The sequence below is a fragment of the Thioalkalivibrio sp. AKL12 genome, assembly GCF_000377925.1.
Taxonomy (GTDB): Bacteria; Pseudomonadota; Gammaproteobacteria; order Ectothiorhodospirales; family Ectothiorhodospiraceae; genus Thioalkalivibrio; species Thioalkalivibrio versutus.
Genome location: NZ_KB898892.1, coordinates 1 through 114,457, shown reverse-complemented (window position 1 = coordinate 114,457; position 114,457 = coordinate 1). Strand labels below are relative to the sequence as shown.

Annotated in this window: 105 protein-coding genes, 1 other RNA gene, 5 pseudogenes and 2 riboswitches (1 of these 113 cut by a window edge); of the genes and pseudogenes, 49 read left to right on the top strand and 62 right to left on the bottom strand. The window is 67.3% G+C overall.

What is annotated here, in order from left to right; translation table 11 throughout:
- Positions 1–167 carry the end of a DUF6231 family protein gene (locus D579_RS0104230; RefSeq protein ID WP_018951206.1) on the top strand. It extends 292 nt beyond the left edge of the window, so 167 of the gene's 459 nt are visible here — the last part of the coding sequence; its start codon lies beyond the left edge, outside the window; it ends in the stop codon at positions 165–167.
- A gap of 29 nt (positions 168–196) precedes the next feature.
- Here D579_RS0104230 and D579_RS0104225 read toward each other — a convergent pair whose 3' ends face one another.
- Entirely contained in the window at positions 197–1,516 is a 1,320-nt protein-coding gene (locus tag D579_RS0104225; protein WP_018951205.1) for an MFS transporter, read from the bottom strand.
- Positions 1,513–2,202 carry a metalloregulator ArsR/SmtB family transcription factor gene (locus tag D579_RS0104220; RefSeq protein WP_018938683.1) on the bottom strand — a complete coding sequence of 230 codons (690 nt, stop codon included), beginning with the start codon at positions 2,200–2,202 and terminating at the stop codon, positions 1,513–1,515. Before D579_RS0104220 ends, D579_RS0104225 begins: the two co-directional genes overlap by 4 nt.
- 261 nt (positions 2,203–2,463) lie before the next feature.
- Here D579_RS0104220 and D579_RS0104215 point away from each other — a divergent pair, with 261 nt between their 5' ends.
- Positions 2,464–2,913 (top strand): hypothetical protein, encoded by a 450-nt coding sequence (locus tag D579_RS0104215; RefSeq protein WP_018146058.1) that lies wholly within the window; start codon positions 2,464–2,466, stop codon positions 2,911–2,913.
- A 139-nt stretch (positions 2,914–3,052) separates the two neighbouring features.
- On the opposite strand, the gene mnhG is transcribed toward D579_RS0104215, so the two are convergent.
- The 9 genes from mnhG to D579_RS0104170 form a co-directional block, all read right to left on the bottom strand.
- Positions 3,053–3,451: a monovalent cation/H(+) antiporter subunit G gene (gene mnhG, locus D579_RS0104210; RefSeq protein WP_018146059.1), complete on the bottom strand. Its 399-nt coding sequence runs from the start codon at positions 3,449–3,451 to the stop codon at positions 3,053–3,055.
- Complete coding sequence (locus D579_RS0104205) at positions 3,444–3,719, bottom strand: cation:proton antiporter (protein ID WP_018146060.1); 276 nt, start codon at positions 3,717–3,719, stop codon at positions 3,444–3,446. Before D579_RS0104205 ends, mnhG begins: the two co-directional genes overlap by 8 nt.
- Before the next feature lie 15 nt (positions 3,720–3,734).
- Positions 3,735–4,208, bottom strand: a complete 474-nt coding sequence (locus D579_RS0104200; RefSeq protein WP_018938682.1) for a Na+/H+ antiporter subunit E — start codon at positions 4,206–4,208, stop codon at positions 3,735–3,737.
- Positions 4,205–5,710, bottom strand: coding sequence for a Na+/H+ antiporter subunit D (locus D579_RS0104195; protein ID WP_018938681.1), 1,506 nt, complete (start codon positions 5,708–5,710; stop codon positions 4,205–4,207). Before D579_RS0104195 ends, D579_RS0104200 begins: the two co-directional genes overlap by 4 nt.
- The gene (locus tag D579_RS0104190) at positions 5,707–6,054 is read right to left on the bottom strand and encodes a Na+/H+ antiporter subunit C (protein WP_018146063.1); all 348 of its coding nucleotides are present in this window, start codon (positions 6,052–6,054) and stop codon (positions 5,707–5,709) included. The genes D579_RS0104195 and D579_RS0104190 overlap by 4 nt, the downstream gene beginning before the upstream one ends.
- A complete protein-coding gene (locus tag D579_RS0104185) occupies positions 6,054–6,479 on the bottom strand; it encodes a Na+/H+ antiporter subunit B (protein WP_018146064.1) in 426 nt (141 codons plus the stop codon). The genes D579_RS0104190 and D579_RS0104185 overlap by 1 nt, the downstream gene beginning before the upstream one ends.
- A complete protein-coding gene (locus D579_RS0104180) occupies positions 6,476–8,776 on the bottom strand; it encodes a putative monovalent cation/H+ antiporter subunit A (RefSeq protein WP_018951204.1) in 2,301 nt (766 codons plus the stop codon). Before D579_RS0104180 ends, D579_RS0104185 begins: the two co-directional genes overlap by 4 nt.
- Before the next feature lie 254 nt (positions 8,777–9,030).
- Entirely contained in the window at positions 9,031–9,732 is a 702-nt protein-coding gene (locus tag D579_RS0104175; RefSeq protein ID WP_018146066.1) for a TIGR04211 family SH3 domain-containing protein, read from the bottom strand.
- A gap of 110 nt (positions 9,733–9,842) precedes the next feature.
- Positions 9,843–11,177, bottom strand: coding sequence for a hypothetical protein (locus D579_RS0104170; protein WP_018951203.1), 1,335 nt, complete (start codon positions 11,175–11,177; stop codon positions 9,843–9,845).
- A gap of 200 nt (positions 11,178–11,377) precedes the next feature.
- Between D579_RS0104170 and D579_RS0104165 the strand changes: the two genes are divergently transcribed.
- Both D579_RS0104165 and fabA read left to right on the top strand, forming a co-directional pair.
- Positions 11,378–11,692, top strand: coding sequence for a hypothetical protein (locus D579_RS0104165; RefSeq protein ID WP_018938677.1), 315 nt, complete (start codon positions 11,378–11,380; stop codon positions 11,690–11,692).
- Between the two features lie 92 nt (positions 11,693–11,784).
- Positions 11,785–12,297: a 3-hydroxyacyl-[acyl-carrier-protein] dehydratase FabA gene (gene fabA, locus D579_RS0104160; protein WP_018146069.1), complete on the top strand. Its 513-nt coding sequence runs from the start codon at positions 11,785–11,787 to the stop codon at positions 12,295–12,297.
- 299 nt (positions 12,298–12,596) lie between these two features.
- On the opposite strand, the pseudogene D579_RS15440 reads toward fabA, so the two are convergent.
- From D579_RS15440 to D579_RS0104150, 3 genes and pseudogenes are all read right to left on the bottom strand, one after another.
- Positions 12,597–12,879 (bottom strand): annotated as a pseudogene (locus D579_RS15440) (hypothetical protein).
- 376 nt (positions 12,880–13,255) lie between these two features.
- On the bottom strand, positions 13,256–14,851 hold the full coding sequence (locus D579_RS0104155; protein ID WP_018951202.1) for a hypothetical protein: 1,596 nt from the start codon (positions 14,849–14,851) through the stop codon (positions 13,256–13,258).
- A gap of 13 nt (positions 14,852–14,864) precedes the next feature.
- The gene (locus D579_RS0104150; RefSeq protein WP_018951201.1) at positions 14,865–15,449 is read right to left on the bottom strand and encodes a cytochrome b; all 585 of its coding nucleotides are present in this window, start codon (positions 15,447–15,449) and stop codon (positions 14,865–14,867) included.
- 127 nt (positions 15,450–15,576) lie between these two features.
- On the opposite strand from D579_RS0104150, the gene D579_RS0104145 reads away from it, so the two are divergent.
- The 5 genes from D579_RS0104145 to D579_RS0104125 all read left to right on the top strand — a co-directional run bounded on the left by D579_RS0104145 (position 15,577) and on the right by D579_RS0104125 (position 22,589).
- Complete coding sequence (locus D579_RS0104145; RefSeq protein ID WP_018951200.1) at positions 15,577–16,323, top strand: HAD family hydrolase; 747 nt, start codon at positions 15,577–15,579, stop codon at positions 16,321–16,323.
- 199 nt (positions 16,324–16,522) lie between these two features.
- The gene (locus D579_RS0104140) at positions 16,523–17,803 is read left to right on the top strand and encodes a DNA repair exonuclease (RefSeq protein WP_018951199.1); all 1,281 of its coding nucleotides are present in this window, start codon (positions 16,523–16,525) and stop codon (positions 17,801–17,803) included.
- A 7-nt stretch (positions 17,804–17,810) separates the two neighbouring features.
- Positions 17,811–21,263, top strand: a complete 3,453-nt coding sequence (locus D579_RS0104135; protein WP_018951198.1) for a hypothetical protein — start codon at positions 17,811–17,813, stop codon at positions 21,261–21,263.
- A 134-nt stretch (positions 21,264–21,397) separates the two neighbouring features.
- Positions 21,398–21,553 carry a hypothetical protein gene (locus D579_RS15215; RefSeq protein WP_018176369.1) on the top strand — a complete coding sequence of 52 codons (156 nt, stop codon included), beginning with the start codon at positions 21,398–21,400 and terminating at the stop codon, positions 21,551–21,553.
- Positions 21,554–21,728: 175 nt separating this feature from the next.
- Positions 21,729–22,589 carry a PA4780 family RIO1-like protein kinase gene (locus D579_RS0104125; RefSeq protein WP_018169426.1) on the top strand — a complete coding sequence of 287 codons (861 nt, stop codon included), beginning with the start codon at positions 21,729–21,731 and terminating at the stop codon, positions 22,587–22,589.
- Positions 22,590–22,785: 196 nt separating this feature from the next.
- On the opposite strand, the gene kdsB is transcribed toward D579_RS0104125, so the two are convergent.
- From kdsB to cysM, 10 genes are read right to left on the bottom strand one after another with little or no spacing between them, the layout of a single operon-like run.
- Positions 22,786–23,553 carry a 3-deoxy-manno-octulosonate cytidylyltransferase gene (kdsB, locus tag D579_RS0104120; protein WP_018951197.1) on the bottom strand — a complete coding sequence of 256 codons (768 nt, stop codon included), beginning with the start codon at positions 23,551–23,553 and terminating at the stop codon, positions 22,786–22,788.
- Positions 23,554–23,561: 8 nt separating this feature from the next.
- Entirely contained in the window at positions 23,562–23,756 is a 195-nt protein-coding gene (locus tag D579_RS0104115; RefSeq protein WP_018951196.1) for a Trm112 family protein, read from the bottom strand.
- A 3-nt stretch (positions 23,757–23,759) separates the two neighbouring features.
- A complete protein-coding gene (lpxK, locus tag D579_RS0104110; protein WP_018951195.1) occupies positions 23,760–24,782 on the bottom strand; it encodes a tetraacyldisaccharide 4'-kinase in 1,023 nt (340 codons plus the stop codon).
- 2 nt (positions 24,783–24,784) lie between these two features.
- Positions 24,785–25,921 carry a glycosyltransferase N-terminal domain-containing protein gene (locus D579_RS0104105; protein WP_018951194.1) on the bottom strand — a complete coding sequence of 379 codons (1,137 nt, stop codon included), beginning with the start codon at positions 25,919–25,921 and terminating at the stop codon, positions 24,785–24,787.
- On the bottom strand, positions 25,911–27,692 hold the full coding sequence (msbA, locus tag D579_RS0104100) for a lipid A export permease/ATP-binding protein MsbA (RefSeq protein WP_019568513.1): 1,782 nt from the start codon (positions 27,690–27,692) through the stop codon (positions 25,911–25,913). The genes D579_RS0104105 and msbA overlap by 11 nt, the downstream gene beginning before the upstream one ends.
- Positions 27,682–28,110: a biopolymer transporter ExbD gene (locus tag D579_RS0104095; protein WP_026289437.1), complete on the bottom strand. Its 429-nt coding sequence runs from the start codon at positions 28,108–28,110 to the stop codon at positions 27,682–27,684. The genes msbA and D579_RS0104095 overlap by 11 nt, the downstream gene beginning before the upstream one ends.
- The gene (locus tag D579_RS0104090; protein ID WP_018169421.1) at positions 28,107–28,745 is read right to left on the bottom strand and encodes a MotA/TolQ/ExbB proton channel family protein; all 639 of its coding nucleotides are present in this window, start codon (positions 28,743–28,745) and stop codon (positions 28,107–28,109) included. Before D579_RS0104090 ends, D579_RS0104095 begins: the two co-directional genes overlap by 4 nt.
- Positions 28,746–28,772: 27 nt before the next feature.
- The gene (gene rlmD / locus D579_RS0104085; RefSeq protein WP_018951192.1) at positions 28,773–30,101 is read right to left on the bottom strand and encodes a 23S rRNA (uracil(1939)-C(5))-methyltransferase RlmD; all 1,329 of its coding nucleotides are present in this window, start codon (positions 30,099–30,101) and stop codon (positions 28,773–28,775) included.
- The gene (locus D579_RS0104080) at positions 30,101–30,907 is read right to left on the bottom strand and encodes a 3'-5' exonuclease (protein WP_018951191.1); all 807 of its coding nucleotides are present in this window, start codon (positions 30,905–30,907) and stop codon (positions 30,101–30,103) included. Before D579_RS0104080 ends, rlmD begins: the two co-directional genes overlap by 1 nt.
- The gene (cysM, locus tag D579_RS0104075; protein WP_018169418.1) at positions 30,904–31,815 is read right to left on the bottom strand and encodes a cysteine synthase CysM; all 912 of its coding nucleotides are present in this window, start codon (positions 31,813–31,815) and stop codon (positions 30,904–30,906) included. The genes D579_RS0104080 and cysM overlap by 4 nt, the downstream gene beginning before the upstream one ends.
- Positions 31,816–32,204: 389 nt before the next feature.
- Between cysM and D579_RS0104070 the strand changes: the two genes are divergently transcribed.
- Positions 32,205–32,912 (top strand): MarC family protein, encoded by a 708-nt coding sequence (locus tag D579_RS0104070; RefSeq protein WP_018169417.1) that lies wholly within the window; start codon positions 32,205–32,207, stop codon positions 32,910–32,912.
- A 13-nt stretch (positions 32,913–32,925) separates the two neighbouring features.
- Here the strand turns inward: D579_RS0104070 and D579_RS0104065 are convergent, their stop codons facing one another.
- Positions 32,926–33,696, bottom strand: coding sequence for an HAD family hydrolase (locus D579_RS0104065; RefSeq protein ID WP_018951190.1), 771 nt, complete (start codon positions 33,694–33,696; stop codon positions 32,926–32,928).
- A 168-nt stretch (positions 33,697–33,864) separates the two neighbouring features.
- On the opposite strand from D579_RS0104065, the gene dksA reads away from it, so the two are divergent.
- From dksA to D579_RS0104030, 7 genes are all read left to right on the top strand, one after another.
- Positions 33,865–34,317 carry an RNA polymerase-binding protein DksA gene (dksA, locus tag D579_RS0104060; RefSeq protein ID WP_018146088.1) on the top strand — a complete coding sequence of 151 codons (453 nt, stop codon included), beginning with the start codon at positions 33,865–33,867 and terminating at the stop codon, positions 34,315–34,317.
- Positions 34,318–34,330: 13 nt separating this feature from the next.
- Entirely contained in the window at positions 34,331–35,278 is a 948-nt protein-coding gene (gluQRS, locus tag D579_RS0104055; RefSeq protein ID WP_018951189.1) for a tRNA glutamyl-Q(34) synthetase GluQRS, read from the top strand.
- 92 nt (positions 35,279–35,370) lie between these two features.
- Entirely contained in the window at positions 35,371–35,544 is a 174-nt protein-coding gene (locus D579_RS15210) for a hypothetical protein (protein WP_018146090.1), read from the top strand.
- Positions 35,534–38,455 carry an ATP-binding protein gene (locus D579_RS0104045; protein WP_018951188.1) on the top strand — a complete coding sequence of 974 codons (2,922 nt, stop codon included), beginning with the start codon at positions 35,534–35,536 and terminating at the stop codon, positions 38,453–38,455. The genes D579_RS15210 and D579_RS0104045 overlap by 11 nt, the downstream gene beginning before the upstream one ends.
- 300 nt (positions 38,456–38,755) lie before the next feature.
- Complete coding sequence (locus D579_RS0104040) at positions 38,756–40,111, top strand: sigma-54 dependent transcriptional regulator (RefSeq protein WP_018951187.1); 1,356 nt, start codon at positions 38,756–38,758, stop codon at positions 40,109–40,111.
- A 4-nt stretch (positions 40,112–40,115) separates the two neighbouring features.
- Positions 40,116–40,637 carry an RNA 2',3'-cyclic phosphodiesterase gene (gene thpR, locus D579_RS0104035; protein ID WP_018951186.1) on the top strand — a complete coding sequence of 174 codons (522 nt, stop codon included), beginning with the start codon at positions 40,116–40,118 and terminating at the stop codon, positions 40,635–40,637.
- Between the two features lie 360 nt (positions 40,638–40,997).
- Positions 40,998–41,222, top strand: a complete 225-nt coding sequence (locus D579_RS0104030) for a hypothetical protein (protein ID WP_018951185.1) — start codon at positions 40,998–41,000, stop codon at positions 41,220–41,222.
- A gap of 193 nt (positions 41,223–41,415) precedes the next feature.
- Here the strand turns inward: D579_RS0104030 and D579_RS0104025 are convergent, their stop codons facing one another.
- Complete coding sequence (locus D579_RS0104025) at positions 41,416–41,706, bottom strand: hypothetical protein (protein WP_018169410.1); 291 nt, start codon at positions 41,704–41,706, stop codon at positions 41,416–41,418.
- A 4-nt stretch (positions 41,707–41,710) separates the two neighbouring features.
- Positions 41,711–42,658, bottom strand: coding sequence for a sodium-dependent bicarbonate transport family permease (locus tag D579_RS0104020; RefSeq protein WP_018169409.1), 948 nt, complete (start codon positions 42,656–42,658; stop codon positions 41,711–41,713).
- A gap of 149 nt (positions 42,659–42,807) precedes the next feature.
- On the opposite strand from D579_RS0104020, the gene D579_RS0104015 reads away from it, so the two are divergent.
- Together D579_RS0104015 and codB are read left to right on the top strand one after the other, a co-directional pair.
- A complete protein-coding gene (locus D579_RS0104015) occupies positions 42,808–43,386 on the top strand; it encodes an NAD(P)H-dependent oxidoreductase (RefSeq protein ID WP_018650364.1) in 579 nt (192 codons plus the stop codon).
- Between the two features lie 45 nt (positions 43,387–43,431).
- Positions 43,432–44,694 (top strand): cytosine permease, encoded by a 1,263-nt coding sequence (gene codB / locus D579_RS0104010; RefSeq protein WP_019568505.1) that lies wholly within the window; start codon positions 43,432–43,434, stop codon positions 44,692–44,694.
- Between the two features lie 454 nt (positions 44,695–45,148).
- On the opposite strand, the gene D579_RS0104005 is transcribed toward codB, so the two are convergent.
- The 10 genes from D579_RS0104005 to D579_RS0103955 form a co-directional block, all read right to left on the bottom strand.
- Positions 45,149–45,670, bottom strand: a complete 522-nt coding sequence (locus tag D579_RS0104005; RefSeq protein WP_018938466.1) for a phosphatidylglycerophosphatase A — start codon at positions 45,668–45,670, stop codon at positions 45,149–45,151.
- A gap of 20 nt (positions 45,671–45,690) precedes the next feature.
- Entirely contained in the window at positions 45,691–46,677 is a 987-nt protein-coding gene (gene thiL, locus D579_RS0104000; protein WP_018951183.1) for a thiamine-phosphate kinase, read from the bottom strand.
- 25 nt (positions 46,678–46,702) lie between these two features.
- Positions 46,703–47,239 carry a transcription antitermination factor NusB gene (nusB, locus tag D579_RS0103995; RefSeq protein ID WP_081621685.1) on the bottom strand — a complete coding sequence of 179 codons (537 nt, stop codon included), beginning with the start codon at positions 47,237–47,239 and terminating at the stop codon, positions 46,703–46,705.
- 48 nt (positions 47,240–47,287) lie between these two features.
- Positions 47,288–47,767, bottom strand: a complete 480-nt coding sequence (ribE, locus tag D579_RS0103985) for a 6,7-dimethyl-8-ribityllumazine synthase (protein WP_018169400.1) — start codon at positions 47,765–47,767, stop codon at positions 47,288–47,290.
- A gap of 98 nt (positions 47,768–47,865) precedes the next feature.
- Positions 47,866–48,972: a bifunctional 3,4-dihydroxy-2-butanone-4-phosphate synthase/GTP cyclohydrolase II gene (ribBA, locus tag D579_RS0103980; RefSeq protein WP_018169399.1), complete on the bottom strand. Its 1,107-nt coding sequence runs from the start codon at positions 48,970–48,972 to the stop codon at positions 47,866–47,868.
- Positions 48,973–48,996: 24 nt separating this feature from the next.
- A complete protein-coding gene (locus D579_RS0103975; protein ID WP_018951181.1) occupies positions 48,997–49,680 on the bottom strand; it encodes a riboflavin synthase in 684 nt (227 codons plus the stop codon).
- A gap of 362 nt (positions 49,681–50,042) precedes the next feature.
- Entirely contained in the window at positions 50,043–51,218 is a 1,176-nt protein-coding gene (gene ribD / locus D579_RS0103970; protein ID WP_018951180.1) for a bifunctional diaminohydroxyphosphoribosylaminopyrimidine deaminase/5-amino-6-(5-phosphoribosylamino)uracil reductase RibD, read from the bottom strand.
- Positions 51,218–51,799: a transcriptional regulator NrdR gene (nrdR, locus tag D579_RS0103965; RefSeq protein ID WP_018176383.1), complete on the bottom strand. Its 582-nt coding sequence runs from the start codon at positions 51,797–51,799 to the stop codon at positions 51,218–51,220. The genes ribD and nrdR overlap by 1 nt, the downstream gene beginning before the upstream one ends.
- 33 nt (positions 51,800–51,832) lie before the next feature.
- A complete protein-coding gene (gene glyA / locus D579_RS0103960; RefSeq protein WP_018169395.1) occupies positions 51,833–53,092 on the bottom strand; it encodes a serine hydroxymethyltransferase in 1,260 nt (419 codons plus the stop codon).
- 280 nt (positions 53,093–53,372) lie between these two features.
- Positions 53,373–54,167 carry a transglutaminase family protein gene (locus D579_RS0103955; protein ID WP_018146108.1) on the bottom strand — a complete coding sequence of 265 codons (795 nt, stop codon included), beginning with the start codon at positions 54,165–54,167 and terminating at the stop codon, positions 53,373–53,375.
- Positions 54,168–54,314: 147 nt separating this feature from the next.
- Between D579_RS0103955 and D579_RS0103950 the strand changes: the two genes are divergently transcribed.
- From D579_RS0103950 to D579_RS0103920, 7 genes are all read left to right on the top strand, one after another.
- A complete protein-coding gene (locus D579_RS0103950; RefSeq protein ID WP_018169394.1) occupies positions 54,315–55,322 on the top strand; it encodes a TAXI family TRAP transporter solute-binding subunit in 1,008 nt (335 codons plus the stop codon).
- Positions 55,315–58,098 carry a TRAP transporter permease gene (locus tag D579_RS0103945; protein ID WP_018951179.1) on the top strand — a complete coding sequence of 928 codons (2,784 nt, stop codon included), beginning with the start codon at positions 55,315–55,317 and terminating at the stop codon, positions 58,096–58,098. The genes D579_RS0103950 and D579_RS0103945 overlap by 8 nt, the downstream gene beginning before the upstream one ends.
- 28 nt (positions 58,099–58,126) lie before the next feature.
- Positions 58,127–58,531 carry a DUF302 domain-containing protein gene (locus D579_RS0103940; protein ID WP_018146111.1) on the top strand — a complete coding sequence of 135 codons (405 nt, stop codon included), beginning with the start codon at positions 58,127–58,129 and terminating at the stop codon, positions 58,529–58,531.
- A 23-nt stretch (positions 58,532–58,554) separates the two neighbouring features.
- Positions 58,555–59,664 (top strand): glycolate oxidase subunit GlcE, encoded by a 1,110-nt coding sequence (gene glcE / locus D579_RS0103935; RefSeq protein ID WP_018951178.1) that lies wholly within the window; start codon positions 58,555–58,557, stop codon positions 59,662–59,664.
- A 4-nt stretch (positions 59,665–59,668) separates the two neighbouring features.
- On the top strand, positions 59,669–60,934 hold the full coding sequence (glcF, locus tag D579_RS0103930) for a glycolate oxidase subunit GlcF (protein WP_018951177.1): 1,266 nt from the start codon (positions 59,669–59,671) through the stop codon (positions 60,932–60,934).
- Between the two features lie 64 nt (positions 60,935–60,998).
- Positions 60,999–62,183: an alanine--glyoxylate aminotransferase family protein gene (locus tag D579_RS0103925; protein WP_018951176.1), complete on the top strand. Its 1,185-nt coding sequence runs from the start codon at positions 60,999–61,001 to the stop codon at positions 62,181–62,183.
- A gap of 70 nt (positions 62,184–62,253) precedes the next feature.
- On the top strand, positions 62,254–62,583 hold the full coding sequence (locus tag D579_RS0103920; protein WP_018169389.1) for a hypothetical protein: 330 nt from the start codon (positions 62,254–62,256) through the stop codon (positions 62,581–62,583).
- A gap of 285 nt (positions 62,584–62,868) precedes the next feature.
- Here D579_RS0103920 and D579_RS0103915 read toward each other — a convergent pair whose 3' ends face one another.
- From D579_RS0103915 to D579_RS0103890, 6 genes and pseudogenes are all read right to left on the bottom strand, one after another.
- Positions 62,869–63,399 (bottom strand): phosphatase PAP2 family protein, encoded by a 531-nt coding sequence (locus D579_RS0103915; RefSeq protein ID WP_026289436.1) that lies wholly within the window; start codon positions 63,397–63,399, stop codon positions 62,869–62,871.
- Positions 63,374–64,607, bottom strand: a pseudogene (locus tag D579_RS14180) (glycosyltransferase family 4 protein). The gene D579_RS0103915 and the pseudogene D579_RS14180 overlap by 26 nt, the downstream one beginning before the upstream one ends.
- Before the next feature lie 24 nt (positions 64,608–64,631).
- Positions 64,632–65,372, bottom strand: a complete 741-nt coding sequence (locus D579_RS0103905) for a 1-acyl-sn-glycerol-3-phosphate acyltransferase (RefSeq protein ID WP_018951173.1) — start codon at positions 65,370–65,372, stop codon at positions 64,632–64,634.
- A gap of 4 nt (positions 65,373–65,376) precedes the next feature.
- Positions 65,377–66,192, bottom strand: coding sequence for a GNAT family N-acetyltransferase (locus D579_RS0103900; RefSeq protein ID WP_018951172.1), 816 nt, complete (start codon positions 66,190–66,192; stop codon positions 65,377–65,379).
- 157 nt (positions 66,193–66,349) lie between these two features.
- Positions 66,350–66,763 (bottom strand): rhodanese-like domain-containing protein, encoded by a 414-nt coding sequence (locus tag D579_RS0103895; RefSeq protein ID WP_018146120.1) that lies wholly within the window; start codon positions 66,761–66,763, stop codon positions 66,350–66,352.
- Between the two features lie 158 nt (positions 66,764–66,921).
- Positions 66,922–68,955 (bottom strand): thioredoxin domain-containing protein, encoded by a 2,034-nt coding sequence (locus D579_RS0103890; RefSeq protein WP_018951171.1) that lies wholly within the window; start codon positions 68,953–68,955, stop codon positions 66,922–66,924.
- A 101-nt stretch (positions 68,956–69,056) separates the two neighbouring features.
- Here D579_RS0103890 and lgt point away from each other — a divergent pair, with 101 nt between their 5' ends.
- From lgt to D579_RS0103875, 3 genes are read left to right on the top strand one after another with little or no spacing between them, the layout of a single operon-like run.
- A complete protein-coding gene (gene lgt / locus D579_RS0103885) occupies positions 69,057–69,872 on the top strand; it encodes a prolipoprotein diacylglyceryl transferase (protein WP_018951170.1) in 816 nt (271 codons plus the stop codon).
- 1 nt (position 69,873) lies between these two features.
- Entirely contained in the window at positions 69,874–70,692 is an 819-nt protein-coding gene (locus D579_RS0103880; protein WP_018951169.1) for a thymidylate synthase, read from the top strand.
- Positions 70,693–70,709: 17 nt separating this feature from the next.
- Complete coding sequence (locus tag D579_RS0103875) at positions 70,710–71,204, top strand: dihydrofolate reductase (RefSeq protein ID WP_018169382.1); 495 nt, start codon at positions 70,710–70,712, stop codon at positions 71,202–71,204.
- 429 nt (positions 71,205–71,633) lie between these two features.
- Here the strand turns inward: D579_RS0103875 and znuB are convergent, their stop codons facing one another.
- Together znuB and znuC are read right to left on the bottom strand one after the other, a co-directional pair.
- Positions 71,634–72,455: a zinc ABC transporter permease subunit ZnuB gene (znuB, locus tag D579_RS0103870; RefSeq protein ID WP_026287963.1), complete on the bottom strand. Its 822-nt coding sequence runs from the start codon at positions 72,453–72,455 to the stop codon at positions 71,634–71,636.
- Entirely contained in the window at positions 72,452–73,285 is an 834-nt protein-coding gene (gene znuC, locus D579_RS0103865) for a zinc ABC transporter ATP-binding protein ZnuC (protein ID WP_018146126.1), read from the bottom strand. Before znuC ends, znuB begins: the two co-directional genes overlap by 4 nt.
- A gap of 44 nt (positions 73,286–73,329) precedes the next feature.
- Here znuC and D579_RS0103860 point away from each other — a divergent pair, with 44 nt between their 5' ends.
- The gene (locus D579_RS0103860; protein WP_018951168.1) at positions 73,330–74,439 is read left to right on the top strand and encodes a zinc ABC transporter substrate-binding protein ZnuA; all 1,110 of its coding nucleotides are present in this window, start codon (positions 73,330–73,332) and stop codon (positions 74,437–74,439) included.
- A gap of 190 nt (positions 74,440–74,629) precedes the next feature.
- Here the strand turns inward: D579_RS0103860 and D579_RS0103855 are convergent, their stop codons facing one another.
- The 9 genes and pseudogenes from D579_RS0103855 to D579_RS0103815 form a co-directional block, all read right to left on the bottom strand.
- Positions 74,630–74,989 carry a diacylglycerol kinase gene (locus D579_RS0103855; RefSeq protein WP_018951167.1) on the bottom strand — a complete coding sequence of 120 codons (360 nt, stop codon included), beginning with the start codon at positions 74,987–74,989 and terminating at the stop codon, positions 74,630–74,632.
- A gap of 24 nt (positions 74,990–75,013) precedes the next feature.
- Positions 75,014–78,554 (bottom strand): annotated as a pseudogene (locus tag D579_RS14175) (PAS domain S-box protein).
- A 31-nt stretch (positions 78,555–78,585) separates the two neighbouring features.
- Positions 78,586–80,958, bottom strand: a complete 2,373-nt coding sequence (locus D579_RS0103845) for a PAS domain S-box protein (RefSeq protein ID WP_018951165.1) — start codon at positions 80,956–80,958, stop codon at positions 78,586–78,588.
- A 246-nt stretch (positions 80,959–81,204) separates the two neighbouring features.
- A complete protein-coding gene (gene gcvPB, locus D579_RS0103840) occupies positions 81,205–82,713 on the bottom strand; it encodes an aminomethyl-transferring glycine dehydrogenase subunit GcvPB (protein WP_018951164.1) in 1,509 nt (502 codons plus the stop codon).
- A gap of 81 nt (positions 82,714–82,794) precedes the next feature.
- Entirely contained in the window at positions 82,795–83,322 is a 528-nt protein-coding gene (gene tpx, locus D579_RS0103835; protein WP_018951163.1) for a thiol peroxidase, read from the bottom strand.
- 65 nt (positions 83,323–83,387) lie between these two features.
- Positions 83,388–84,740, bottom strand: coding sequence for an aminomethyl-transferring glycine dehydrogenase subunit GcvPA (gcvPA, locus tag D579_RS0103830; protein ID WP_018951162.1), 1,353 nt, complete (start codon positions 84,738–84,740; stop codon positions 83,388–83,390).
- A gap of 84 nt (positions 84,741–84,824) precedes the next feature.
- Complete coding sequence (gcvH, locus tag D579_RS0103825; protein WP_018176402.1) at positions 84,825–85,217, bottom strand: glycine cleavage system protein GcvH; 393 nt, start codon at positions 85,215–85,217, stop codon at positions 84,825–84,827.
- A 75-nt stretch (positions 85,218–85,292) separates the two neighbouring features.
- Entirely contained in the window at positions 85,293–86,396 is a 1,104-nt protein-coding gene (gene gcvT / locus D579_RS0103820) for a glycine cleavage system aminomethyltransferase GcvT (protein ID WP_018951161.1), read from the bottom strand.
- A 120-nt stretch (positions 86,397–86,516) separates the two neighbouring features.
- Positions 86,517–86,628: riboswitch (glycine riboswitch) on the bottom strand.
- Between the two features lies 1 nt (position 86,629).
- A riboswitch (glycine riboswitch) is annotated at positions 86,630–86,731 on the bottom strand.
- Positions 86,732–87,033: 302 nt separating this feature from the next.
- On the bottom strand, positions 87,034–87,954 hold the full coding sequence (locus D579_RS0103815) for a ZIP family metal transporter (protein WP_018951160.1): 921 nt from the start codon (positions 87,952–87,954) through the stop codon (positions 87,034–87,036).
- A 158-nt stretch (positions 87,955–88,112) separates the two neighbouring features.
- On the opposite strand from D579_RS0103815, the gene D579_RS0103810 reads away from it, so the two are divergent.
- The 3 genes and pseudogenes from D579_RS0103810 (at position 88,113) to D579_RS15285 (ending at position 91,046) form a co-directional block, all read left to right on the top strand.
- On the top strand, positions 88,113–89,504 hold the full coding sequence (locus D579_RS0103810) for a sodium:alanine symporter family protein (RefSeq protein ID WP_018169370.1): 1,392 nt from the start codon (positions 88,113–88,115) through the stop codon (positions 89,502–89,504).
- 64 nt (positions 89,505–89,568) lie between these two features.
- On the top strand, positions 89,569–90,402 hold the full coding sequence (gene nadC, locus D579_RS0103805; RefSeq protein WP_018176406.1) for a carboxylating nicotinate-nucleotide diphosphorylase: 834 nt from the start codon (positions 89,569–89,571) through the stop codon (positions 90,400–90,402).
- 437 nt (positions 90,403–90,839) lie between these two features.
- A pseudogene (locus D579_RS15285) lies at positions 90,840–91,046 on the top strand (hypothetical protein).
- A gap of 314 nt (positions 91,047–91,360) precedes the next feature.
- On the opposite strand, the gene orn reads toward D579_RS15285, so the two are convergent.
- Positions 91,361–91,924, bottom strand: a complete 564-nt coding sequence (gene orn / locus D579_RS0103800; RefSeq protein ID WP_018951159.1) for an oligoribonuclease — start codon at positions 91,922–91,924, stop codon at positions 91,361–91,363.
- 128 nt (positions 91,925–92,052) lie between these two features.
- On the opposite strand from orn, the gene D579_RS0103795 reads away from it, so the two are divergent.
- From D579_RS0103795 to rsgA, 3 genes are read left to right on the top strand one after another with little or no spacing between them, the layout of a single operon-like run.
- Positions 92,053–92,373: a cytochrome c gene (locus D579_RS0103795; protein WP_018169367.1), complete on the top strand. Its 321-nt coding sequence runs from the start codon at positions 92,053–92,055 to the stop codon at positions 92,371–92,373.
- Positions 92,366–92,701: a 4a-hydroxytetrahydrobiopterin dehydratase gene (locus D579_RS0103790; protein WP_018169366.1), complete on the top strand. Its 336-nt coding sequence runs from the start codon at positions 92,366–92,368 to the stop codon at positions 92,699–92,701. Before D579_RS0103795 ends, D579_RS0103790 begins: the two co-directional genes overlap by 8 nt.
- 27 nt (positions 92,702–92,728) lie before the next feature.
- Positions 92,729–93,625 (top strand): ribosome small subunit-dependent GTPase A, encoded by an 897-nt coding sequence (gene rsgA / locus D579_RS0103785; protein WP_018951158.1) that lies wholly within the window; start codon positions 92,729–92,731, stop codon positions 93,623–93,625.
- A gap of 311 nt (positions 93,626–93,936) precedes the next feature.
- On the opposite strand, the gene D579_RS0103780 is transcribed toward rsgA, so the two are convergent.
- The 6 genes from D579_RS0103780 to ffs form a co-directional block, all read right to left on the bottom strand.
- Positions 93,937–94,731 (bottom strand): hypothetical protein, encoded by a 795-nt coding sequence (locus D579_RS0103780; RefSeq protein ID WP_018951157.1) that lies wholly within the window; start codon positions 94,729–94,731, stop codon positions 93,937–93,939.
- A gap of 30 nt (positions 94,732–94,761) precedes the next feature.
- A complete protein-coding gene (locus D579_RS0103775; protein WP_018169363.1) occupies positions 94,762–95,106 on the bottom strand; it encodes a histidine triad nucleotide-binding protein in 345 nt (114 codons plus the stop codon).
- A gap of 33 nt (positions 95,107–95,139) precedes the next feature.
- Positions 95,140–95,730, bottom strand: coding sequence for a recombination mediator RecR (gene recR / locus D579_RS0103770; protein WP_018146145.1), 591 nt, complete (start codon positions 95,728–95,730; stop codon positions 95,140–95,142).
- Positions 95,731–95,752: 22 nt separating this feature from the next.
- Positions 95,753–96,079, bottom strand: coding sequence for a YbaB/EbfC family nucleoid-associated protein (locus D579_RS0103765; RefSeq protein ID WP_018146146.1), 327 nt, complete (start codon positions 96,077–96,079; stop codon positions 95,753–95,755).
- Between the two features lie 51 nt (positions 96,080–96,130).
- Positions 96,131–97,975 carry a DNA polymerase III subunit gamma/tau gene (dnaX, locus tag D579_RS0103760; protein WP_018951156.1) on the bottom strand — a complete coding sequence of 615 codons (1,845 nt, stop codon included), beginning with the start codon at positions 97,973–97,975 and terminating at the stop codon, positions 96,131–96,133.
- 86 nt (positions 97,976–98,061) lie between these two features.
- An RNA gene (gene ffs / locus D579_RS14565) (signal recognition particle sRNA small type) lies at positions 98,062–98,158 on the bottom strand.
- A 264-nt stretch (positions 98,159–98,422) separates the two neighbouring features.
- Here ffs and D579_RS0103755 point away from each other — a divergent pair.
- Both D579_RS0103755 and gorA read left to right on the top strand, forming a co-directional pair.
- Positions 98,423–99,172: a glutathione peroxidase gene (locus D579_RS0103755; RefSeq protein ID WP_018169361.1), complete on the top strand. Its 750-nt coding sequence runs from the start codon at positions 98,423–98,425 to the stop codon at positions 99,170–99,172.
- A 199-nt stretch (positions 99,173–99,371) separates the two neighbouring features.
- Positions 99,372–100,766 (top strand): glutathione-disulfide reductase, encoded by a 1,395-nt coding sequence (gene gorA / locus D579_RS0103750; protein ID WP_018951155.1) that lies wholly within the window; start codon positions 99,372–99,374, stop codon positions 100,764–100,766.
- A gap of 444 nt (positions 100,767–101,210) precedes the next feature.
- On the opposite strand, the gene D579_RS14170 is transcribed toward gorA, so the two are convergent.
- Positions 101,211–101,498, bottom strand: a complete 288-nt coding sequence (locus D579_RS14170; protein ID WP_081621682.1) for a hypothetical protein — start codon at positions 101,496–101,498, stop codon at positions 101,211–101,213.
- A gap of 306 nt (positions 101,499–101,804) precedes the next feature.
- Here D579_RS14170 and D579_RS14560 point away from each other — a divergent pair.
- The 11 genes and pseudogenes from D579_RS14560 to D579_RS14555 form a co-directional block, all read left to right on the top strand.
- Positions 101,805–101,968 (top strand): annotated as a pseudogene (locus tag D579_RS14560) (DUF1328 domain-containing protein).
- 225 nt (positions 101,969–102,193) lie between these two features.
- Positions 102,194–104,068 carry a DUF294 nucleotidyltransferase-like domain-containing protein gene (locus D579_RS0103735; RefSeq protein WP_018951153.1) on the top strand — a complete coding sequence of 625 codons (1,875 nt, stop codon included), beginning with the start codon at positions 102,194–102,196 and terminating at the stop codon, positions 104,066–104,068.
- A gap of 43 nt (positions 104,069–104,111) precedes the next feature.
- On the top strand, positions 104,112–104,375 hold the full coding sequence (locus D579_RS0103730) for a DUF4212 domain-containing protein (protein WP_018146154.1): 264 nt from the start codon (positions 104,112–104,114) through the stop codon (positions 104,373–104,375).
- A gap of 7 nt (positions 104,376–104,382) precedes the next feature.
- Positions 104,383–106,152 (top strand): sodium:solute symporter family protein, encoded by a 1,770-nt coding sequence (locus tag D579_RS0103725; RefSeq protein ID WP_018169356.1) that lies wholly within the window; start codon positions 104,383–104,385, stop codon positions 106,150–106,152.
- A 195-nt stretch (positions 106,153–106,347) separates the two neighbouring features.
- Positions 106,348–108,174, top strand: coding sequence for a putative nucleotidyltransferase substrate binding domain-containing protein (locus D579_RS0103720; protein ID WP_018951152.1), 1,827 nt, complete (start codon positions 106,348–106,350; stop codon positions 108,172–108,174).
- Positions 108,175–108,299: 125 nt separating this feature from the next.
- Complete coding sequence (locus tag D579_RS0103715) at positions 108,300–108,911, top strand: 3'-5' exonuclease (protein ID WP_018938430.1); 612 nt, start codon at positions 108,300–108,302, stop codon at positions 108,909–108,911.
- Positions 108,912–109,020: 109 nt separating this feature from the next.
- Positions 109,021–110,979, top strand: a complete 1,959-nt coding sequence (gene acs, locus D579_RS0103710; RefSeq protein ID WP_018951151.1) for an acetate--CoA ligase — start codon at positions 109,021–109,023, stop codon at positions 110,977–110,979.
- A 308-nt stretch (positions 110,980–111,287) separates the two neighbouring features.
- On the top strand, positions 111,288–111,674 hold the full coding sequence (locus D579_RS0103705; RefSeq protein ID WP_018948718.1) for a winged helix-turn-helix domain-containing protein: 387 nt from the start codon (positions 111,288–111,290) through the stop codon (positions 111,672–111,674).
- 193 nt (positions 111,675–111,867) lie between these two features.
- Positions 111,868–112,668: a molybdate ABC transporter substrate-binding protein gene (gene modA, locus D579_RS0103700; RefSeq protein ID WP_018951150.1), complete on the top strand. Its 801-nt coding sequence runs from the start codon at positions 111,868–111,870 to the stop codon at positions 112,666–112,668.
- 6 nt (positions 112,669–112,674) lie between these two features.
- Positions 112,675–113,367: a molybdate ABC transporter permease subunit gene (gene modB, locus D579_RS0103695; RefSeq protein ID WP_018951149.1), complete on the top strand. Its 693-nt coding sequence runs from the start codon at positions 112,675–112,677 to the stop codon at positions 113,365–113,367.
- A 76-nt stretch (positions 113,368–113,443) separates the two neighbouring features.
- Positions 113,444–114,457, top strand: a protein-coding gene (locus D579_RS14555) for an IS3 family transposase (protein WP_155985596.1) whose coding sequence is annotated in 2 segments (ribosomal slippage) — positions 113,444–113,696 and positions 113,696–114,457 — 1,015 coding nt annotated over the 2 segments. Because the reading frame shifts where the segments join, the coding sequence is not laid out codon by codon here. This gene is flagged as partial in the annotation.

The window sequence follows — 114,457 nt, the reverse complement described above, 5'->3', positions numbered from 1 at the left end:
TGAACGATTTCCTCGCCCTCGGTTTCCGCCACGACCCGGAGGCCGAGGCGGCCGCGCCGGATCACACGGTCTATCGCACCAGCCTGTACGACTACAAGCTCACCCCCGACTGGCTGAACGCCCGTTTCTGGGCCAACCCGGAGATGTGGGACAAGCGCCGCTGGTAGCGGCGCCCGGCGGACGAGCCGCCATACGCCTAATCGTCGTCGGGGTTCAGGCGCGGATGCGTCTCCTCGCCCCACCACCAGACCACGGCGCCGGAGGCAAACATCGCGATCACCACGAACCAGAAGCCCCAGACCACCGACCCGCCAATATGGGCCACGATGCCCAACCCGAAGGCCCCCACTCCGTAGCCAAGATCCCGCCAGAAGCGGTAGGTCCCGATCGCCGAACCGCGCCAGTTCGGGTGCGCGATATCCGCCACTGCCGCGCTCAGGTTGGGATACAGCAGCGCCATGCCGAGACCGGTCACCGCCGCCGCGAACGACCACCACAGCACGCCCTCGCCTAGCAGCGTCAGGGCCACCCCGCCGCCGCAGATCCACATGCCCCAGATAATCGGCTGCCGGCGGCCAATATGGTCCGACAGGCGGCCGGTGAGGAACTGCGATCCGCCCCAGACAAACCCGTAGATCCCGACCACCCAGCCGATCGCCGCGAGACTGAGCCCCTGCTGATAGAGGAACACCGGATAGAACACCCACACCAGCGCATCCACGAATTTCTCGACCAGCCCCGCCTGACTGAACGCGGCCATGCGCCGGTCGCGCCAGGACATCAGCGTGAACACCTCCCAGGTGCTGGGCGTATCGGAGATGTTCTTCGAATACCGCGGGATGGGCCCTGTGGACTGCCCCGCGGCATGCCGCGCACCCTCGGCCTTCGCCCAGTCCAGGGTCTCGCGCACAAACAGCGCGGTCAGCACGATCGCCAGCGCGATGACCACCAGGCCAAAAATCAACAGCCCCATGCGCGGACCGAACGCTGCAGCCATGTAGCCCGTCACGATCCCCGCCACCGCGACCCCGACATAGCCGGAGAACTCGTTCATCCCCATGGTGAAACCGCGTTCATCGGCACGGGTGATGTCCATCTTGGCCGTCTGGGTCATCGACCAGGCCAGGCCCTGGTTCACGCCCAGCAGCACGGTCGCGGCCACGATCCAGCTCCAGGACGGCGCGTAGAGAATCATGAACGGGATCGGGATCGCCGCCACCCAGCCCAGCATCAGGACGGTCTTGCGGCCCAGCCGTTCGGACAGGCGACCGGCAACAAAATTGAGCGCCCCCTTCACCACGCCAAAGGCGACCACAAACGCGGTCAGCAGCATGAACGAGCCCTCGGCCACGCCGAATTCGCTCTCCGCCAGGGCCGGCACGACCGTGCGCATCATCCCGATCGTCAGGCCGACGAAGAAAACCTGGATCAGCTGCTGACCGAACTGCCCGAGGTTCTCCCGGATCCCGTGCGTCAGGTGGGCATAGGCCTCCGCGGCCTTGTGATGGTCCGTCATGTGGCGTTCTCCTTGTCCTCGTTGCTCACAGTTGCCAATGGCAGACCGTGATAACGCCATTCGGCGACGCCATCCTCGAACCGGGTCGCCTGGAACCCGTGCGCGGCCAGGATCTCTACAGCCTCGCTGGCCATCAGGCAGTAGGGACCGCGGCAATAAGCCACCACCGGTCGGTCGGTCGGCAGCTCGCCGAGCCGATTGCGGAGCTCGCTGATCGGGATGGATCGGGCATACGGCAGATGGGCGTTCGCGTATTCCATCCCGGGACGGACATCGAGAACGATGAGATCGCCCCGACGAGCCTGTTCCAGCAGTTCGGGGCCCGCCATCGGGGCCAGCTCGCCAGGACCCTCGGCCATTTCGCGGGTCGCGGCCTGCAACTCGAGCAGGCGCTCCTCCGCCAGGGTACGCAGCATTACCCAGAAATCGGCGACATGCTGATCCACCAGGCGATAGAACATATGACGCCCTTCGCGCCGGGCCTCGACCAGCCGTGCCTGACGCAGCTCCTTCAGGTGGGCGCTGGTCAGCTTCACGCTCAGTTCTGCATCGGCCGCAAGCTGCTCGACGCTCTTTTCGCCCTGAACTAGCACCTCGATCAGCTCCAGGCGTTTCGGGCTGGCCGCGGCCCGGGCGATGCGGGCCACCTGTTCGTACAGCAAATCCTTGAGTTCACGTCCGGACACGGCGTTCGCTCCAATATTCCTTGGAATGAACGATAGATGACCCAGGGATCGCACGCAAGTCCGGTGATGACCCGCATCTAGCCGCGGAGAAGCCCTCCCGCCGCCAGGGGCGCGCTGGATCGGGCCCTCCAATTTCTGGGTGATTTTGGGGTCTCGCCTATTCCTGAGTAGTTTACTCGGGAACTTCAATTAGAAGTTGCTTACTAACTTAACGAGCAACCCGTGCCTTCGGGCACACTTCCCCTGCAACAGGAGAACGTCATGAGCCAACTGATCAACAACTTCCCGGCCGACGGTGTCGTCACCATCAACCGCGTGATCCTCAAGCCGGAATACACCATCGACGATCTGCAGGAACGTGTCGCCGTCCTGTGCGAGAACGTAAAGACCTATCACTCGGATACCGGCTTCGTCGGCGGCTTTGTCGCGCTGAACTCCGGCTCCGTCTCCAATGAAGGCTCCACCATCGGCCAGGCGGTCGAGAGCCCGATGAAAGACAAGGAAGCCCTCATCATCACCTTCTGGAATAGCTTCGACGAACACGAAGCGTCGCACCAGAGCGAGACCTTCCAGCCCCTGTTTCAGCAGGTACTGGAACTGTGCGAGAACGGAAACGAGGAGATCGCCTACGAGATGCTCTGGTCCGGCGCAGCCTACGATCCGGAACAGGCGAGGGCCGCCCGCGAGGCGAAGGAAACCCACGCGGCCTGAGGGCCGCTATTCAGGCACGATCGTCTCTCCGACGACTGTACCCATGGCCGGGGCCTTGCGCCCCGGCTTTTTCGTGTCTGGCGCGCCGTCATGTCCCCTACCCGGATGATCGGCTATCCGCGCACGAGCGCCGGCGGGCTCACGCGCGCGGGACGTCGTCGTCCTGCTTCGCGTCCTGCATCTCCGGGGGCGAGGCCAGGGTGTGATTCTTCTCGTCGTAGCGGCCCTTCAGCTCGTCGGTCTTGCTGTGCTCCCACAGCGGCACCCCGACAAAGTAGCCGGCGCGCCCGATCGCGTGCGCGGCCACCGGTGCGGTGAGCAGCAGGAAGCCAATCACCGCCACCGCGCGGGTGGTGACCCCGCCGTCGCCAAAGTAGACCGCCACGCCGACCATCATCAGACCCGCCCCCAGCACACCGGCCTTGGTGGTGGCATGCAGGCGCATCGGCAGGTCGGGCATGCGCACCAGACCCAGCGCCGCGACCACCATGAACGCGGCCCCGACGACCAGGAACAACCCCGTCAAGAACTCAGTCATCGTCCCGGTGCCCCCCTTTCTCCAGGTAACGGGCAAAGCCCACTGCGGCAAGGAACGCGGTCAACGCCAACACCATGGCCACGTCGATGAACGGGGTGCGGCCACTGGAGATCACGTAGACCGCGATGAAACCGATGGTCAGCGACGCAATCAGCTCCAGTGCCACCACGCGATCCGGCAGCGTCGGCCCCAGGTACAGCCGCCAGAACCCCAGCACCAGGGCCAGGCTCAGCAACGCATTGGAAGCAATAATGGCGATATCGAACATCGGACCTCCCCGCGCCTAGCGCAGGACCTCCAGGGCGCGGTGTTCCAGGTACTTGATCGAGCGGATCACCGCATCCCGGTCCTCGAGGTACATCACGTGGATATACAGCACCTTCTTGTCGGTGGAGACGTCCAGGCTCAGCGTCCCCGGCGTCAGCGAGATCAGGTTGGCGACAATCGTGATCTCGCCATCGGTCTTGGCATCCAGCGGAAAGGCAATCACACCCGGCACCATGTGGTGGGTCGGTGTCATCACATCGTAGGCCACCTTCAGGTTCGACATAAACAGCTCCCAAAGGAAGAAGCCGATAAACCCGATGAAGCGCGGCACGCGCCGCGCATAGCTGGCGAACCCCGGCTTGTCGCGCAGGGCGAAGGCCAGCAGCACGTAGCCCAGGAAAAATCCGACCAGCAGATTGCCGGTGGTAAACGTCCCGGTCAGAAAGACCCAGATCAGGGCCAGCGCGATGTTCCAGGTCAGCGCGATCATTGGCGGGCCTCCCCGAGTACCGCCTCGATATACTGCGACGGATCCAGCAACTGCTCGGCCGACATCAAAGCCATCTGGTAGATCGGCTCGCCGTACAGGCCGATGGCCACGGTCATCAGCGCCAGCATGATCACCGGGACCCACATCCAGATCATCGGGCCGGAAGTGACGTCAAGCGTCTCGCCCTCGACCCCTTCCGGCTGCGCCTTCCAGAACACCTCGGCCCAGATCTTGATCATCGAGTACAGCGTCAGCAGACCCACCACCAGCGCGACCGCCACCACCCAGTAGGCCTCGGCCTCGATGCCCGCGCGGATGATGATGAACTTGGCAAAGAAACCCGACAGCGGCGGCAGCCCTGCCAGCGACAAGGCCGGAATCAGAAACAGCACCCCCAGCATTGGATGCGTACGGTAGATCCCGCCCATCAGCTTCAGCTCGTGGGTGCCCTTCATCACGAACGTGATCCCGCTGATCAGGAACAGATTCGCCTTCACGATGATGTGATGCATGATGTAGAACACCCCGCCCACCAGGGCCAGCGGCGTGAACAGCGCCAGACCCATGATCATGTAGCCGATCTGGCTGATGATGTGGAACGACAGGATGCGCCGGAATTCGTAGTGCGCGGCCGCCCCGAGCACGCCGGTCAGCATGGTCGCCGCTGCGACCCACAGCAGGATCTCGTGGGTGTAGTCGACTTCCTGATTGAAGATCAGCGTGAACACGCGGTACAGCGCGTAGACCCCGACCTTGGTCAGCAACGCCGCGAACAGCGCCGAGACCGCCACCTTCGGCGTGTGGTAGGACGCCGGCAGCCAGAAGAAGAACGGGAACGCCGCGGCCTTCACCCCGAACGCGACCAGGTACAGCATCGCGATTACGGTCACCAGACCGGTGTCCTCGACGGTGGACAGCTTGTCGGCGATATCCGCCATGTTCAGGGTGCCGGTCAGCCCGTAGGTCAGGCCGATCGCGGTCAGGAAGATCATCGACGACAGCAGGTTCAGGGTGACGTACTTGATCGCCCCCTCCATCTGCGCGCGTTCGCCACCCAGGATCAGCAGCGCGAAGGAGGCGACCAGCATCACCTCGAACCACACGTAGAGGTTGAAGATATCGCCGGTCAGGAAGGCGCCGTTCACGCCGGCCAGAAGCAGGTGCAGCAACGGGTAGTAGCCGAACTTTTCCGACATCCTGCCAATGCCGGAGAGCGAATAGATCGCCGTGGCGAAGCCGATGATTCCGGTCAGCACCACCATGATCGCCGCCAGCATGTCGGACACCAGCACGATACCGAATGGCGCGGGCCAGGAGCCCATCTCCATCACCACGTGCCCGTGCTCCCAGGTATCCGCCAGCAGCCACACGCTGACGGCCAGCATCAGCCCGGTGCCGAGCACACCGAGGGCCCGCTGCGCGAAGTGCGAACGCCACAACATCACCGACAACGCACCGACCAGCAGCGGCACGATGATCGGGAGGGCCACGGACATCATCATCGATCGGTGTCCTTCATCTGGTCCATGTCATCGGCCTGCACCACTTCGTAGGCGCGGTGGATCAGTACCACGGCGAACGCCAGCACCCCGAAACCGATCACGATCGCCGTCAGCACCACGGCCTGCGCCAGGGGATCGGCCGCGACCCCCTCGGGCACCGTGTCCCCGGGGGAGATCAGTGGCGGCGCGCCCGATGTCATGCCGGCGACGGTAAAGATCAGCAGGTTGGCGGCATTCGACAGCAGCACCAGGCCGATCACCAGCTTCACGATCGAGCGGCGCAGCATCATGTAGATGGCCGCGGCATAGAGACCGCCGACCACGAAGGCCATGACGACTTCCATTAGTCCTCCGCCTCCGCGAGGTTGAGCATGATGGTCAGCACCGAACCGATGACCACCAGGTACACCCCGATATCGAAGATCAGCACGGTCGAGAGCTTCATCTCGCCGAAGATCGGCGCAGTGAACTCCCACCACTGGGCAGTAAAGAAGGCCTGCCCGCGAAACACGCCGGGAATGGCACTGATCACCGCCAGCACCATGCCGGCACCCAGAAGATCCCGAGGGTCCACCCGCAGCACCTTGCGTGCCGACTCGGTATCCATCGAAAACAGGTACAGCAGGATCGCCGCCGCCGCGACCAGCCCACCAATGAAACCGCCGCCCGGCTCGTCGTGCCCGCGCAACAGCAGGAACACGGAAAACAGCAGCAGCAGCGGCAGCAGGAAATGTCCCGCGGTGCGCAGGATCAGGGAATGCATGTTCATCGGCGGTCCTCCGCGCGGAAACGAAGCATCGCGTACACCCCGATCGCCGCCAGCGCCAGCACGAAGATTTCGCCCAGGGTATCCAGTGCACGGAAGTCCACCAGCACCACGTTAACGATGTTGCGGCCGTAACCGGACGGCACCGACTCGTCGATGAAGTACTGCGAGATGGAGTCGAACAGCCGCGCATCCACGGTGCTCAGGATCAGCAGCGTGATCATGCCGCCCATCACCAGCGCGATCCCGGCGTCACGCAGGCGCAACGCGGTGGACGACAGGTTCAGGAAGCCCGGCAGTCGGAACAGCACCAGCACCAGCAGGATCACGGTCAGGGTCTCGACCAGAACCTGGGTGATGCCGACGTCCGCCGCACTGTAGAGCACGTAAACCAGCGCCACGGTGAAGCCCAGCGAGCCCAGGGCCGCCACTGCGCCCAGTCGTGAGCGGGTCAGCACCGCGAACAGCGTGGAGGCCACCAGGACCGCCAAGATGGCGATCTCGTGGACCTTCAGGCGCTCGAGATTCAGCGACCCTACGCCGACCTCGAACAGCTGGGCGGTGACCCCGACCAGACCCGCGGTCGCCACGACGATCACGATCACGTAATAGCGCAGATAGCCGTTCTGCAGCACTCGAGTCTGCCATTCGGACAGCCACACCAGGCCGTCCATCATCTTGAAATAGCCCTTCTCCGGGCCGTATTCGGCGACGCGATCGACCCAGGCCAGCGCGCGGCGCGCCTGTTCCCAGCGCCAGTAGAGAACCCCACCGGCCACCAGGCTGAAGGCGGAGATCGCCAGCGGCCAATTCAGGCCGTGCCACAGCGACAGATAGCCGTCCACCGGCGCACCCTGCACGCTGGCCGCCGCCGCGTTGATCAGGCCCTCGTCGGCCAGCCCCGGCCCCAGGCCGAAGATCAGGCCCAGGCTCGCGAGCACCGCGGGGCCGGCCAGCATGGCCACCGGGGCGTCATGCTGCGGGGTCTTGGGCGTGTCCGTCTTCGGCCCGAACCACGGCCGGATGCCGACAATCGCGGCGACCGCCACCCCGAGGATCGCGGTCAGCACCGCCAGCAGGGTCAGGATGCCGACCAACCCCGGGGCCCCAAGCACCGACTCCAGCATCAGCTCCTTGGCGACAAAGCCGAACAGCGGGATCACGCCCCCCAGCGACAGCGCCGCGAGGATCGTGAATGCCGCCGTCACCGGCAGCGTGCTGCGCAGTCCGCCGGTCTGCAGGAAGTCCTTGGCCCCGGCCTCGTGATCCAGGATGCCCGCGACCATGAACAGCGCGCCCTTGTACAGGGAATGCGCCAGCAGGAAGGCCATCGCCGCCATCAGAGCGGTTTCGGTGCCAATGCCGATCAACATGGTCAGGGTGCCCAGCGCCATCACCGTGGAATACGCCAGCACCTTTTTCACGCCCGTGGAGCGGTAGGCCAGGAACACGCCGGTGAACATGGTCACCGAGCCGACCAACACCAGCGTGGTGAACCAGACATCCGTGCCACCCAGCGAGGGATTCAGGCGCGCCAGCAGGTAGATGCCGGCCTTTACCATGGTGGCCGAGTGCAGGTAGGCGGAGACCGGCGTGGGCGCCGCCATCGCGCGCGGCAGCCAGAAATGGAACGGGACCTGTGCCGACTTCGTGAAGGCCCCGAGCAGGATCAGGAACAACAGCGGCAGATACAGCGCATGCTCGCGCACTACATCGCCGTTGGAGAGGATTTCGGAGATCTCGTAGGAGCCGCCGGCCATCGCCAGCATGATGATGCCGGCGAGCATTGCCAGACCGCCGCCGACGGTTACGAACAGACCCTGGAGCGCGTACTTGCGGGCGTCCGCGTTCTCGTGGTTGTAGCCGATCAGCAAGTAGGACGTGATGCTGGTCAGCTCCCAGAACACGAACATCGCGATCAGGTTATCCGCCAGCACCAACCCGAGCATGGACCCCATGAAGGCCAGCAGAATCACGTAGAAGCGCCCGAGATCGCGATCCTTCTCGAGGTAGCGCCCGGCGTAGGTGACGATGAAGAAACCGATGCCCGAGATCAGTAACGCAAACAGCAGTGACAGGCCGTCCACCAGGAACGAGAGCTGGATATCCAGCCCCGGCAGCCAAGGCCAGGCCAGCACGATGGATTCGCCGCTGGAAACCGCCGGCAGGAAGCTCAGGAAATAGACGAACAGCCCGGCCGGCAACAAGCCCAGCACCCAGCCACTGGTGCGGCCGGTCAGGCGGTGGATCGTGGGCGCAAACGCCGCCACCAGGAACGTTGACAGAATTGCGTACAGCATCCGGTCAGCTCAGTCCTTTCAGTTCCGGGCCAAGGCACGCGGCCGCGACCGCGCATGTGAGGGTCCATCCGATCCTGACGGGGCGAGCCGCTCAAGGCACACCAGGGTCAAATCGGTCGCGGAAGCCTACCGACTCGGCCGAGGCCGCGCAAGAAACGTGACGTTCCTCGCGCAAGCCCCGAAAGACACGCTGACAGCGACCGATTCAGACGAGAAGAACCGGTCTCAGGAAAGCGCCGATCAAGACCCCGGTATCAGCTCCATTCGCTGCGACGGCGACGGGCGGGAATCCGCGTAAGCACGATCCCGAGAATCACCGAACCAACCGTGACCAATGCCCCAGTCATGAACCACTTGCGCTGACTGTCCGCCTGCATCACCTCGACCTGACGGCGATACTCGTCGGCGGAGTCGCGGGCATCGATCAGGTTCTCTTCCAGGCGGCGATTCTCGCGCTGGATTTCCTGCGGCCGCGAGGCGATATCACGCAACTCTTCCAGCTCGGTTTCCATCTCAGCGAGCTGTGCCTGCAGTTCGTCACGTTCCGCGGTCAACGCATTGCGCCGATCCAGCAGTTCCGCGATCCGGCCCTCCTGGTCATCTGCCCCGGAGCGGATCTCGGCCAGCTCGGCCTCGACTTCGGCCAGGCGCTCGCGCGAATGCGGCTCGTCCTGCAGGTAGCGGGTCAGGATCCAGGCCTCGTTGCCGCTGGGCAGGCGCACCCGGCTCCAGCCGTCACCGGACTGCTCCATCACGGCCACTGGCTGTCCGGCACGTACTGCGCTGACGATCCGGTTCTGGTTCGACGGACCGCCACGCACGCCAACCTCCAGCTCCTCGCTGATATACCGGGTCTGCTGAGCGGCGGCGCCGCTCCAGGCCACCATCAGCAATCCGCCCAGAACCAGCACCATCACCCGCATCGGCCACCCATTCGTCGTCATGTCTTCTGCCATCTCTTGATTCGTCAGGGATCAACGGCGCTGCATTCTACAGCGGTATCCGCGCAGCGCGTGCCAGGCCGCGCCAGGGGTTGATCGAGTTCACATAACGGTTACCGCGAGCCTTACAAGAACTGCTCGCGCACCACCCGCGACGGAAACGTGAGCAGGTCAAACGCCATCGGCGCCAGCCGGCGCATCTGCGCCGCCGTCACCGCCAGCAGATACAGGACCCCGGCCAGCACGGCGAGCAGCAAGCTCAGAAGCCCACCCAGCATCACTCGGGTCGCCTGCAGGACGCCCACCAGCCAGATCGGTGCCAGCGCCACGATCAGCGGGATTACCAGCCCCAGGATCGCCCCCACCGACTGTTCGAACAGATCCAGCGTCACCGGGGGTGCCTCGCCCCCTGCCAGCAGGGTATCCACCATTTCCTGGCGATAAGCCACCCACTCCAGGTGGAAACCGCCAAACCCGGAGACCAGCGTCAGTGCGGCCAATGCCACCGCAGCCACCACCACCAGGGCGCGGCGCACGCCCTCGCTGCCGTCCATCAGGGATTGTGGCAAGAGCCGCGAGACACCGCGCGCCTCGGCCAGCAGCCAGCCACAGACCGCGGCCGCCCCCAACAGGATCACGACCACCAGATCCGGAAAGGCCACGCCGCCGGCCTCCATGGACGCCGGAAATTGCGAGCCCAGGGCCGGGTCGAACAGGCGCTGGTACACGATCACTGCCACAGCCGTCAGCGCCAGTCCGGCTGCGCCCAGCAACCACTGGCTACCCGCCTGGGCATACGCCGGCCACTGTCGGTGCGCCGGATGGTCACGGCTCTCGCAACGAGTCAAACCGTTGTCGAGACGTTCCCCCTGGCGCTGCAGGTCCGCCAGTCGCCGGTGAACTTGCTCCAGGCGCCCGGTCAGCTCGTGCAACGGGGCCTCCATGCGGCGGCGCGCCGACAACAGGCCACGGGACATCTGGCGGTGCTCCTCCATACCCAGGCGAGCGATGCGCAGCACCGTCTCCTGCATGTCCTGCGCCAGACGCTGCCCCTGCGGGCTCTCGCCGACGGGCGTGCTCACCAGCGCCTCCAGCCGGCTGACCCAGCCCGGCTCGGCGGACAAGCGCCCCTCGTCGCGGGCGTAGGCGTCCTCCAGCTGGCGCAGCGTCTCGTGGACCTGCTGGCGCAGATCGGGGATCTCGGCCAGATCATGGCCCACCAGCCGAGCGTAGCGTCGCTCCAGGGCATGCACCGCGACATGGACGCGCTCCGCCTCCAGCCTCGCCAGATGCGCCTGGTGCCAGCGCTGAGCCGCATCGCGCAGATGCAACACCTGGCGCCGCAGGGCACAGACCAGGCGCGTAATCCCACCCGTCAGGCCCACCAGCAATCGCCGCAGCGGCCGTCGCGCCAGATCGAGCACGATAATCGCGACAACAACCCCCACTACCCACAGCATTACAGTGACCGCCACGACGACCCCTTGCTTATTGTTTTACGGCATGGTCGGTGCCCGCACCCTCCAGCGCAACTCGGACCTCCGCCTTCGCGCTCCGATTATGTCGCAACGCCTCCACGCCTGCCGGCGCACGGAAGGATCCGTACTCAAGTTTGCGGTGCCCGCGCCGATATCCGGATTAAATCCCCGGAGACTTCGCGATGCTCAGCCTCGACCTCCTGCCGGCACCCGCCCCGGCCCGCACCGAGAACCCCGCCTGGCTGGATGCCGGGTTCACCGCCGGCTGGCTCCCGGCCTTCCGCGACCGCCGCACCGGCGCGGTCCATGCCAGCCATCTGGATGACGGGCGCCTGGCCTGCACGCACATCCTGGATACCGTGCCCGCGCCCTGGGTCGCCGAACGCGACAGCAAGGGGCGCCCGACGGCCCTGACCGCCGATATCCAGGCCGGCTACCTGCGCGGCGATCGCTTCTTCACCCTCGCGGACCTGCTACGGTATCCATCCGACGCCTGACGACCGGCCCGTCAGCGCCACCACGCCCGCCGCAATTGCTTTTGCGCGCGGGTTTCGGTCCAATACCGGCCTTTTCCCCGAGCGGCGCTCCCATGCAGAAGAATCAGTACGATCGCGACGAACTCCTGGCCTGCGGCTACGGCGACATGTTCGGCCCCGGCAACGCCCAGTTGCCGGTCCCCAACATGCTGATGATGGACCGCGTCCTGGAGATCAACAGCGACGGCGGCCAGTACGGCAAGGGCGAGATGATCGCCGAACTGGATATCAACCCCGACCTCTGGTTCTTCGCCTGCCACTTCCCGGGTGACCCGGTGATGCCCGGCTGCCTCGGCCTCGACGCGATGTGGCAGCTGGTTGGCTTCTACCTGGCCTGGCTCGGCAACCCGGGCCGCGGCCGCGCCCTGGGCGTGGGCGAGGTCAAGTTCACCGGTCAGGTCCTGCCCACCGCGAAGAAGGTCACCTACCACATCGACATGAAACGGGTGATCTCGCGCAAGCTGGTCCTCGGCATCGGCGACGGCATCGTCAAGGTCGACGGCCGCCCGATCTACGAGGCCCACGACCTCCGCGTCGGCCTGTTCACCTCCACCGAAAACTTCTAGCCCCACCGGCACCCGGCCCCTGCTTACTGCCATCAGGCCCGGGCTGGCCCCGGTTCGTCGCTGGTGTTTACGGTGGCTCGGGTCCGACGCCTGCCGGTTGCTGGCTGGCCATGGTTCGGCGCTAGGTGTTTACGTGCCTTCGTCCGGCCGCCTGCCACGCGCTCTCTCGCGAGCGCACCGCGAGGTACTTTCTTGCTTGCCCAAGAAAGTACCCAAAGAAGGGCACCCGGATTCCGCCCGGGAACCTCGCTCCGGACGCGCTGGGCCGGCGGCGCTGAACTCGCTACGCTGCGCTTCGCTCAGACATCCAGCGCCTTCTCCCGGCCCATCACGCCCTCCGCGAGGGGCTCCATACGGGAGAAGAAGGTCAAAACAGGCGGTATCCAGACACCAGCAACCAGCCCGCACCCCGTAGGGTGCGGTTGAGCGTAGCGAAACGCACCGTTTCCCACGCCGCGCGAAACCCTGATGCGATTCGCTGCGCTCATCACATCCTACGCCCCCCGGCACCCGCTTCGCGGGTGCGGCACGCCATGGCCAAAGGCCGAGCGTGCCGAAGATGTATGAACACCTAGCCATCATCCATTGGCCATAGCGCCGGGATAGCCGTTGTTTGGACCTGCCTCCCCGTTGTCGTCGCGCCGAGTGGAGAGGCTTTTCGCGGGACGATTCTAAATAGACACGGGGCGCTGGATGTCTGAGCGAAGCGCAGGCGCAGCGAGTTCAGCGCCGCCCGCGAAAAGCCTCGGAGCGAGGGAAACCCCGGCCCGCGCAGCGGGCCGGGGTCGCGGCAGTCGGGCGTGTTTCTTGGGTACTTCTTTGCACGAGCAAAGAAGTACCTCGCGGTGCGCTGGCGAGTCAGCGCCTGGCAGGCGGCCGGACAGAAGCCACCGTAAACACCAGACGATTAACCAGGCCCGGCCATTCGGCTCGAGAAACCGCGACAGTCACCACTCGATCAGTCCTTTCCGGGCGCCCCGCCAAATGCATCGCGCAGCCAGCCACGCAGGGCGTCAAAGCCATGTTCCGCCCGCTCCGAAGGCGGCAGCATCCCCGGCACGAAGCCGCGCGCCCGGAACGGCTCCAGTAATTCCGGATCGCCCGAGATCACGTGGACCGGTACCGCCCAGCTGGCGTCCTGACCGGTGATCAGCGCGGCCGCCGGATGATCGCCCAGCATGAAGAACAGTGTTTCCTCGTCGGCAAACCGGGCGGCGTAGGCCCCGGTCACCTCCAGTGAGTAGCGCACCGACTCCGCGTAGTACTCGCGCACGCGACCAAAGTCCCGCCACAGCGTCTCCGGCGCGGGCCCCTGGTCGGCCCACTGGTCAAAGATCGCGCCATCCCCGATCGCATCCCAGTCCTCGAGCACCGGGAGGATCGGTGTCCAGGGTGCATGGGAACTGACCAGCCCTAGCATCGCGAACACCGGGTCTTCCGACGTCGCGCGCACCTCGCGGTCGAAGAACGACCAGGTGTACTGGTCCGGCATCGTTACCCAGAAGAATGGCGGCCCGGCGTAGTCGAAGTCGTGCTTGCCCACCATCCGGTCCCAGCCGAACCACCGGCCCTCCGGCCAGTCAAGCTGGATCGCCGGCGCGAGCATGGCCGTGCGGTGGCCGGTCGTCTGGAAATCCTGCACCAGGGTATCGCGGGGCTCGGCCTGCAACGCGTCGTAGTGCCCGGCGTAGCGCACCTGCAGGCCCGACAGCAGCGAGGCCTGCGCCAGCCAGGATTGCCCGCCGGCGATCGGCGCCTCCAGCACGCCGGTCACCACGTGCAGGCCCGCGGCGTCGAGATCGTCGCCGATCGACTCGAGTCCCGGCACGATCACGGGCGCATAGCGCTCGTCGAAAACGGCGGATACGCCATAGGACTCCACCAGGCCCAGAATCACGTCGACCCCGGCAAGTCCCGGCAGCGGTTGTGCCCCGGCCTGCTCACGGCTTTGCTGCAGCCGCGCACGAAAGGCCCGGTTCTCCGCGATGGCGGCCTGCCCCGCCGCGATCTGCTGTTGCACCATCCCAGCCGCCGGCGCGACCGTTCCGGTGGGCGCCACGTCGCGCATGCCGGCGGCCGTACCCACCAGGCCAAGCGCCAGCAGCCCAACGGCAAGGGGCAGCGGCACCCGCCGCGCGACTGCGGCACGGCTGCCCAGCGCATACAGCCCCCGAGCCGCTCCCCAGATCACCACGGCCAGCCCGGCGATCAGGACGATGGCCAGCAACACCGTGGCCAGCGTACCGAGATTCCCGGTCACCAACTGGTACACCGCATCCAGCAGTATCCAGTCCTGGATCAGGTTGAGCGGCCGGGTCAGGCTGGCCCGGGTCAGGGCATCGAACAACGCCAGCACCACCAGCGCCAGCAGGAGCCCGCCCGCCAGCCACGCCAACCCCCGCGCCAGCCGGCCCGCCGGCAGAAGCGCGAATAGGCCCACCAGCAGCACGGCCTCCCAGGCCAACCAGTACGGTGCGAGTCCCGCGTAGCGCGGGATTTCCAGACCCAGCAGCACCACATTCAGCGCAACAAGGGTCAGCAGCAATCGCAGCATCGGCGCCCCGGAATCAGCGCCGAGCCGAACCGAAGGTCATTCGCTGCATCACGCCATCCCGACGCACGCGCCAGTGGAACAGCGCCACCGCAATATGGCCGAGCGCCAGGATCAGGATGGCCACCCCCAGCGCCTGGTGCCAGCCGAACAGGGTCTCCGAAAGGGCTTCGTTTTCCGGGAACAAGCCCGGCAGGATCAACGGCCCCAGCTGGACCGGATAGCCCCCGGCTGCGGTCGCCCACCACCCGATCACCGGCATCACGATCAGCAGGACATAGAGCAGCCCGTGCACCACCTCCGAGCCAATCCGCTGCCAACGGGCGAGTGCCACCGCGTAGGGCGGCTTGCCATGACGCAGCCGCAGCCCGATGCGCACCAGCATCAGTGCCAGAATCAGCACCCCGAAGCTCTTGTGCCAGGTGTAAATGGTGTTGGTCGCATCCTCGCCGAAGCGCGCCTGCAACCCTTCGAAACCGAACCAGCCAATCGTCCCGCCGAGACTCAGCGCGCCCAGCACCAATACCGCCACCAGCCAGTGCACCACCCGCTGGCCCCGACTGTAGCGCGGCCAGACACCGGAATCGTTGGTTGTTTGCATGTCGAAGACCTCCTCGTCGCTTCCTTCCCAGCGTAGCAGTCCACTCCGACGGCCGAACGCCGTGAGTACCCCCAAAGGTGTTATCCGAATGGTCGCGCCGTCGCAGTTCCACGCTACCCTTGTACGGATGAACCACGCACCCCGTCGCGAGCCTGTTCGACCTCGAGCGTTCGAACCCGGCCGTATCCGCTGTCTGACCTTCGACCTCGACGACACGCTGTGGCCGGTGATGCCGGTCATCCATCACGCCGAGGCGCGCTTCTATGCCTGGCTTCGCGAGCAGGCGCCCGAGGTGTGCGAGCGCTTCGGTCCCGACGCCCTGATCCAGGCGCGCACGGCCTTCATGCGCGCGGCCCCCGACCACGAGCGCCACGACCTGACCCGCCTGCGCAAGCGCTGGCTGCGCGAACTGGCCGAAACCTGTGGCTGCTGCCCGGAGCGTCTGTCGGGTGAAGGCTTCCAGGTGTTCTGGGAGGCGCGCAACGAGGTCACGCCCTATCCCGAGGCCCAGAATGTGCTGGCAAGCCTGGCACGCCACTTCCGCCTGGGCGCGATCAGCAACGGTAACGCGGATGTCTTTCGCACGCCCCTCGGACAGTACTTCGGCTTCGCCGTCGCCGCCGGCGAAGCGGGTGCGGCCAAGCCCGATCCGCATATCTTCGATCAGGCCCGCAAGCATGCGGGGATGGAGCCCGACGCCATCCTGCACGTCGGAGACGACAGCACGGCGGACGTCCTGGGCGCGCTGCAGGCCGGCTTCCGCGCCGCCTGGTTCAACCCGCAATCCCTCCCCTGGGAACACGGTCATCCCCGCCCCTGCCTGACCCTCGGCCGCCTCGGCCAGCTACCCCGGCAACTCGGCATCGACACCTGACCCTGCGCGCCACCACACCCGTGGGAGCCTGCTTGCAGGCGAAGCCCCTGCCCGCGTCCGACTCTGGCAGGGGCTTCGCCTGCAAGCAGGCTCCCACGCGGGCAGAACCGATGAAGGGGCCCATCCCATGCTCCGGGATTGGCTTTGGTCCGCGATTCTTCCAAACTGCGCCCATGATCCCGACCCCCTCCCCGCGTCCATGAAGCTCCTGTGCGTGGGCGACATCCATCTGGGCCGACAGCCGTCGCGCATCCCGCCCGCGGTGGACGAGGCGCTCGGCATCGCAAACCTCGGCCCGGCCGCTGCGTGGCGCCGCAGCGTCGACTACGCCGTGGAACAAGGCATCGACGCAGTGCTGCTGGCCGGCGACGTGGTCGAACAGGAGGACGACTTCTACGAGGCTTACCGCGACCTGAGGGCGGGTGTCGAGCGCCTGACCCAGGCGGGCATCCGGGTACTCGGCGTCGCCGGCAACCATGACGTCCAGGTCCTGCCACGGCTGGCCGAATCCCTGCCGGCCTTCGAGCTGCTGGGGGCCGGCGGGCAGTGGGAAACCCGCGAGTTGCGCGGCCACGATGATCAGCGTCTACGGATTGCGGGCTGGTCGTTCCCCGAAGCGCGCGTAACCACCAGTCCGCTTGAAGGCGATTTTCCCGCCCCCACAGACTGCCCCACCGTCGGGCTCCTGCACTGTGATCGTGACCAGTCCCGCAGCCCGCACGCCCCCGTGCGCAGCAGCGACCTGGAGGCCGCCCCGGTGGAGGCCTGGCTACTGGGCCACATCCACCGCCCCGATCCGCTCGCCGCGCCCCGGCCGATGGGCTATCTGGGCTCCCTGAGCGGCATGGATCCGGGCGAACCCGGCCGCCATGGCCCCTGGTGTCTCGAGATCACCCCGGGCGGCGACCTCGCGATCGAGCAGATTCCATTGGCACCGCTGTACTGGCATACCCTCGAGATCGCCGTGGATGGCCTGCAGCAAGCGGCCGATATCCACCGCCGGGTGACCGAGGCACTGGGAGCCCTCCATGCCGAGCTGGAGACCTGGAGCCACAGGCCTGCGGCCGTCGGCTGCCGCCTGCGGTTGACCGGACGCAGCGATCAACGCCATGCGCTGGAGCGCAGCCTGTACGCCGACGACCCGCGCGCCACCCCGCAGGAACTCGGGGGCCGTTTGTACTTCGTCCACGACTGGCGCCTGGAGGCCCTGCCCGCCCTGGACCTGGCGGAACTCGCCGTGGGCAGCGATCCCGCCGCATTGCTGGCCCGCAAGCTGCAGTTGCTGCAAGGCCCGGATAACGCGGCCCGCCGCGAACTCCTGGAGAAGGCCCGCGACCCGCTCGCCCAGGTGATTCATGACCCGCGCTATCGCGCCCTCGCCCCCGATATCCCGGATGACGAGTCGATCGCCCGCCACCTGGAAGCGGCCGCCCTGCACACCCTTGACCGGCTGCTGCTCCAGCGCGAGCGCGAGGCGTGAGGGCCGCATGAAGCTGGAATCGCTGGACATCATCCGTCTGCCGGGCATCCATCCGGGGTTCCGCCTGGATGCCCTGGGGCCGGGCGTGAACGTGGCGGTCGGGCCCAACGCTTCGGGAAAATCGAGCCTCGTGCGCGCCTTGCGGGCCGTCCTGTATACCCAGGAACTGCGCCAGACAGGGGTCCACATCGAGGCGAGCTTCGTCGATGCCCAGGGCCCGTTACAGGCTCATCGGCTGGGGACCGACTTGTCCTGGTCCCGCAACGGCGAACGCGTCGAGGCGCCCCCACTGCCGGATCATCGCTTCATCGACTGCTACACCCTGCGCATCGAGGATCTGCTGAACGCCGACCACGGCACCGAGCAGGAGATCGGCCTGCGCCTGGCCCGCGAACTGGCCGGTGGCTACGACCTGCCCGCCCTGCGCGACGATCCCGCACTGAGTCTGAAGACGACCCATGCCCGTAGCGAGTCCCAGGCGCTGACGGCCGCGGAACAGGAACTGCGCGAGCGGCGTCAGCAGCAGCGCGGCCTGCAGCACGACGAGCAGCGCCTGACCGACCTGAAAGCGCAACGCCAGCAGACCCAGCGCGCTGCCCACGAGGCCGATCAGTACGCACGCACCCTGGACCTGCTGAGGGCCCGACGCGAACACCGGGATCTGGAGACCCGGATGGCATCCTTGCCTCCCGGTCTGGACCGGCTGCGCGGCGACGAGCTGCAACGCCTCACCCCCCTCCAGGACGAATGGCGCCGCCTGGAACACGAACAACAACAGGCCCGTGAACGCCTGGAGGATGCCCGTCAACGCCGCGAGGGAACCGGGCTGGAAGACCCCGATCTGGATGCGGATGGCGTGGACGATCAACGCCCCGTGGTTCGCAGGCTGCTGGAGCTGGAGAGGGGGCTGGAGCAGACGACAAGGGAGCTGCACGCGGCCCAGGCGACACGGCACCAGGCAACCGAAGAACTGGGGGGCACGCCAGAGGCGATTCCGGCCCTGGACCCCGCCACGCTCCACTCGGTGGAACAGTCCCTGGAGACCCTGCGTGGGCTGCAGGCCGGCATCGCGCAACGAGAAGATGAACTCGCCTCCCTGCCTCCGACTGAGGACACCCTGCCCACCCCCGACACACTGCGACGCGGCCGCGACGAGCTGCTGCACTGGCTGGGGTCCCCGCGCCCCACCCCCTGGACCGGCCTGCGCCGGGTCGCCGCCGGGATCGCCCTGCTCGCGGCGGGCGGCGCCATTGGCACAGCGACGTTGCTGGTACACCCCGCCTTCGCCGTACTCGCGCTCCCGGTCGCCTGGGGCGCCTACATCGCCGCTCGCCCGGCGACCGACAACATACCCCGCGAGGCTGCGAAGGCACGCTTCCGCGATACCGGTCTGGCGCTGCCCACGGACTGGACGGCCGACGCGGTCCGCGAGCGCCTGGCCCACCTGGAGCGTGAACTGGAAACCGCGGAGGGCGCGCGGCGAACGGCGGAGCGCCGCGCTCGACTCGAACGGGAACTGCAAGAGCGGCGCGCCGCCCGCGACCGGGAAGAGGGGCGCCTGAAGGACATTGCCCGGCAGGTCGGCTTCGACCCCGGCTGTATGGATGCCTCGCTGCAGCGCTGGATCCACCTGACCGCGAACCATGACCGGGCGCGCCAGGCCGTGAACACGGCCCGGGCAGAGCAGGAACGCCTGACAGCCGAGCTGGAGGCGACCCGGGCGCCCGTCATGGCCTTTCTCGCCCAGTATGCCGTGGCCCCTCCGGACTCCGAGCCTTCGGCGGATACCCTGGCCCAGCACCTGGACCGTCTCGCCGCCCGGCTGCAGACGCGGGACACCGCGCAGCGGGAGGAGAAGGCCGCCCAGCGCGAACTCGATCGCCTGCAAGCCGACGCGAACCGAACGCGGGAGCAGATCGCCGCCCTGTACGCAGCGGCCGGCCTGGAGAATGACGATGAGTCGACCCTGCGCGAAAGGCTGCGCCTGTGGCCCGACTGGCAGGAGCTAAGCGAGCAACTCGGTAATGTGCGCGAACGCGAACGCGAACGCCGCCGCCACCTCGAGGACCGCCCGGACCTACTGGAGGCGGTCGAGGCCGATGCCGCGGAACCCCTGGAATCGCAGCTTCAGACACTGCGCGACCAGGCGGCGGAACGCGACCGGCTGAGCGAGGAGATCGCCCGCATCGAAGCGGCCATCGACCGCGCCGGCCATGAACGCCAGCTGGAAACCGCCCGCGCCCGCCGCGAACTCGCCCGCGACGCCCTGACCCAGCGCCTCGACCAGGCCCTGTTCGCCACGGCCGGAAACTTCCTGCTGGACCAGGTCGAGATGGAACACGAACAGGCGGTGCAGCCCGCCGCCCTGCGCCAGGCCCGCGAGTGGTTCCGGCGCTTCACACGGCATCACTACGAACTTCAGTTCTCGCCCCGTGCCTCGGCCCGGTTCAACGCCCGCGAGACCGCCAGCGGGGCCACCCGCTCGCTCAGCGAACTCTCCAGCGGGACGCGGATGCAGCTTCTGCTCGCCGTACGCATCGCCTTTGCGCTGGAGGCCGAACGCGGGCGCAGCGCGCTCCCGCTCATCCTCGACGAGGCGCTGGGCACGGCGGACCCGGACCGCTTCCGGGCGGTCGCCGAAAGCCTGCAGGCACTGGCCCACGACGCCGGCCGCCAGGTCTTCTACCTGACCGCCCAGCCCGAAGACGCGCGTTACTGGCAGGCACAGGAGTCCAGCGTCGAGATCATCGACCTGGCCGCACGCCGCTGGGGGCAGCAAGCGTTGGGTAGCCACGAGCAGCTGAGCCTTCCGGAACCCGAAGCGATACCCTCCCCCGGCAGCGACGCGCCCGAGGACTACGCGCAGCGGATTGGGGGCATTCCCCTGATCGACCCCTGGCAGGATCCGGCCGGTATCCATCTGTTTCACCTGCTGCGGGACCGTCTGGAGCTGTTGCAGCGCCTGCTGGAGCTGGGGGTGGATCGCCTGGGCGCGCTGGAATCCCTGCTACAAGGCCCCGCCGACTCCCTGCTGGAACCCCCGGAATGCCAGACGCTGCAGGCCCGTAGCGAGGCCGCCCGCGCCTGGACTCGCGCCTGGCGCCAGGGTCGCGGCCGCCCGGTAGACCGCGCGGCCCTGGAGGCCTCCGAGGCCGTCAGTGCGACCTTCATCGACGCCGTCTCCGACCTGGCGAAGCAGCTGAACGGCAACGGCGAACAGCTCCTGCGCGAACTGGAGAACGGTACGGTCAAGCGCTTCCAGAGCAGTGCCCGCGAACGGCTGTCCGAATGGCTCACCGACAACGGCTATATCGACCCGAACACAATCCTGACCGAGACCGAGCTCGAACACCGCGTGATCGCGACCCTCAAACCGCACCACTCCACACCGGAGCGGGCCATCCGCGAGGGCCAGGCCCTGGCCCGCGCCCTGCAAGCCGGCTCGCACCCGCCCGCCTGAACGGCACGGGGAAGGAAACTCTAGCCCTGCTTCGAGCGCTCGCCCCCATGACAATGTTTCGGTGCTATTGTGGAGAGACAACGCTTCGTGACCCCGCCTCGCTGGCGACACCCCAATGGAGACCCTGCTGCCCTATGGCCAAACCGAACTACCAATACGAAAAGCGCCAGCGCGAGCTGAAAAAAGCCGCCAAGCAGGAAGAAAAACGCCAGCAGAAACGGGCACGCAATCAGCCGGATGATCCGTCCGGCGCCCCAGAGGACCCACCCCATGAAGACCATGGATCGTAAGCGCGACAGCAAGAAGAAGGCCGAAAAGACACTGATGGAGAAACGCACCGCCAAGGCGGAGAAGCGCAAACCCAAGATCTTTCTGCCCTGACCCAACCGTTTTGGAACGTACGACGCCGGCCTCCGGGGTTCCCCCAGGTCGGCGTCTTTCGTTTCGCCAACCCCGTACGCGCTTATGAAAATCCCCAAGATCCTCCAGCCGCTGATCGAAGACGGCGTCATTGATGCTGTCCTCGGGCAGCTGCAAAGCGGCAAGGAGGCGAACATCTACCTCGTCCGCAGCGGGGGTGCGACACGCTGTGCCAAGGCGTACAAGGAAGCCAAGCATCGCGGCTTCCACAAACTGGCCGAGTATCAGGAAGGCCGCAAGGTCCGCGGCAGCCGCGATGCGCGGGCCATGGCCCGACGTGGGCGTCACGGCCGCGAGGTCGAGGAGACGCAGTGGAAGAACGCGGAAGTCGAGGCGCTCTACCGCCTTGCCGACGCGGGCGTTCGAGTGCCCGTCCCCTACGGCGTATTCGACCGCGTCCTGTTGATGGAACTGGTGCTGGACGCCGACGGTAACACCGCGCCCCAGCTGCACGAAGTCGAGCTGGACCCCGAGACAGCACGCGAGTGGTTCGCATTCATGATCCGCCAGATCCAGCGCATGCTGTGCGCCGGCCTGATCCATGGCGACCTGTCCGAGTACAACGTGCTGGTGGACGCGCACGGACCCGTCATCATCGACCTCCCCCAGGCCGTCAACGCCGCCGGCAACAACAGCGCATTCCGCATGCTGCAGCGGGACGTGAACAACATGCGCACAACCTTCGGCCGCGCGGACCCCACGCTGCTGGAGACGCAGTACGCCCACGAGATGTGGGACCTGTTCGCCAACGGTGACCTGACGCCGGAAACACCCCTGACGGGACACTTTGTTCACAGCGAAGAGACCCCCGACGTGGATGGCGTGCTCGACGAGATCGAGGATGCGCGACTGGAGCACGAGGCCTTGCTGGCCGCCCTCGACCCGACCCACCCCGACAACCAGTAGGCGGCTGTCCGCGCGATTCTACCGAGCCTGGTCAGGATCGAAGCTCTTTGGCGGGGGCCCTTCGCCTGCAAGCAGGCTCCTACGAGGGCAAGACCCGGTAGGAGCCTGCTTGCAGGCGAACCAACGGCGGTTCGGAAGCGCTCAGGGGGCCCTCTGGCCCGCGAAGGATGGGGCTAGTCAGAAGTCCGGTCGCGCGTTACACGCGGGCCGTGCCCGAAAGAAAGGCGTCCACGCGGTCCAGGTCCTCGGGGGTATCCACGCCAGGCGGGTGCGCCTCGGCGCGGCGGCCGACCTGGATCCAGGCACCCATGTCCAGCGCGCGTAGCTGTTCCAGCTGCTCCAACTGCTCCAGCGGCGCGGGCGGCTCGGCACTCATGCGCCGCAGGAAGCCGGCGCGGTACGCGTAGAGCCCCAGGTGCCGGATGGCATGGTCGACCGAGGGCGGCTGCCCCGCCCGGCGCGCCTCGCGGTCCCAGGGGATCGGGGCGCGCGAGAAATACAGGGCCCGGCCGTTGCGGTCGGTGACCAGCTTCACCTGGTTGGGGTCGGCCAGATCCTCCGCACAGCGGATCGGCACGCCCAGGGTGGCCATATCCGCTTGCGGGGTTTGTTCGAGCAGGGCCGCCAGGTCATTCAGCAGCGTCCCCGGGGTGAGCGGTTCGTCGCCCTGCAGGTTGACCACGATGGACTCGTCGCCCCAGCCCTCAGCGGCGGCCACAGCCGCGATGCGGTCGGTGCCGGAAGGGAGCGCGGGATCGGTCAGGAAGGCCTCGACGCCGCACTGGCGCGCCACCGCCAGGATGCGTTCGTCATCCGCGGCGACGATCACGCGGGTGGCGGCGCTCTCCTGCGCACGGCTGATCACATGCGCAATCAGCGGGCGCCCGGCCACCGCAGCCAGCGGCTTGTCCGGCAGACGACTGGAGGCCATGCGTGCCGGGATCACCACAACGAAGCCCGTCATGCGGATGCTCAGGCCCCGCGCCAGCGTTCCTTCTCGTCCTCGGAGAGACTGCGCGCCTCGTCCTCCAGCATCACCGGGATGTCGTCCCGGATCGGATAGGCGAGACCGGCGGAGACGGAGATCAGCTCCTGATTCTCGCGATCGTACTTGAGCGGACCCTTGGTAACCGGGCAGACCAGAATATCGAGCAGACGCTTGTCCATGCATTACCCCAGGTGTTTGAGCCGACTGACCGTCTCCAGACGCGCGAGTAGCGCCGGCTCGAAAGTGGTTGGCAACCGGGCCGCGATCGGCCAGTACCAGTGATTATCCTGCGCAAACGACCGGCATTTTACGGCATCCTTCTCCGTCATCAGAACCGGCAACTCGTCATCGAAGCGGATCTGATGCGGCAGGAAACGATGGTGATCCGGAAACGGATGCCGAATGATACCGATCTTCGCCGCTTCCAGGGTGCGGAAGAAGCGCTCCGGATCCGCGATCCCGGCGATGGCGTGGGCATCGCGCCGCGCAAAGCGGTGGGGCTTGCGCGCCTCCTCCGCCCCGTCCACCCGCTGCAACCGACTGGACGGGACCAGTTCCATCGGGATCTCGCCGGGACCCGGCTCGCCACCGGTCACGATCACGAAATCGGCCCGTTCTCGGGCCCGCTTCGGCTCCCGCAAGGGCCCCGCCGGCAGACAAAGCCCATTGCCGAAGCGGCGTCGCCCATCGACCATCAGGATAGTGATATCGCGTGGCAGGCGGTGATGCTGCATGCCGTCGTCGGCGATCACCACATCCACGCCCTGATCGGTCAGCGCTCGCGCCCCGCGCACCCGGTCGCGATCCACCTGCACCGGGACGCCCGTGCGCCGGGCGATCAGCAACGGCTCGTCGCCCACCACCACCGGATCGGAATCGGCCGTCACCGCGATCCCGGCCACATCCCCACGCCCGCCATAGCCGCGACTGACAATGCCGGGGTGATAGCCAGCGGCGCGCAGGCGCTTGGCCAGCCACACCGTCATCGGTGTCTTCCCGCTGCCGCCCAGGGTCAGATTGCCCACCACGATCACCGCGCGCGCCGGGATGGAGATATCGCGCCGCGCCTGCTCCTGGCGCTGACGGTTCCACTCGGCAAGCCCGGCGTAGCCCAACGACAACGGGAACATCGCGGCGGCGAACGGCCCGCGCTGGCTCCACTGATCCCACAAACGGGCGCTCAGCCACGCCTGAAACGACCCCATGACTACCAGTCCCAGACCTGCTGCAGCACAGCATCGAAATTGGCATCCACCTGGCGCCGCTCGTCCCAGAAGCGCCGCCGCGCCGCATCCCCCTGCTGACGCCGCGCGGCCGGGTCGGCGCTCAACCGCTGCCAGGCCTCCAGTACCGCGGTGGGGTCGCCCAGCACCGGGCAGGGCAACGCCGTCGCCGGGGCCTCGCCCAGGCTCACCGCCGCCCCGCCGGCCAGGCCCTGCCACAAGGCCTGGCGATCCGAGGCCGCGAGATGCACCGCATGGGCGGCACTGGCCGCAGCGGCAAACCAGCGTCGGTCATCCAGATGCAGGATAGTCCCTGGCGCCAACGTCGAACGATCCCAGGCCGAGACCGCCAGATCCGCGCCGGGCAGCCCGGCCTCGGTCGCATCCCCGCGCAGGCTCGCCAGCAGGATATCGCTGCGCCCCCGGCCAGAGGCCTGCCAGGCCGTGCGCCAGGCGGGCCACTGCTCCGACGTGCCGTGCCACCACCACAGGCGCTCCACGTTACCCCCGACCAATGCGCGCAGGACCACATCGGCCTGGGCCTCGACAAATCGCGCCTGCGGGTCGGCGGGCGCCAGTGCGGCTTCGAACGCGGCCTCCGGCCAAGCCTGCGCCCCGGCCGGATCGACCGGCCAGTGGCGCACGACCGGAGGCACCGCCCGGGTGGGCGGACCCGTATTGACCGCGATCACCGGGACCTCGGCCGCCTGCAGGAGATTCGTCGGGGCCTGGCCGCCGGCCAGCAGGATGCCATGGGGCTGAAAACGCTCGAGCACCCGGCGCACCACCCGCGGGCGATCACAGGGGCCATAGCCCACCCCCACCTTGCGAAACGGCTGCATGTGTCGTTCAAAGAGCTCCGGGTAGTCCTGCTCGAAGGTCAGGACGATGCGTACATCCTGGCGCTTGTCGCGCACCGCGCCGAGCAGTTCGATCCCCAGGCGCACCTCCTCGGGCGTGCCGCCGGCCTTGATCCAGACCAGCCGCCCCCGCTCGTCGGGTGGCGTCAGGAAGCCCCGACGGGCCCGCGCACGGTTCCCCTCACCGCGACGATAATCGCGCCAGGTCGCGCCCCAGACCGCAAACCGCCGAGCGCCGTAACCCCCTGCATCACCCCGCATCCCCCACCTCCTCGCGGAACTGGAGGCGGTGCAGGAGCGTGTAAACCCCGCCGAGGGCAATCAACTCGTCGTGCCGTCCGGTCTCGACCACACGGCCGTTATCCATCACCAGAATACGGTCGGCGCCCTCGACAGTGGACAGACGGTGGGCAATCACCAGCGTGGTACGGGTGCTCACCAGTGCGTCCAGAGCGGCTTGCACCTGACGTTCGGATTCGTTGTCCAACGCCGAGGTCGCCTCGTCCAGGATCAGTATCGGTGCATCCCGAAGCAGCGCCCGGGCGATGGCCAGACGCTGGCGCTGGCCGCCGGACAGCCGTGTGCCATTCTCGCCGACCAGGGTCTGCATCCCATCCGGCAGGCGATCGATGAACTCCAGCGCATGCGCCGCCCGGGCAGCCTCGCGGATCTCCGCCTCGCTCGCCTCGGGCCGCCCGTACGCGATATTGGCTGCGACTGTATCCGCAAAGAGGGTCACGTTCTGACCGACATAGGCGATCTGACGGCGCAAGTCGCGCAGACGGATCGTCTCGAGGTCGTGACCATCCAGCACAATGCGGCCCTCGGTCGGGTGATAGAAACGTGGCAGCAGGTTGACCAGGGTGGTCTTGCCACTGCCCGAGCGGCCGACCAGCGCGACGTTCTCGCCCGGCTTCACCTCGAAGGAGACCGCCTTCAACACGTCCGGGCCTTCCGGACCGTAGCGAAAAGCGACGTCGTCGAACACCAGGTGCCCCTCGGCACGATCCAGCGGTACGTGCCCCGTGTCACGTTCCGGTGTCTCGTCCAGCACGGCGAAGATGTTCTGCCCGGCCGCGATCCCGCGCTGCAGGGTCGCGTTGATCATCGAAAGCCGGCGAATCGGGCTCAGCAACAACAGCATCGCGGTCAGGAATGACACGAAGGTGCCCGCAGTGACGGTGTCATCGCCGAAATCGGAGGTCGCCACCCAGATCACGAAAGCCAGTACTGCCGCCACCAGGAACTGGATGGTCGGGGTATAAGCGGCCTTGATACCCTCCATACGCATGTGCAGGCGGCGATTGCGCTCATTGATGTCCTCGAAGCGCTCGCGCTCGTAGGTCTCGCCACCGAAGATGCGCACCACCCGGTGGCCCTCGATCACCTCCTGCGTCACGTGCGTCACGTCGCCCATGTTGTACTGCAGGCGATGCGAAATACGCCGGAAGTGCTTGGTCACCACCCGCACCAGAATGGCCATCACCGGCGCAATAACCAGGATCGTGAGGGTCAGGCTCGGGGTCAGCCAAAACATCCATGCCAGCAGCGCGATGATGGTGAGGGTGTCCCGCACCAGCGTACTGAACCCGTCCGTGGCGGCCGTCGCCACCTGCTCCACGTTGTAGGTCACGCGTGAAATCAGCTCGCCGCTGCTCTGCTCCTGAAAGCGCTGCACCGGCATGTGCAACAGACGCTCGAACAGCTCCTCGCGCAGGCGCTTGACGACTTGCCGCCCGACGTAGCGCATCGCGTAGACCGAACCGAACTCGGCCACGCCCCGGATCAGAAACAAGCCGATCAGCACCACCGGAATCCACGGAATCAGCGGGTGTGAATCACCCTCGGCGAACGACTCGTCCATCAGCGGCTTCATCAGCGCGGCAAAGCCCGCTTCGGTTGCCGCCATGCCGAGCATCGCCACCGTCGCAATCGCCAGCAGCGGCCAGTAGACAAAGGCGTAGCCAAGCAGGCGGCGATAAACCGCCCAGCCGGAGTCGAGGTGCTGTGGGTGCGGGTCGTCAGTCGTCATCGGCGGCATCACCCAGGGTGGCGATGGAGACCGAGGTGATACCTAGGCGGCCGACGACATCCAGCGCGCGCACCACCGACTGGTGGGTGGCATTGGCGTCCGCGCGGATCAGCACCGGGTCGCCCTCGCGGCCCTCGCGGGCCTCGGACAACACGCGCTCCAGGGTCTCCGCGCGGCGGTTGATCAGTTCCTGGCCGTTGATGAAGTAGTTGCCGTTCGCGTCCACGATGATGTCGATCCACGCGCGCTCCACGGCCTCGGCCTCGCGGTCGGCCGAGGGCAGGGTCAGCTCGATGTCCGCGTGCTGATCGAACGTGGTGGAGACCATGAAGAAGATCAGCAGCAGGAACACCACATCGATCAACGGCGTCAGATTGACGCCGGGCTCTTCCTGCCGGCTTGGCGTACGGAAGTTCACGCCTTGGCCCCGCCCTCGACCGCACCGGCCTCGCGCTCGCCATGGATCACCTCGACCAGCTTGGTGGCCTCCTGCTCCATCTCCAGCACCAGTTCGTCAATGTGGCCACGGAAGTAGCGATGAAAGGCCAGCGCCGGGATGGCCACGCCGATCCCGGTCGCAGTGGTAATCAGGGCCTGCGAGATGCCACCGGCCAGGTCGCGCGGGCTGCCGACGCCGATCTCGGTGATCACGGTGAACACCTCGATCATCCCGACCACGGTGCCCAGCAGGCCCAGCAGCGGGGTAATCATCGAGATCGTGCCCAGCGTGTTCATGTAGCGCTCGAGCTCGTGGGCCACGCGGCGGCCAGCCTCTTCAATGCTCTCCTGGGTGATCTGGCGGGCGCGGTCATGGGTCGCGAGACCCGCGGCCAGGATCGCGCCCAGCGGGGAGCCGGCACGCAGGCGCTGGATATCGTCCAGCTTGAGTCCCTGCGTACGCATCTGCTCCCACACCGAGGTCAGCAGGCGCGGCGGCACGACCCGCGAGCGGCGCAGCGTCCACAGCCGCTCCAGCACGATGGCCACGGCCAGTACGGAACACAGCAGGATCGGCAGCATCAGCCACCCACCCGCTTGTACGATCTCCAGCATGCAATTCCCCTAAAGTATCGAAGCGCGTCAGGCGCGCCGGAACACGGCCATGGATTCCACGTGCGCAGTGTGCGGGAACATGTCCATGATCCCGGCCCGCTCCAGGCGATAGCCATGATGATGCACCAGGCGCTCGGCGTCACGGGCGAGCGTCGCCGGGTTGCAGGACACATAGACCAGGCGTTCGATCCGCTGCGGCGCCAGGGCCTCGATCACCGCGGCCGCGCCGGTACGCGGCGGGTCCAGCAGCACACGGTCGAAGTCCTCGCGCAACCAGGCGGCGCTCTTCAACGCCTCGACATCGTCCAGGTCTGCGCGCTCGTAGCGGGTATTGGCGATGCCCTGGTCACGGGCATTCGCACGCGCCCGCGCCAGCATCGCGTCGTCCACCTCGACGCCGACCACTTCGCCCTCGGTCACGGTCCGTGCCAGCGGCAAGGTAAAGTTGCCCAGCCCGCAGAACAGGTCCAGCACGCGCTGTCCCGGTTGCAGGTCCAGCGCCTCCAGGGCCTGCGGCACCATCTTGCGGTTGATCTGCGCGTGCACCTGGATGAAATCGGTCGGCATGAAGGACACCGACACGCCGTAGTCCGGATGGCGGTAGATCAGCGGCTCGATCGGCCCGGCCAGCGGCTCCACCGTGTCCGCTCCGCCCGGCTGCAGATACACCTGGATGCCCTCGGCCTCGGCCCAGTCGGACAGGCGCTCGGTATCCGCCTCCGACAACGGATCGAGGTTGCGGAAGATCAACGCCACGCGCTCGTCGTCATCCACCGCGACCTCGATCTGCGGCAGGCGGTCGCGCGCCTCCAGCCCGTCCATCAATTCGCGCAGCGCCTGGATACGCCCACCCACTGCCGGGTGCAGCACCTCGCAGTGGGTCATCTGGGCGAGATACGGGCTACCGCGCTCGCGAAAGCCAACCAGCACCCCGCCCTTCTTCGGCACGTGCTTGGCGCCCAGCCGCGCAGTGCGGCGATAACCCAGGGTGTCGGCGGTCAGCGGCTCGAAGCGCGCCTCCGGCGTCACGTGGCCGATGCGTTCCAGCGCGTCGAACAGGGCCTGTTCCTTGATTTCACGCTGGGTCTCGACCGAGGCGTGCTGCAGCTTGCAGCCCCCGCACAGGCCGAAGAACTCGCAGGGCGGCTCGACCCGGCCCGAGGCCGACTCCAGCAACTCGACCACCTCGGCCGTATCAAAACGGCGCTTGCGCCCGGTCTGCACCGCCATCACGCGCTCGCCCTTCAGCACGCCGTGGATGAAGCAGGCCTTGCCCTCGCGACGGATCACGCCGTGGCCGTCCAGGGTGACCTCCTCGATCCGGGCCTCGAACGGGGTCTTGTCGATGCGTGCCATCAGGTGTCGGGCCCGGCAGGCTGCCAGGCGTCGAGGAATTCACGGTGGTGCGCCGCACCACTGCCCTCCAGGTACTCGGCCAGTTGCTGTTGCCGGCTGGCCAGGGCGGCGTCGGTCAGGTTGCCGCGCATGTATTCGAAGCGCAGCCAGACCAGATAGGTATTCAGCACGTCGTGCTCGACATAGTCGTGGATCTCGGCCTGACGCCCGTCGCGCCAGGCCGGCCAGACCTTCGAGCCATCCATGCCCAGCTTGCCGGGGAAGCCGAGCAGGCTGGCCATCATGTCGAGGCTGGTGACCGCGCGGCCCTGGAAGCCCGCCAGCACGTCCATCAGGTCCACGTGGCGCCAGTGGAAGCGCGACAGGTAGTTGTTGTAGCGAAACTCGCGGTCGTCGTTGCCCTGCTCCCAGTAGCGCGGGGCCTGCACACCGTTGACCAGCGCGCGGTAATGCAGCACCGGGAGGTCGAAGCCGCCGCCGTTCCAGCTAACGAGCTGTGGCGTGCGCTTGTCGATCACGTCAAAGAACTGCCGCAGCAGTTCGGCCTCGGAGGGCGTCTGGCCGTCCTCGCCCTCGCGGCCGAAGGCGGAGAGCTTCAGCGCATCGCCACCCTGATAGAGCACGCCGATCGACACGATGCGATGCAGCGGATGCTTGAGGAACTCGGAGCCGGTCTGGGCACGGCGCAGCGCGAACATCGCCTCGGCGACCTCGTGATCGCTCAGCCCCTCGAAGTCGTGCAGGCGGCGCGCGCCCTCGATGTCCGGAACGGTTTCGAGATCGAAGATCAGGACCGGGGCACTCATGCGGGGAACACGCCAGTGGAGATATAGCGGTCGCCGCGGTCACAGATGATCGCGACGAAGGTGCCACCCTCGGTCTGCGCCGCCAGCTTCAACGCCGCGGCCACCGAACCACCAGAGGAGACCCCGGCGAAGATGCCTTCTTCACTCGCCAGCCGATGCATGGTCTCCTCTGCCTCCTCCTGGGTCACGTCCACGGTCTGGTCCACCCGCGAGGCCTCGAAGATGGTCGGCAGATAGGCCTCCGGCCAGCGCCGGATGCCGGGGATGGACGCCCCCTCGGCCGGCTGCACGCCGACGATCTGCACCTCCGGATCGCGCTCCTTGAGATAGCGCGACACGCCCATGATGGTCCCGGTAGTCCCCATCGCGGAGACGAAGTGGGTCACCGTGCCCTCGGTATCGCGCCAGATCTCCGGCCCGGTGCCGATGTAATGTGCATCCGGATTGTCCGGGTTGCCGAACTGATTCAGCACCCGTCCCTTGCCCTCGGCCTCCATGCGGTCCGCCAGGTCACGCGCGCCCTCCATGCTCTCCTCGCGCGAGACCAGCACCAGCTCGGCCCCGAAGGCCTTCATCGAGGCGCGGCGCTCGGCGGACATGTTGTCCGGCATCACCAGGATCATGCGATAGCCCTTCATCGCCGCGACCATCGCCAGCGCGATGCCGGTGTTGCCGCTGGTCGCCTCGATCAGGGTATCGCCGGGCTGGATGTCGCCGCGGCGCTCGGCTGCCTGGATCATGTTCAGCGCGGGCCGGTCCTTGACCGAACCGGCGGGGTTGTTGCCCTCGAGCTTCACCAGCACGGTGGACGGCAGATCCGCCGCCATGCGCTGCAGGCGCACCAGCGGCGTATTGCCGACGAAGTGCTCGAGGGTCGGGAAGGATTCCGGGTGCAGGCGTTTCTTCATGCGCGCAGAGTATAACGATCGGACCCGATCCATGCCCATGCACGCTCACCCCGTCATCGCGAGCCCCCGCAGGGACCAGTGTTTTTCAGTGGACCGTCATCGCGAGGAACGAAGCGACGTGGCGGTCCCCCTCTGAAACCACCGGATTCCGACGGCGTGCGGCATTCCAGAGATTGCCACGGCCCCTCCGGGGCCTCGCAATGACGGGTAGTCGTATGGGTCATTGCGAGGAGCGCAGCGACACGGCCATCCGTCCGGAAGACCCATGGGACTCGGGGACTTGGCGAACGATCGCCACGGGCCCTGGCAATGACGGTGTGCGGAACGATCTCAGTGGCACCCCCACGGAGGCCCTCGCAACGACACCCCATTCTGCCTAAGCTAGAGCCATGCTCGTATTGCTCGAATACCTGATCGTCACTTTCCTCGCGGTGTTTGTCATCGTGAATCCACTGACGACCGCGTTCATCTTCACCGCAATGCTGCCGCGCGCCTCCGAGGAGAAGCGCCGCTCCACCGCCCTGCGCTCGGTCAAGGTCGCCACGGCCCTGCTGTTCGCCTTTGCACTGCTTGGCGGGGTGATCTTCCAGCTATTCGGGATCACGCTGGCGGCGTTCCGCATCGCCGGCGGCATCATCCTGTTCGGCATCGCGATCGGCATGATCCGGCAGAAGGCGGCCAGCGAGCGCGAGACCGCCGAGGAGGTGAAGGCCGACAAGGGGCAGGTGACCGAGGACATTTCGGTCATCCCGCTAGCCATCCCGTTCATGAGCGGGCCCGGGGCGATTGCGACGGTCATGATCCTGACCAGCGAGGCCCCCACCATCTATCACCTGGTCCTCGTGTTCCTGGCGGTGCTGGCCTGCATGGTCGCGTGCTACTACGCGATGGTCCATTCGCGCTATCTGGTGAAATTCCTCGGGGATACCGGCAAGGACATCCTGACCAAGGTGTTCGGTCTGATTCTCGCGGTCCTGGCCGTGCAGTTCGTGATCAACGGGGTCAGCGACGCCGCCGTCGGCTTCCTGCTGGATACCCAGATGCTCGACGGGACCGAGATCGAGGACCCGCGTCTGCCGCCGCGCGAAAACGATTGAGCCGGCGCGCCGGCTATCCCTTCGCCCCGGAGACCCAGGCGCGCAGGGTCGCGATATCCACTACCGAGCCTTCCAGTGCCGGACCGGCCAGGACCGTCGCGGGCTGATCCGCCTCACCGAACCCGTCCAGCACGGCCAAGGCGCCATCAAACGCCTGCTCGCGGGTGTAGTCGTTCGTCGTGACCACGACCTCCAGCCCCGCCCCGCGGGCGGAACGCACGCCGTTGTCGGAGTCCTCCAGAGCCAGACAGGCCTCCGCCGACAGGTTCATCGCCTCCAGTGCATGGGTAAAGATATCCGGAGCCGGCTTCTTGGCCGGCACGATGTCGCCGGCGGAGATTACCTCGAAGCGGTATGGGCCCTCGCTTCCGAGCGTGGCCTCCAGCAGGGCCGTGACGTTCTCGGGGGTGGTGGTGGTGGCGATCGCCAGGCGCAGACCCTCGGCCTCCGCTTCGTCCAGCAGCCGGCGCACCCCCGGCCGCAGCGGGATCGCGCCGGTCTCCAGCAGGGCCACGTAGTGCCGCGTCTTGGCCGCATGCAGCTCGCGAATACGCGCATCGATCCCCGGCTCGTTCAGGACCTCGGGATGGTCCTCGGACAGGTACTGGCGGATGCGTTCCTTGCCGCCGGTCACGCGCAGCAACTCGCCGTAGCGCGCGATGCTCCACTCCCAGCCCAGGCCCGCGTCCGCGAACGCCTTGTTGAAGGCGACGCGATGACCGTCGCGTTCAGTGTCCGCCAATGTGCCGTCCACATCGAAAATCAGCGCCTGCAATTCCGTCATCCCGTTATTTCCGCCTTTTCCCGTATCTCGCTGAAAAACCGGCCGCGAGCCCGCATATTCCCGGCATCCAACCGAGACTAGGCACCAACAGTCATGGCACGGGACTTGCCCGGCCCGCCCGACTCTGGTACTAAGTGCGCCTCATTTTTCCAGCCGGAGAAAGCCCGCATGGCTGCTGACGAAAAGACCGACAAGCCCTCCACCCAGCACATGGTCGCCGGGGGCATTGCGCCCTACGAGCCGAAGCCGGACGAAGATTACATGAATCCGGATCAGCTCGAGCATTTCCGCAGCCTGCTGCGGGCATGGCGCCAGGAGCTGGCCGAGGAAGTCGATCGCACCGTGGGGCACATGCGCCAGGACGCGTCCAACTTTGCCGATCCGGCCGACCGCGCCACCCAGGAAGAGGAGTTCGGCCTGGAACTGCGCTCCCGCGACCGCGAACGCAAGCTGTCGAAGAAGATCAACGAGGCGCTGCGCAAGATCGACACCCACGATTACGGCTACTGCGAGACCTGCGGCGTGGAGATCGGCATTCGCCGCCTGGAGGCCCGCCCGACGGCCACCATGTGCATCGACTGCAAGCAGCTCGACGAGATCAAGGAAAAGCAGCGCGCCTGATCCCGGCCGGGCCGTGACGGTCACGCCCGAACGGATTACCCGGGCCGACCGCTATGTCGGCCGGTTTGCCCCTACCCCTTCCGGCCCGCTGCACGCGGGCTCCCTGCTGGCCGCCGTCATCTCCTGGCTCGATGCCCGGAGTACCGACGGCCGCTGGCATCTGCGAATCGACGATATCGACGCCCCCCGGGTTCGCCCGGGGGCGGCCGATGCCATTTTCCATGCCCTCGAGGCCTTCGCCCTGGTCTGGGATGGCCCCGTCACCTGGCAAAGCCAACGCGGTCCCGCCTATCAGCGCGCCGTGGACACCCTGTTGGCGTCGAACCTGGCTTTCCCCTGCGGCTGTACCCGCAAGGACCTGGCCGCGCGCGGCCGGCCGGGCTGGGAAGGGCCGGTCTATCCAGGGACCTGTCGCCACGGCCTACCGTCCGAACGCGAGCCACGGGCCGTGCGTGCCCGGGCGACCACCCGCTACTGGACGATCGCGGATCGCTTTCTGGGTACGGTCGCCTTCGATCTGGAGGCACTCGGAAGCGACTTCGTGATCCGCCGGGCGGATGGCATCGTCGCCTACCAGCTCGCCACCGTGGTGGACGACCTGGACCTGGGCGTAACCCGCGTGGTGCGCGGGATCGACCTGCTCGGCTCCACCCCGCGCCAGATGCAGCTCTACGAGGCGCTGGGCGCCACCCCACCGGCCTATGCCCACCACCCGGTCCTTGTCGCGCCCGGCGGCGACAAGCTGGCCAAGGCCACCGGAGCCGAGGGCATCCACGCGGATACCGCCCGGCGGCAGCTGGCCGACACCCTGACGGTGATCGGCCTGGCCCCGGGCGACGCCCAGGCACCCGACGCACCGGAGGCCCAGCTGGCCGAAGCCCTGGAGCGCCTGCAGGGACACACCCTCGGCGACCACCTGCCATTGCCGGCGGCACTGCCCGGGGCCGTGCGCGCGGTGTAGACTCGCCGCATGCTCTCCACCCGCGCGCCAACCCGGACGGCCCCGCAGGATCGCTCGCCCGCGCACCGCAAGGTGCTTGCGAGCGGCTAACGATGGACGCCCCTCGCGCCATCCTGATCGCCCTGCTGGGCGCATTGCTGTTTCTGAGCCCGCTGGTCCTCTGGGTTGCCTACCTGAGTCCTGCCTGGTGGTGGCCCTTCACGGCCTGGGCGCTGTTCGTCGTGGCCATCGCGGCACTGAGCCGGAGCGGGCGACGTGACCCTTAGCCTGGGTCTGATCTACGCGGTCGGGGTGGCCTACCTCGCCCTGCTATTTGGCATTGCGTTCCTGGCCGACCGCGTCCCACGAGTGGGCCGGCTGGCAGCCAATGGCTGGGTGTTCAGCCTGTCGCTGGGGGTGTACGCAACGTCCTGGACCTTCTACGGCAACCTTGGTTTCCTCGCCGACCAGGGGTACCTGTACCTGACCATCTACCTCGGCGTGACCCTGGCCTTCGCCGCCACCCCCTGGCTGCTGCGTCCCCTCCTGCGCCTGACCCGCGAACAGCAACTGACCTCGCTGGCCGACCTGTTCGCCTTTCGCTACCGCAGCCGCTTCACCGGGCCCGTGGTCGCCCTGTTCATGCTCGCTGGGGTACTCCCGTACATCGCGCTACAGATCAAGGCCGTGGCCGAGTCCGCCGCCGTGCTGACCGCGGAGACCCCGCCGCATCTGCTCGCCCTGACCTTCAGCGGCACCATCGCGCTGTTCGCGATCCTGTTCGGCGCCCGCCACATCGCCCCGCGCGAAAAGCACGCCGGTCTGGTGCTGGCCATCGCCTTCGAGTCCATCGTCAAGCTGCTCGCCATCCTCGTGATTGCCGCCGTGGCGCTGTACGCCGTGTTCGGCGGCCTCGGCGGGCTGAACGACTGGCTGGCCGCCCATCCCGAAGCGGTCGATGCGCTGTACGAGCCGGTGCGCCAGGGCGGCTGGTTCGCGATGATGATCCTGGCCTTCGCGGCCGCCTTCCTGCTGCCACGCCAGTTTCACATGCTGTTCACCGAGAACATCAACCCGCAGGCACTGAACACCGCGGCCTGGGCGTTCCCCGCATTCCTGCTGCTGCTGAACCTGCCGATGCCGGTGCTCTACTGGGCCGGGGAGGCGGCCGGGCTGGGCATCTCGCCCAACTATTACGCCATCGGCATCGCCGGGCTGCTGGAGTCGCCCAGCCTCGCCCTGCTGGTCTTCATCGGTGGGTTGTCCGCCGCCAGTGCGATGATGATCGTGACCACCCTGGCGCTCGCCCATATGGGCACCAACTACCTCTCGCCACTGACCCGACTGCACGAAGAGGAGCGCAGCGCCAACCTCTACACCCGCCTGCTTTGGGGGCGGCGCATCTGGATCGTGTTCATCATCGGGCTCGGCTATGCCTTCTACGGCCTGCTGCAGGTCGTCGAGGGCCTCGCGCAGCTGGGTCTGATCTCGTTTGCCGCGGTGGCGCAACTTCTGCCGGGCCTGATCGGCCTGATGCTGTGGAAACAGGCGACCCGGGTCGGATTTCTCTTGGGCCTGGGGGCCGGGATTGCCGGCTGGGCGTTCACCCTCGTCATGCCTTTGCTGTCGGATGCCGGGATCGCGACGGCCCTGCCCGACCCACAACGCCTCTTGCGCGCGGAGATGCTGGACCCGTGGACCTTCGCGCTAATGCTAAGCCTGGGCGTCAACGCGGTCCTGTTCGTCGTCGGCTCGCTGCTGACCCGGCCGAACCCCGAGGAGGCCGAGGCCGGCCGGGCCTGCTGCCCCAACGAATCCACCGCCACCGGAGCGGGCCTGCCACTGGCGGGCGACGTCACCGAGATGGAGACTGCACTTGCGGCCACCCTGGGCCCGGGCACGGCGCGCCACGAGGTCCAGCGCGCCCTGGATGATCTCGGCCTGCCCCGCCATACGCGTTCACGCGGCGATCTGCGCCACCTCCGCGAACGGATCGAGCGCAATCTCTCCGGCCTGCTGGGGCCGGTACTGGCGCGCATGATCGTCGACCAGCACCTGCGCCTGGATGCCGCCGGGCGCCACACCCTGAGCGAAAGCCTGCGGCGGATCGAGGAACAGCTGGAGACCCGCCCCTTGCCGCTGTCCGGCCTGGCGGCCGAGCTGGACGCCCTGCGCCGCTTTCATCGCCAGATCCTGCACGAGCTCCCGCTGGGGGTAGCCAGCCTCACCAATACCGGCGAGATCACCGGCTGGAACCAGGCCCTGGCGCAGCTCACGCAGGTCGCCACGGAAGACGCCGTGGGCCAGAACATCGGTCAGCTCGACAGCCCCTGGAGCGGCCTGCTGACCGCCTTCCTGGAGAGCCCGGACCGCCAGTGGTACAAGCTGAACGTGGATCTGCCCAACGGCAACCGCCGCCTGAACCTGCACCGCTCCGAACTGCAGGATGCCCAGGGTCAGGTGGAAGGCCGCGTGGTCCTGATCGAGGACGTGACCGAACGCGCCCAGCTCGAGTCCGAGATCGCCCACGGCGATCGCCTGGCCTCCATCGGCCGCTTTGCCGCCGGGGTCGCGCACGAGATCGGCAATCCACTGACCGGTATCGCCTCGCTGGCGCAGACCCTGCCCCTCGAGGACGATCCGCAGGAGATCCACGGCATCGCCGACGACATCCTCGCCCAGACACGGCGCATCAACGCCATCGTGCAGTCGCTGATCACCTTTGCCCACGCCGACGAAGGCCCATCGGCCGGACATTTCGAGACCATCGCACTGGACGAGCTCGTGGCCGAGGCCATCCGCCTGATGCGCCTGGCCGGGCGCAACGACCTGCAATTCACGACTTCGGGCCTCGCGGGGCTGCACGTCCGCGGCTCGCATGCCACGCTGTTGCAGGTGTTCATCAACCTGCTGACCAACGCCGAGCAGGCCTCGCCCGAAAACGCCACCGTCGCCATCGCGGCCCGGCTCCACGGACGCCATGTCCAGATCACCATCGACGACGCCGGCCCCGGAATCGACGAATCCAGCCTGGAACGCCTGTTCGAGCCGTTCTTCACCACCAAGCCGGCGGGCCAAGGCACCGGCCTGGGCCTGCCGGTGGCCTACAGCATCGTGCGCGACCACGGTGGTACCCTGATGGCCGCCAACCGCCCCGAGGGCGGTGCCCGATTCCTGCTGACACTAGGGAAACACTGATCAATGAACACGTTCGCGTTGGTACCCCAGGTTTTCCGAGACAAGGCGCGTCGTGCAACAGGTAGTGGTTCTACCTGTAAGCGGCGCAACGCAGGATCGGGGAACCTGGGGTGCCAACCCCGCAAGTTATTGAAAGCAGAGGCTCGGCCGCCCGTTGTTATCAAAAACGGGCGCGCGCACAGCGTTGCGGCTCCCTTGTGCAGAATGACTGCACGGCAGTCATCGCGCCTTGTTCGCACGCAAAAGCGACTCGAGCGCGAACGCGTTCATTGATCAGTGTTTCCCTAGCCGCCAAGACTCATGACCCGCATCCTCCTGGTTGACGACGAAGCCCCGATCCGCCGCGCCGTGCGCCGATTCCTGGAGCACCACGGCTTCGAGGTCGGCGTGGCCGAAAACCTGGCCGAGGCGCGGGCGCTGGCAGCCGCCGATCCCTACGATCTGCAACTGGTGGATCTGCGCCTGCCGGATGGCGAAGGGATCGAGCTGCTGCCGGAATTCGCCCACACGCCCACGGTCATCATGACCAGCTATGCGTCGGTGCCCTCCGCGGTCAACGCGATGAAGGAAGGCGCCGCCGACTACATCGCCAAGCCTTTCGACCACGACGCTCTGCTGCTGACCCTGCGCGCCGCCCTGCGCGAGCGCGACCGCCCCAACACCGACGAACCCGACGACGAGGGAACCGATTCCGCTCCGCGCCCCGGACTGGGCCTCATCGGCGAGAGCCAGGCCATGCAGCAATTGCGTGATCAGATCCGGCGTGTGGCCATGACCCACTCCACGGTATTGCTGCGCGGCGAGTCCGGTACCGGCAAGGAGCTCGCCGCGCGCGCCCTGCACGAACTGAGCCCGCGCGCCAGCGGCCCGTTCGTCGCGGTCAACTGCGCCACCATCCCCGAGGGTCTGGTCGAGGCCGAGCTGTTCGGTCACGCCCAGGGTGCCTACACCGGTGCGGTCAAGGCGCGCACCGGCCTGATCCAGAGCGCCCACGGCGGCACGCTGTTCCTGGACGAGATCGGCGAACTGGCGCCTGCGGCCCAGGCCCGCCTGCTACGGGTCCTGCAGGATGGCGAGCTCCGCCCGGTCGGGTCCAACGAGAACCTGAAGGTGGATGTGCGCCTGCTGGCGGCCACCCACCGCGACCTCGAGGCCATGATCGAGGAACAGGCCTTTCGTGCCGATCTCTACTACCGCCTGCGGGTCCTGGAATTGTCCATCCCGCCCCTGCGCGAACGGCGCGAGGACATCATCCCCCTGGCACGGCATTTCCTCGAGGCACTGGCCGGTTCGGGGCCAGTGCCTCAACTGTCACACGCGGCACGGCAAGCCCTGGAGTCGCAAGATTGGCCCGGCAACGTGCGCGAGCTGGCGAACGCCCTGGAACGCGGGTGGGTACTGAGCCCGGATGGCTGCATCGAAGCGGACCACATGGGACTCTCGACGGGCACCCCGGCCCGGGACGACGAGATCCCCAACCCCGCGTTTCCGACCCGCAAGGGCAAGGGCTCGAGCCTGAACGAGTATTTCCGGCACTTCGTGCAGGAAAACCAGGGCAGCATGACCGAGACCGAGCTGGCCCGGGCCCTCGGCATCAGCCGCAAGACCCTGTGGGAACGCCGTCAGCGTGAGAATCTCCCCCGCCCGCGCGGCTGAATCGGTGGCCGCATCCCCCGCAGCCCGGCGGGTCTTTCTGGCCCTGTGGCCCGACGACCCCACACGCGCCACACTAGCCCGCCTCGGCCAGGAACTCGACGGCCCCGGCCGACCGGTCCCGCGCGATCACCTGCACCTGACGCTGGCCTTCGCCGGAACGATCCCGGTCGGACAGGCCGACTGTCTGGCCGGGCGCATCACGGAACTCGCCTGCGCGCCGATCGACCTGACCCTGGATCATCTGGGCCACTTCACCGGGCCGCGCATCACCTGGGCCGCTCCTGCCGAGCCGCCCGCCGCACTGACCGACCTCGCCGAGCAGGCACATGCCCTGTGCAACGACTGCGGTATCGACCTCGGTCCGCCGCGCCCCTTCCGACCCCACGTGTCCCTGCGACGCCACGCCGCGCCGCCCGACACCGAACGCATCGAACCGCCCCTGCGCTGGCTGGCGGACACGATTGCGCTGATCGAGTCGGGAAAAGACGGCCATCCCGGGCCCTACCGCATCCTCGCCCGGACCTGACCAGCCCACCCGCGCGGCAGGCCAGCGGCGGCCGCGAGAGTCGGACCAGCCGCGAGAGTCGGATCAATCGAGGGGCGGAAGGTTATCCGTTGCCGAAGGGTCAGCTGGCTGGGCGGGGTCTGCCGGATCGGCTGGCTGGGTTCCGGTACCCGGTCGCGTCGGTGTTCCCTCGCCCAGCGGCGGTGCATCCTCGCCCCGGGGCTGGCGCTGCTGTCCCAGCGGGGGCGCATCCTGGGGCTGCCCCTGCCCTTGAGGTTGACCCTGTCCCTCAGGCGGCTGGCCCTGCCCCTGGGGCGGAGTCGGCGCTCCGCTTTGCCCCGGTGCCGGCTGGCCACCGCGCTCCATCTGCCCGGGAGCTTGTTGCCCCTGCCTGCGCTGGCCGGGCTGCTCCGGCGGCTGCCCCTGAGGCATGCCCTGCCCGCGCTCCTGACCCTGGCCGCGCGGCATGCCGCCCTGGCCCGGGACCTGCTGACCACCGGCCGGCGGGGCACCCTCTTCGGCGGGCGGCATACCCTGGCCCATTCCGCCCTGTGGGTCTCCATGTTGCGGGGCCTGCCCGTATGCCGAACCGGCGGCAAACAGTGAACCCAGCGCGATGGCCAGGGCCGTGCTACGAAATCTCGTCATTGGGAGCCTCCTGCGGGCTGTAACGCCGTTCATTCAGGCCCCCTTGATAGCAGCCAGACCCCGCGCCCCCCAAGGGTGACAGTCGAGTTCCCGGAAATTCCGCGAAACACTTCACTCCATGGAAACTCGATTCCCCGGACCCGGTGCGTCCCTAATTCTTCAACGCCACCGGGACGGTGAACATCAACAAACCATAGTCCGCCTCGTACTGTTCCTTGAACCGGGCTGCGATGCGATCGCACAACTCGGCCGAAGCCACCACCTCGACCTTGATATTGCCACCCTGGCGCCAGTTGCCCCGGCGCTTGCCATGCCGGCCCCAGCCGCGCGCGTCAGTCACCGTGTAGCCGGCCGCACCCATGCCGCGCACCTCGTCGATCAGCATCTCCTCCAGGATCGCCTCAGCCACCACCGTCAGCAGATGCATGTCATCGGATTCCATCGCGCTAGCCTCCCAGCGAATAAAGGGTCTGGGCCATCCAGAAATAGAGCGGTACACCCAGGAAGATATTGAACGGGAACGTGACCCCAAGCGAGGCGCCAATCGAAAGCGCCGGATTGGCCTGGGGCACCGCGATACGCATGGCCGCCGGTGCGGCGATGTAGGAGGCACTCGCATAGAGGGTCGCCAGCAACAGCGTACCGCCCATCGACATGCCCAGCGCATACCCCAGCAGCGTACCCAGCACGGCCGAGACGATCGGCATCACGATCGCGAAGGTCACCAGGAAGAAGCCGTACTGGCGCACGTCGGCGATGCGACTGGAGGCGACCAGCCCCATCTCCAGCAGGAACAGCGCAAGCACGCCCTTGAACAGGTCGAAGAACATCGGCTCCAGCGGCTCGATGTGCACGGGACCCGCGATGAAACCGATCACCAGGCCGCCGGCCAGCAGGAAGATACTCTTGCCGAAAAACACTTCGTGCATGGTCTTGCCCCAGCGCGTCGGGCCCTTGCTGCCCATGCGCGCCAGCAGGATGCCGATGATCAGGGCCGGCATCTCCAGCAGCACCAGGAAGACCACCATGTGACCTTCGTAATCGATCCCGCGCGAAGCCAGCAGGGCCACGGCGACCGAGAAGGTCACCACCGAGACCGAGCCATAGTGCGCCGCGATCGAGGCCGAGTCCGCCCGCGGCATGCGCCCCACCCAGCGCAGAACCGGGAACGCGATCAGCGGGATCAACGAACCTACCGCCAGCACCGCCAACCCCGGCAGCAGCAAGGGCAACAGCTCGCTCTCGGCCAGCTTGACCCCGCCCATCAGGCCAATCGCCAGCAACAGATAGATCGAAAGCGCCTCGTAGATCGCCATCGGGATCTTCAGATCCGACTTGGCGAGGCCCGCAATGGCGCCCAGCAGGAAGAACAGTACAACCGGATCGAATGCCATCTCGCCTCCGTGTGCTGAAGCCGCAATGCGCTGCAACTCGCACCCTAATCGTAGGCGAGACCCGCCCGGCAGAAAACCATTGCGTCGCAACAAGCCCCGTCATCTAATCTAGGCTTGAAGAGAAGTCTTCCCGGCACGAGGACAGCTGCATGACGCGCATCCTTATCCTTCAGGGACACCCCGACCCGGCCGAAGGCCACCTCGACCACGCGCTGGCCGATGCCTACCGCGAAGGGGCCGAGAAGGCCGGCGTCGCGGTGGACACCCTGACGATTGCCCACCGTGACTTTCCACTGCTGAAGAACCAGGCCGAGTTTGTCGACGAGACCGTTCCGCCCGCGATCCTCGAGGCGCAGGAACTGATCGAGGTCGCCCACCACATCGTCCTGATCTATCCCCTCTGGCTGGGCGATATGCCGGCCCTGGTCAAGGGCTTCCTGGAACAGACCCTGCGCCCGGCATTCGTCGGCGATGGCGACATGAACCGCGTGCGCCACACGCGCCTCAAGGGCCGCTCGGTACGCATCGTGGTCACCATGGGCATGCCGGCGCTGGCCTACCGCTGGTTCTATGGCGCCCACAGCCTGAAGAGCCTGGAACGCAACATCTTCCGCTTCTGCGGCTTCGGCCCGATCCGCCACACCCTGATCGGGCAGAACGGCGGTGATGCCGCCGCCCGCGAACGCTGGCTGAAGAAGATGCGCGAGCTCGGACACGCGGCACGGTAACCCTGTGGCCGGTACACTCGTGCGGTCTTCCGACCGGCCGTGCGCGTGAATCACAACGACCACCCCCTAAGCGAAGTACCGGACCATGCCCGCAAGGGCTTCTGGTCCATGGCCGTGGTGCTGTTCGGGTTCACCTTCTTTACCTCGACCCTGTGGGCCGGCGGGTCGCTGGGCCTGGCGTTCAGCTTCGGCGAGCTGATGCTGGTGATCGCACTGGGCAACCTGCTACTGGGGACCTACGCGGCCACGCTCGCCTACATCGGCTGCAAGAGCGGACTGCACACGGTCCTGATGGGGCGTTTCTGCTTCGGGGAATGGGGCAGCAAACTCTCCGACGTCATCCTCGCGTTCACCCAGATCGGCTGGTACGCCTGGGGCACGGCCACCGTCGCGATCATCCTGGTCGAGACCACCGCACTGCCGGAACCAATGGAAGTCGGGCTGATGGTGCTATTCGGGTTCGCCTTCTGCATCACCGCGATGATCGGCTATCGCGGTCTCGACTGGCTTTCCCGCGTCGCGGTACCGGTCATGCTCCTGTTCATCCTGTTCACGCTGTTCATCGGGATCGGCGACGCCGGCGGCCCCGGCGGCCTGCTTGGTCAGGACCCGCGCACCGAGATGGATTTCCACGCCGCCCTCACCATCGTGATCGGCACCTTTGTTGGCGGTGCAACCCTCGCCACCAACTGGACCCGCTTCGCCCGCACCCCGCGCATTGCGGTCATCGCGACCCTGGCGGCCTTCGTGCTCGGGAACGGATTAATGGTGCTGACCGGCGCGCTCGGCGCCCTGATCTACCACGAGGCCGACATCGTCCACGTCATGCTGGCGCAGGGCTTCGTGACGATCACGGTACTGATGCTCCTGCTGAACATCTGGAGCACCCAGGACAACACCATCTACAACTTCGGCGTGGCCGGCTGCAATCTGCTGCGCACCCAGCGCCGGCGGCTGGTCACCGTGCTCGGGGCCGCGATCGGGACGGCCCTCGCGGTCGCCGGGATGCATGACTATCTGGTGCCGTTCCTGATCCTGCTGGGGACCTTCATCCCGCCGCTCGGTGGCGTGATCGTCGCCGACTTCTGGCTGCGCCATCGCGGGCAATACCCCCGCCTGGGCTCGGCCCGCCTGCCCGGGTTCCACTGGCCCGGCCTGCTGGCGTACGCGGCGGGATCCGCCGCGGCGTACTACGCACCCGTGGTACCTCCTCTGCTGGGCGTCATCGTGGCAACGGCTGCCTATGCCGTCCTGATGGCTCCCGCCTCACCCGCCGCGTGGCGCCCGCGCCAGGGAAGTGCGGATTGAAGACTGATCAAAGCCCTGGCAGGTTCGGTGCCGGTGGCGTCGGTGGTTTCGGAGGATCGGACGGGTCCGGCAGCGGCGGATCGTCCGGAGTCGGCGCCGAGGATGAACCGGGCGCCCGCGGGGGATCCAGGCGCTGATCGGGGCGCGAGTCGCCGCGGCGCTGCCCCGGCGGGGTCCCACCATGCCCGGGCGGCCAAGTGCCCGCCGCGGGCGTGTCGCCACTGGCGCCCGGAGATCCGGGCGGCGGCCCGCCCGACGGCTGAGCCTGCGCGCCACCGAACGCCAGCACGGCGCCCACGACCGCAACCTGCGTCAGGGAACGAAAGAGGGACTTCATGCCACTCACTCCTTGCGTCGTTGCCTGCCCCTGAGGCGTCCGCGCGTACCCATGATTCCCCGCAGCATGTGACTCTGCCAAGTCCATCACGTCCAGGGAAACACGTTTCAGCGCTCCTTAAGCCTCGACCACCAGCTGTTGGAACAGCCCACCCAGGATCACCAGCGCGAAGCCGGCGTACAGGCCCGCCACGACGTCGTCCATCATGATCCCGTGGCCGTCGTGCCACTTTTCATCAAAGTAGTTCGCCGGCCAGGGCTTGAGGATGTCGAACACCCGGAACAGCAGGAAGCCGACGACCACCCACATCAGCCCCGCCGGGGCAAACGCCAGCGTGATGAGCATGCCGGCCCATTCGTCCCAGACGATGCCGGGATGATCGTGCACTCCCAGCTTGCGCGCACTTTCGCCACAGATGTGGAAGCCGGCCATCACCACGACCACGGTGATCGCAAGGTAGGCCCACTCCGGGAAATTCATGATCGCGAAGTACAGCACCAGTGCACCCAGCGAGCCGGTGGTACCCGGTGCCCAGCGCGACAGGCCACTACCGAAGCCGAACGCCAACAGGTGAATGGGATCGCCGAACACGGTCTTCACCGATGGCATCTTCGGATTACGGATCTTCTGCTCCGGCATGGCTCCCCTGTCCCTATTCTTTATTCTGTGTTCGCGAAATGATCGTGGCCCGCCCGCGCCACGTCCAACCGTTGCCCGTTTGCGTCCTCCACCACCACACCCGCACCCTCGGTGCACTCACCGATCACGGTCAGCGGGACGTCCACGCTGAAAGCCAGCAGGTCCAGCGACTCCCCCGGCGGGAGGGCGAACAGCAGCTCGTAGTCCTCGCCACCGCCCAGTGCGCAGGAGCGAGCCTGCTGCTCGGACACCTCCGCCAGCAGCGGGTCGCGCGGGACGCTGGGCCAGTCGACTCGCGCACCGCAACCCGAGGCGGCACACAGATGGCCCAGGTCCGCCAGCAGGCCGTCAGAGATATCGATGGCGGCCCGTGCGCGGTTGCGCAGACCACGGCCCAGACTCAGACGCGCCGCGGGCCAGAACAGCCGGGCGCAGGCGGGGCTCGAGGCGTCTACGGGACCCCCCTCTGCACGCCGCTGCGTCTCGTGGGCCAACCCGCAGGCCGCTCCGCCCAGCGCACCGGAAACCACCAGGCGATCGCCAGGCCGGGCACCTTCGCGGCGCAGCGCCTGGCCGGCGGGCACCTCGCCCAGGACCGTCACGCTGATCGCCAGCGGACCCCGGTTGGTATCCCCGCCCACCAGCGGGATCCCGACCTCCTCGGCCAGCGCCAGAAAGCCGTGGCTGAAGCCCGCCAGCCAGTCATGATCCACACGCGGCAGGGTCAGCGACAGCACCGCGCCCAACGGCTCGGCCCCCATCGCGGCCAGGTCACTGAGATTGGAGGCCAGGGCCTTGTGGCCGGCGCTTGCCGGCGGGTGATCAGGAAAGAAGTGGGTGCCCTCGACCAGGGTATCAACGGTGACGACCAATTCGTGGCCGCTACGCACGGCCAGCAGGGCGGCATCGTCTCCGATGCCCAGACGCACGCCATCGGCAACCGCGCCCGCGCTCGGCGTGCCGAAGTAGCGCTGAATCAGATCGAATTCGGACTCGGGGCCGGCCATGGCCGTGGTGCTGACCCGCCCGGGGTCAGCGCGGGGCGGAACGCTCGGGGCCGCGCAGGTCGGCGGAGAGCCGGTCCAGCACGCCGTTGATGTAGCGATGCGACTGCTCGGCGCCATAGCGCTTGGCCAGGTCGACGGCCTCGTTGATCACCACGCGGTAGGGCACCTCCATGCGTTCAGCCAACTCCCATTGGCCCAGCCACAGCAGGGCGTGCTCAATGGGATCGAGCTGATCCAGCGGACGGCCGAGGTAGGGCTCCATGCGGGCATCCAGGGCCTCGCGGTCGCCGGTCACGCCCATCAGGAGTTCGCGGAAGTACTCCGCATCCGCCTTGGCGTGTTCCTCGTCGTCACGGAATTCGGCCAGGATATCCTTCGGGTGGGCGCCCGTGAGCTGCCAGGAATAAAGCGCCTGCATCGCGCGCCGGCGCGCGAAGGAACGCGCATGCCGCGCGCGCTGCTCGGGCGTGCTGCGCGGGCGCCGGGCCCGAGAGGACTTGCCGGCATCGGCATCCTTGCGCGGGGCACCACCTTCGGGGCGGGGATCTGAGGGTTCAGTCACGGCAGACCTGTTTGGATGAGCGGATAGCACTGGGTAAACGTTGCGGCATCAGCCGCGCAGCTGGCGCATCAGGCTGACCATCTCGATCGCGCCCATGGCGGCATCGGCGCCCTTGTTGCCGGCCTTGGTGCCGGCGCGCTCGATCGCCTGCTCGATGGAGTCGGTGGTCAGGACGCCGAAGCTGATCGGCAGGTCCTCGGCCATCTGCACCTGGGCCAGTCCCTTGGCCGCCTCACCAGCGACATAATCGAAATGCGGGGTGGAACCACGGATCACGCAGCCCAGGGCGATCACACCGTCGTACTGCCCGGAACGCGCCATGGCCTGCGCCGCCAGTGGCAGTTCATAGGCACCCGGAACACGGGCGATCGTCAGGTTCGTCTCCTGCACCCCATGGCGCTTCAGGGTATCCACGGCCCCTTCCAACAGGCGTTCGACGATCAGGCTGTTGAAGCGTGCCAGCAGCAGGCCATAGCGATGGTCGGCGGCGTCGGTGAATACGCCTTCCAGGGTCTTGATCTCGGACATGATGAGCTTCCGGTTGGGCAGATGACGGACCTGTCGGTCCAGTAAGTCGATCGGGCTAGGGAGCCGCTAGTGTAGCACCGCGGCTCCCGCCATCGGGGCTACTCGTGGACGTAGTCCACGACCTCCAGGCCAAAGCCACCGAGGCCGTGGAAGCGCTTCGGCGCGGACATCAGCTTCATGCGCCCGACGCCGCAGTCGGCGAGAATCTGTGCGCCGATCCCGTACATGCGCCATTCGGCGGAGTTCTCGCGCCCACTGCGTTCCTCCGGCGCGGGCTGACCGATATTCTCCAGCCGCTGGGCCAGGGCATTGCCACTCTCGTGCTTGCGCAACACCACCACCACGCCCGCGCCCGCCTCGTCGATCCGGCGCAGGGCATCATCCAGCGGCCAGCCACGATCCGGACCGGCATAGCCGAGGGTATCGCACAGCGTGCTCTCCAGATGCACGCGCACCAGGGTGTCCTGGTCCGGCTTTGGCTCGCCACGCACCAGGGCAAAATGCAGTTCGTGGTCCACTTCGTCCTCGAACGCCAGCAGGCGAAACTCGCCATGCTCGGTCGGGAACGGACGCTCGGACACCCGCCGGACCGTCTTCTCGTTCTCGATGCGGTAGCGGATCAAATCCTCGATGGTGCCCATCTTCAGGTCATGCTCGGCGCAGAAGCGTTCGAGATCCGAACGCCGCGCCATGCTGCCGTCCTCGTTCAGGATCTCGACGATCACCGCGGCCGGCTCGGCCCCGGCCAGGCGCGCGAGATCACAGCCGGCTTCGGTATGCCCAGCCCGCACGATCACCCCGCCCGGCTGCGCCATCAGCGGGAACACGTGGCCCGGCTGGACGATGTCCTCGGGCGTCGCATTGGGCGCCACGGCGGTGCGGATGGTGTGCGCGCGATCGTAGGCGGAGATGCCGGTAGTCACACCCTCGGCCGCCTCGATCGACAGCGTGAAGTTGGTGCCGTGCACGTCGTTGGTGTCGGTCACCATCAACGGCAGCGCCAGCTGCTTGCAGCGCTCGCGGGTCAGCGTCAGGCAGATCAGCCCCCGGCCGTACTTGGCCATGAAGTTGATGTCTTCCGGGCGCGCGTGCGAGGCGAGCATCAGCAGATCGCCTTCGTTCTCGCGATCCTCGTCATCGACGATGACCACCATGCGTCCGGCCTGAAGCTCTTCCAGGATGGTTTCGGTATTGGAAAATTCCATAGATTCCTGCTTTCGGCCGCGCAGTTAGTCGCGCGAACCGGAGTGATTGGGAAAGCCCTGCTCGGCCAGCCAGGCCTCGGACAGATCGCCCGCCTGGGTACCCGGCTCGGCCGCTCGATCGCCCAGCATCAGGCGTTCCAGATAGCGGGCGATCAGGTCCACCTCCAGGTTGACCGGCGTGCCCACTGCGTACACGGCAAACCGGGTCAGTGACCAGGTGTGCGGGATGATGTTGACCTCGAACTCGGCGCCGTCCACCCGGTTCACCGTCAGGCTGGTGCCGTCGATGGTGATCGAGCCCTTGGCCGCGATGTAGCGAGCCAGCGCCGCCGGCGCGCGAAAACGCACGCGGGTGGAGCGCGCGTCCGGCTCCATCGCCACGACTTCGCCCACACCGTCGACATGCCCGGACACCATGTGCCCGCCCAGGCGATCACCCAGCGCCAGCGCGCGTTCGAGATTCACCCGATCCCCCGGACCGAGATGGCCCAGCGTGGTGACATCCAGCGACTCCCGCGAGACATCGGCGGCAAAGCCATTACCCGGCAGATCGGTCACCGTCAGGCAGACCCCATTGACCGCGATGGAATCCCCCAGGCGGGTATCCGACAGGTCCATCCCGGTCGCATTGACGTGCAAGCGCACATCGCCCCCGCTGGGGGTGAGGCGCTCCAGGCTGCCAAGGGTCTCGATGATTCCGGTAAACATGGATGTCCACTCGTTCGGTCGGGTCCGGAGCACAATGCCGGGCCACAGGCGCCCCATCATAGGGAAACGCTAATGAATTCGCACCACGACCCGGGCGTTTATAGTGGCAACGCCGGTCCTCGCAAGTCCTTCAAGGGCCATCACGAAGCCCACGAAGACACGAAGCAAGGTCAATGGCGATTGCAGATCGGAAGGCGCTTAGAACGAAGCCGAACAGGGGGCCCTATGGTTTATCCAGCGCCGAGGCGTTGGATTGCCGCGCCTCGAGCTCCATCATCCTCCCCGTCTTCCTGTCGATCGCTCTTGCGACTTGCCCTGCCCGCTCTTCCTGTCGTCGTGCGCTTCGTGATGCAAACAAGCCCTTAGGAACGCGGACGGGCAAGCAGGCGCAGGGTATCGCCGACCCAGCGGGTGTCGACGACTTCGAGTTCGGCGCGTTCGGCCATGCGGGCCAGTGGCCACTCCACCAGGGGACGGGCGCTGGAGCCCATCAGCAACGGCGCCTGGTAGATCAGCCACTCGTCAACCCAGCCACCGCGGGCGAGCGCACCGGCCAGGCCGGGGCCGGATTCCACGTGGAGCTCGTTGACCTCTGCCCGTCCCAGCTCCGTAAGCACCGCACCCAGATCAAGCCCACCCTCGGCAGATTCCTCCGCCAGCGGCACGGCCCGCACCTCGGCACCCTTGCCGCGCAGGGCATCCGCCGCAGGCGAGCCCACCACATCGGGACTGGTGAGGATCCAGACCGGCCCGTCACGCAGGATCTGCGAGCCCGGGGGCGTGCGCAGGCGCGCATCGAGGATGACGCGCAGTGGCTGCCGGGTCGGCAGATCGTGATAACGCGGGTGATCCGGGAAGCCGGCATGGGCAGCCAGATCAAACGGCTTCATGCGCACATTCAGGCGCGGGTCATCGCCGACCACGGTGCCACTGCCGGTGACGATCGCCCCGGCCCGCGCCCGCCACAGTTGCACGTCGCGCCGCGCCGCCTCGCCGGTAATCCACTGCGACTCGCCCGAGGCCATGGCCGTCCGCCCGTCCAGGCTCGCGGCCAGCTTGACCCGCACCCAGGGGCGCCCCTGCTCCATGCGCTGCACGAAGCCGGGGTTCAGCGCCCGTGCCTCGGCCTCCAGCACGCCGCTGTCGACCCGGATACCGGCCGCCTGCAAGGCATCGATCCCGCCCCCGCATACCTGTGGGTTCGGATCCAGCATCGCGATCACGACCCGCGCGACGCCCGCCCGGATCAACGCATCGGTACACGGCGGGGTGCGGCCCTGATGACTGCAGGGCTCCAGGGTCACGTAGGCGGTCGCGCCTTGCACGGCCTCACCGGCCGCTTGCAGCGCGTTCACCTCGGCATGCACCTCGCCGGCCTTCCAGTGCAGGCCCGCGCCTACCTCCCGGCCGTCGCGCACGATAACGCAGCCCACCCGCGGATTCGGATCCGCGGTGAAGCGGCCGTAATCCGCCAGTTTCAGGGCGCGCGCCATGTGCCGGCGGTCGGCAATGACCTGCTCGGTCGTCGGCGCTTCCATTACATCCCCTCCTGCGAGCCGCCGTCCGTCTCCGGGGTGGCCCGCCCGTCCGCCGCGGATTCCGGGGCGTTTCCGGTCGCCTCCTCGTCGATCAGGCGCATCTGCGAACGGCGCATCTCCGGGCTGAGGTCATCCTCCAGCCGTTCGATTGCCTCACGGAAGGACTGCACACTGGCGAAGCTGAGATAGATAGAGGCAAAACGGATATAGGCCACATGGTCCAGCCCGTGCAAGGCTGCCAGCACCATTTCGCCGATGCGGTCGGACTTCACCTCGGGGGCCGTGACGGCCGAAAGCTGGCGCTTGATGTCGTCGATCACGCGCTCGACATCATCGGTCTTCACCGGGCGCTTGTGCAGTGCCCGGCGCAGACCGCTGCGCAGCTTTTCCTCGTCGAAGGCGACCCGTTCACCGGAACGCTTGACCACCCGCGGCAGGCTGAACTCCGCCCGCTCGAAGGTGGTAAAGCGCGCACCACAGGCACGGCACTGCCGCCGGCGCCGGATCTGTTCCTGCTCCGGGCCGGCCACCCGCGAATCGACCACGCGGGTGTCCTGATCATGACAGGACGGACAGCGCATCCCGGGCCCCGTCAGCCGGCCAACTGGCGGTGGTTATTCGCCGTGCCCGTACACCGGGAAGCGACGGCAGATCTCGAGGACCTTCTCGCGGGTCGCGTCGATCACCTGCTCGTTCTCGTGATCATCCAGCACGTCGGCGATCCAGCCGGCCAGCTCGCGGGACTCGGACTCGGTGAAGCCGCGAGTGGTCAGCGCGGCGGTGCCGATGCGAATGCCGGAGGTCACGAACGGGGACTGCGGATCGTTCGGAACGGCGTTCTTGTTGACCGTGATGTTGGCGCGGCCCAGCGCGGCATCCGCAGCCTTGCCGGTCATGCCCTTGGCGACCAAGCTCAGCAGGAACAGGTGGTTGTCGGTACCGCCGGAGACGATATCGAAGCCACGCTCCACCAGCACCTCGGCCATCGCGCGGGCGTTGGCGATCACCTGCTTCTGGTAGGTCTTGAACTCCGGCTCCAGGGCCTCCTTGAACGCTACCGCCTTGCCGGCGATCACGTGCATCAGCGGACCACCCTGGGTGCCCGGGAAGATTAGCGACTGGAACTTCTTGTTCAGTTCCGGCTGCCCCTTGGAGATGATGAAGCCGCCACGCGGCCCGCGCAGGGACTTGTGCGTGGTGGAGGTGACCACATGGGCGTGGTCGATCGGGTTGGGGTACTCGCCGGCAGCGATCAGGCCGGAGACGTGGGCCATGTCGACCATCAGGTAGGCACCGACGCTATCCGCGATCTCGCGGAAGCGCTTCCAGTCGACCACGCGCGAATAGGCGGAAAAGCCGGCGACGATCATCTTCGGCTGGTGCTCGGTGGCCAGGCGCTGGACCTCGTCGTAGTCGATCAGGCCCTCGTCGGTGATGCCGTACTGCACCGCGTTGTAGATCTTGCCGGAGAAGTTCGGCTTGGCACCGTGGGTCAGGTGGCCACCGGCGTCCAGGCTCATGCCCAGGACGGTGTCATGCGGCTGCAGCAGGGCCATGTACACCGCGGCGTTGGCCTGGGAGCCGGAATGCGGCTGCACGTTGGCGTAGTCGGCACCGTAGAGCTGCTTGAGGCGATCGATCGCCAGCTGCTCAACCACGTCGACGTGCTCGCAACCGCCATAGTAGCGCTTGCCCGGGTAGCCCTCGGCGTACTTGTTGGTCAGCACCGAACCCTGCGCTTCCATCACGCGCGGGCTGGTGTAGTTTTCCGACGCGATCAGCTCGATGTGCTCTTCCTGACGCTGCGACTCGTCGCGGATGGCATTCCAGAGGTCATCATCGTAGCCGTGGATACTCATGTCGATCGAAAACATTAGGGTCTCCCGTTCAAAGCGTTGGATTCAGCGGATTTCGGCGCGCCAGCTACTTGGGGCGCTGCCGCAAAAAGGCCGCCAATCATACGCCATCCAGCCCTTCTTTTCAGGCCGGACGTCTCCCGACACGGCCGCTGCGGACCACCGAGCCCCCTTCCAAGACCGGTGTTTCGCAAGTCCGATCAGGCACTTTGATGCCCGGCCGCACCCCGGGAAGACCAGAGGCACAAACCCCTTCCGCTCATCCGGAAAACGGGCCGCGTGCGCTCGCTCCAACGCCTTAGTTCGGCCCTTCGATTCGACGGACGTCGACGTCGTGGCGGGTCGGGTATACCGGCAGGCCGAACTGGTTATAGACCGCCACATCGGCCGCATCACGGCCGTAGCCCACGACCACGTAGCCACCCCGCAACTCGGCCTGGGTCGCATCAAAGGTGTACCAGCGCCCCCCGACGAAGGCCTCGAACCAGGCATGCATGTCCATCGGCTGCAGGCCGTGCAGGTACCCGACCACCATGCGCGCCGGGATACTGAGACTGCGGCACAGTGCAATCCCGAGATGCGCCAGGTCGCGACACACCCCGCTCCCGCGCTGATTCACCTCCGCGGCCGAGATCGGGATATCGCTGGTCCCCGGGAGATATTCGATGCGCTCGCGCAGCCACTGCTCGATGGCCGCCACCTGGTCGTAACCCAGCCACTGGCCGGCAGTGATTTCGGTCGCCATCAGGTTGAAGCGATCCGATTCGCAGAACCGGCTCGGCAGGAGATAACTCAGTACGGCATCCGGCAGGGACTGCACCTCGACAAACGGTGCGCCCGGGGCCCGGTCGAGGGCCTCGGCCGTCTGCACCTCCGCCGCGGTATGGATGGAGAACGTCCCTGGCGGCGCGATCAGGCGCTGGCAGAGGTTGCCGTAGATGTCGACGAACTCGGACACCGGCGCCGTCGGCACCAGGCGATATTCCTCGCGCGCGACCCATTGCAGCGGGCCACTGCGCGGTCGCAGCATCAGCACAAACGGCGTGGGTTCGACGATCTCGAACTCGAAGTCACAACGGGTCTCGAGCCACATGAACGGGGCCTCTTGGGGTGAACCTCCTACACTACGCCCTGCCCGGCGGCGGGGCTACACGTAGGTGGCCCTGGCAGCCGGCTGCGACCGTGTACATTGGCCCGCGATTCCCTACACTTCCGAAATCGCCTGTTCCCCGGAGCCCGTATGCGAGGACGACCCGACCACCGCACCGCGAGACGCCGCACCCGGCACCTGACCGGTGGGCTGCTTGCCCTCGGCCTGTTGCTGCTCGCACCCCTGGCCCAGGCGGAACAACGCTTCATCAACATCGGCACCGGCGGCGTCACCGGTGTGTACTACCCGGCCGGCCAGCACCTGTGCCGGCTGTTCAACACCCGCCGCGACAGCCACGGGATGCGCTGCACCGCGGAGAGCACGGGCGGTTCGGTATTCAACCTGAACATGGTGCGTTCCGGCGACATGGACTTCGGCGTGGCCCAGTCGGATCTCCAGTACCACGCCTATCATGGCAGCGGCCGCTTCGAGGCCTTCGGGCCCGCCGACCACCTGCGGGCGATGTTCAGCCTGCACCCCGAGCCACTGACCCTGGTGGTCCGCCCGGATGCGGACATCCAGGGCCTGGACGACCTGCCGGGCAAGCGGGTGAACATCGGCAATCCCGGCTCCGGCCAGCGCACCCTGATGGAAGAGCTGATGGCGAAGCTCGGCTGGGACCACGACACCTTCCGCCGCGTCGGCGAACTGCCCTCGCGCGAGCAGGCGCAGGCGCTGTGCGACAACCGGATCGACGCCTTCGTCTTCTCGGTCGGGCATCCGTCGGCTGCGATCCAGGAGCCCATCGCCACCTGCGACGCCCGCCTGGTGTCCATCGAGGGCCCGGCGATCGAGGAGCTGATCCGCTCGACGCCCTATTACCTCACGGCCGTGATCCCCGCCGATACCTACCCGGGGCAGGATCAGGACATCCGCACCTACGGCGTGGGCGCGACCCTGGTCACCTCGGACCGCACCTCGAACACGGCTGCCTACGAGCTGACCCGCGCCGTGTTCGACAACTTCGAGACCTTCCGCGGCCTGCACCCGGCGTTCAGCGGTCTCGAACGCGAGGGCATGGTGGACGAGGGCCTGTCCGCCCCCATGCACCCCGGCGCACAGCGCTATTTCCGCGAGGCAGGACTGATCGATGACTGAGACTCGACCCCAGGACCCAGCCGCCCCGGATGACCGCCAGGTCGCCGAACTGGAGACCGGCGGCCGCCACCCGGGCCGCGCCACCCGCAGCCTGATCTGGCTCACCGCCGTGGCCTGGTCGCTGTTCCAGATCTGGATCGCCTCGCCAATCGCAGACTGGGTCGACATCTTCGTCGTCTCCGAGACCGAGGCCCGCTCGATCCACCTGGCGTTCGCGATCTTCCTCGGCTATCTGCTGTTCCCGGCGGTCCGCGCCACCGCCCGCGGCAAGGGCTGGCAACACGCCATCGGCATCCTCTATGCCCTGGGTGGGCTGGCCCTGATCGCACTGGGGCTGTGGCAGTTCCTCGGCCTGGAACGCCTGGGCGAGGTCTACCTGGCGCTCGGCATCGCCCTGGTCGCCGTGGCCTGGCCGCTGCTGCGTGGGAACGACCCCGTGCATCGCGTGCCGCTGGGGGACTGGGTGTTCGCCGCGGTCGCGGCCTTCAGTGCCCTGTACCTCTACCTGTTCCACGAGGCCCTGGCGGCACGTCCCGGCGCCCCCACCGAGCTGGACCTGATCATGGCCGGGATCGGCCTGATCCTGCTGCTCGAGGCGACCCGCCGGGTGCTCGGCCCGGCGCTGACCATCATCGCCGCGATCTTCCTGTTCTATACCTTCGCCGGGCCGCTGATGCCGGACCTGATCGCCCATCGCGGCGCCAGCTACCCGCGCGCGATGGCTCAGCAATGGCTGTCCAACGAGGGGGTGTTCGGCATCGCGCTGGGGGTCTCCACCAGCTTCGTGTTCCTGTTCGTGCTGTTCGGCGCATTGCTGGAGCGCGCCGGGGCCGGTGACTACTTCATCCGCGTCGCCTTCGCCCTGCTCGGGCACCTGCGTGGCGGCCCGGCCAAGGCGGCGGTGCTGGCCTCCGGAATGACCGGCGTGGTCTCCGGCTCGTCGATCGCCAACGTGGTCACTACCGGCACCTTCACGGTTCCGCTGATGAAACGGGTCGGCTTCGCCCCGCACAAGGCCGGGGCCGTGGAGGTTGCCAGCTCGGTCAACGGGCAGCTGATGCCGCCCGTGATGGGCGCCGCCGCGTTCCTGATGGTCGAGTACGTCGGCATCCCCTATGTCGAGGTGCTCAAGCACGCCATCCTGCCGGCGCTGATCGCCTATATCGCGCTGATCTACATCGTCCACCTGGAGGCCTGCAAGAACGGCATGGAGGGCCTCCAGCGCGCCACCGTGACGACCTGGCGCGGGCGCCTGATCAGCTTCGCCCTGACCGTGGCCAGCCTGATTATCCTGGCGGGTGCGGTGTACTGGGGTCTGGGCTGGATCAAGATCGTCGCCGGGGATGCCGCGGCCTGGATCATCGCCGGCCTGTTGTTCGCCACCTACCTGGTACTGGTCTGGATCGTCGCGCGCGAGCCGGACCCGGAGGCCCTGGATACCGAACGCCCGCTGCCGCGGGTCGCCCCCACGGTCCTGAGCGGGCTGCACTACCTGCTGCCGCTGGTGGTGCTGGTCTGGGCGTTGGTGGTCGAACGCCTGTCGCCGGGGCTGGCGGCGTTCTGGGCGGTGGCATTCATGATCTTCATCGTGCTGACCCAGCGCCCGCTGGTGGCCCTGTTCCGGCGCCAGGGGCGTCTCCTGCAAGCCGCGTGGGTCGGGGTCTGGGAACTGTTCCAGGGCTTCGAGACCGGCGCGCGCAACATGATCGGTATCGGCCTGGCCACCGCCGCGGCCGGGATCATCGTCGGCACGGTCGCGATGACCGGCGTCGGGCTGGTGCTGACCGACCTGGTCGATACCCTGTCCGGCGGCAACCTGCTGCTGGTGCTGGTACTGACCGCAGTGATCAGCCTGGTCCTTGGCCTGGGCCTGCCGACCACCGCGAACTACATCATTGTGGCGACCCTGATGGCCCCGATCATCGTCGATCTGGGCGCGCAGCACGACATCCTGATCCCGCTGATCGCGGCCCACCTGTTCGTGTTCTATTTCGGCATCATGGCCGACGTGACGCCACCGGTGGGCCTGGCCTCTTTTGCCGGCGCGGCGATCGCCAAGGCCGACCCGATCCGCACCGGGATCCAGGCCTTCGCCTACAGCCTGCGCACCATCGCGTTGCCGTTCTTCTTCATCTTCAACAGCCAGTTGCTGTTGATCGGGGTGGACAACGTGTTCCAGCTGGCGCTGGTCTTCCTCGGCTCGCTGGCCGGCATCCTCGCCTTTACCGCGGCCACCCAGGGCTGGTTCCTGACCCGCAGCCGCTACTGGGAGTCCGCCGCGTTGATGGCAGTCGCCTTCGTGCTGCTGGTCCCGACCGTGCTGATGGACCGCATCGCGGCTCCCTATCAGCACCAGCCGGCGGAGACCCTGCTCGAGGTCGTCGAGACCATCCCGGACCGCGACTCGCTGCGCCTGGAGGCCACCGGCATCGACCTGGAGGGCCGCGAGATCACCCGCACGGTGATGTTCCCCCTGGGCGACCCCGACCTGGCCCCGCGCGAGCGTCTGGCCGACGCCGGGCTGGACGTCCGCTTCGACCCGGACGACCAGAAAGCACAGATCCAGACGGTCGCTTTCGGCAGCCCGGCCGGCCGCGTAGGGTTGGAGGGTGGCTGGACCATCACCGGCGTACTGGTGCCGACCGAGCGCCCCAGCCCATACTGGTTCTACCTTCCGGCCCTGGCGCTGGGACTGCTGGTAGTCTGGAATCAGCGCCGACGCGCGGAACCGCCGGGGCGCGGCCCTTCCGCCGACACCCCCGCCCTTTCGGCGTAACCACGAACCGCAATCGGAGTACACCGCAATGGAACAACCCAACTACGGCTTCAATGTCATCGTGAAGGGCGGCATCGAGGACGTGATCGCGCAGACCACGGCCGCCCTCGGCGAGGAGGGCTTCGGCATCCTCAGCGATATCGACGTCGCTGCGGCCTTCAAGAAGAAACTGGATCTGGAGCATCGCCCCTACCGCATCCTCGGCGCCTGCAACCCGAACCTTGCACGCCAGGCCGTCGAGGCCGACCCCAACATCGGCCTTCTGCTGCCCTGCAACGTGCTGGTGCAGGACAACGAGAACGGCACCTGCACGGTCGGCTTCATGGACCCGGTCGCGGTCATGGGTCTGGTCGACAAACCCGGTGTCGAAGACCTGGCCGGCGAGGTACGCCATCGTCTGGAGCGCGTGCGCCTGACCCTCGAGACCGGCTAGCCCCCAGCTTCGCGAGCGCACCTATGGATACTGGAACCGACCAGTCCGCCGGGCTGGCCGAGCGCATCCGAACGGCCGTCGCCGCCGGGCACCGCCTGGCGATCGCCGGCGGCGGCAGTCAGCGCGCGCGTGCCTTCCCCACGGGCTTCGAACCGGATGTCCAGCCACTGGAGGCCAGCGGCCATCACGGCATCGTCAACCTCGCACCCAGCGAGCTGGTGGTGACCGTGCGCGCCGGCACGCCGGTGATGGAACTGCAGGCCGCGCTGGAAGAGGTGGACATGATGCTGCCCTTCGAACCGGCCATGCCCACGCCGTCCAGCACCGTGGGAGGCATGGTGGCCCTGGGCCTGTCCGGCGCCCGCCGCCCCTGGACCGCCAGCCTGCGCGACGCCGTGCTTGGCACCCGCATCGTCAACGGTCGCGGCGAGATCCTGCGCTTCGGCGGCGAAGTGATGAAGAACGTCGCCGGCTTCGACGTCTCGCGGCTGATGGCCGGCAGCCTCGGCAGCCTGGGCCTGCTGCTGGAGGTCAGCTTCAAGCTGCTGCCCGCCCCCGCCTACCAGGCCTGGCTGCGCCAGGAGAGCTCCGCCGCGGCCTTCATCGAGCAGGCGCGCGACTGGGGCCGAACCGCCCTGCCGTTCTCGGGCCTGGCCTGGGCTGACGGTATCGGCCACATCCGCCTGGGCGGTGGCCAGGAGGCCGTGCAGGAGGCCGCCGAGCGCCTGGGCGCGGCACCGGATATCGACGGCCCGGCCTTCTGGGCGCAACTGCGCGATCGGCACCTGCCCTTCCTCACCCGACCCATGGCCCGCGGCGAGCGCCTGTGGCGTCTGAGCCTGCCGCCCGCCACCCCGCCGCTGGATCTGCCCGGCGAATGGCTGCTCAACTGGGGCGGCGGCGAGCGCTGGCTGCGCTCCACGGCCACCCCGGACGCAGTGCGCGCTGCCACCGAGCAAGCGGGCGGACACGCCCGCCTGTGGTCCGGCGATCCGGCCGGGGCGGCCTGGCTGCACCCCCGCGCACCGGCCCATGCGCGCCTGGAGGGCGAGGTCCGCGCCGCCCTGGACCCTGACGGCGTGTTCTTCGCCCCGCTGATCACCCCTCATCCACGCACCGTGCCGGCGAGCTGAGGCCATGGAAACTCGCCTGCACCCGCGCTTCGAGAATGATCCGGCGGCGCGCATCGCCGAAGACGCCCTGCGTGCCTGCGTGCACTGTGGCTTCTGCAACGCGACTTGCCCCACCTATCAGGAACAGGGTGACGAGCTGGACGGCCCGCGCGGACGCATCTACCAGATCAAGCAGGTCCTGGAGAGCGGCGAGGCCAATACCACCACCCGCACCCACCTGGACCGCTGCCTGACCTGTCTCAACTGCATGACCACCTGCCCCTCCGGGGTCGATTACAACCACCTGGTCGCCTTTGGCCGGGAGGTGATCGAGGAAGACCTCCCGCGCGGCTGGCGCGACCGGCTGCTGCGCACCCTGCTGGTCCGCGCGCTGCCGGCGCGCTGGCCGTTCCGTCTCGCCCTGGGGCTCGGCCGCCTGGCCCGCCCACTGCTGCCCGCCACCCTGAAGCGCCGCGTGCCCGCACGCCACGGTGCCCGGGCCGGTGCAACCCGCATTGGCGCGGCGACTCCGGCGGGCTTTCCCCACGGGCGCGTGCTGCTGCTCGGCGGCTGCGTGCACGATGCGATCGACGCCCGCATCAACGCCGCACTCCGGGGCCTGCTCGGGCGCCTTGGCATCGAGGTGGTCGAGGCCGGCGAGGCCCGCTGCTGCGGCGCGGTGGAACACCACCTGGCGTTCGCGGAGCGCACCCGCGAGCGGGTCCGGGCCAACCTCGACGCCTGGGAGTCGATTCTTGCGGACGGGGTGGACGCCGTCGTCAGCACCGCCAGCGGCTGCGGCGTGATGCTGCGCGACTACGCGCACATCCTGGCCGACGACCCGACGTATGCTGCACGCGCCGCCCGCTTCACGGCGCAGGTCCGCGACCCGGTCGAGCTGTTCGATATCCAGACCATCCGCGGCCTCGGCATCCGGGCGCCGGCAGATCACCCGCCCGTCGCCTGGCATGCCCCCTGCACCCTGCAACATGGCCAGGGCCTGGCCGGCCGCGTGGAACCGCTACTGCAGGCCGCCGGCTTCCACCTGGTGCCGGTCGCCGAGCCGCATCTGTGCTGCGGCTCGGCCGGAACCTATTCCATTCTCCAGCCGGCGATGGCGGGCCGTCTGCGCCAGCGCAAGCTGGACAACCTCGAGGCCAGCGGCCCCGCGCGCATCGTGACCGCCAACATCGGCTGCCAGACGCACCTGCAGTACGGGACCGATACGCCGGTCGAGCACTGGCTCACACTGCTCGAACGCCACTGCGGCGCAACTCCCGCCGGTGCGTAGGGGCGCTTGCCCAAGCCCCGACAGCACTCTAGATTCCCCCTTTTCCAATCCGGTAGACGCATCCATGCAGGCAAAATCCTTTCTCCCCCCGCAGCGCACCCTGATGGGCCCCGGCCCCTCCGACGTGAATCCGCGCGTGCTCGCCGCGATGAGCCGCCCGATCATCGGCCATCTGGACCCGGTGTTTGTCGGCATGATGGAGGAGATGAAGGGCCTGCTGCAGTACGCCTTCCAGACCAACAACGCCCTGACCCTGCCGGTCTCCGCCCCCGGTTCCGCCGGCATGGAGACCTGCTTCGTGAACCTGGTCGAGCCAGGTGACAAGGTCATCGTCTGCATCAACGGCGTGTTCGGCACCCGCATGAAGGAGAACGTCGAGCGCTGCGGCGGTACCGCCGTCCTGGTCGAGGACGACTGGGGCGCCCCGGTCTCCCCGCAGAAGGTCGAGGACGCGCTGAAGGGCAACCCGGACGCGAAAATCCTGGCCTTCGTGCACGCCGAGACCTCGACCGGGGCGCGCTCGGATGTCGAGACGCTGTGCCGCCTGGCCCGCGAGCATGACTGCCTGAGCATCGTCGACTCGGTCACCGGCCTCGCCGGCAGCCCGCTGTACGTGGACGACTGGGGCGTGGACGCGATCTACTCCGGCTCGCAGAAGTGCCTGTCCTGCACCCCGGGCCTGTCGCCGGTCAGCTTTAGCGAACGCGCGGTGGAACGCATCCAGGCACGCAGCCACAAGGTGCAGAGCTGGTTTCTCGACCTCAACCTGGTCATGGGCTACTGGGGCGGCGGCGGCAAGCGTGCCTACCACCACACCGCGCCGATCAACGCCCTGTACGCCCTGCACGAATCGCTGGTGATCCTGGCCGAAGAGGGCCTGGAGAACAGTTGGTCGCGCCACAACCGTCATCACGACGCCCTGCGCGCCGGACTCGAGGCCATGGGCCTGAGCTTCCTGGTGGACGCCGAGCATCGCCTGCCGCAGCTGAACACCATTCACGTGCCGGAAGGTGTCGACGAGGCCGCGGTACGTGGCGAACTACTGAACCGCTACGGCCTGGAGATCGGCGCGGGACTCGGCCCGTACGCGGGCAAGGTCTGGCGCATCGGCCTGATGGGCCATGGCGCCAACGAGAAGAACGTGCTGCTGTGCCTGTCTGCGCTGGAGGCCGTGCTGGCCGACATGGGCGCGGTCACCCCTGGCCGTGCGCTGTCCGCCGCCCGCGCCACCTACGCGCAGCAAGGCTGAACCATTACCGGCCGCCGTCATCGCCTGCGAGCGATGACGGCGCTTCGAGACCCAACGGGAGACCTACACCATGACGCTAAGTCAACTGCTGCAGTATCTGGACGAACACATGGACGGCGTGTTCCTGGACGGCGACCCCGCCGCGTCACTGGAAAAGGCGCGCAGCGGAGACCACCGCAACCCCATCGCGGCCGAGGTCCTGGTCGCCCTGATGGACGGCGCCGGTTCCGACAGCCCGGACGCCACCATGGAACGGGCCGAGGCGGTCAAGTCCATCGGCCCGACCCGCCTGAAGTACATGGGCGACGACGCCCCGGTCGAGGGCTTCCGCCTGGTGGAAAAGACCATCGTCACCATCGACGCCGCCTACAACGAGGAAGCGCTCGCCCTGCGCGGCTAACGCCGCGCCCTGCCTCCGGACACAGCCGGCGGGGCATTCCGTGGGCCATCACCCCGGAAAGGCCTGAACGCCCCGCCATCCCGGCCGGAGTGAAGCCCTCCTCGTCATCCCGGCCGGAGCGAAGCTGTCACCGCCCCCCGGCCGGAGCAAACCTCTCCCCGTCATCCCGGCCGCAGCGAAGCGGAGAGCCGGGATCTCCGGGAACGCCCCGGGCCGTTCAACCAGATCCCGGATAACCGCGGCGCGGTTTCCGGGATTACAAAGTGGGTGACGCAGGTTCGGCTGTCAGAGCAGGCTGACCAGTCCAAGAACGGTCGCAGCCACCGTTGCGCCGATCAAGGCGCCCATGGCGACATCGCTCGGGTAGTGCAGGGCCAGCACCAGCCGCGAGGCGGCCACCAGCACCGCGAACGGCACGACCAGCCACGCCCACACCGGGAACCAGGCCACCAGGATCAACGTAAACCCCACCGCGTGCATCGTATGGCCGGAGGGGAAACTGAACTCGTCCAGCGGATCCACGGTGCGCGCGAACGGACGACCACGATGGCAGGGACGACGCCGGCTGGTGCGCCGCTTCAGCCACTTGTAGAGCGGCAGCGAGGCCAGCCCCACTACCGCCATCTGCAGACTGACCCAGGCCGCCTGCGGCCCATGGATCAGTGGCAGGGCAAGCATCAGCGCATACCAGATGGCCCCATCGCCCAGGCGGCTGATCCAGCCGAAGAACCCGCTGACGGCGCGACGGCGATTGTAGTGATTGAACCGCTGGCAGACCGCCAGCTCGAACTCATCCATCCAGTGCAGGACTCGCATCGCGCGCCTCTCCTAGCAGTTCCAGACAAACCGTTTCGAACTCGGCGACCACCTCGACCCAATCAACGCCCCGGGCGCACGCCCGGGCGTGGCGCCCCATCTCGCTCCACCCCTCCGGGGTCTGTGCGAGTTCCGCAGCCGCCGTGACAAAGGCTGCGGCATCCGCCGTCACATCGCCGGTAAAGCGCACCCGGGCGCCGCTCACGCCGCTGATCACGTGCTCATGCGCCGCCGCAGTATCGAAGGCCAGCACCGGGAGCCCGCTGGCCATGGCCTCGATCACCACGTTGCCGAAGGTCTCGGAGGTGGATGGGAACAGGAACAGGTCGGCGCTGGCGTAGTGCTGGGCCAGGGCCTGCCCCACCTGCTGCCCGGTAAAGATCAGGTCCGGGTGTGCCCGCTCAAGCGCCACACGGGAGGGTCCGTCCCCCACCAGCACCAGGCGGGCGTCGGGCAGGCGCTCCTGCAATGTTCGGAAGGCTTCCACCACCAGCCCCAGATTCTTCTCTGGCGCCAGTCGCGCCGACGCACAGGACCACCGGCCCGGGCCCCCATTGCCGACGCAGGCGCGAGGATCGCCGTGCCGGCGTGAAGTGCCGGGTATCCACGCCGCGCGCCATCACCCGCACGCGCTCGAAGCCATGGCCTGCAAGGCTTGTGGCCAGTGCCTGCGTGGGGGCCAGGGTTACGTCGCAGCGATTGTGGAAAAGGCGCAGGACGGCCCGCACCAGGGGTGTCAGCCAGCCCACGCCGTAGTAGCGGGCATAGCCATCGAAATGGGTGTGAAACCCCGAGGCGACGGGGATCCCGAGGCGCCGTGCCGCGCGCAGGGCCGAGTGGCCAAGCGGCCCTTCGGTCGCGACATACACAGCGTCGGGCCGGTGTTCGGTCCACAGCGCCGTCAAGCGCCGACGAGCCGGCAATCCCATGCGCAAACCGCTGTAGCCCGGAAGCGGCAACCCCGGCAGTGGCCGCTCCTCCATTAAACCGTCCGTCTCCAGCGGGGCCACGACGACGGCCTTCGATTCGCCCGGCTGGCACGGACGCAGCACCTGCACGCGATGGCCGCGGCTGCGCATCCCCTCAACCAGGCGCGCGAGGGTATGGGCCACACCATTGACCTCCGGTGGCCAGGTCTCGGTCACCAGGGCCAGGTTCAGACATGGGCGGGAGGGGCGGCGGGATTCCGTGTGTAGCGGCGACGACATGGTGAACCCCCTCCCCGCCCGCCGCTACGAGGCGCGGGCGCTTGCGCGCCCCGAAGGCGGATCGACCGGCAGGCCGAGCACATCGACAATGGCGCTGCGGGCGCCGTCGGCCAGACTGCGCCGATCCTGGTTGGCGGATTCCAGCGGGGCCAGAAGATGCAGGTCCACGTGCGTCTCGCGCCGACACAACAGCTTCCAGACATTCGAGATCAGGCGATCGTCTTCCGCGTAGGACACCGGCACCGGGCCGTTCGGCATGCCTTCGTAGGCCAGCGCCACCGGCTGCACCGGATGCTGGGTGCCGGCCACGGCCGCAAACAGTCGCGGATGAAACCGGCGTACGAACTCGCCGCGGCTGGTCGTGCCTTCCGGGAACACCACGAACTGCAGGCCCTCGTCGAGCCCGGCCCGCATCGCCTCGAAGTGGGCCGACGCCTGATTGGCCCCGCGTTCGATAAAGCGGGTGTCATGCTGACGACCGAGCCAGCCGATGATCGGCCAACGTGCGATCTCCGCCTTGGAGAGGAAACAGGTGTCCATCGCGGCGCCGATCAGCGGGATATCCAGCCAGGAGACATGGTTGGCCACCACCAGTGATGTACGCCGGGGTTCCTCGCCATGGATCCGGAGCCGCACCCCCACGATCCACAGCGCGCGGTCGTACCAGGCGCGGCGGATGCGGCTGCGTTCCGCGAAATCGGCCCCCCGGCGGACCATCCTCCAGGTCAGCCAGACCCCCGCCAGCATGTGCAGCACGATGCGCATCAGCCTACCCAGTGCCCGCAGTGTTCCGGTCATGCTCCGTTCCTCGGCTTGCGGGCGTCATAGCGCCCATGAAGTGCCGATGGTAACGGTCCGGCATGGCGCGCACATCCAGCAGGACAAGCACGTCGGCCACATTGAAATCGGGATCGAAACAGGCCTCGCCGCAGACCCGGGCACCCAGGCGAAGGTAGGCTTTCAGCAACGGCGGCAGCCCGGTACGGCTGGGTGTGCCATGGCAGATGGTCAGGGAATTAGGCAGCGGCCGACGCGGCGTCACCCGCAGACGTGACGGGGCTCGATGGAACAGGCGTAGCCAGGCCAGCTGGGCCGGCGTCTGCTCGCTCAATGGCAGGCTCGCACAGCCCATCAGGTAGTCGTAACGATGGGCGTTCATGAACCGCGCCAGGCCGGTCCACAGCGCGTTGATCGCGGCCCCCTGACGATGATCCGCGCGCACGCAGGTGCGGCCGATCTCCAGGGTCTTCCCCGGGAGATTCATCAACGGGCCCAGTTCGAATTCGGACAGCGAGTAGAAGCCACCGGCCGTGCTGGCGCTCTCCTCGGTGAGGATGCGTGTGCAGGCAACCACCGTACCGGAGCGCCGTTCGCGCACCAGCAGGTGATGACAGAAGGGGTCCAGGGGATCCCGGTCCAGACCGGATCCAGCATCCGGAAGCGCAGCCCCCATCTCGCCAGCGAAGACCTCGTGGCGCAGGCGCTGGGCCGCCTCGAGCTCCGACGGGCTGGACGCGAGGTGGATGCGGTAGGCGGTTTCGTTTGCCGCGATCGGTGTAGCTGGGGACAGCTGCGGTTCGCTCATGGTGGCGACCTCCGGTTGAACTGTCCCGGAGACTACGCCGCGTGGTTGACCGCCCCGTGTAGGAACGATGACGGTCGGATGAACCCGCCGCCGGAACCGTGCCCGAAGACGGCACCGTTCGGGGCGGAGGCCCCTGCCCCCGCCCCGCCAGCCCCTGCTACGGCAGCGGGCCCGTGTAGGCGCCGGATTCCACCGGCAGGTCCTCGCCTTCCCAGCTCTTGATACCGCCGGCGATGTTCACCACGTTGGTAAAGCCCATGTCCTGCAGTCGCTGCACGGACATCGCGGCACGGCCGCCGGTTGCGCACATCACGGCCACCGGCTTCTCGCGCGCGTTCACCAGCGCATCAATGCGGTGCGGGGTGTTGGGATCGGCCGCACCCTCCAGCAGGCCACGCGGAACCAGGATGGAGTTCGGCGCGTGCATCTTTTCGAACTCATAGGGCTCGCGCACATCCACCACCAGCCAGTCCTCGCCGTTCTCCATCTTCTCGGCAAGATCCGCCGGGGCGATCTCCTTCACGTTCTTCCGCGCCTCGGCGACGAAATCCATCAGCTTCTTCTCGCTCATTCGAACATTCCCTTTTGCAATGAATCGGACTACCCCCCGCAGGAGCCTGCTTGCAGGCGAACGCCCCGGCCAGAGTCAGATGCCGGCAGGGGCATTCGCCTGCAAGCAGGCTCCTACACACGGGCTCTCATTCTACCGTGGGTGCGAGTCCGGGCGATTCAACCCTCGTCGAGCGCACCTTCCAGCGCAACGGGATCGGTCACCGGGGCCGCGCACTGCAACCCGCGACAGACATAGGCCCGCACGCCCGTCTCCGGGGCGGCTTTCTCCGCGAGCGCGGCGGGCAGATCGCCGGCCTGCGCGGGAATCGCGAAGGTCCACACCGGAGCATCCTGCGCCCGCAGTCGCTGCTGCCACGCGGGAAGTTCGTCGGCTGGCCCCCGCAGCACGACCAGGGCCGGCGCCTGGTAATGGATGTCCAGCGCGGTCAGCAGGCTCATGTGGCCCAGTGGCGCCTGCTCGACCATCGGGCCGGCGTTCGCCAGCGTGCGCTCGGCCGCCTCCAGGTAGCGGGGTTCGGACAGCAGGAACCCGAGTTTCTGCAATACCTGAGCGGCGGTCCCGTTGCCGGCCGCCATGGCATCGTCGGCATAGACCTTCGGGCGCTGGATCAGTGCCTCGTGATCCCGGGCGGTGAAGAAGAAACCGCCCTGTTCGCGGTCCTCGAATTCCTCCAACAGGGTGTCGGCCAGCGTGGTGGCCCAGGCCAGCAGGTCGCTGTCCCACTCGGCCTCCAGCAGCGCCAGCGTGGCCTCCAGCAACAGGGCGTGATCGTCCAGGTAGGCGCGCGGCATCGCGCCGGTCGCCCCCTCGCGCACGCTGGCGTGCAACCGCCCGGCGCGCCACAGACGCTCGCGCACGGCGGTCATCGCCTCGCGTGCCAGGCGCAACCATTCCGGGCGCTCCAGGGCGCGCGCGGCACGCGCCAGGCCCGCGATCATCAGGGCATTCCAGGCGCCCAGGATCTTCTCGTCGCGATGCGGTCGGACCCGGTCCTCGCGTGCCGCGAGCAGGCGTTCGCGGGCACGGTCCAGACGCGTGTTCGCCTCCGCCTCGTCGATCCCCAGCGCATCCGCGACGGTCGCCGCTGGCGCCACCTCGTGCAGATGCCAGCGCCCCTCGAAATTGGCCGGGCCGTTGAGTCCCCAGACCCGGCTGGCCACGGCCCACTCGTCCTCCGTCAGGAGCGCCTGGACCGTCTCCGGGTCCCAGACATAGAAGCGTCCTTCCTCGCCCTCGGAGTCCGCGTCCAGGCTCGAATAAAAGGCCCCGGAGGGATCCCGCATCTCGCGCTCCAGCCAGGCGACCGTCGGCTCCACTACCCGCCGCGCGCGTTCGTCGCCGTGGGCGGCGCGCTCGGCGTACAGCCCCAGCAACGGCCCGTTGTCGTAGAGCATCTTCTCGAAGTGCGGGATCATCCAGCGGGCATCCACCGAGTAGCGGCAGAAGCCACCGCCCACCTGGTCGAAGATCCCGCCGGCGGCCATCGCACCCAGCGTGCGGGCCAGCATGCGCTCCGCCTCGGCATCGCCATGGCGCGCCGAGTGCCAGGCCAGCCACTCGAGCGAGGCTGGGTGCGGGAACTTGGGGGCGTCACCGAAACCGCCGAACTGCTCGTCGAAGGTCTTCGCCAGTTCGGCGCGCCCCTTGTCGATGACACTGAGGGCCGGGATCGCGCCACCGGCCGGGCTGTAGATCCGCCCCAGTGCCTGCTGCAACGAGTCGTTCTGGCGCTGGATCTCCTCGGGGTGCTCGGCGAGGAAATCGGACACCCGGGTCATCAGATCCACGAACGATGGCAGGCCGTGGCGCGGGGTGTTCGGGAAGTAGGTCCCGGCAAAAAACGGCACCTGGTCCGGGGTCAGGAAGACGGTCAGCGGCCAGCCTCCGGGGCGCTGCGACAGCAGCATGTGCGCGTTCTGGTAGATGCGGTCGAGGTCCGGGCGCTCCTCGCGGTCCACCTTGATGTTGACGAAGCGTTCGTTCATCACCGCGGCGGTGTCCGGGTCCTCGAAGGACTCGTGCGCCATCACGTGGCACCAGTGGCAGGCAGAGTAGCCAATCGAGAGCAGGATCGGCTTGTCCTCGCGGCGGGCGCGCTCCAGCGCCTCCTCGCCCCAGGGGTACCAGTCCACAGGATTGTCGGCGTGCTGCAGCAGATACGGGCTGCTGGCCCCGGCCAGTCGATTCATCGCGCGGCCTCCTTGCAGGTGGATCGGGCTAGCGACATACAGGTGCATGCCGGGGCCCGGGCGAGTAGCATGTGCAGCCGGTTTTTCATCCGCAAGCGCCCATGCCCACACACCCGTTTATCGACCCCGTCGCCCTGTCCATTGGCCCACTGACCCTGTATTGGTACGGCCTGACATACCTGGTCGGATTTGTCGCCTTCTGGGCGCTGGGCGTATGGCGCACACGCAGTCGCAGCTGGGACCCCCTGCACCCCTGGCAGGTCGGTGACCTGCTGTTCTGGGGCGTACTCGGGGTCGTCGTCGGCGGGCGGCTCGGCTATGCACTGTTCTACAACCTCGACACGACGCTGGCCGACCCGCTGAGCCTGTTCCGCATCTGGGAGGGCGGCATGGCCTTCCACGGCGGGCTGGCCGGCGTGCTGGTCACCTGCTGGCTATACGCCCGCAAGATCGGCCAGCCGTTCTTCCGTCTGACCGACTTCATCGCCCCCCTGATCCCGATCGGCCTGGGCGCCGGGCGCATCGGCAACTGGATCAACGGCGAGCTGTGGGGCAAACCCACCGACCTGCCCTGGGCCATGGTCTTCCCGGCCGCGGACTACATCCCCCGTCATCCGTCGCAGCTGTACCAGGCCTTTCTCGAAGGGCTCGTGCTGTTCGTGGTTTTGTGGGTCGTCTCGCGCCAGCCGCGGCGTACCGGACTCATCTCCGGGCTGTTCCTGACGCTTTACGGCAGCTTCCGCTTCGCGGTCGAGTTCGTCCGCGTGCCCGACGCCCATCTCGGCTACCTCGCCTTCGACTGGCTCACCATGGGGCAGGTCCTGACCCTGCCGGTGATCCTGTTCGGCGTTGCCCTGATCGTCTGGTCGCGGCGCAACCCCCTGCCCGCACCCCGCCCGGCCCCGGAGACCGCCTGAGATGCAGCAATACCTGGACCTGGTGCGGCACATCCGCGACCACGGCACGGACCGCCCGGACCGCACCGGTACCGGCACGCGCTCGGTATTCGGCTACCAGATGCGCTTCGACCTGGCCGACGGCTTCCCGCTGGTCACCACCAAACGCACCCATCTGCGCTCGGTAATCCACGAACTGCTGTGGTTCATCGCCGGTGATACCAATGTCGGCTACCTCCGCGAGCACAAGGTCCGCATCTGGGACGAGTGGGCCACCGCGGCCGGCGACCTCGGTCCCGTCTACGGCGCGCAGTGGCGCAACTGGGCCGGCCACGACCAGCTTGTCGAACTGATCGACAACCTGAGGAACCGCCCCCACTCCCGGCGCCACATCATCAGTGCCTGGAACGTGGCCGACCTGCCGGACGAATCCATCTCGCCACAGGCCAACGCGGAGGCCGGGCGCATGGCCCTGGCGCCCTGCCACACCCTCTTCCAGTTCTACGTGGCCGACGATCGCCTGTCCTGCCAGCTCTACCAGCGCAGCGCGGATGTGTTTCTAGGCGTGCCGTTCAACATCGCCAGCTACGCGCTGCTGACCCACATGCTCGCGCAGGTGGTGGGCCTGAAGCCCGGCGAGTTCGTCCATACCTTCGGCGACGCCCACCTCTACCGCAACCACCAGGAGCAGGTCGAAGAACTGCTCGGGCGCGAACCGCTGCCGCTGCCAACCCTGCACCTGAACCCGGACGTCACCGACCTGTTCGCCTTCACCTTCGACGACATCGAGGTGCGCGACTATGAGTCCCACCCCCCGATCAAGGCCCCCATCGCGATCTGAGCGTTACCGGAGTCCCCATGCCCCAGCCCGAGATTCATCTGATGGTCGCGCTCGATCCGGATCACGTGATCGGGCGCGACAACGACCTGCCCTGGCACCTGCCGAAGGACCTGCAGCACTTCAAGCGAATGACTGCCGGTCACCCGATGATCATGGGTCGGCGCACCTTCGAATCCATCGGACGGCCGCTGCCGAATCGCCGCAACCTGGTGCTGACGCGCCAGGCGGACTGGCAAGCGGAGGGTGTCGAGGTCTATCGCGATCTGGATGCGGCGCTGGCCACCATCGAGGCCGGCCCCGCCTTCGTGATCGGCGGCGCCGGCCTGTTCGAGGAGACCCTGCCGCGCGCCGACGTGCTGCACCTGACCCGGGTGCACGAGTGCCATGCCGGCGACACCTTCTTCCCCGCCCTCGACCCTGCGGACTGGGACGTCGTCTGGTCCGAGCACCACGAAGCCGACGAACGCCACGCCTGCCCCTTCACCTTCGAACGCCTCGAACGCCGCCGCTGAACGCGACCCGGCGCCCCGTGCGGGCCCGGGTGTGTACAGCACCCGGCGGCCGAAGGTGGCCCTGGAACGCAGTGGTACACGCCCCAGGGCTCCACGCCCCTCCTGCTTCGTCATCCCGGAAACCGCGTAGCGGTTATCCGGGACGTCGGCGGCCGGGGTTGCCCCGACGGGGGAGATCCCGGCTCTTCGCTTCGCTGCGGCCGGGATGACAGCACAGGGGCAAGGGCCGGGGACGGTGACATTCCAGAAAGGCCCGGATTAAAGCGACCTGCGGCGGGCTATTTGCGCCCCTGGACGATCCCCCTGACTGGCTGACCCTCGTGGCTAATCAGGAACAATCTTTCTCTGTGCCCCCTAGGGTGCACAATCGCCCGGATCCTTAGCCCGTTCTTCGTGCCTTCGTGCGCTTCGTAGTGAAGAACGGTGTTGTCAGCGCCCGCCAAAGTGGGGGATCAGGCGGCCGGGCAGCAGGTGGACCAGGATGAAGCCCAGCATCGCGGCGACCACGATGGTCGGGCCGGTCGGGGTGTCGTACTGGAAGGAGCCCCACAGCCCGGCCCCCACGGCCAGCATGCCGATGATGCCGGCGAGGATCGCCATCTGCTCGGGGGTGGCCGCAAAGCGCCGGGCACTAGCCGCCGGGATGATCATCAGCGCCGTGATCAGCAGCACGCCGACCACCTGCATCGCCGCCGCGATCACCAGTGCGATCAGCAGCATCAGGCCCAGCCGCACCAGCAACACCGGCACACCCTCCACCTGGGCGAGCTCCTCGTGCACCGTCAGCGCCAGCAGCGGGCGCCACAGCAGGATCAGCAGCAGCAACGCCACGCCCCCGCCGATCGCGATGGACATCAAGTCGTTGGTGCCCACCGCGAGGATGTCACCGAACAGGTAGGCCATCAGATCCACCCGCAACCCCTCGATAAAGGTAACGGCGACGATCCCCAGCGACAGCGAACTGTGCGCGAGAATCCCGAGCAGGGTGTCCGAGGCCAGTTCCTGGCGCCGCTGCAGCAGTACCAGCAGGATGGCGATGGCCACGCACACGATCGTGACCATCAGGTTGAGATTCAGCCCCAGCAACACGCCCAGCGCGACGCCCAGCAGCGCCGAATGGGACACGGTATCGCCGAAATAGGCCATGCGGCGCCAGACCACGAAGGCCCCCAGCGGCCCCGCGACGGCGGCCACCATCAGCCCCGCCAGCAGGGCACGAATCAGGAAATCGTCGAGCAGGCCATCCATCATCGGGAATCGCCCCCGGGACCGGGCCGGTGGGCATGGCCGCAGCCGGCGTGATGTTCGTGCACATCCCCGGCCACATCGTGCACGTGGTCGTGATCGTGCCGGTAGACGCCGATCCCCTGCATGTCCGTCTCCGGGAACAGGCGCTGGTACTCGGGATGCCGCGAAACCTCCTCCGGCCGACCCGTGCAGCATACATGCTGGTTCAGGCAGATCACCGCATCGGCCCCGGCCATCACCAGGTGCAGGTCGTGCGACACCATCAGCACCCCGCAACCGGTCTCGTGGCGGATATCATCGATCAGCTTGAACACCTCGCCCTGGCCGACAATATCCACCCCCTGGGCGGGCTCGTCCAGCACCAGCAGGTTCGGTCGATTGAGCAGGGCGCGCGCCAGCAGCACCCGCTGCATCTCGCCGCCGGAGAGCGACTGCACCGGCTTGTGCAGCAGATGCGGCACGCCGACCCGCTCCAGGCCTTCGCGCAGGACGGCCTCCGGGGCCCGCTGGCGCAGCGTCAGGAAACGCCGCACCGACAGCGGCAGCACCGGCTCGATCTGCAGGCGCTGCGGCATGTAGCCGATGCGGAGCCCGCGCCGGCGTTGTACCCGGCCCTGTCCCGGCTTCCACAGTCCCAGCAGCACTCGCAACAGCGAGGTCTTGCCCGCCCCGTTGGGGCCGATCACCACGGTCACCTCGGCCGGGCGCACCTGGACCGAGACATGATCCAGGATCACCCGCCCGCCGCGTTCCAGCGAGACGTCGCGGGCGGCCAGCAACGGCGAGGCGTCCGTCGCCGGTTGCGCGTGCGGGGAAGGGGTTTCGCGATTCATATTGGTATACTATAACGTTATTGAATCCGATGGAGAATCCGCCCATGCGCTCTGCTGCCCGCCGCCCGACCTTCCTCGCCCTGCTCCTGGCCCTGGCGTTTCTGGTGACGGTGGCCACGCCCGCGCAGGCCGACAGCCCGCGCATCGTCGCATCGATTCTACCGATTCACAGTCTGGTTGCCGCGCTGGCCGGCGACACCCACGAGGTGGAACTGCTGGTGCCGGCCAGCGCCTCGCCCCACGGCTATTCCATGCGTCCCTCCGAGGCACGGCGCCTGCAGCAGGCCGACCTGGTGGTCTGGGTCGGTCCGGAGCTCGAGAGCTTTCTGGAGCGCTCGCTGCACGGGATCGCCGACCGCGCGACGGTCATCAGCCTGATGCACGACCTCGATCTCGATCTTCTGGAGGGCCGCACCGGGGGCGTATGGGAAGGCCATCATGACCACGGCGACGATGGCGGCCATGGGCATGACGATCACGGCGATCACGGACATGACCATCATGCCCACGACGATCACAACGGACACGCGGACCACGCACACGACCATGACGCGCACGACCACGCTGCTCACGGCTCGGATGATCATGGACACGCCGCGCATGACGACGGGCACGGGCATGCACATGGCGATTACGACAGCCACCTGTGGCTGTCGCCGGCCATCGCACGGGCCATCGTCGAACAACTCGCGGAGCGCCTCGCGGAACTCGATCCGGAACAGGCCGCAACGATCCGGGACAACCGGGACGGCCTGCTCCAGCGCATCGACGAGCTGGACGCCACGATCGCCGAGCAACTGGCCCCGGTACGCGACCAGCGCTTCATGGTGTTTCACGACGCCTACCAGTACTTCGAGCAGCACTATGGCCTGAACGCGGCCGGCTCCATCAGCGTCGATCCCTCGCGCATGCCCGGGGCCCGCCGGCTGTCCGAACTGCGCGGCCGTCTGGCACAGGGCGATGTCGCCTGCCTGTTCACCGAACCGCAGTTTCGCCCAGCGCTGGCGGAAACCGTGGCCGAGGGTACCGGCACCCGGCTCGGCATGCTCGACCCCATCGGCGCGGAGCTGGAGCCTGGCCCCGATGCCTGGTTCCTGCTGATGCAGGGTATGGCGGACGGCTTCACCGACTGCATGGCACATAACGGCTCCTGACGGACACGCGGCCCCACCTCCGGAAGCCGCGCATCGCCGCCCCACCCTCCTGTGCCGTCACCCCGGAAACCGCGTAGCGGTTATCCGGGATCTCCCACGCCGGGACAGCCCCCAAGGCCGGATATCCCGGCTCTGCGCTTCGCTTCGGCCGGGGTGACCGAAGGGAAAAGGTCCGGATGCCCCACCGCGGTCAGAGCAGGATCAGCCCCCACACCAGTGCCGCCAGGAGGAAGCTGACCAGCACCGCGGCCGAGGCCATGTCCTTGGCGCGGGCCGACAGTGGATGGCGCTCGTCGCCGAACCGATCGATCGCCGCTTCCACCGCCGAGTTCAGCAGTTCCACCACCAGGATCAACAAGGCACTGCCGGCCAGCAGTGCCCGCTCCACCCCGCTCTCGCCCAACCAGATCGCCAGCGGCAGCAATACCGCGAGCAACGCCAGCTCCTGACGAAACGCCGACTCGTGTTGATACGCCTCGCGCAGCCCGCGCCAGGAATACCCGAAGGCATGCAGCACCCGGTTCAGGCCACGCCGGCCACTATGCGCCACCCGGATTTCCCTCGGTGCGCCCGCTCATGCGGTGGGCGGCGGCGCCAGGGCCACCCGGTTGCGGCCCTCGCGCTTGGCGCGGTAGAGCGCCTCGTCGACGCGCCGCAGCAGCTCGCCGCGCGGCTCGCCGGAATGGAATGCCGCCACGCCGAGGCTCACGGTCACCTGGCCCGCCCGGGGAAAGGCATGCCCGGCCACGCGCGCCCGGACCAACTCCGCCACCCGGGCGCCTTCCTCCGCCGCGGCGCCCGGCAGCAGGACCATGAACTCCTCGCCGCCCCAGCGGCCGAGCACATCCACGCTGCGCAGGCGCTCGCCCGCGACCCGGGTCACCTCCTGCAACACCACATCCCCGGTGGCATGGCCATAGGTGTCGTTGACCTTCTTGAAGTGATCGAGATCGAACATCACCAGCGCGAACCCCTGTCCATACCGCTCGGCACGCCGGACTTCGCGGTCCAGCAGGCTTTCGAAATACCGCCGGTTGGCAACCCCGGTCAGGCGATCATAGAAGGCCTGACGCTCGAGTTCCGCCTGGTTGCGTTCCAGCTCCTGCTGCGTGGCCTTCAGCTCGGTGATATCGACCGCCGTCCCGGCCACCCGGGTCACCCGACCCTCGGTGTCCGCAATCGGGTAGCGGCAGACGCGAACCCAGCGCTGCTCGCCGTCCGGGCGCCGTATGCGGAAGGTCTCGTCGGCCGTTCCGTCGCCGAAAGCCCCGGAGAGAAACACCGCCTCCACCCGAGCGCGGTCCTCCGGGTGCACGGCCTCCAGCATCGCGACCGAGTCGCGGTACAGGTGCTCGCGGCTGTATCCCCAGACCCGCTCGTAGGCCGGATTGACGTAGAGGATCGATTCAGCGTCCTGCAGCCAGAAGACCTCGTTCACGGAGCCGGCCAGTTGCCGGAAACGCGCCTCGCTCTCGCGCAGGGCATCCTCCGCGGCCTTGCGTTGCGAGATGTCGCGCAGGATGGTCGAGATCTGCCGCACCTGCCCGTGATCATCACGGCGAACGATGATCACCTGGGACACCGGCACCTCGCGGCCTTCGCCATCCAGCACGGCGGTCTCGCCCTGCCAGATGCCCTCGCGCACCGCCACCGGGGCCGCCTCCTGCAGGATTTCGTCCGCGGCCCAGGGCGGATGAAACCGCCGGATCGCGCCCTCCAGGGACCCCACCTCGGCCGGCAGGCCCCGTGTGTTCCAGCCGGTCGGGGTCCCACGGCTCTCCGGAGGCCGGTGGCAGCCCGAACAATGCGCGCCCACCCGCATTCAGGAACAGCATGCTACCGTCCGGCCCGTGCATGCCGACCACATCGGGGGTGTGCTCCAGGATCCCGACCAGACGACGCAGATTTTCCTCCAGCGCGCGGCGAGCAGTCACGTCCTGCACCGTCCCGATCAGGCGTCGGGGCTTGCCCCCGGTATCGCGCTCGACCGCGCCGCGCGTGTGGACCACGCGCTCACGGCCATCGGGCCGCAGGACGAGGAAATGAATGTCGAAATCCCCGGTCTCCAGCGCCGATTCCACCGCGGCGGCCACGCGGTCCCGGTCGTCCGGGTGCACGGCCTGCAGGAAACCCGCGTAGTTCGCCTCCCGATCCTCCCGCCGCAGGCCGAAGATACGATAGACCTCGTCCGACCAGCGCGTGCGATCCTCCTGGATCGTCCAGACCCAGCTCCCCACGTGCGCGATGCGCTGCGCCGCGGCCAGTTCCTCGCCACGCTCGCGCAGGGCCTCCTCCATCGCCACCTGCTCGGTAATGTCGATCATCACCCCGTGCCAGACGATGCTGCCGTCCGTTCGCAGGACTTGCGGCGTCGCGCGGCCCTCGACCCAGACCGTCCCGCGTATCGGGTGGCGGACGCGGAAACGCACCTGCCAGGGCCCCAGCGAACGCGCCGACTCCTGGATGCTGACCTGGATCCGCGGAAGATCCTCGGGGTTCACCCGGGCGAAGGCCGCATCGGCATCCTCCTGGATCTGGTCAGGGGACAACCCGTACACCCGCTGGACGCCTTCGCTGACGAACGGGAAGGCATGCCGCCCGTCCGGATACAACCGATACTGGTAGATCGCCCCGGGCAGGTGGCTGGTTGCCTTGGTCAGACGCGCCTCGCGCTCATACCGGGCGGTCTGGTCCTGGAACGAGACCACGGCGCCGTCGACCCGCCCGGACACGTCGAACGTGGGTGCGGTAAAGACGCTCACCGGAAACAGGGTCCCGTCGGCCCGCGCGAAGTGATCGTCCCAGGCCTCCAGCGGTTTGCCGGTCTCGAGGACGCGGTAGATCGGACAGGCCTCGGACGGATAGGGCGTCCCGTCCACCAGGGTGTGATGGTTGGTCGAATGCGCGTCCCGCCCGAGGGCATCGCCTTCGCTCTCGAAACCGAGCAGGCGGCAGGCCGCCGGGTTCAGGAAGGTATAGCGGCCATAGCGATCCAGCCCAAACACCCCTTCGGCCAGACTGCCCAGCAGACGCGTCTGGAAGGCCTCGGCCGCCCGCAGCTCGGTGACATCCTCGATCACCCCATCAAACACGAACCGGCCATCCGCATCCTCGGTCCGGTAGGCGGTGATCCGGGCACGGAAGGGCCGTCCCCGCAGGGTCCTCAGATCCACTTCGCGACCGACCACCCGCCCATAAGCCTCGAGATCGCGACTGAACGCATCGCGCTCGAGCGGATCGCGGTAGAGCTCGCGGACCGGCGTCGAGCGCAGCTCGATCTCGTTGGCGGCCTCGAACAGCTCCACCATGGCCGGATTGAGACGGACAAAGCGGCCCTCCGGCCCCGGGGTGTTGCGGTAGACCCCCACCGGGAGGCGACCGAAGGCCACGCCGTAGAACTCCAGCTCGTGTTCGTAGCGCCGGGCCTCCGACACGTCGTGAATGATCGAGTAGAGGTATCGGTGCCCGTCCAGCACCACCGGGCCGGAGTACACCTCGACATCGCGAAGCTCGTCCCCGCAAATGCGGTGGCGAAAGCGGAAGAACCGGCGTTCCTCGCGGGCCGCCCGCTCCATCTCCGCATGCACCTCGTCCGCCGAAAGGGTATTGATGTCCTGGATGTGCATGCGCTTCAGCGTCTCGGCCGAATAGCCGTAGAACGCCACCGCGGCCGGGTTGGCATCGACGATCCCGCCATCCTCCGGGTTGATCAGCAGCTTCGGGGCGGCATTGGCGGTAAAGGTCTGTTCGTAGACCTGGGCGGCCGAGTCGCCCGGCGCCCCGCGCTGGATGGTGGCAAGCCGCCCGTCCGGGTCGGGCGCCAGCACCAGCGTGCAGGCAACCGCCGTCGCGTCCTCCACGTGCGGCGCCCTGAATGAAAGCTCCAGAGTCACTTCGGCCGAACCGGAGCGCCCGAGGGCGTCCATCAACGCCTTGTGCTGCCCCTGCGGCACACAATCGGCCAGCCGCACACCATGGAGGTCGTCCGCCGCGCAGCCCAGCCATTCCGCCAGGCGCGCATTAGCCGCATGGATGCGACCGCTGGCCTCCAGAAACACCAACCCCACGGCGGCCCGGTGGAACAAGCCCGCGCCTGCATGCCCCGCAGGATCCATCAAGTCTCCCCCAGCCGGTTGGCCGTGGCCGTCAATCCTGCCATACGACCCGATTGCGCCCCGAGCGCTTGGCCCGGTACATCGCATCGTCCGCGCGCTTGATCCAGTCCTTGATCGCCTCGCCACGACGACACTCGGCCACCCCCAGACTGATGGTCACCCGCCCGACCCGGGGCAGATCCAGCGCGGCCACCTGCCGGCGCAGATCCTCGGCCAGGCGGCAGGCATCTTCGGCCCGGGTACTGGGCAGCATGACCATGAATTCCTCGCCGCCCCAACGACCCAGCACATCGGACTGGCGCAGGCGTTCGCCGGCCGTCGCCACCACCCGGCGCAGGACCTCGTCGCCGATGTCGTGGCCATGGGTGTCGTTGATCCGCTTGAAGTGGTCCAGATCCAGCATCACCAGCGAACAGGGGTCCGCATAGCGCTCCGCCCGCCGGGCCTCCTGCTCCAGCAATGCCTCGAAATGGCCCCGATTGGCGGCATCGGTCAGTGTGTCGTAGAAGGCCTGATATTCCAGCGCAGCCTCCAGCTCCTTCTGCCGCGAGATGTCGTGGAACATGGCGATGTAGTACTCGATCACACCGCTGGCATCCCGGATCGCGGTCACGATCTCGTGCAGAGGGAAGATCCGGCCATCCTTGCGCCGGTTCCACACCTCGCCGGACCAGTGGCCGTTTGCACGCACCGAGTGGAACATCTCCTCATAAAATCCGCGGTCCTGACGGCCCGAATTCATGATGCGCGGATTCTGGCCCACCGCGTCTTCCTCGGTGAATCCCGTGAGCTCGGTAAAGGTCGCATTGACGCGCTGGATCGTACCCTCGACATCGGTGATGAAGATGGCCTGACTGCTGTCGAAGGTCGCCGCCAGCAGACGCTGCTCCTGCTCCAGATGATGGCGTTCGGTGATGTCCTGGACCGTGCCGATCATCCGCTGGACGCGTCCGTCGGCATCGAACTCTACATAACCGCGTTCGTGCACCACACGCTCTTCGCCGTCCGGGCGCAGAACCCGGTGCACGATATCAAGCGCCCCGTCCCCACCCAGCGAGGCATCCACCTCGGCCTGGACCCGTTCGCGATCGTCCGGATGCACCGCATGCATAAAGGCCTCGTGCGTCCCGCCCCATTCACCGCGGGACATCCCGAAAATCCGGAAGACCTCGTCCGACCAGCGAACCTCGTTGCGGGCAAAGTCCGACACCCAGTTGCCGATATGCGCGATGCGCTGGGCCTCGGCCAGCTCGCGCTCGCGCAGATGCAGGACCTCTTCGGCTTGCACCCGTTCGGTGATGTCCAGGATCACCCCGAACCAGAGCACACTGCCATCCTCCAGTGCCTCGGGACTGGCGTGCCCTTCCACCCAGATCTCGCCGCGCTCGGGGTGGCGCACGCGATAGCGCTGACGCCACGATTCCAGGCAGCGCATGGAGGCCTCGATACTGGCGGCGACCCGATCAACATCATCCGGGTGGATCACGTCGAAGACGCGGCGGGCATCGAGCATTACGGCCTCGGGCGTCACGCCGTACACATCGACCATGCCCTCACTGGCATACGGGAACGACGCCCGGCCATCCGGGTGCTGGCGGTACTGGTAAATCACCCCGGGCATGTTGTGCGCAATCTTTTCCAGATGGCGCTCGGTCTCCACCCGCGCCCCCACGTCCTGGAAGGCACCCACCAGTTCGACGACCGCGCCCTGACCGTCGCGGATCGCGGTCACCTGATCCTCCAGCCATTGCCAGTGCCCGCTGGGCATGCGCTGGCGATAGCTCAGACGACAGAATCCGCGCGCGCCCTCGGCCAGCCACCGCTTCACCTGGCCGACACAGCGACGAAAATCCTCGGGAGCCAGATGGGTCCGCAGCCAGTCCGGCTGGGTCGTGATCTGTTCCGGTGCCCAGCCAGTGACCGCCTGCACGTTGCGGCTGAGCCAGGTCATGGTGCCGAAGTCCGACGGGTCCATGGTGTAGATCACCGCGGGACTGGCACGCAGCAGGGTCTCGGTACGCTGCTCCGTCTCCTTGCGCACGGCGATATCGGCGACCGCCACGAGCAGGGCCTCGGGACAGTCCTCGGTGGCCGGGATTCGGCTCGTGGTCATTTCCACCCAGCGCGTCTGGCCGGTGGCATCCAGCAGACGCGCCTCGAAGCTGCTGGTGCTGCAATCCCCGGTCAGCAGGGCGTGACGCCGCGCCGCGCAACGCTCGCGGTCGTCCGGGCACACGTAGTCTTGCAGGATCGCGTCGGTCAGATCCGCCGGATCGCAGGCCAGCAAGGCGCCCAGGTGGGGATTGGCGCGCAGGATGCGCCCCTCGGTATCCATCTCGGCCAGCCCCACCGGCGCATGCTCGAACAGCGCCGCATAGCCGTGGATGGCACAAATCTCGCTCATCGGGTTCCTTGCCCGTCTGTGTCTCTCTTTTCGGAGACTTCGTGAAAGACACGCCCGGCGTGTCTTCTGCCCTCGGACCTGGCAGTGGATTGATAGACTGAATCCAGAAAACTACCAGATGACGAGTCTGGTTTCCGCTTGACCCCACAAAAAGGCGTTTACTGCCCTGCAAAACGGAAACGCCCCCGACAAGCGGGGGCGTTTCCGAACGAACCAGGAAGCCCGGGGCCGGCCCCGGGAATCCCGTCAGCCGTGCGTACCGGTGCGCGGCGCGCTGGCGTCCCCGTCCTCGGCGGGCTGGAACACGACATCCAGCGCCTTGGCGGCGGCCACTTCGTTGAAGCGCCGGTTCGGTAGCGTGTGTGGCGCGCTCTTGATCGTTTCCATGTCGTTCTCCGACTCGGCCAGGATGCAGGCCATCGCCTCGACAAAGCCGTCCAGGGTCTCTTTCGACTCGGTCTCGGTCGGCTCCACCAGCAGGCACTCCGGCACCAGCAGCGGGAAGTAGGTGGTCGGCGCATGGTAGCCGTGGTCGAGCAGGCGCTTGGCCACATCGCCCGCAGTCAGTCCACGTTCCTTGGCCTGCTTCTTCATGGTCACGATGAACTCGTGGGTGGCACGGCGCTTGGGATAGGCCAGGTCGAACCCGGCTGCGGCCAGTTCGCGCGCCAGGTAGTTGGCATTCAGGGTCGAGAATTCGGAGACCCGCACCATGCCCTCGCGCCCCAGCATGCGCATGTAGATATAGGCCCGCAGGAGCACACCGGCGTTCCCGGCAAACGCGGACAGGCGCCCGATGCTCTGCGGACGATCGGACTCCTCGGCAAAGCGGTAGCCGCCCTGCTCCGCCTCGACAACGTGCGGGATCGGCATGAACGGCAGCAGCCGTTCGGCCACGCCCACGGCACCGGAACCCGGTCCACCGCCACCATGCGGCGTGGAGAAGGTCTTGTGCAGGTTCATGTGGATCACGTCGAAGCCCATGTCGCCCGGGCGCACCTTGCCGAGGATCGCGTTCAGGTTGGCGCCGTCGTAGTACAGCAAGCCGCCGGCCTCGTGCACGATGCCGGCAATCTGCTTGATGCGCCGTTCGAACACGCCCACGGTGGACGGATTGGTCAGCATGATCCCGGCGGTGTGCGGACCCACGGCGGCCTTCAGGGCCTCGATATCCACGTCACCGGTATCGTCGGTGGGGATCTCGCGCACCTCGTAGCCACACATGATCGCGGTCGCCGGGTTGGTACCGTGGGCGGCATCCGGCACGATGATCTCGCGGCGCTCGGTATCGCCGCGGGAATCGTGGTAGGCGCGGATCATGGCCACACCGGTGTACTCGCCCTGGGCACCCGCCATCGGCGCCAGCGACACGGCCTTCATGCCGGTCACTTCCTTCAGCATCTCCTGCAGCTCGAACATCGTCTGCAGGAAGCCCTGGCTGTGGCTGGCCGGAGCAAGCGGATGCCGGTTCAGGAACCCCGGAAGCATCGCCAGGCTGTTACAGGCGCGCGGGTTGTACTTCATCGTGCACGAGCCCAGTGGGTAGAACTCGGTGTCGATGGAGAAGTTCTTCTGCGACAACCGCGTGTAGTGCCGCACCACGTCCAGTTCCGAGGCCGCCGGCAGACCCGGGGCGGACTTGCGCTGCAGGTTCGCCGGGATGCGGGTCGCGGCGTGGTCGCGCGGCGCCTGGGCCACGGCCGAGCGGCCGGCGCGGGAACGTTCGAAGATCAGATTGGCTTCAGTGGTGCTCATAGCGGTTTCTCGCTTGCGTATTCGGGTGACGGCGACCGGGCACAGGCCCGGCCACCGGCGGCACGGAGGGAGTCCGGCCGATTACTGGGTCGGGCTCAGGTTGGCCCGATCATCCAGGGCCGCGAACGCGGCGTCGTAATCCGGCTCGTCGCCGATCTCGGAGACCAGCTGGGCGTGCATCACCAGGTTGTCGGTATCCAGCACGACCACACCGCGCGCGGTGATCCCGGCCAGCGGGCCGTCCTGGATCAGCACGCCGTAGTCCTTGGCGAAATCGCGATCACGCATCATCGACAGCACGGTCACGCGTTCCAGGTTCTCGGCAGCGCAGAAGCGGCTCATCGCGAACGGCAGGTCGGCGGAGACGATCAGGATCTCGAGATCCGGACGGCTGGCGACCATCTCGTTGAACTTCTTGGTGGAGTCGGCGCAGACCGGGGTATCCAGGCTGGGCACGATGGAGATCAGCTTGCGCTTGTCGCCGAAGTCGGCCAGCGAGACATCCTGCAGATCCTTGTTGGTCAGCTTGAAGTCCGGGGCCGGCGAGCCCACGTGCGGCAGATCGCCGTTGGTGTTGATCGGATTACCTTGCAGCTTGATTTCGGCCATGGTTGCCTCCCGGCTTGATGTGTATGGCGCTTGGTGTCGTTGACCGTGGGAAGCCGATAACCGCCTCAGGCGGCCTGCTCCCAAGTGGTCACGTACTGCTCCAGGTCGGATTCGGTCTTGGTCTCGGTGGCGCAGGCGAGCACGCAGCCATCCAGCTGCGGATAATCCCGGCTCAGCTCGAGGCCCGCCAGCACGCCGGCATCGGCCATGGTCTGCACGCGGGTCGCGGCATCGCCGCCGAAGTCCAGCGCGACTTCGTGGAAGTACTCGCCGGTAAAGCGCGGCTTGATGCCCTTGGCGGCCAGTTTTTCCACCAGCGCATGGGTGTTGGCGTAGCAGGCCTCGGCCACGCGGGTCAGGCCCTCGTCACCCAGCAGCGACATATGGATCGTCGACGCCGTCACCACCAGTCCCTGGTTGGTGCAGATGTTCGAGGTCGCCTTGGAGCGGCGGATATGCTGCTCGCGCGCCTGCAGGGTCAGCACGAAACCGGGCTTGCCGTCGGCGTCCTCGGCGCGGCCGACAATGCGCCCCGGCATCTGTCGGATATGCTTTTTCAGCGTGGTCATGAAGCCGTAGTACGGCCCGCCGGACGACAGCGGCGCACCCAGCGGCTGGCCCTCGCCGACCACGATGTCCACGCCATTGGCGCCCCACTCGCCCGGCGGCTTCAGCAGCGCCAGCGAGACCGGGTTCACCACGGCGATAACCGGGATGCCGCGTTCCTCGGCCCACCCGGTCAGGGCATCCACGTCCTCCAGGATGCCGAAGAAGTTGGGCTGGCTGATCACCATGGCGGTAACGTCGTCGTCCGCATACGGCGCCAGCACCTCCACCGGGGTCTGGCCGGTGGTCTCGTCGAACGGCAGTTCGACCAGTTCGATGCCCTGGTTGCCGATCAGCGTCTTCACCACCTTCCGATAGTCCGGGTGCAGCGCCCCCGGCAGCAGCACGCGCTTGGCCTTGGAGCGGCGATTCACGCGCACCGCCATCAGCACGGCCTCGGCCAGGGCGGAGGCACCGTCATACAGGGAGGCGTTGGAGACCTCCATCCCGGTCAGGCGGCTGATCATCGTCTGGTATTCGTAGATCAGCTGCAGCGTGCCCTGGCTGGCCTCCGCCTGGTACGGCGTGTAGGCGCTGTAGAACTCGCCGCGGGTAGCGATCTGCCACACGGCGGCCGGGATGTGGTGCTCGTAGGCACCGGCCCCGATGAAATTCGATGGCATGCCGTCCTTCGCAGCCCGCTCCTGCATCAGGCGGGTGATGCCCATTTCGCTCTCGCCCTCGGGGATCCCCGTGAGTGGCGGCGCACGCAGGTCGGCGGGAATCTCGTCGAACAGGTCCTCGACGGATTCGGCGCCAATGCTGTCGAGCATGGCACGGATGTCTTCTTCGGTATGCGGGATAAACGGCATGTCAGGTCTCGCTTTCGCCGATTGCGGCGAAGTTCGGTTGGGTCCCGGCCGGACGCGGCCGGGACCGGTGATACGCGGCTACGCTCAGGATTCCGCCTCGACGTGCGCGGCATAGGCATCCGCATCCATCAGTGCATCCAGCTGGCCGGCATCGGAGGGCTCCACCTTGAACAGCCAGCCATCCTCGAAGGGCGACTCGTTGACCTTCTCGGGGCTGTCGGCCAGGTCCTCGTTGACCGCGGTCACCTCACCGGAGATCGGCGCATAGATATCCGAGGCGGCCTTGACCGACTCCACCGTGGCGCAGGCCGTGCCGGCCTCGATGGTGCTACCCGCTTCCGGGGCCTCGACAAACACCAGATCGCCCAGCAGTTCCTGCGCGTGATCGGTGATACCCACGGTCACGCTGCCGTCGGCCTCGCTGCGCACCCACTCGTGGCTTTTGGTGTACTTCAGGTCCTTCGGTGCTTCGCTCATGACATCTTCCTTTTGCTTGTTAGATCCCGCCTGCGCAGTGTAGTCCGGTGCACGCGGGATGAGGCAATCCTCGCTTCAGTTTTTCGGCAGATCGATCTGCGGCTCGCCGTTGCGGACGAACACCGGCTTGACCACCCGCACCGGCAGCTTGCGGCCGCGGATGTCCGCGTGCAGCTGCTCGGCCTCGACCCCGGCCGGGATACGCGCGAACGCGACCGACACGCCCAGACTGGGCGCGAAACTGCCGGAGGTGACCACGCCGTCGCCGGCCTCGGTTTCGATGCGGGTGCCGCCACGCAGCACCCCGCGACCATCCAGCACCAGCCCCACCATGCGTTCCTTCACGCCCTCGGCCTTCGACTGCTCGATCGGCGCGCGGCCGATGAAGTCCCGCTCGGCATCCTTCAGCGCGATGGTCCAGCCCAGGTTGGCGGTCAGCGGATTGGTCTGGTCGTCCATGTCCGTGCCGTAGAGATTCATGCCAGCCTCCAGGCGCAGGGTGTCGCGCGCGCCGAGGCCGATGGGGTGCACGCCGGCATCCTTCAGCTGTTCCCAGAGACCGTCAGCCTCCTCCGCCGGCAGCATCACCTCGAAGCCGTCTTCGCCGGTGTAGCCCGTGCGGGCGACAAACCACTTGTCATTCCAGACCGCGGAAAACGGCTTGAGATCCCCCGCATTGCGAAGATCGGCCGGCAACAGCGGCAGGGTCTTCTCTACCGCCTGCGGGCCCTGAATCGCAATCAGGGCGAACTCCGGGCGCGGCTCCACGTTCACGTCGAAGTCCTTCGCGACCGCCTGCATGTGAGCGATGTCGCCCTCGGCCGTCGCGGCATTGACCACCGCGCGGTAGGTATCGCCGCCGGTCCAGTAGACGATCAGGTCGTCGATCACGCCGCCGGCCTCGTTCAGCATGCAGCTGTACAGCGCGCGACCCTCGGTCTTCAGCTTGGCCACGTCGTTGGCCAGCAGATAGCGCAGTAAGGCCTGGGCCTGCGGGCCGTGGATATCCACGACCTGCATGTGCGAGACATCAAACATGCCGGCGGACTCGCGCACCCGCTTGTGCTCCTCCATCTGGGAGCCGTAATGCAGCGGCATCTCCCAACCGGCGAAATCGACCAGCTTGGCCCCCGCGCGCTGATGCGCGGCATGGAGCGGAGTTGTCTTCAACGTCGTCATCTAGTTCTCGCCTTGCTTGCGTGTCGTGGTCGGCTCGCCGGCATCCGCCGGTAGAACCGCGAGGCCCGGCCGCCGCGCTCCGGGCATAAAAAAAGGGGCGGCCGGCAGAATGAATCTGCCAGCCGCCCCTCTGTCCTGAAACCTGAGAGTTTGCGTCGCGTCAGCCCGTTGTCGGACTGCGTGACCGCCCCCTTCGGTGGGCCGTTTCCGGCCGCTCTCCAGAGTGTGTCTCCTGCACCGTTCCGGTCCTGTAGCCTGAGCGATTCCGGGCGGATGTTGCGCCTTCGGCGTCTGCCAATCGACTGGCGATCGCAGATCTCTTCCAGAACGGTGTGCGGGCATTGTCGAGCGCCCACAGACGAAAGTAATTGTAGACCAAAATACCCTCGCTGCGAAAGCCCGGACGGGCCGCGCCACTATTCCGGCGCCGCGGCCTGCCCCGTCACCTGCCCCCGCATGCATCCAAAAAACACCGTCATTGCGAGGAGCCGAAGGCGACGAAGCAACCTCCGAAAGCTGGCAGTGCGTCACGATCAGCATCCGGTGGTTTCGGACGGAGGTTGCCGCGTCGCCTGCGGCTCCTCGCAATGACGGTGCCAGTGGCGACACTCTGCGCGGGCGACACTCTGGGCGCGCCCTACAAGGCCATGTCGATCGCAAGCAGGACGACGAAGCCGACCAGCACCCCCACCGTGGCCTGGGCCTCGTGGCCCTTGCGGTGCGACTCGGGGATGATCTCGTGACTGATCACGAACAGCATCGCCCCGGCCGCGAACGCCAGCCCCCAGGGCAGCAGGAACTCCATCAGCGTGATCGCTCCGGCCCCGATCAGTCCGCCGATCGGCTGCACCAGGCCCGTCAGCAACGTCACCCCGAATGCCGCCCACTTGCTGTAGCCCAGCGACAGCAGGGCGATGGCGACCACCAGCCCCTCGGGCATATTCTGCAGCCCGATCCCGATGGCCAGCGCGATCCCGTCGCTCACGTCATCGCCGCCGAAGCCGACCCCCACCGCCAGGCCTTCCGGCAGGTTGTGCAGTGCGATTGCAAAGATGAACAACCAGACGCGACGGATCTTCTGTGGGTCGGCCCCGCTTTGCGGCCCGATGAAGAAGTGCTCGTGCGGCACCAGCTTGTGCAACGCCAGCAATGCACCGCCACCCAGCCCGATCCCCACCGCCAACACGACAATGGCCATGCCCACGCCACCGTACTGCGCTTCCGCCTGCTCCACCGAGGGGAGCACCAGCTCGAAGGCCGTGGCCGACAGCATCACCCCGGCGCCGAAGCCCATCATTGCATCCTCGACCGACTGGCTGATGCGGCGCAGGAAGAAGATCGGGATCGCCCCCACCGCGGTCATCAGACCGGCGACGAAACTCGCCAGCAAGCCGATCTGCAGGGTGCTCAGATCGGCAATGCGTTCTTCCAGCATCGGCCACAGCAGACTGACCAGCCAGATGAAGACCGCTAGCGCGATCAGCGATCCGACGAGGAAGATCCGGGGCACCGGTTTGCCGTGATCCGGCTCGGAAACGGCGGGAGAGGGTTCGGTCATGCGTCGTCCTTGAGAGTCGAAGCCGCCATTGAAACAGGGTCCATCGCGGCGTTCCACAGACGCGCCCAATGGCCGGGTTCGACAAAAGCTATCGTCAACACCCGTTGTGCGCGGTAGAGTTTTCAGCCAAAGCCGCTCCGGACCACAAGGACCCACCGATGCTCGACACCATCGACCAGTTCCTCGGCGACACCGCCGGCCTGCTTTGGGGCAACCCGCTCACCCTGATCCTGCTGCTGGGCACCGGGCTCTACCTCACCATTCGCCTGGGGCTGGTCCAGGTCGTCGCATTCCGCGAGGGCTGGCGCGCCCTGCGCGGGTCAGATGGACGCGGCGGCGGCACCGGGCAGATCTCGCCGTTCCAGGCGCTGTCGACCGCGCTGTCCGGCACCATCGGTACCGGGAACATCGCCGGTGTGGCCACGGCCATCGCGTTGGGCGGCCCCGGGGCGCTGTTCTGGATGTGGGTGACGGCCTTCTTCGGCATGGCCACCAAGTTCGCCGAGACCACCCTGGCCGTTCGCTACCGCGAGATCGCCCCGGACGGCAGCATCGCCGGCGGGCCAATGTTCACCCTGCTCCACGGCCTCAAGATGAAGAAGCTGGCGATTCTGTTCGCCGTCTTCACCCTGATCGCCTCGTTCGGCATCGGCAACATGGTGCAGGCCAACTCGGTGGTCGACGGCCTGACCTTCATCGTGCCGGATCTGCGCGCCGACGACGACATCATGGGCTGGATGGCCCTGATCATCGGCCTGACCATGGCCGTGCTGGTGGCGCTGGTGATCATCGGCGGTGTGAAACGCATCGCCATGATCGCCTCGACCATCGTCCCGTTCATGGCCGTGATCTACATGCTGGGCGCCTTCGTGGTGATCGCCGCCAACATCGAGGCCGTCCCGGCCGCGATCGGCACCATCCTGAATCTCGCGCTCAACCCCTGGGCCGCCGGCGGCGGTGCCATCGGCCTCGCCATCCAGTACGGCGTTGCGCGCGGCATGTTCTCCAACGAGGCGGGCCTGGGCTCCTCGGCCATGGCGCACGCCGCGGCCAAGAACGGCGACCCGCCGCGCGAGGGCTCGGTGGCCATGCTCGAGCCGTTCATCGACACCATCGTGGTCTGCACCCTGACCGGCCTCGCCATTGTCGTCACCGGGGCTTATATCGACCGCGCCGACGACGTGGTCGGTGCCTCGCTGACCGCCACCGCCTTCAGCTCCACGCTGGGCCCGTTCGGCGCCATGGTGGTCGGCATCAGCCTGATGCTATTCGCCTTCTCCACCATGATCGCCTGGTCCTACTACGGCGACCGCTCGGCCTACTTCCTGTTCGGCGAACGCGCGGTGATGCCCTACCGCGTCGTGTTCGTCATCCTCATCGTGATCGGCGCGACCATCCCGCTGGGCGTGGTCTGGAACTTCTCCGACATCGCCAACATCCTGATGGCCGCACCCAACCTGATCGCGCTGATCCTGCTGGCCGGCCTGGTCAAGAAGCTGCGCGACGACTACGTGGCGCATCGCCCGATGCCGGATCGCCATGAGGGATGAGCACAGCTTTGCGGGCGGTCCATCCGACCCGTTCGCACAGGGCCCCGCACGTCCGGACGCGGCCATGCTGGTGCGCGAGGTCGAAGGCGCCCTCGCGGAGGACCTGGGCCCCGATGGTGTCGACGGCGACCTGACCGCCGCCCTGGTCCCGGCTGAACGGGTGGCGCGCGCCACGCTGCTATTGAAGGAGAGCGCGATCGTTTGTGGCCAGCCCTGGTTCGACCGCGTGTTCGCCAGCCTCGCGCCGGAGACCCGGATCGACTGGCAGGTGGCCGAAGGCACCCACGTGGAAGTGGACGACGAACCGCGCGTGATCGCCACCCTGGAAGGCCCCGCACGGGCCGTTCTGGCGGCCGAACGCGCGGCCCTCAACCTGCTCCAGACCCTCTCCGGAACGGCCACCGAGACCGCCCGCTGGGTCGCCCGCCTGGAGGGCACCGACAGCCGCATCCTCGATACCCGCAAGACCCTCCCGGGCCTGCGCCACGGGCAGAAGTACGCCGTGCGCTGCGGCGGCGGCCACAACCATCGCCTCGCCCTGTGGGATGCCGTGCTGATCAAGGAAAACCACATCGCCGCCTGCGGCTCCATCGCGGCCGCAGTGGAACGGGCCCGCACCCTGGGTGCCGGGCGCTGGGTAGAGGTCGAGACCGAGAACCTCGACGAGGTCGATCAGGCCCTGGCCGCCGGGGCCGACGTGATCATGCTCGACGAGCTGTCGATGGCAGATCTGGCCACGGCCGTCCAGCGCATTCGCGGCCGCGCGATCTCCGAGGCCTCCGGCGGGGTCACACCGGATACCCTTGCGGCCATCGCCGCCACCGGCGTGGACTACATCTCGGTCGGCGCGCTGACCAAGCACCTCCACGCCATCGACTACTCCCTGCGCCTGGACTAGCCCTACGGTTGCGATCCCCACGATTACGGGGCTCCACTCGCCGCCTGGGGCCGGGCCTGGTTCATCCACTGGTGTTTAGGAGGGCTTCGGTCCGCCGCATGCCTGGTTGTGGCTGGCCACGGTTCGCCATCCGGTGTTCACGGTGGCTGCGTCCGGCCGCCTGCCACGCGCTGACTCGCCAGCGCGCCGCGAGGTACTTCTTTGCTCGTGCAAAGAAGTACCCAAGAAACACGCCCGACTGCCGCGACCCCGGCCCGCTGCGCGGGCCGGGGTTTCCCTCGCTCCGAGGCTTTTCGCGGGCGGCGCTGAACTCGCTGCGCCTGCGGCTCCGCTCAGACATCCAGCGCCTTGAATCCCGCGAAAAGCCTCTCCACTCGGCGCGACGACAACGGGGAGGTAGGTCCAAACAACGGCTATCCCGGCGCTATGGCTAATGGATGATGGCTAGGCTTTCGGACATCTTCGGCACGCTCGGCCTTTGGCCGTTGCGTGCCGCGCCCGCGTAGCGGGCGCCGGGGCTGTTCGGGTGGCAGTGCCTATGGCTGGGCAGGAATGTCGGAGTAGCGTCGGTTTTGACTTTCTCCTCCCGTATGGAGCCCCTTGCGGAAGGGTTCTCGGGCCGGGAGAAGGCGCTGGATGTCTGAGCGAAGCCGAAGGCGCAGCGAGTTCAGCGCCGCCGGCCCGAGGGCCCTGGAGCAAGGTTCCCGGGCGGAATCCGGGGGCCCTTCTTTGGGTACTTTCTTGGGCAAGCAAGAAAGTACCTCGCGGTGCGCTCGCGAGAAAGCGCCTGGCAGGCGGCGGACCAGAGGCAAGTAAACACTGAGGATGAACCGGGACCAGCCTCCCGGGTCAGCGCCGGACAGAGCCCACCGTAAACACCCGAGGAAGAACCGGGCCCGGCCTGTGCGCCACGCAGCACACACGCCGAGTGCGCCATGGGGCCTGGAAGGACGGGAGGCTAGTTCTGCGAGGCGGGCGGGAGCTGGATGAAGCGTTCGCGGTACAGGCGCAGTTCGTCGATGGAATCGCGGATATCCTGCATGGCCTGGTGCGACGCGTTCTTGCGCAACTGCGCGATCACGTCCGGCGCCCAGCGCCGCGCCAGCTCCTTCAAGGTGGAGACATCCAGATTGCGGTAGTGGAAGTACTGCTCCAACTCCGGCATCAGGCGCGCCATGAAGCGCCGGTCCTGGCAGATGGAATTGCCACACATCGGCGAGGCCCCCTTCGGCACATACTGCGCCAGGAACTCCAGGGTCGCCTGCTCCGCATCGCGGGTGTCCGACGAGCTGTTGCGCACCCGTTCGATCAGCCCCGATGTTCCATGGGTGCGCTGGTTCCATTCGTCCATCCCCTCCAGCACCTCGGCCGGCTGGTACAGGGCAATGACTGGCCCTTCGGCCAGGATGTTAAGGTCCTTGTCGGTGACGATGGTCGCCACCTCCAGGATCCGGTCGGTTTGCGGCTCCAGACCGGTCATCTCGAGATCGATCCAGATCAGGTTTTCGGCATTCACGGCCATGTCGCGTACTCCTTCGCGGGGAGGCCGTCGTGTGACGACCACGGCCCTTTCATATGCCGCAGGAGTCTATCATCATGGTTGCGGGGCCTGTGGCCCCGGACTCCAACCCCCGTGATCAGGAGGGAACAATGCGACATACCAACGCACGTATTGCCGCCGGCACTGCCGCGCTGGCCCTGAGCCTTGGCGGCGCGAACATCGCGCTGGCGGATGACATCCGCATGGGACAGGAGCTGCACAGCGACAACTGCATCAGCTGTCACGCCGACATGGTCGGAGGCGATGGCTCCGACCTCTACACGCGATCAAACCGCATGGTCGGCTCGCACGACGAACTGGTGGCCCAGGTTAACAACTGCAACGTGAATCTCGGCACCAACTGGTTCGACGACGAGGTCAATGCCGTGGTCGCCTACCTCAACGCGGAGTACTACCAGTTCGATGACTGATCTGAAGACCAAGCACTGCCAGTCCTGCGAAGGCTTTACCAACCCGATGCCACGGGACGATGCCCAGCGCGCCCTGGGACAGCTGCACGATGCCTGGGGTATCGACGAAACCGGCAAGAGTATCCAGCGCAGCTTCAAGTTCAAGAACTTCCACGAGACCATGGCGTTCGTGAACGCCGTCGCCTGGATCGCGCATGGCGAGGATCATCACCCCGACATGGCGGTCGGCTTCAACCGCTGTGCGGTGGAGTTCTCGACCCATGCCATCGGCGGGCTGAGCGAGAATGACTTTATCTGTGCCGCGCGCGTCGATGCCCTGTTCGACTAACCCTTCCCGCCACGGCCGAGTACGAGCTTGACGCAGATCGCCCGGGTCTTCGCCCGCCACAACCAGATGGCCGACATCGCGGGGGCCGACGAGCCCCCGCGTCGGTTACGCCTGCACCGCCGCTTCCGCGACCTCGCCTGCGGCGACCTGGTCGAGCTGGATGCCACCGGCGACGAGGTGGCCCGCCAGCTGGATCGCAACAACGTGCTCGTGCGTCGCGACGGCTTCGGCCGGCGCAAGGTCATCGCGGCCAATATCGACTGCGTGTGGATTGTGATCGCGCCGGAACCGGCACCCTCGCGCAACCTGATCGACCGCTTTCTGGTGGCAATCCTCAACCTGCCTGCCCGCCCCCGCCTGCTGATCAACAAGCAGGACGAGGGGCCCGCGGCCCGGCCCGAGTGGCTGGACGCCTACCGCCAGCTGGACCTGGATCCGCTATTCGTCAGCGCCAAAAGCGGGTTCGGACTGGACGACCTGGCGGCGGCTGCGGCCGGCCAGACCAACATCCTGGTCGGGCAGTCCGGTGTCGGAAAGTCCTCGCTGGTCGCCGCGCTGCTCGAGCAGTACGGGATCGTCGACGCGATCGCGCCAACCACGGGCGACCTGGCCGCCTCCGGCGAGGGACGCCACACCACGGTCACCGCCCAGTGGTTTCCACTGGCCAACGGCGGCGCCTGGATTGACTCGCCCGGCGTGCGCGATTTCACGCCCGAAATCCCGTCCCTGGACACCCTGGAGCGCGGCTTCCCGGACATCGCGGAGCGCGGTGATCAATGCCGCTTCCGTGACTGCCGCCACCAGAGCGAGCCCGGTTGTGCGGTACTGGCCGCGATCGAGGCCGGCGAACTCCCCGCCGCACGCCTGCAGGCCTGGCACGCCCTCGCCGCCGAGATCCCCGCCCAGAACCGCGCGCGCGGGTAACTTTTCCTCGACGAAGCGCACGAAGAACACCCAGGGTTACCAAGCGATTAACGGGAAGGGGAAGCCTGGACGAAGAAAGGCATTGGCAACCGCGTGTTCGGTGGCGCCCCGCAACGATCCGTGCGAGTCAACGAATTCCAGTCGGGATTTCTTCCAACCTCCCAATGCCCTGTGAATCGCTTTTCCAGCGCTTCTTCGTGCCTTCGTGTACGTCGTGGTTGCGCCAGACGAACTCGGGGAGGCCGCACGGTGGCGTGCAGTGAGAGTTGCGGCGAAACGTGTGGCAGGTTGTCGCGGCCGGGGGGCCGGGATCAGAAGGTCAGGCCCATCTCGACGCCGATGACCGAGGAGGCCGGCTCGCGGCTCACGCCTTCGAACTCGAGGCGATCGGCCAGCCAGTTATCCGCGGAGTTCAGCGAATAGTCGTCGTAGTACAGGCTCAGGGACAGCTCGGACTGGTTCTGCAGACGCAGGCGGCCATCCAGGCTCAGGTAACCGGCGGTGCGGCCCGTCTCGCGACTGCGATCACCGTAGCCGAAGCCCAGATCCCGATCCTCGCTGGACAGGGGCTGGCGCACGCCCACTCGGAACTGGCTGTCGAAACGCCCGGAGGCGAAGGTCGGCCCGAAGCTGAAATCGGTGAAGTACGCGGTGGACTCACCGGACGGCCCGAGTTCGTTCCAGTCCGGACGCGTCTCCATGCCCACCCCAAGATTCAGGCCGTAGCCGAAGCCCCCACCCAGTTCCTGGTGATAGCCACCCACCGCCTCGAACAGGCGTGTCCCGCCAAAGGCATTGTCGGCCTCGTCCAGGGCCGAGGCATCGCCGGTACTGCGCACCGACAAGCGGTAGCGCGATTCGGTGTCGCGACCCGTTTCCGGCTCGTCGCGCAACGTCACCCCCGCCCCACCGATCCCCTGGGTCTGGGGTGGCGCAACCAGCGAGTAACGGTCGGCGGCGCTGGCAGCGCCCGTGCCCAGTGCGAGACCCGCAACCACCAGCGAAACCACGAACCAGCCCGAGCGCCACGCGCGCGCACGAAGCGGCCGCAGGCATTGTGCCTGCGGCCGCTTCAGGGCTGCACCGTTCGATCCTTGTCGCGTCACACCAGCAATCCGTGTTGTCGTTCCTGGTCGCTAGCCGGGGGGCCAGCTCAGTGCACGCCCAGCGAGGACATGCATGTGTATATGGTAGACCGTTTGCCCACCGTGGTCGTTGCAATTCATCACGGTTCGATAACCGTTCTCCGCAAATCCACGATCGCGTGCGATCTCCGCCGCGGCCCGGGCCATCTGCCCGATCACCGGGGCCTCCGCAGCGCTCAAATCGTTCAGCGTGGCAATGTGCGTTTTCGGGATCACCAGCACATGTTCGGGCGCCTGCGGGTTCAGATCCTCGAAGGCCAGCACCGCGTCGTCCTCGAACACCACCCGGGCCGGGATCTCGCCCGCCACGATCTTGCAGAACACGCAATCCGTCATGCCGCTACTCCTGTATCGAAATATTACCACGCATCAATATTCGCGCCGACCCGAAAGTGCATGCGCCAGGGTGCCGGCATCGATGTACTCCAGCTCGCCGCCGCTGGGGATACCCTGGGCGATACGCGTGGTACGAATCCCGTGACGTGCGGCCATCTCCGCGAGGTAATGCGCAGTCACCTCGCCCTCTACCGACGTGTTCGTCGCCAGGATCAGCTCCTCCACACCCTCCGCCTGCAAGCGGGCCTCCAGTCGGTCGAGCCCCAGCTCCTCCGGGCCAATCCCGTCCAGCGGCGACAACCGGCCCAGCAAAACGTGAAAGCGACCGCCGAAATCCGTGGCCGACTCGATCGCCAGCACGTCGCCGGGGCTCTCTACCACGCAAACCACCCGCGAATCGCGCTCCGGGTCCGCGCAGCGCGAACAGGTCTCGGCCGAGGTCAGCGTGCGGCATACCGAGCAATGCCCGATGCGCGCCACGGCCTCGTCCACCGCCCGCGACAGGCGCCGCGCGCCCTCGCGGTCGCGCTCCAGCAAGTGCAGCGCCATGCGCCGCGCCGACTTCGCCCCGACCCCGGGGAGGCAGCGCAGCGCCTGGACCAGCTCGTCCAGTTCCGCTTCCATCAGGCGCGCCCGCTCCGCCGGTTCAGAACGGCAGCTTCATGCCGGCCGGCAGGCCCATGCCCTCGGTCAGGCTGCCCATGCGCTCCTGCGTGGTGGACTCGACCTTCTGCACCGCATCGTTAATCGCGGCTGCCACCAGGTCTTCGAGCATGTCGCGATCATCGTCGAACAGGCTGGGGTCGATCTTCACGCGGCGCGCGGCGTACTTGCCGGTCAACACCACGCTGACCAGCCCGCCGCCGGCCTGGCCCTCGATCTCCATCTCGGCCAGCTCGGCCTGCACCTTCTGCATGTCTTCCTGCATCTTCTGGGCCTGCTTCATCAGGCCACCCATGCCACCTTTCATCATCGGTTCGATCTCCTGCCCCGCACAAAGGCGGGTTTGTCCGTATTCGACGGGTTAGCGCGGGGCCGACGACGCGTCGCCCGCGGAGTTGTCTTCGTTGGTTTCGCGAATGCGCACCGCGCCCAGTTCGGCGCCAAATTCCTGCCCCAGGGCCTGAACCACCGGGTCCTCGCGCATGGTCGTCTCGGCGCTAGCCTGACGCTCTGCCGAGGCGGCCGCAAGCCGCGCCGCGGGCGTCGTCTCCGACGGTTCGGACTGGTTGACGATCTCCAGGCGCAGCGAGTGGCCCAGCGTCTTCTCCAGCGCTTCCTTCAGGCGGGTCCTGGCCCGGTCGGTACATAACGTACCCGGAGCCACCGCAATCACCACGCACTCCTGATCATGCTTGCGCAGCTCCGCGTGCAGGGCGAGTTCGCGCACCGTCCCCATGGGCAGACCCTCGGCAAAACGGTGCCAGTCGAACATCCCGTCTGCGGCCACGGCAGGTGCCACCGGTTCCGCCGTCGAAGATGCCGCCGGCGTGGCCTGTCGCGGCGACGACTCGCGGTGCGTGGGCTCATCGGCGTGCACCGGCGGTGTGGGTGCCTCCCGCGGAGGTGGCGGCTCGCTCACCCGCTCGCGGGGCGGCGGCGAGTTTTCACCACTGCGCGAGGCCGCCTGCGCGGCCGGTTTCGGCACGGCCGGTTCGATTGCAGCGGGTTGCACCGCGGGTGCGGCATTACGGGAGGGCGCGGCGCGCGGCGCAGACGCTTCCCTGCGCACCGTGGCCGGCCGGCGTTCGGCCTGGCCCTCGTCCTCCCCAGACCCCGGGGCTGGCTCCGGGCGAAAGGCCAGCAGGCGCAGCAAGGTCATCTCCACGCCCATGCGCGCGTCCGGCGCGTAGGGCAGATCACGCACCCCGTGGATCAGGATCTGATAGGTCAGCTGAATCGTTTCCGGGTCGACCCGGCCGGCGGCCTCGTGTGCCCAGACCAGCGCCTCCTCGCCCGCCGCCGGTGTGGCACCGGCCACCTGCTGCACCGCCACCTGGTGCACCAGCGCGGCGAGCTCGTCCAGCAGGCGCGACCAGTCGGGTCCCAGCGTCTCCAGCTCCGCCAGCCCCGCCAGCAGGGCCGGGCCGTCCCCGGCAAACACCGCATCCAGCAGCGCGGCCAGTCGCGTGCGCGGGAGCAATCCAAGCATGTCGCAGGCGTCGGATTCGCTCAGACGGTCGCCGCCATAGGCAATCGCCTGGTCGGTCAGACTCAGGGCATCGCGCATCGAGCCCTCAGCCGCCTCGCCCAGACGCAGCAGCGCACCCGGCTCCGCCTCGACGCCTTCGGCGGCCAGGATCCGGGTCAGGTGCTCGGCGATCATCGCCGGCGGCATCGGTTTCAGGTTGAACTGCAGGCAGCGCGACAGCACGGTGACCGGCAGCTTCTGCGGATCGGTCGTCGCCAGCAGGAACTTCACGTGTTCCGGCGGCTCCTCCAGGGTCTTCAACAGGGCGTTGAAGCTCTTCTCCGAGAGCATGTGTACCTCGTCGATCAGGTACACCTTGAAGCGCCCGGTAGTCGGGGCATAGGAGACGTTGTCCAGCAGCTCGCGGGTATCGTCCACCCGGGTGCGCGAGGCGGCATCCACTTCGATCAAGTCGAGGTGACGACCCTCGGCGATCTCCACGCAGGAACGGCACTCGCCGCAGGGCGTGGCCGTCACGCCGGTCTCGCAGTTGAGACAGCGCGCAAGAATCCGGGCAATGGAGGTCTTGCCCACCCCGCGGGTACCGGCAAACAGGTAGGCGTGGTGCAGGCGTTCGCCGCTCAGGGCATTGGCCAGGGCGCGCACCACATGCGGCTGCCCGACCAGGTCCTCGAAGCGCGAGGGGCGCCACTTGCGGGCCAGAACCTGGTGACTCATGCCTCCCCCGTCAGTGGAGTCTGTTGCGTGCCCGGGTGCGGGGCAATCACCGCAGGAATCTGGGCCGCAAGGAAAAGGGTGGTGGCCCGCACCCGCCACACCCCGGCGCCCGACGCAGCTGCTACCGTTGCTCCCTTCCGGGCCTGGCGGGGTTCACAACCTGTCGTCGCGAGGGGACTGATACGGACCACCATAACGCGGACCGCGATTCGGGCTTTCCGAATCCGGGCGGCAAGCTTCCGCATTTCCGGCGGACGCGTCAACCTTGAGACGCCACCAAGGGCCGGAACTGACGATAGCCCAAAACTAACAACCGTATAGAGAACGAAAACTGGATCAATGAGAGGCCAGCCCTTATCTTGAGTCTCGCAGTCGGGCATCGCCTCGACCGAACCCAAATCTTCTTTCTGGTCTACTGCAATTAACACCCAAACAGGAGTACGAAACATGGAACTCGAAAATCGCGAAGGTCAGCGCGTCCCGGAAGTCACCTTCCGCTGCCGCAAGGACAACGACTGGAATGACGTCCGCAGCGAAGACCTGTTCAAGGGTCGCAACGTGGTCGTGTTCGCCCTGCCGGGCGCATTCACCCCGACCTGCTCGTCCGCCCACGTGCCGCGTTACAACGAGCTGGCACCGGTGCTCAAGCAGCATGGCATCGACGAGATCGTCTGCATCTCGGTCAACGACGGCTTCGTGATGGAAGCCTGGCAGGCCGATCAGCAGGCCGACCGGGTGACCTTCATCGCCGACGGTAACGGCGAATTCACCGAACAGATGGGCATGCTGGTCGACAAGAGCGACCTTGGCTTTGGTCACCGCTCCTGGCGCTACTCCATGCTGGTGCGCGACGGCGTGATCGAGAAGCAGTTCATCGAGCCGGACGAGCCGGGCGACCCCTTCGTCGTCTCCGACGCCGACACGATGCTCGCCCACGTCGCCCCGGACGCGGCCTGCCCCGAAGACGTGGTGGTCTTCACCAAGCCGGGCTGCCCGTACTGCGCCAGCGCCAAGGAGATGCTGGAGAACGCCGGTCTCGACTACGAGGAGATCGTGCTGGGTCGCGACGCCAGCCTGCGCAGCCTGCGGGCAGCTACCGGTGCGATGACCGTGCCGCAGGTGTTCGTCGGCGGGCACCGCATCGGCGGCGCGGAAGATCTGCAGGAGTGGATCTCCCGCGAGAAAAAGGCGGCGTAACTCGTCACCACCACCCGGGGCGGGTCCACGGCCCGCCCCGGATGGCCATCTGCTCCCACAGGTGGCCATCCGTGTCCGGACGTCGAATCCGGACGGACGTCCGGACACGGATGGCAAACCCTGACGACCGTAACGACGGCGGTCGTTATGCGAAACTTCGACTAAACCCAACGTTGACCGAATCCTTCGAGGAACCGACATGGAACACTACGACATCATCGTGATCGGCGGCGGCAGCGGCGGCCTGGCCGTTGCGGAACGTGCCGCCCCGCACGGCGCCCGCGTCGCCGTGTTCGATCCCAAGCCCCTGGGCGGCACCTGCGTGAACGAGGGCTGCGTCCCGAAAAAGCTCACCTGGTACGCCGCGGAGCACCTGTCGCACGCCCGCGAGGCCGGCGAGTTCGGTGTGGACGTCGAGATCAAGGGCATCCGCTATGCCGACCTGGCGAACAAACGCCAGGCAATGCTGAAGGACCTGAACAACTTCTGGTCCGGGCACCTGGAGAAGCTGGGCGTGACCCACATCCCGGAACGCGCCCGCCTGGCCGACAAGAACAAGGTGGTCAGTGACAGCGGCACCGAGTACACCGCCGAGCGCATCGTGTTGGCCATGGGTGGCGCCCCGCTGGTACCGCCGCTCGAGGGCGCCGAGCTGGGTGCCACCTCCGACGACTTCTTCGAGTGGACCGAGCTGCCGGAATCCATCGCCGTAATCGGCGGAGGCTACATCGGGCTGGAAATGGCCGGCATGCTGCGCTCCATGGGTGTGAAGACCGACGTGGTCGCCATGGAGGACCGCGTGCTGGAGATCGCCGACCCGATGATCTCGCAGACGTTGGACCAGCACATGGAGCACCAGGGCATCGGCCGCCATCTGGGCATGAAGGCCGCGGGTCTGGGCGGCAAGCCCGGCGCGGTCACCGTCAAACTGGAAGGCGGCAAGGAACTGGGCCCGTACGAGAAGGTGCTGTGGGCCGTCGGCCGCAAGCCGGCCACCCAGGACATGGGCCTGGAAGAGGTCGGCGTCGAGATCGCCCGCGGCGGCACCATCCCGGTAGACGAGTGGCAGGCGACCAACGTCGAGGGCATCTACGCCCTGGGCGATATCATCGGCAAGGGGCCGCTGACCCCCGTGGCCATCGCCGCCGGTCGCCGCCTGGCCGCGCACTGGTATGCCCCGGAGACGAATCCCGTGCCGGTGGACTACGACCAGATCCCCACGGTCACCTTTACGCACCCGACCGCGGGCATGGTGGGCCTGACCGAGCCGCAGGCAGTGGAGAAGCACGGAGACAAGGTGCGTATCTACGAAACCCAGTTCGGCGGCCTGAACCGCGCCTTCGCCGAGGGCGAGGTGCCGCCGGTGGCAATGAAGCTGGTCTGCGCCGGGGACGACGAAAAGGTGGTGGGCATCCACATGATCGGCGCCAATGTCGACGAGATGCTGCAGGGTTTCGCGGTGGCCGTGCGCATGGGCGCGACCAAGCGCGACCTGGACCTGACCATCCCGCTGCACCCGACCAGCGCCGAGGAACTGGTCACCCTGAAGGAAGGCCGCCCGGGCCGCCAGGAAGGCATCGCCAAGGCCGCCTGAGGGGCGCCGCGCCCGCACCACGCAAAAACCGCCCCGGGGAACTCCACCGGGGCGGCTTCACCAGCTTTCCTCGCGGGGCCTCTGTGCCCGCTTGTTCAGGCCCGTGTGACCAGGATCGCTAGCCGACCGATGCGGTGAACGCGTCGACCTTGGGAGACGCTATCGAAGGCACGGCGTTTTTATTCGGCACGAATCAGAATGTAAAATTTACTGACTACCCTAAGACGCCCGCGATTCTCCCGAAACACCCGGGATCAGCAAAGAAACATGCGTGGTTCATGTTCGATCACTTGGAAACCGCGCGCACCCGCGGAACCGAAAAAGGCTGATGGGCGAGCCGCCATCCGCTCATGGCAACCCACCCACCAGCCTTTTGTTTCCTGATCGCGGTGTCCGATTGAACGAATGCCTTGCCAAAACGGCTCAGGCACATGGCGCACTTGATCAATCCATATCGCGCGCCGGACCCTCCTCGTCGAACTCGTCGTCATACCCCTGGGGACTGCGTCCGCCGTCTTGCGGCTCGTCCTCGCGCAGGTCCTCAACCCAGCCACGCAGGTCGTCCTCCACATCTTCGACGGTCTCGTCGACCGCCTCGCCGGCCTCCTCCGCCGGACCCGAGTCGGAACACGCGGCCAGCAGCCCTGCAGCCACCAGCAACAGGGCCATCCGGTACAGCGGAAAGCCCGCGAAACCGATCCCACCCTTACGGGTCCTGTGGGTTTTTCGCATTGCGCCAGTCATCTCGCGTTTCTCCATGGGTTGTCTCGGACACTCGGCACTCGGCCCGCAAAACCCCAATGCACTACCTATCGAACATGCGAATTGAATCGCCACTCTTGCCACCACCCGGACGTTATCCTGAAGGGGTTAAAACGCGTCGATCAGCACGCTCAGTTTGTCCCTCCCCAAGCGATCCAGTCTTGAATTGCATTCCAGAACTGAGAACGAGTTCGCCAAGCACAATCAAAGCATAGACCCAGAACACGAAATCCGGCCTACACTTGATCATTCAATAGATTTGCAAGGAGTGACATCATGCTGGGATGGGCATTGCTATTCCTGATCGTTGCGATCGTCGCGGGCGCGCTGGGGCTGAGCGGGATTGCCGGGGCCCCACGCAAATCGCCTGGATCCTGTTTGTCGTGGGCCTGATCCTGGCGGTGGTGTTCTTCGTCACCGGCAGGCGCCCCCCGGTGTAACGAAGGCTTGCTGACGACCGGGGCGAATGCGAACAGGTCGGCATTCGCCCCCGTTACGCCGCGGGCCGGTGTAACGAGAAGAAACACGCACGTTACGCAACGTAACGCACGGAACAGACCGCTTGGCCACAACCTGCTGATTCGCGGGGGCCAAAGAATTGGCGTGCAACTTGCAGTAGCCCCCCGAGACGTGAACACCATCACTTTGGGGATGCCGCTACCGCCATGTCCGACGCGCTCGACAGCACCCGGGAGTTCCTCGGCGCCCACGCCCCGTTCGACCAGCTCGAGACGGATGCGCTGGAGTTCCTGCTGCCCCGCCTGGAGAGCCGCTTCTACGCGCGTGGCGCGCGCATCACCGACCCCGAGGCCGGTCCGGCCCAGCGTTTCCACATCATCCGCCAGGGCCGCATCCGCGGCGAGACCCCGAGCGAGGACGAACAGCTCTCCGGCAAGGCCTGGGAGCTGATCCCCGGCGAATGCTTCCCGATCGGCGCCCTCCTCGGCCGCCGCGCGGTACATACCGTGCATCGCGCGGCGGAGGACACCGTCTGCCTGGAACTGAGTCTGGAGGACTTCGACCGCCTGCGCGCCCGTTCGCGGGTCTTTAACGACTTCTGCACGCGCCGCCTGGCCAACCTGCTGGACCGCCTGCAGCAGGGCCTGGACACCCTGTCCGCCCGCGACGGTGGCGCCGGACAACTCAATACGCCGCTGGTCTTGCGCCTGGCGCGCAGCCCGGTTACCTGCCGCCCGGACACCCGGCTGCGCGAGGTCCTGACCACCATGCGCGACGAGCGGGTCGGCTCCATCGTCGCGGTCGACGACAACCAGCGGCCGGTGGGCATCTTCACCCTGCATGACCTGCTCTCGCGCGTGGCGCTTGCGGATGTCGACCTCGACACCCCGGTCGCGGCCGTGATGACCCCCGACCCGGTGGCGCTGGAGGAAAGCACCCCGGGCTTCGAGGGTATCGAGGCGATGACCGAGCACGGGATGACCCACCTGTGTGTGGTGCGCGACGGCCGCCTGGTCGGCGTGCTGGGCGAGCGCGACCTGCTGACCAGTCAGCCGCTGACCCTGGACGGTCTGGTGCGCGCGATCCGCCGCGCCGACTCTGTCACCGCCGTCGCCGAGCGCCTGCGCCAGGTGCCACGCCTGATCGAGGCCGTGGCCGGCCAGGGAGCAGAAGCCGATCAGGTCCTGCGCCTGATCACGCGTCTCAACGAACACGCCACCCGCCGGGTGCTGGCCCTGTTGCGGCCGCAGCACGAGGCCATCGAGGGCATCGACTTCACTTGGCTGGCGTTCGGCTCCCAGGCGCGCGAGGAGCAGGCCCTGGTCACGGACCAGGACAACGGCATCCTGTTCGACGCCGAGGCCAGCGACGCGGACGCGATCCGCGAGCGCCTGCTGCCGTACGCGAAGGACGTGAACCAGGCGCTGGCCGAGTGCGGGTTCATGCTGTGCCCCGGCAACATCATGGCCGGCAACCCGGAGTGCTGCCTGAGCGGCCCGGAGTGGGATCAGCGTTTCACCCGCTGGATCGAGCAGGGCACGCCGGAGCACCTGCTCAAGAGCAGCATCTTCTTCGATCTGCGCGCGGTGGACGGCGATGCCGGACCCGTCGAGGCGCTGCGCACCCGCCTGCTGCAGAAGACCGCCTTCAACAGCCGCTTCCGCCGCCAGATGGCCGCCAACCAGCAGATGTTCCGCCCACCGCTGGGTCTGTTCGGCGAGATCAAGAGCGGGTCCAACGGGATCGATATCAAGAAACAGGGGCTCACGCCCTTCGTCGACGGCGCACGGGTGATCGCGCTGGCGGCCGAGTTGCCGGCCACACGCACCCACGAACGTCTGGACCAGGCCGTTGCGGCCGACGTAATGCGCGCCGCCGATGCCCAGGACTACCACGCCGCACTGCGCTACCTGCAGATGCTGCGCCTGCGCGCCCAGCAAAAGGCGCTGCGCGAGGGACGCGACGACGACAACCGAATCCGGCCGGAAGAGCTGGGTGCCCTGGAGGGACGGGTGCTCAAGGAGAGTTTCCGGCAGGCCCGCAAGCTGCAGGGACAGCTTGAGGTGCAATACCAGCTGTGATGGAACACGGCAAACAACAAAACCTTACGAGAGGAGCATCGTCATGTCACAAGAAGACCTGAGCCGGCAGGCCTACTGGCGGGCGCATCTGCGTCTGCTGGGTATCTGCCTGGCCATCTGGTTCCTGGTGTCGTTCGTGCTGGGCATTCTGGTCTCCCAGCCGCTGAACGCGTTCCAGCTGGGGGGCTATCCGCTGGGCTTCTGGTTCGCGCAACAGGGCTCGATCTACACCTTCATCATCCTGATCTTCGTTTATGCCTGGCGCATGAACGTCCTGGATCGCAAGTTCAACGTCCACGAGGAGTAAGCCTGTCATGGATCAACAGACTCTAAGCCTGCTCGTGGTCGGGGCGACCTTCGCCCTGTACATCGGCATCGCCATCTGGGCGCGCGCCGGTTCGACCAGCGAGTTCTACGTCGCCGGGCGCGGCATTAACCCGATCGCCAACGGCATGGCCACGGCCGCGGACTGGATGTCCGCCGCGTCGTTCATCTCCATGGCCGGCCTGATCGCGTTCCTCGGCTTCACCGGGGGTGCGTACCTGATGGGCTGGACCGGCGGCTACGTGCTGATGGCACTGCTGCTGGCCCCGTACCTGCGCAAGTTCGGGAAATTCACGGTGCCGGAATTCATCGGTGACCGCTTCTACTCGAAGACCGCACGCATTATCGCGGTGATCTCCCTGATCGTGATGTCCGTGACCTACGTGATCGGGCAGATGCGCGGAGTCGGGATCGCCTTCTCCAACATCCTGGAAGTACCACTGGCCACCGGCCTGATCGCCGGCATGACCGTGGTGTTCATCTACGCCGTGCTCGGCGGGATGAAAGGCATCACCTACACCCAGATCGCGCAGTACGTGATCATGATCTTTGCCTACACGGTGCCGGCGATCTTCATTGCCATCACCCTGACCGGCAATCCGGTCCCGCAGCTGGGACTGGGCTCCACCCTGCAGGGGACGGATACCTACCTGCTGGAGGCGCTGGACCAGACCATGGTCGATCTGGGCTTCCACGCCTACACCGAAGTGGGCGGCATGAGCATGCTCAACATGTTCCTGCTGACGCTGGCGCTGATGATCGGTACCGCGGGCCTGCCGCACGTGATCATCCGCTTCTTCACCGTTCCGCGCGTGCGTGATGCCCGCAAGTCCGCCGGCTGGGCGCTGGTGTTCATCGGCATCCTCTACACCACTGCCCCGGCAGTCGGCGCGATGGCCATCTGGAACCTGGTGAACACCGTCCACCCGGGCGAGATCGGCACCGAAGAGGGGCATCTGGCCCATGCGGACCGGCCGGCGTGGATGGAGCGCTGGGAACAGACCGGCCTGCTCGCCTTCGAGGACAAGAACGACGACGGCGTGATCCAGTACTACAACGACGGCAACGAAGAGTTCGCGGCTTTCGCCGAAGAGGAATACGGCTGGGAAGGTTCCGAGATCGTCACCCTCGACCGCGACATCATGGTGCTGGCCAACCCCGAGATCGCCGGGCTTCCGGGCTGGGTCATCGCACTGGTCGCAGCGGGCGGTATCGCCGCCGCACTGTCGACCGCAGCGGGACTGCTGCTGGCCATTGCGTCGGCCATCTCGCATGACTTGCTGAAGGGCGTGTTCATGCCAAGGATCAGCGAGAAGAGAGAGCTCATGGCCGGACGTATCGCCATGGGTGTCGCCATCCTGTTCGCCGGTTATCTGGGGCTGAATCCACCCGGCTTCGCGGCCGAGGTGGTGGCACTGGCCTTCGGTCTCGCCGCGGCCTCGCTGTTCCCGACCCTGATGATGGGCATCTTCATGAAGAAGATGAACAAGGAAGGCGCGATCGCCGGCATGCTGGTGGGGCTGCTGACCACCCTTCTGTACATCTTCACGTACAAGGGCTGGTTCTTCTTCTCCGGCACCGCCATGCTCCCGGACAACCCGGACGGCTGGCTGCTGGGCGTGAACCCGACCGGCTTCGGCGCCATCGGCGCGGTCTTCAACTTCGTCACCGCCTACATCGTGATGAAGCTGACCAAGGAGCCGCCGAAGGACATCCAGGATCTGGTGGAAAGCGTGCGCGTACCGCGTACCGAAGGCTGATGGACGGTCCCGCCATGACCAACATGGCGGGACCCCTGCCACCATGACTGGATGGTCATTCGACAGGAGAAAAGACGGGGTCGGCTCGGGTGCACCGGGTCGGCCCCTTTTATCTGGCACAGTGTTTGTGGGCCAAGCGGCAATCGACCCCACCCCGGGCGATTGCCGGTTGCCCCACCCCACACGGACCCACGCATGAACGGCGAACTCGAAGAGATCCGCGAGTTTCTCGACCACTGCCCCGATCTGGCCCCCCTGCCAAAGGCCAGCCGGGATGCCTTTCTGCGCCAGCTCACTCTGCGCTACCTGCGTGAGGGCACCAGCTTTCCCCCGGACGCCGAACCCGGCCTGTGGATCGTGCGCACCGGCACGCTGGAGATCCGCGACGCGCAGGACACCCTGCACGACCGCCTGGGCGAGGGCGATCTGGTGCACATCCCCAACACCCCGGCGCGCCCGCTGGGCCCGGTCACCGAGGACGCCCTGGTCTACCACCTGCCGCTGGATCGCGCCCTTGAGCTGGCCGCGCGCGACGACACCATCGCCCAGTTCCTCGACGCCGACGCCCCGCGCCCACTGGCCACCGACCGCACAACACAGGGCGGGCACGGGGACCGCAGCCTGCTAACCACGCCAGTGCGCGCCCTGATGACCTGCGACCCGATACTGGCGGTCAGCACGCTCAGCCTGCGCGAGGCCGCGCGCCTGATGGACCGCGGCGACATTTCCGCGCTGCTGCTGCACACGCCCGAGCGCCCGGGCGAACCCTGCGGCATCCTCACCGACACCGACCTGCGCCGTGCGGTCGCCAACGGCGTGGACCCCGGCCAGCCCGTTGCCGAATCCATGGCCAGCCCGCTGACCACGGTTGAGCGCGGCACCCCCGCCTTCGAGGCCCTGCTGCGCATGGCGCGCCACGACATCCACCACCTCCCAGTCGTCCACGAGGCCGACGGGACCCTGGCCGGCATCCTCTCCAGCACCGACCTGATCCGCCACCAGGGCACCAGCGCCATCTACCTGGTGCGCGACCTGCGCCGTGCCGACGACCTTGCCGGCCTGCAGGGCGTAATGCAGGCCCTGCCCCAGTTGCAGGTGCGACTGGTGGAGGCCGGCGCCGACGCCGCCCAACTCACCCAGACTGTTACCACGGTGATCGACACACTCACCCAGCGCCTGATCGAGCTGGACGAACGCGACCGCGGCCCGGCCCCCTGCGCCTTTGCCTGGCTTGCGAGCGGCAGCCAGGGCCGCCACGAGCAGACCGTGTTCACTGACCAGGACACCGCTCTCATCATTGCCGATGACGCCTCGCCGGACGTCGACGTCTGGTTCGCGGAGCTTGCCCGCGGGGTAACCGCCGGCCTCGACGCCTGCGGCATCCGCGCCTGCCCCGGCGATGTCGATCCCACCCATCCCGACTGGCGCCGACCCGCGGCTGCCTGGGCGCGCGAGATGGAACGCGTGCTGCACCACCCGGCCCCACGCGATGCGATGCTGGCCACCCACTATCTCGACATGCGCGTGATCCACGGTGCGGCCGAACTGTTCGAACCATTACGCCAACAGGCATTGGAGGTTGGTGCGCGCCACGAAGCCCTGCTGAGCACCCTGGCCGACCAGGCGCGCAACCTGCCCCCGCCGCTCGGCTTCTTCCGCCAGTTCGTGCTGGAGGACAGCGGCGCACACGCCGACACCCTCGACCTGAAGATGCGTGGGCTGCTGCCGATCGTCGCCATGGCACGGGTCTTTGCCCTGCACGCCGGCAGCGCGGCACGCAGCACGGTGGAACGCCTGAGCGCCGCGGCCCGGGCGGGGGTTATCAACGAGAGCACGGCCGACAACCTGGCCGATGCCTGGCTGTACATCGCTAACCTGCGCGCCCGCCATCAGGCTCGCCAGATCCGCAACGGCCAGCCCCCGGACAACGCGCTGGACCCGGCCGGACTGTCCACCCTGGAGCGCAGTCACCTGAAGACCGCCTTCCGCCTGGTGAACGACGCCCGCAAGACGGCCCTCTGATGGTCTGCCCTCTGCACGCTGCCGCATGGCTCCGCCCGCCTGGCCACTGGCGCTTCTGCCGCGCCCGGCGTCGGGCTGCGCGCCGCGCCCCGCCGGGCCCGCTGCGCGAGCTCCTCGAGGCCCCCATGCCGCCCGCCGGCCAGCCGGTGGCCGCCAGCCGCTTTCTCGCAGTGGATCTGGAAACCACCGGCCTGGACCCGGAACACGACCGCATCCTGAGCATGGGCTGGGTGGCGATGGAGGGCCCGCGCATCGACCTCGCCACCGCGGACCAGCGCCTGGTGCGCGCCGAAGGGCCCGTGCCGGAGGCCAGCGCCGTCATCCACCGCATCACCGATCAGCGCGCCGCCGGCGGGGTACCGCTGGACGAGGCCCTGAACGCCCTGTTCCACGCGCTCGCCGGGCGCGTCATGGTGGCGCACCACGCGGCCCTGGAGATCGGCTTCCTCGAGCAGGCCTGCCAGCGCCTGTACGGCGTGCGCGCCCCGCTGGCCATCGTGGACACGCTGCGCCTGGCGGAGACGGCCCTGCGCCGCGCCGGCCAGCCGATCCCGGCCCACGGGCTGCGCCTGCATACCCTGCGCGCGCGCTACAACCTGCCGGCCTATCGCGCGCACGACGCGTTGTTCGACGCCATCGCCGCGGGCGAACTGTTCGCCGCGCTGCTGAGCCGGCAATCGCCGGACGGAAAACTGCCACTGGGGCGCGTGCTGTTCCGCCCCGCGTGGCTCTGGTAAGCGCGGCCAGCGCCCGGTTCGCATGCTATCCTCGCACCCACCAAAGGGGCTGGCGGTTGGCCACTCCCATACCCCATACCCCATACCAAAAACCGATCTGGAGGCCCTGATGAGTGACAACATCGAGTCCACCCTCACCGAGACGCGCCACTTTGCGCCGCCGGCGGAGTTCACCGAAAACGCCCGCCTGAAGCCGGCCGATCTCGAGGCCCTGCACCAGAAGGCCGAGGCCGACTACGAGGGCTTCTGGTGCGATCTCGCGCGCGAGAAGATCGACTGGAAGACCGAGTTCACCCAGGGTCTCGACGAGTCCAAGGCGCCGCATTACCAGTGGTTCGCCGACGGGCGCATGAACGTCTCCTACAACTGCATCGACCGCCACCTGGAAGTCCGCGGCAACAAGACCGCGATCGTCTTCGAGGCGGAGAACGGCGACACCCGCCACCTCACCTACCGTGACCTCTACAACGAGGTCGGCAAGCTCGCCAACGCCCTCAAGGGCATGGGCGTGGTGAAGGGTGACCGCGTCATCATCTACATGCCGATGAACGCCGAGGCCGTGATCGCCATGCAGGCCTGTGCCCGCATCGGCGCGATCCACTCGGTGGTGTTCGGCGGCTTCTCCGCGGACGCCCTGCGGGACCGCGTGGTGGACTCCGGCTCCAAGGTCGTGATCACCGCCGACGGCGGCGAGCGCGGCGGCAAGGTCGTGGGGCTCAAGGCCAACGTCGACAAGGCGCTGGACTCCAACCCGGGCGACGTCGAGAAAGTGGTCGTCTGCAAGCGCGCCGGCAACGACGTCACCATGCACACCGACCGCGACGTCTGGTGGGAAGACGCCGTGGACGGCGAATCCGTCGACTGCGAGCCGGAATGGGTGGAGGCCGAACACCCGCTGTTTCTGCTCTACACCTCCGGCTCCACCGGCAAGCCCAAGGGCATCCAGCATTCCAGTGCCGGCTACCTGCTGGGCGCGATCGTCACTAACGAGTGGGTGTTCGACCTGCAGGGCAACGACGTCTACTGGTGCACCGCGGATGTCGGCTGGATCACCGGCCACACCTATGTCGCCTACGGCCCGCTGGCCGTGGGTGCCACCCAGGTGGTCTACGAGGGTACCCCGACCGTGCCCGACGCCGGGCGCTGGTGGAAGATGTGCCAGGACCACGGCGTGACCGTGTTCTACACCGCCCCCACCGCTATCCGCGCGCTGATGAAGGCCGGACCGGACCTGCCCAAGCAGTACGACCTGTCCAAGCTGCGCCTTCTGGGCACGGTCGGCGAACCGATCAACCCCGAGGCCTGGATGTGGTACTACACCACCGTCGGCGAAGAACGCTGCCCGATCGTCGATACCTGGTGGCAGACGGAGACCGGCGCCAACATGATCGCCCCGATCCCGGGCGCGACCACGCTGGTCCCCGGCTCCTGCACCCAGGCCCTTCCCGGCATTGCGGCCGACGTGGTGGACGAGGACGGCAAGAGCCTGGGCGCCGACGAGGGCGGCTACCTGGTCATCAAGAAGCCCTGGCCGCACATGCTGCGCACCGTCTGGGGCGACGACCAGCGCTACAAGGACACCTACTGGCCCAAGTTCGGCGGCAAGTACTACCTGGCCGGCGACTCCGCGCGCCGCGACTCCGAGGGCAACTTCTGGATCATGGGGCGCATCGATGACGTGCTGAACGTCTCCGGCCACCGCATGGGCACCATGGAGGTCGAATCCGCTCTGGTCGCGCACAAGGCGGTCGCCGAGGCCGCCGTGGTCGGCCGCCCGCATGACGTGAAGGGCGAGGCCATCGTCGCCTTCGTGATCCTGCAGGGCGATCGCCTGACCGGCGACGAGGCCGAGGAGATGGTCAAGGAACTGCGCAACTGGGTCGCCGACCAGATCGGCCCGATCGCCAAGCCGGACGACATCCGCTTTGCCGACGGCCTGCCCAAGACCCGCTCCGGCAAGATCATGCGCCGCCTGCTGCGCTCCATCGCCAAGGGCGAGGAGATCACCTCCGACACCTCCACGCTGGAGAACGAGGCCGTCATCCCGCAGCTCCAGGGCAAGGCCTGAGCCCCGGGCCGGGGCCCCGCGCCCCGGCCTCTTCCGTCCCTCCGCTCCTCTCCGCGTCATTGCGAGGAGCCGAAGGCGACGCGGCAATCTCCGTCCGTAACCACCGGAATCTGACCACTCGCGCAGTGCCAGCATCAGGAGATTACTCGCTGCGCTCGCCCTTCGGGCCGGCCTTTGGCCGTTCAACGCAGCTTCGCTGCTTTTGTGCTTCGTCGCTGTGCTCCTCGCAATGACGGGGCGGGGGTTATCATTCGCACTCACAACCCCTCCCCGGCACCATCACCGGCAAACCCCAGGCCCCACAACGCATGAGCACCCACCACTCCGGCACTCCAAAGGACCACCCCCAGGCCCCGCGCCTGCGCGTGCTGCTGGGCGAGGTCACGGCCATGGGCCCGGGCAAGGCCATGCTGCTGGAGGCCATCCGCGACAAGGGCTCGATCTCCGCGGCCGCGCGCAGCGTCGGCATGTCGTACCGCCGCGCCTGGGACCTCGTCGAGACCATGAACCAGAGCTTCCGCGAGCCCATGGTGGCCACCGCCAAGGGCGGCTCCGGCGGCGGCGGGGCCCAGGTCACCGCCTTCGGCGAGACCGTACTGGCACGCTACCGCGACATGGAACGCCAGGCCTGCGAGGCCCTGCGCGACGAGCTGCACGCCTTCGCCGAGTTCCTCGCCGACGACCCCAAGCCGTAAACCCGACCCCAGTCTTGACTGGGTCTCCCCCGGCCCCGCATCATTGCGCCTACCGATATGCAAACTGAAATATAACGAAACGCATATCCACCCAGACAAGAACCTCGTCACTGCGAGGAGCAGCGCGACGAAGCAGTATCCCAACGGAACCACCCGAGCCCAACAAGACCCAGCCACAGGGAAGACCCACACCATGCACCTGCGCGCCCTGCTCCTGACCCTGCTCCTCCTACTACCCGGCCTGGCCACCGCCAACGGCCCGCTGACCATCGCCGCCGCCTCCGACCTGCGCTTCGCCCTGGACGAGATCCTGGATACCTACCGCGAGGCATACCCGGACGACGCGGTACGCGTCACCTACGGCTCCTCCGGCCGCATGACCACGCAGATCATGAACGGCGCCCCCTACGACGTCTTCTTCTCCGCCGATATCGCCTACCCACAGAAGCTGCGCGCCGAGGGCCACGCGGTGACCGAGCCGGAGGTCTACGCCATCGGCCGCATCGTGCTGTGGAGCAACCGCATGGATGCCTCGGAAATGACACTGGAAGACCTGCTACGCGACGACATCCGCCGCGTCGCCATCGCCTCCCCAACCCACGCCCCCTACGGCGTGCGCGCGATGGAGGCGCTCAAGTCCGTCGGCATCTGGGACGACCTGCAACCGAAGATCGTCAACGGTGACAACATCGCCCAGACCGCGCGCATGATCCAGGCGGGTGGCGCGAAGATCGGCATCATCGCGCTTTCACTGGCCGAGTTCCCGGACCTGGCCCAGCACAACTACCACCTAATCGACGACGCCCTGCACGAACCCCTCACCCAGGGCTTCATCATCACCCGGCGCGGTGAACACAACGACACGGCGCACCGCTTCTCGGAGTACATGAACGGCGATACCGCACGCGACATCATGCGCCGCTACGGCTTCGTGATGCCCGGCGAAGCACTCCCCGAAGACGAACCCGCCGACACGGCCACGGCAACCCCGTAACCGGCCATGTTCGAGCTGAGCCCCACGGACTGGATGGCGATCGAGGTCACCCTCAAGCTGGCGATCTACACCACGCTGATCCTGCTGGTGATCGCCACCCCCATCGCCTGGTGGCTGGCCAACGGCCGCGCCCCCGGCGGCCTGCGCACCACGGTCCAGGCACTGGTCGCCCTGCCGCTGGTCCTGCCGCCCACCGTGCTCGGCTTCTATCTGCTGGTCCTGCTGGGCCCGGCCGGCCCGGTCGGCAGCACGCTGGAGAACCTGGGCCTGAACCACCTGGCGTTCACCTTCCAGGGCATCCTGATCGCCTCGGTGATCTACTCCCTGCCCTTCGCCGTGCAGCCCCTGCAGCAGGCCTTCGCCAACCTCGGCCGCCGGCCGACCGAGATCGCCGGCTCGCTGGGCGCCGGGCGCATGGACCGCTTCTTTACCGTGATCCTGCCGATGTCGCGTGGCGGCTTCATCGTCGCCGCCACGCTCGCCTTCGCCCACACCCTCGGCGAATTCGGCGTGATCCTGATGCTCGGCGGCGCCATCCCCGGCGAGACCCAGGTGCTGTCCATCCTGATCTACGACCACGCCGAGGCGATGGACTTCGCCTCCGCGCATCGCCTGTCGCTCGGGCTGCTCATCTTCGCCTTCGTGGTGCTGTTCGTGGTCTACGCCATCAACCGCCGCTTCGACACGGTGCGCCTGTGAACCTGTCGCCTTCCCGTAAATTCGGTCCATTGAAAACTGGAGGTCTCCGGGCACACTAGAGCCAAAGGAGGCCGAGATGCGCAAGAGTCGGTTTACGGAGAGTCAGATTGTTCAGACGCTGAAGCAGGTCGAAGGCGGCCGGAAGGTGAAGGACGTCTGTCGGGAGATCGGGGTCTCTGAGGCGACCTACTACCAGTGGAAGTCGAAGTACGGTGGCATGGAGGCTGCGGACGTCCGACGGCTGAAGGAGCTGGAGGACGAGAACAACCGGCTCAAACGGATGTATGCCGAGCTGGCCCTGGAGAACACGGCCCTGAAGGACGTGATCACAAAAAAGCTCTGAGCCCGGACGATAAGCGCCGTGTGGTCACTGCGTTGACGCAGGACCACGGGCTGAGTCAGCGCCGGGCCTGTCAGGCGGCAGGGGTTGCGCGGTCGGTGGTGCGATACCGCAAGCAACCGGACCGGGACGATGCGGTGATCGCGCTACTGCAGGAGTTGGTGGAGCGCTATCCGGAGCGGGGCTTTGGCAAGCTGTTCAAGCTAATCCGGCGTCGGGGCATGCCCTGGAACCACAAGCGGGTCTGGCGCGTGTACTGCGCCCTGAAGCTGAACCTGCGGCGCAAGGGCAAGCGCCGTTTGCCACCACGGGAGCCACGGCCCCTGGCGTCGACCGAAGCCCCGAACGTGGGCTGGTCAGCGGACTTCATGTCGGATGCGCTATGGGACGGACGGCGCTTCCGCACCTTCAACGTCGTGGATGACTTCAACCGGGAAGCGCTGGCCGTGGAGATCGATCTGAATCTGCCCGCACCCCGTGTGATCCGGGTGCTGGAGCGTATTGCCGCCTGGCGGGGCTATCCGCAGCAGCTCCGGCTCGATAATGGCCCCGAGTTCGTCTCGGCCGCGATCGCCGACTGGGCCGACCAGCGCGGCGTGGAACTGAGCTTCATCCAGCCGGGCAAACCGATGCAGAACGGCTTCATCGAACGGTTCAACGGCAGCTACCGCCGCGGGGTCCTGGACCTCTACGTCTTCCGAACGCTGACCGAAGTCCGGGAACACACCGAGCAGTGGCTGCAGGACTACA

Coding starts and splice junctions, on each gene's coding strand:
- D579_RS0104225 (WP_018951205.1), bottom strand. CDS start 1,516: ATGACGGACCATCACAAGGCCGCGGAGGCCTATGCCCACCTGACGCAC.
- D579_RS0104215 (WP_018146058.1), top strand. CDS start 2,464: ATGAGCCAACTGATCAACAACTTCCCGGCCGACGGTGTCGTCACCATC.
- mnhG (WP_018146059.1), bottom strand. CDS start 3,451: ATGACTGAGTTCTTGACGGGGTTGTTCCTGGTCGTCGGGGCCGCGTTC.
- D579_RS0104205 (WP_018146060.1), bottom strand. CDS start 3,719: ATGTTCGATATCGCCATTATTGCTTCCAATGCGTTGCTGAGCCTGGCC.
- D579_RS0104200 (WP_018938682.1), bottom strand. CDS start 4,208: ATGATCGCGCTGACCTGGAACATCGCGCTGGCCCTGATCTGGGTCTTT.
- D579_RS0104195 (WP_018938681.1), bottom strand. CDS start 5,710: ATGATGATGTCCGTGGCCCTCCCGATCATCGTGCCGCTGCTGGTCGGT.
- D579_RS0104190 (WP_018146063.1), bottom strand. CDS start 6,054: ATGGAAGTCGTCATGGCCTTCGTGGTCGGCGGTCTCTATGCCGCGGCC.
- D579_RS0104185 (WP_018146064.1), bottom strand. CDS start 6,479: ATGAACATGCATTCCCTGATCCTGCGCACCGCGGGACATTTCCTGCTG.
- D579_RS0104180 (WP_018951204.1), bottom strand. CDS start 8,776: ATGCTGTACGCAATTCTGTCAACGTTCCTGGTGGCGGCGTTTGCGCCC.
- D579_RS0104175 (WP_018146066.1), bottom strand. CDS start 9,732: ATGGCAGAAGACATGACGACGAATGGGTGGCCGATGCGGGTGATGGTG.
- D579_RS0104170 (WP_018951203.1), bottom strand. CDS start 11,177: ATGCTGTGGGTAGTGGGGGTTGTTGTCGCGATTATCGTGCTCGATCTG.
- D579_RS0104165 (WP_018938677.1), top strand. CDS start 11,378: ATGCTCAGCCTCGACCTCCTGCCGGCACCCGCCCCGGCCCGCACCGAG.
- fabA (WP_018146069.1), top strand. CDS start 11,785: ATGCAGAAGAATCAGTACGATCGCGACGAACTCCTGGCCTGCGGCTAC.
- D579_RS0104155 (WP_018951202.1), bottom strand. CDS start 14,851: ATGCTGCGATTGCTGCTGACCCTTGTTGCGCTGAATGTGGTGCTGCTG.
- D579_RS0104150 (WP_018951201.1), bottom strand. CDS start 15,449: ATGCAAACAACCAACGATTCCGGTGTCTGGCCGCGCTACAGTCGGGGC.
- D579_RS0104145 (WP_018951200.1), top strand. CDS start 15,577: ATGAACCACGCACCCCGTCGCGAGCCTGTTCGACCTCGAGCGTTCGAA.
- D579_RS0104140 (WP_018951199.1), top strand. CDS start 16,523: ATGAAGCTCCTGTGCGTGGGCGACATCCATCTGGGCCGACAGCCGTCG.
- D579_RS0104135 (WP_018951198.1), top strand. CDS start 17,811: ATGAAGCTGGAATCGCTGGACATCATCCGTCTGCCGGGCATCCATCCG.
- D579_RS15215 (WP_018176369.1), top strand. CDS start 21,398: ATGGCCAAACCGAACTACCAATACGAAAAGCGCCAGCGCGAGCTGAAA.
- D579_RS0104125 (WP_018169426.1), top strand. CDS start 21,729: ATGAAAATCCCCAAGATCCTCCAGCCGCTGATCGAAGACGGCGTCATT.
- kdsB (WP_018951197.1), bottom strand. CDS start 23,553: ATGACGGGCTTCGTTGTGGTGATCCCGGCACGCATGGCCTCCAGTCGT.
- D579_RS0104115 (WP_018951196.1), bottom strand. CDS start 23,756: ATGGACAAGCGTCTGCTCGATATTCTGGTCTGCCCGGTTACCAAGGGT.
- lpxK (WP_018951195.1), bottom strand. CDS start 24,782: ATGGGGTCGTTTCAGGCGTGGCTGAGCGCCCGTTTGTGGGATCAGTGG.
- D579_RS0104105 (WP_018951194.1), bottom strand. CDS start 25,921: ATGCGGGGTGATGCAGGGGGTTACGGCGCTCGGCGGTTTGCGGTCTGG.
- msbA (WP_019568513.1), bottom strand. CDS start 27,692: ATGACGACTGACGACCCGCACCCACAGCACCTCGACTCCGGCTGGGCG.
- D579_RS0104090 (WP_018169421.1), bottom strand. CDS start 28,745: ATGCTGGAGATCGTACAAGCGGGTGGGTGGCTGATGCTGCCGATCCTG.
- rlmD (WP_018951192.1), bottom strand. CDS start 30,101: ATGGCACGCATCGACAAGACCCCGTTCGAGGCCCGGATCGAGGAGGTC.
- D579_RS0104080 (WP_018951191.1), bottom strand. CDS start 30,907: ATGAGTGCCCCGGTCCTGATCTTCGATCTCGAAACCGTTCCGGACATC.
- cysM (WP_018169418.1), bottom strand. CDS start 31,815: ATGAAGAAACGCCTGCACCCGGAATCCTTCCCGACCCTCGAGCACTTC.
- D579_RS0104070 (WP_018169417.1), top strand. CDS start 32,205: ATGCTCGTATTGCTCGAATACCTGATCGTCACTTTCCTCGCGGTGTTT.
- D579_RS0104065 (WP_018951190.1), bottom strand. CDS start 33,696: ATGACGGAATTGCAGGCGCTGATTTTCGATGTGGACGGCACATTGGCG.
- dksA (WP_018146088.1), top strand. CDS start 33,865: ATGGCTGCTGACGAAAAGACCGACAAGCCCTCCACCCAGCACATGGTC.
- D579_RS15210 (WP_018146090.1), top strand. CDS start 35,371: ATGGACGCCCCTCGCGCCATCCTGATCGCCCTGCTGGGCGCATTGCTG.
- D579_RS0104040 (WP_018951187.1), top strand. CDS start 38,756: ATGACCCGCATCCTCCTGGTTGACGACGAAGCCCCGATCCGCCGCGCC.
- D579_RS0104025 (WP_018169410.1), bottom strand. CDS start 41,706: ATGGAATCCGATGACATGCATCTGCTGACGGTGGTGGCTGAGGCGATC.
- D579_RS0104020 (WP_018169409.1), bottom strand. CDS start 42,658: ATGGCATTCGATCCGGTTGTACTGTTCTTCCTGCTGGGCGCCATTGCG.
- D579_RS0104015 (WP_018650364.1), top strand. CDS start 42,808: ATGACGCGCATCCTTATCCTTCAGGGACACCCCGACCCGGCCGAAGGC.
- D579_RS0104005 (WP_018938466.1), bottom strand. CDS start 45,670: ATGCCGGAGCAGAAGATCCGTAATCCGAAGATGCCATCGGTGAAGACC.
- thiL (WP_018951183.1), bottom strand. CDS start 46,677: ATGGCCGGCCCCGAGTCCGAATTCGATCTGATTCAGCGCTACTTCGGC.
- ribE (WP_018169400.1), bottom strand. CDS start 47,767: ATGTCCGAGATCAAGACCCTGGAAGGCGTATTCACCGACGCCGCCGAC.
- ribBA (WP_018169399.1), bottom strand. CDS start 48,972: ATGGAATTTTCCAATACCGAAACCATCCTGGAAGAGCTTCAGGCCGGA.
- D579_RS0103975 (WP_018951181.1), bottom strand. CDS start 49,680: ATGTTTACCGGAATCATCGAGACCCTTGGCAGCCTGGAGCGCCTCACC.
- ribD (WP_018951180.1), bottom strand. CDS start 51,218: ATGGAAGCGCCGACGACCGAGCAGGTCATTGCCGACCGCCGGCACATG.
- nrdR (WP_018176383.1), bottom strand. CDS start 51,799: ATGCGCTGTCCGTCCTGTCATGATCAGGACACCCGCGTGGTCGATTCG.
- glyA (WP_018169395.1), bottom strand. CDS start 53,092: ATGTTTTCGATCGACATGAGTATCCACGGCTACGATGATGACCTCTGG.
- D579_RS0103955 (WP_018146108.1), bottom strand. CDS start 54,167: ATGTGGCTCGAGACCCGTTGTGACTTCGAGTTCGAGATCGTCGAACCC.
- D579_RS0103950 (WP_018169394.1), top strand. CDS start 54,315: ATGCGAGGACGACCCGACCACCGCACCGCGAGACGCCGCACCCGGCAC.
- D579_RS0103945 (WP_018951179.1), top strand. CDS start 55,315: ATGACTGAGACTCGACCCCAGGACCCAGCCGCCCCGGATGACCGCCAG.
- D579_RS0103940 (WP_018146111.1), top strand. CDS start 58,127: ATGGAACAACCCAACTACGGCTTCAATGTCATCGTGAAGGGCGGCATC.
- glcE (WP_018951178.1), top strand. CDS start 58,555: ATGGATACTGGAACCGACCAGTCCGCCGGGCTGGCCGAGCGCATCCGA.
- glcF (WP_018951177.1), top strand. CDS start 59,669: ATGGAAACTCGCCTGCACCCGCGCTTCGAGAATGATCCGGCGGCGCGC.
- D579_RS0103925 (WP_018951176.1), top strand. CDS start 60,999: ATGCAGGCAAAATCCTTTCTCCCCCCGCAGCGCACCCTGATGGGCCCC.
- D579_RS0103920 (WP_018169389.1), top strand. CDS start 62,254: ATGACGCTAAGTCAACTGCTGCAGTATCTGGACGAACACATGGACGGC.
- D579_RS0103915 (WP_026289436.1), bottom strand. CDS start 63,399: ATGCGAGTCCTGCACTGGATGGATGAGTTCGAGCTGGCGGTCTGCCAG.
- D579_RS0103905 (WP_018951173.1), bottom strand. CDS start 65,372: ATGCGCATCGTGCTGCACATGCTGGCGGGGGTCTGGCTGACCTGGAGG.
- D579_RS0103900 (WP_018951172.1), bottom strand. CDS start 66,192: ATGAGCGAACCGCAGCTGTCCCCAGCTACACCGATCGCGGCAAACGAA.
- D579_RS0103895 (WP_018146120.1), bottom strand. CDS start 66,763: ATGAGCGAGAAGAAGCTGATGGATTTCGTCGCCGAGGCGCGGAAGAAC.
- D579_RS0103890 (WP_018951171.1), bottom strand. CDS start 68,955: ATGAATCGACTGGCCGGGGCCAGCAGCCCGTATCTGCTGCAGCACGCC.
- lgt (WP_018951170.1), top strand. CDS start 69,057: ATGCCCACACACCCGTTTATCGACCCCGTCGCCCTGTCCATTGGCCCA.
- D579_RS0103880 (WP_018951169.1), top strand. CDS start 69,874: ATGCAGCAATACCTGGACCTGGTGCGGCACATCCGCGACCACGGCACG.
- D579_RS0103875 (WP_018169382.1), top strand. CDS start 70,710: ATGCCCCAGCCCGAGATTCATCTGATGGTCGCGCTCGATCCGGATCAC.
- znuB (WP_026287963.1), bottom strand. CDS start 72,455: ATGATGGATGGCCTGCTCGACGATTTCCTGATTCGTGCCCTGCTGGCG.
- znuC (WP_018146126.1), bottom strand. CDS start 73,285: ATGAATCGCGAAACCCCTTCCCCGCACGCGCAACCGGCGACGGACGCC.
- D579_RS0103860 (WP_018951168.1), top strand. CDS start 73,330: ATGCGCTCTGCTGCCCGCCGCCCGACCTTCCTCGCCCTGCTCCTGGCC.
- D579_RS0103845 (WP_018951165.1), bottom strand. CDS start 80,958: ATGAGCGAGATTTGTGCCATCCACGGCTATGCGGCGCTGTTCGAGCAT.
- gcvPB (WP_018951164.1), bottom strand. CDS start 82,713: ATGAGCACCACTGAAGCCAATCTGATCTTCGAACGTTCCCGCGCCGGC.
- tpx (WP_018951163.1), bottom strand. CDS start 83,322: ATGGCCGAAATCAAGCTGCAAGGTAATCCGATCAACACCAACGGCGAT.
- gcvPA (WP_018951162.1), bottom strand. CDS start 84,740: ATGCCGTTTATCCCGCATACCGAAGAAGACATCCGTGCCATGCTCGAC.
- gcvH (WP_018176402.1), bottom strand. CDS start 85,217: ATGAGCGAAGCACCGAAGGACCTGAAGTACACCAAAAGCCACGAGTGG.
- gcvT (WP_018951161.1), bottom strand. CDS start 86,396: ATGACGACGTTGAAGACAACTCCGCTCCATGCCGCGCATCAGCGCGCG.
- D579_RS0103815 (WP_018951160.1), bottom strand. CDS start 87,954: ATGACCGAACCCTCTCCCGCCGTTTCCGAGCCGGATCACGGCAAACCG.
- D579_RS0103810 (WP_018169370.1), top strand. CDS start 88,113: ATGCTCGACACCATCGACCAGTTCCTCGGCGACACCGCCGGCCTGCTT.
- nadC (WP_018176406.1), top strand. CDS start 89,569: ATGCTGGTGCGCGAGGTCGAAGGCGCCCTCGCGGAGGACCTGGGCCCC.
- orn (WP_018951159.1), bottom strand. CDS start 91,924: ATGGCCGTGAATGCCGAAAACCTGATCTGGATCGATCTCGAGATGACC.
- D579_RS0103795 (WP_018169367.1), top strand. CDS start 92,053: ATGCGACATACCAACGCACGTATTGCCGCCGGCACTGCCGCGCTGGCC.
- D579_RS0103790 (WP_018169366.1), top strand. CDS start 92,366: ATGACTGATCTGAAGACCAAGCACTGCCAGTCCTGCGAAGGCTTTACC.
- D579_RS0103775 (WP_018169363.1), bottom strand. CDS start 95,106: ATGACGGATTGCGTGTTCTGCAAGATCGTGGCGGGCGAGATCCCGGCC.
- recR (WP_018146145.1), bottom strand. CDS start 95,730: ATGGAAGCGGAACTGGACGAGCTGGTCCAGGCGCTGCGCTGCCTCCCC.
- D579_RS0103765 (WP_018146146.1), bottom strand. CDS start 96,079: ATGATGAAAGGTGGCATGGGTGGCCTGATGAAGCAGGCCCAGAAGATG.
- dnaX (WP_018951156.1), bottom strand. CDS start 97,975: ATGAGTCACCAGGTTCTGGCCCGCAAGTGGCGCCCCTCGCGCTTCGAG.
- D579_RS0103755 (WP_018169361.1), top strand. CDS start 98,423: ATGGAACTCGAAAATCGCGAAGGTCAGCGCGTCCCGGAAGTCACCTTC.
- gorA (WP_018951155.1), top strand. CDS start 99,372: ATGGAACACTACGACATCATCGTGATCGGCGGCGGCAGCGGCGGCCTG.
- D579_RS14170 (WP_081621682.1), bottom strand. CDS start 101,498: ATGCGAAAAACCCACAGGACCCGTAAGGGTGGGATCGGTTTCGCGGGC.
- D579_RS0103735 (WP_018951153.1), top strand. CDS start 102,194: ATGTCCGACGCGCTCGACAGCACCCGGGAGTTCCTCGGCGCCCACGCC.
- D579_RS0103730 (WP_018146154.1), top strand. CDS start 104,112: ATGTCACAAGAAGACCTGAGCCGGCAGGCCTACTGGCGGGCGCATCTG.
- D579_RS0103725 (WP_018169356.1), top strand. CDS start 104,383: ATGGATCAACAGACTCTAAGCCTGCTCGTGGTCGGGGCGACCTTCGCC.
- D579_RS0103720 (WP_018951152.1), top strand. CDS start 106,348: ATGAACGGCGAACTCGAAGAGATCCGCGAGTTTCTCGACCACTGCCCC.
- D579_RS0103715 (WP_018938430.1), top strand. CDS start 108,300: ATGCCGCCCGCCGGCCAGCCGGTGGCCGCCAGCCGCTTTCTCGCAGTG.
- acs (WP_018951151.1), top strand. CDS start 109,021: ATGAGTGACAACATCGAGTCCACCCTCACCGAGACGCGCCACTTTGCG.
- D579_RS0103705 (WP_018948718.1), top strand. CDS start 111,288: ATGAGCACCCACCACTCCGGCACTCCAAAGGACCACCCCCAGGCCCCG.
- modA (WP_018951150.1), top strand. CDS start 111,868: ATGCACCTGCGCGCCCTGCTCCTGACCCTGCTCCTCCTACTACCCGGC.
- modB (WP_018951149.1), top strand. CDS start 112,675: ATGTTCGAGCTGAGCCCCACGGACTGGATGGCGATCGAGGTCACCCTC.